General features: G+C 69.5%; 93 protein-coding genes (1 of these 93 running past the window's edge). 48 read left to right on the forward strand and 45 right to left on the reverse strand.

The features are described 5' to 3' along the window. The coding region (locus O1W71_RS11790; RefSeq protein ID WP_269268051.1) for a hypothetical protein at positions 1 to 540 on the forward strand (540 nt) is incomplete at its 5' end. Positions 541 to 570: 30 nt separating this feature from the next. On the opposite strand, the gene O1W71_RS11795 is transcribed toward O1W71_RS11790, so the two are convergent. Beyond that, a complete protein-coding gene (locus O1W71_RS11795) occupies positions 571 to 2100 on the reverse strand; it encodes a SulP family inorganic anion transporter (protein WP_269268052.1) in 1530 nt (509 codons plus the stop codon). A 155-nt stretch (positions 2101 to 2255) separates the two neighbouring features. On the opposite strand from O1W71_RS11795, the gene O1W71_RS11800 reads away from it, so the two are divergent. After that, positions 2256 to 2633 (forward strand): MerR family transcriptional regulator, encoded by a 378-nt coding sequence (locus O1W71_RS11800; RefSeq protein WP_269268053.1) that lies wholly within the window; start codon positions 2256 to 2258, stop codon positions 2631 to 2633. Between the two features lie 31 nt (positions 2634 to 2664). On the opposite strand, the gene O1W71_RS11805 is transcribed toward O1W71_RS11800, so the two are convergent. Beyond that, positions 2665 to 2931 (reverse strand): hypothetical protein, encoded by a 267-nt coding sequence (locus O1W71_RS11805; protein WP_269268054.1) that lies wholly within the window; start codon positions 2929 to 2931, stop codon positions 2665 to 2667. A gap of 78 nt (positions 2932 to 3009) precedes the next feature. On the opposite strand from O1W71_RS11805, the gene O1W71_RS11810 reads away from it, so the two are divergent. Together O1W71_RS11810 and O1W71_RS11815 are read left to right on the forward strand one after the other, a co-directional pair. Beyond that, positions 3010 to 3765 (forward strand): SDR family NAD(P)-dependent oxidoreductase, encoded by a 756-nt coding sequence (locus tag O1W71_RS11810; RefSeq protein WP_269268055.1) that lies wholly within the window; start codon positions 3010 to 3012, stop codon positions 3763 to 3765. Positions 3766 to 3876: 111 nt separating this feature from the next. Then, positions 3877 to 4332: a MarR family winged helix-turn-helix transcriptional regulator gene (locus tag O1W71_RS11815; protein ID WP_162815443.1), complete on the forward strand. Its 456-nt coding sequence runs from the start codon at positions 3877 to 3879 to the stop codon at positions 4330 to 4332. Positions 4333 to 4475: 143 nt separating this feature from the next. Here the strand turns inward: O1W71_RS11815 and O1W71_RS11820 are convergent, their stop codons facing one another. The 9 genes from O1W71_RS11820 to O1W71_RS11860 all read right to left on the reverse strand — a co-directional run bounded on the left by O1W71_RS11820 (position 4476) and on the right by O1W71_RS11860 (position 26424). Then, complete coding sequence (locus tag O1W71_RS11820; protein ID WP_269268056.1) at positions 4476 to 5600, reverse strand: hypothetical protein; 1125 nt, start codon at positions 5598 to 5600, stop codon at positions 4476 to 4478. Next, positions 5597 to 5950 carry a PadR family transcriptional regulator gene (locus O1W71_RS11825; protein WP_269268057.1) on the reverse strand — a complete coding sequence of 118 codons (354 nt, stop codon included), beginning with the start codon at positions 5948 to 5950 and terminating at the stop codon, positions 5597 to 5599. The genes O1W71_RS11820 and O1W71_RS11825 overlap by 4 nt, the downstream gene beginning before the upstream one ends. A gap of 192 nt (positions 5951 to 6142) precedes the next feature. Continuing rightward, the gene (locus O1W71_RS11830) at positions 6143 to 7885 is read right to left on the reverse strand and encodes a LuxR C-terminal-related transcriptional regulator (RefSeq protein WP_269268058.1); all 1743 of its coding nucleotides are present in this window, start codon (positions 7883 to 7885) and stop codon (positions 6143 to 6145) included. Positions 7886 to 7906: 21 nt separating this feature from the next. Then, a complete protein-coding gene (locus O1W71_RS11835; RefSeq protein WP_269268060.1) occupies positions 7907 to 9844 on the reverse strand; it encodes a discoidin domain-containing protein in 1938 nt (645 codons plus the stop codon). After that, on the reverse strand, positions 9841 to 13470 hold the full coding sequence (locus O1W71_RS11840; RefSeq protein ID WP_269268061.1) for an OmpL47-type beta-barrel domain-containing protein: 3630 nt from the start codon (positions 13468 to 13470) through the stop codon (positions 9841 to 9843). Before O1W71_RS11840 ends, O1W71_RS11835 begins: the two co-directional genes overlap by 4 nt. Before the next feature lie 254 nt (positions 13471 to 13724). Then, positions 13725 to 17795: a LamG-like jellyroll fold domain-containing protein gene (locus O1W71_RS11845; RefSeq protein ID WP_269268062.1), complete on the reverse strand. Its 4071-nt coding sequence runs from the start codon at positions 17793 to 17795 to the stop codon at positions 13725 to 13727. 110 nt (positions 17796 to 17905) lie between these two features. Beyond that, positions 17906 to 18919 (reverse strand): LacI family DNA-binding transcriptional regulator, encoded by a 1014-nt coding sequence (locus O1W71_RS11850; RefSeq protein WP_269268064.1) that lies wholly within the window; start codon positions 18917 to 18919, stop codon positions 17906 to 17908. Between the two features lie 114 nt (positions 18920 to 19033). Continuing rightward, complete coding sequence (locus tag O1W71_RS11855) at positions 19034 to 25267, reverse strand: OmpL47-type beta-barrel domain-containing protein (RefSeq protein ID WP_269268066.1); 6234 nt, start codon at positions 25265 to 25267, stop codon at positions 19034 to 19036. 134 nt (positions 25268 to 25401) lie between these two features. After that, positions 25402 to 26424, reverse strand: a complete 1023-nt coding sequence (locus tag O1W71_RS11860; RefSeq protein WP_269268067.1) for a LacI family DNA-binding transcriptional regulator — start codon at positions 26422 to 26424, stop codon at positions 25402 to 25404. Between the two features lie 158 nt (positions 26425 to 26582). Here O1W71_RS11860 and O1W71_RS11865 point away from each other — a divergent pair, with 158 nt between their 5' ends. The 4 genes from O1W71_RS11865 to O1W71_RS11880 are packed head-to-tail and all read left to right on the forward strand — an operon-like array spanning position 26583 to position 31740. Continuing rightward, positions 26583 to 27884, forward strand: a complete 1302-nt coding sequence (locus O1W71_RS11865) for an extracellular solute-binding protein (RefSeq protein WP_269268068.1) — start codon at positions 26583 to 26585, stop codon at positions 27882 to 27884. Between the two features lie 55 nt (positions 27885 to 27939). Next, complete coding sequence (locus O1W71_RS11870; RefSeq protein ID WP_269268069.1) at positions 27940 to 28848, forward strand: carbohydrate ABC transporter permease; 909 nt, start codon at positions 27940 to 27942, stop codon at positions 28846 to 28848. 1 nt (position 28849) lies between these two features. Continuing rightward, entirely contained in the window at positions 28850 to 29773 is a 924-nt protein-coding gene (locus O1W71_RS11875; protein WP_269268071.1) for a carbohydrate ABC transporter permease, read from the forward strand. A gap of 2 nt (positions 29774 to 29775) precedes the next feature. Continuing rightward, positions 29776 to 31740 (forward strand): glycoside hydrolase family 127 protein, encoded by a 1965-nt coding sequence (locus O1W71_RS11880; protein WP_269268265.1) that lies wholly within the window; start codon positions 29776 to 29778, stop codon positions 31738 to 31740. A gap of 332 nt (positions 31741 to 32072) precedes the next feature. On the opposite strand, the gene O1W71_RS11885 is transcribed toward O1W71_RS11880, so the two are convergent. Continuing rightward, positions 32073 to 37694, reverse strand: a complete 5622-nt coding sequence (locus O1W71_RS11885; RefSeq protein ID WP_269268072.1) for a fibronectin type III domain-containing protein — start codon at positions 37692 to 37694, stop codon at positions 32073 to 32075. Positions 37695 to 38040: 346 nt separating this feature from the next. Here O1W71_RS11885 and O1W71_RS11890 point away from each other — a divergent pair, with 346 nt between their 5' ends. The 5 genes from O1W71_RS11890 (at position 38041) to O1W71_RS11910 (ending at position 43878) form a co-directional block, all read left to right on the forward strand. Next, a complete protein-coding gene (locus O1W71_RS11890) occupies positions 38041 to 39597 on the forward strand; it encodes a sugar transferase (RefSeq protein WP_269268073.1) in 1557 nt (518 codons plus the stop codon). Positions 39598 to 39706: 109 nt separating this feature from the next. Then, positions 39707 to 40834: a glycosyltransferase gene (locus tag O1W71_RS11895; RefSeq protein WP_269268077.1), complete on the forward strand. Its 1128-nt coding sequence runs from the start codon at positions 39707 to 39709 to the stop codon at positions 40832 to 40834. Next, the gene (locus O1W71_RS11900) at positions 40831 to 41922 is read left to right on the forward strand and encodes a hypothetical protein (RefSeq protein ID WP_269268079.1); all 1092 of its coding nucleotides are present in this window, start codon (positions 40831 to 40833) and stop codon (positions 41920 to 41922) included. Before O1W71_RS11895 ends, O1W71_RS11900 begins: the two co-directional genes overlap by 4 nt. A gap of 350 nt (positions 41923 to 42272) precedes the next feature. Beyond that, positions 42273 to 42911, forward strand: a complete 639-nt coding sequence (locus O1W71_RS11905) for a hypothetical protein (protein ID WP_269268080.1) — start codon at positions 42273 to 42275, stop codon at positions 42909 to 42911. Position 42912: 1 nt separating this feature from the next. Next, positions 42913 to 43878, forward strand: coding sequence for a hypothetical protein (locus O1W71_RS11910; protein ID WP_269268081.1), 966 nt, complete (start codon positions 42913 to 42915; stop codon positions 43876 to 43878). Here O1W71_RS11910 and O1W71_RS11915 read toward each other — a convergent pair. Together O1W71_RS11915 and O1W71_RS11920 are read right to left on the reverse strand one after the other, a co-directional pair. Continuing rightward, on the reverse strand, positions 43867 to 44847 hold the full coding sequence (locus O1W71_RS11915; RefSeq protein ID WP_269268082.1) for a glycosyltransferase family 4 protein: 981 nt from the start codon (positions 44845 to 44847) through the stop codon (positions 43867 to 43869). The two genes, O1W71_RS11910 and O1W71_RS11915, sit on opposite strands and share 12 nt — an antisense overlap. 45 nt (positions 44848 to 44892) lie before the next feature. Next, positions 44893 to 46194 (reverse strand): lipopolysaccharide biosynthesis protein, encoded by a 1302-nt coding sequence (locus O1W71_RS11920; protein WP_269268083.1) that lies wholly within the window; start codon positions 46192 to 46194, stop codon positions 44893 to 44895. Positions 46195 to 46642: 448 nt separating this feature from the next. Here O1W71_RS11920 and O1W71_RS11925 point away from each other — a divergent pair, with 448 nt between their 5' ends. Then, a complete protein-coding gene (locus O1W71_RS11925; RefSeq protein ID WP_269268085.1) occupies positions 46643 to 47785 on the forward strand; it encodes a hypothetical protein in 1143 nt (380 codons plus the stop codon). Between the two features lie 1888 nt (positions 47786 to 49673). Here the strand turns inward: O1W71_RS11925 and O1W71_RS11930 are convergent. The 4 genes from O1W71_RS11930 to O1W71_RS11945 form a co-directional block, all read right to left on the reverse strand. Next, positions 49674 to 50804: an acyltransferase family protein gene (locus tag O1W71_RS11930; RefSeq protein ID WP_269268086.1), complete on the reverse strand. Its 1131-nt coding sequence runs from the start codon at positions 50802 to 50804 to the stop codon at positions 49674 to 49676. Between the two features lie 179 nt (positions 50805 to 50983). After that, positions 50984 to 51169 carry a hypothetical protein gene (locus O1W71_RS11935; RefSeq protein ID WP_269268087.1) on the reverse strand — a complete coding sequence of 62 codons (186 nt, stop codon included), beginning with the start codon at positions 51167 to 51169 and terminating at the stop codon, positions 50984 to 50986. 1189 nt (positions 51170 to 52358) lie between these two features. Then, positions 52359 to 52541, reverse strand: coding sequence for a hypothetical protein (locus O1W71_RS11940; RefSeq protein ID WP_269268088.1), 183 nt, complete (start codon positions 52539 to 52541; stop codon positions 52359 to 52361). A 372-nt stretch (positions 52542 to 52913) separates the two neighbouring features. Further along, entirely contained in the window at positions 52914 to 53693 is a 780-nt protein-coding gene (locus tag O1W71_RS11945) for a hypothetical protein (protein ID WP_269268089.1), read from the reverse strand. A 457-nt stretch (positions 53694 to 54150) separates the two neighbouring features. Between O1W71_RS11945 and O1W71_RS11950 the strand changes: the two genes are divergently transcribed. From O1W71_RS11950 to O1W71_RS11970, 5 genes are all read left to right on the forward strand, one after another. Then, the gene (locus O1W71_RS11950) at positions 54151 to 55044 is read left to right on the forward strand and encodes a hypothetical protein (RefSeq protein WP_269268091.1); all 894 of its coding nucleotides are present in this window, start codon (positions 54151 to 54153) and stop codon (positions 55042 to 55044) included. A 165-nt stretch (positions 55045 to 55209) separates the two neighbouring features. Further along, positions 55210 to 56268 carry a DUF2510 domain-containing protein gene (locus tag O1W71_RS11955; RefSeq protein WP_269268092.1) on the forward strand — a complete coding sequence of 353 codons (1059 nt, stop codon included), beginning with the start codon at positions 55210 to 55212 and terminating at the stop codon, positions 56266 to 56268. A 206-nt stretch (positions 56269 to 56474) separates the two neighbouring features. Further along, a complete protein-coding gene (locus O1W71_RS11960; RefSeq protein WP_269268093.1) occupies positions 56475 to 57281 on the forward strand; it encodes a hypothetical protein in 807 nt (268 codons plus the stop codon). A gap of 214 nt (positions 57282 to 57495) precedes the next feature. After that, complete coding sequence (locus O1W71_RS11965; protein ID WP_269268094.1) at positions 57496 to 57882, forward strand: hypothetical protein; 387 nt, start codon at positions 57496 to 57498, stop codon at positions 57880 to 57882. Between the two features lie 196 nt (positions 57883 to 58078). Continuing rightward, positions 58079 to 59500, forward strand: a complete 1422-nt coding sequence (locus O1W71_RS11970; protein WP_269268095.1) for an HNH endonuclease signature motif containing protein — start codon at positions 58079 to 58081, stop codon at positions 59498 to 59500. A 159-nt stretch (positions 59501 to 59659) separates the two neighbouring features. Here O1W71_RS11970 and O1W71_RS11975 read toward each other — a convergent pair whose 3' ends face one another. The 3 genes from O1W71_RS11975 to O1W71_RS11985 all read right to left on the reverse strand — a co-directional run bounded on the left by O1W71_RS11975 (position 59660) and on the right by O1W71_RS11985 (position 66252). Then, positions 59660 to 62257, reverse strand: a complete 2598-nt coding sequence (locus O1W71_RS11975; protein WP_269268096.1) for a DUF5979 domain-containing protein — start codon at positions 62255 to 62257, stop codon at positions 59660 to 59662. 199 nt (positions 62258 to 62456) lie between these two features. Continuing rightward, a complete protein-coding gene (locus O1W71_RS11980) occupies positions 62457 to 65069 on the reverse strand; it encodes a LuxR C-terminal-related transcriptional regulator (RefSeq protein ID WP_269268097.1) in 2613 nt (870 codons plus the stop codon). Positions 65070 to 65175: 106 nt separating this feature from the next. Further along, positions 65176 to 66252: an ECF transporter S component gene (locus O1W71_RS11985; RefSeq protein ID WP_269268098.1), complete on the reverse strand. Its 1077-nt coding sequence runs from the start codon at positions 66250 to 66252 to the stop codon at positions 65176 to 65178. A 201-nt stretch (positions 66253 to 66453) separates the two neighbouring features. On the opposite strand from O1W71_RS11985, the gene O1W71_RS11990 reads away from it, so the two are divergent. Next, positions 66454 to 66687: a hypothetical protein gene (locus tag O1W71_RS11990; RefSeq protein WP_269268099.1), complete on the forward strand. Its 234-nt coding sequence runs from the start codon at positions 66454 to 66456 to the stop codon at positions 66685 to 66687. A 183-nt stretch (positions 66688 to 66870) separates the two neighbouring features. Continuing rightward, positions 66871 to 68229, forward strand: coding sequence for an HNH endonuclease signature motif containing protein (locus O1W71_RS11995; protein ID WP_269268100.1), 1359 nt, complete (start codon positions 66871 to 66873; stop codon positions 68227 to 68229). Between the two features lie 24 nt (positions 68230 to 68253). Here the strand turns inward: O1W71_RS11995 and O1W71_RS12000 are convergent, their stop codons facing one another. After that, positions 68254 to 68742 (reverse strand): SRPBCC family protein, encoded by a 489-nt coding sequence (locus tag O1W71_RS12000; RefSeq protein WP_269268101.1) that lies wholly within the window; start codon positions 68740 to 68742, stop codon positions 68254 to 68256. Positions 68743 to 68801: 59 nt separating this feature from the next. On the opposite strand from O1W71_RS12000, the gene O1W71_RS12005 reads away from it, so the two are divergent. Then, entirely contained in the window at positions 68802 to 69737 is a 936-nt protein-coding gene (locus O1W71_RS12005; RefSeq protein WP_269268102.1) for an aldo/keto reductase, read from the forward strand. An 11-nt stretch (positions 69738 to 69748) separates the two neighbouring features. Here O1W71_RS12005 and O1W71_RS12010 read toward each other — a convergent pair whose 3' ends face one another. Both O1W71_RS12010 and O1W71_RS12015 read right to left on the reverse strand, forming a co-directional pair. Further along, on the reverse strand, positions 69749 to 70339 hold the full coding sequence (locus O1W71_RS12010) for an excalibur calcium-binding domain-containing protein (protein ID WP_269268103.1): 591 nt from the start codon (positions 70337 to 70339) through the stop codon (positions 69749 to 69751). Positions 70340 to 70467: 128 nt separating this feature from the next. After that, positions 70468 to 71928, reverse strand: coding sequence for a protein adenylyltransferase SelO (locus O1W71_RS12015; protein ID WP_269268104.1), 1461 nt, complete (start codon positions 71926 to 71928; stop codon positions 70468 to 70470). Positions 71929 to 71986: 58 nt separating this feature from the next. Here O1W71_RS12015 and O1W71_RS12020 point away from each other — a divergent pair, with 58 nt between their 5' ends. The 8 genes from O1W71_RS12020 to O1W71_RS12055 all read left to right on the forward strand — a co-directional run bounded on the left by O1W71_RS12020 (position 71987) and on the right by O1W71_RS12055 (position 83938). Next, on the forward strand, positions 71987 to 72745 hold the full coding sequence (locus O1W71_RS12020; RefSeq protein ID WP_269268105.1) for a hypothetical protein: 759 nt from the start codon (positions 71987 to 71989) through the stop codon (positions 72743 to 72745). Positions 72746 to 72872: 127 nt separating this feature from the next. Continuing rightward, entirely contained in the window at positions 72873 to 73625 is a 753-nt protein-coding gene (locus tag O1W71_RS12025; protein ID WP_269268106.1) for a hypothetical protein, read from the forward strand. Continuing rightward, positions 73622 to 75475, forward strand: a complete 1854-nt coding sequence (locus O1W71_RS12030) for an amidase family protein (protein WP_269268108.1) — start codon at positions 73622 to 73624, stop codon at positions 75473 to 75475. The genes O1W71_RS12025 and O1W71_RS12030 overlap by 4 nt, the downstream gene beginning before the upstream one ends. A gap of 96 nt (positions 75476 to 75571) precedes the next feature. Beyond that, positions 75572 to 76882: a UDP-glucose dehydrogenase family protein gene (locus O1W71_RS12035; RefSeq protein ID WP_269268266.1), complete on the forward strand. Its 1311-nt coding sequence runs from the start codon at positions 75572 to 75574 to the stop codon at positions 76880 to 76882. Positions 76883 to 76964: 82 nt separating this feature from the next. Next, on the forward strand, positions 76965 to 78026 hold the full coding sequence (locus O1W71_RS12040; protein ID WP_269268109.1) for an acyl-CoA dehydrogenase family protein: 1062 nt from the start codon (positions 76965 to 76967) through the stop codon (positions 78024 to 78026). After that, a complete protein-coding gene (locus O1W71_RS12045; RefSeq protein WP_269268110.1) occupies positions 78020 to 79387 on the forward strand; it encodes a bifunctional PIG-L family deacetylase/class I SAM-dependent methyltransferase in 1368 nt (455 codons plus the stop codon). The genes O1W71_RS12040 and O1W71_RS12045 overlap by 7 nt, the downstream gene beginning before the upstream one ends. Continuing rightward, on the forward strand, positions 79384 to 80100 hold the full coding sequence (locus O1W71_RS12050) for a glycosyltransferase (protein WP_269268111.1): 717 nt from the start codon (positions 79384 to 79386) through the stop codon (positions 80098 to 80100). Before O1W71_RS12045 ends, O1W71_RS12050 begins: the two co-directional genes overlap by 4 nt. A 124-nt stretch (positions 80101 to 80224) precedes the next feature. Further along, positions 80225 to 83938, forward strand: coding sequence for a phosphodiester glycosidase family protein (locus O1W71_RS12055; protein ID WP_269268112.1), 3714 nt, complete (start codon positions 80225 to 80227; stop codon positions 83936 to 83938). Here the strand turns inward: O1W71_RS12055 and O1W71_RS12060 are convergent, their stop codons facing one another. Further along, entirely contained in the window at positions 83939 to 84406 is a 468-nt protein-coding gene (locus O1W71_RS12060; RefSeq protein WP_240309703.1) for an acyl-CoA thioesterase, read from the reverse strand. It abuts the gene before it with no gap. 91 nt (positions 84407 to 84497) lie between these two features. On the opposite strand from O1W71_RS12060, the gene O1W71_RS12065 reads away from it, so the two are divergent. Then, positions 84498 to 84731, forward strand: coding sequence for a three-helix bundle dimerization domain-containing protein (locus O1W71_RS12065; protein ID WP_112617818.1), 234 nt, complete (start codon positions 84498 to 84500; stop codon positions 84729 to 84731). An 11-nt stretch (positions 84732 to 84742) separates the two neighbouring features. Here O1W71_RS12065 and O1W71_RS12070 read toward each other — a convergent pair whose 3' ends face one another. Continuing rightward, positions 84743 to 85447 (reverse strand): L-ribulose-5-phosphate 4-epimerase, encoded by a 705-nt coding sequence (locus O1W71_RS12070; RefSeq protein WP_269268113.1) that lies wholly within the window; start codon positions 85445 to 85447, stop codon positions 84743 to 84745. A gap of 200 nt (positions 85448 to 85647) precedes the next feature. Here O1W71_RS12070 and O1W71_RS12075 point away from each other — a divergent pair, with 200 nt between their 5' ends. From O1W71_RS12075 to O1W71_RS12090, 4 genes are read left to right on the forward strand one after another with little or no spacing between them, the layout of a single operon-like run. Then, complete coding sequence (locus O1W71_RS12075) at positions 85648 to 86622, forward strand: VanZ family protein (protein WP_269268114.1); 975 nt, start codon at positions 85648 to 85650, stop codon at positions 86620 to 86622. A 19-nt stretch (positions 86623 to 86641) separates the two neighbouring features. Continuing rightward, positions 86642 to 86818, forward strand: coding sequence for a hypothetical protein (locus tag O1W71_RS12080; protein ID WP_162815494.1), 177 nt, complete (start codon positions 86642 to 86644; stop codon positions 86816 to 86818). A gap of 52 nt (positions 86819 to 86870) precedes the next feature. Then, a complete protein-coding gene (locus O1W71_RS12085) occupies positions 86871 to 87425 on the forward strand; it encodes a VOC family protein (protein WP_269268115.1) in 555 nt (184 codons plus the stop codon). After that, a complete protein-coding gene (locus tag O1W71_RS12090) occupies positions 87422 to 88222 on the forward strand; it encodes a MerR family transcriptional regulator (protein ID WP_269268117.1) in 801 nt (266 codons plus the stop codon). The genes O1W71_RS12085 and O1W71_RS12090 overlap by 4 nt, the downstream gene beginning before the upstream one ends. A 32-nt stretch (positions 88223 to 88254) precedes the next feature. Here O1W71_RS12090 and O1W71_RS12095 read toward each other — a convergent pair whose 3' ends face one another. Then, positions 88255 to 89253, reverse strand: a complete 999-nt coding sequence (locus tag O1W71_RS12095) for an alpha/beta fold hydrolase (protein ID WP_269268119.1) — start codon at positions 89251 to 89253, stop codon at positions 88255 to 88257. Between the two features lie 41 nt (positions 89254 to 89294). Between O1W71_RS12095 and O1W71_RS12100 the strand changes: the two genes are divergently transcribed. The 7 genes from O1W71_RS12100 to O1W71_RS12130 are packed head-to-tail and all read left to right on the forward strand — an operon-like array spanning position 89295 to position 94777. After that, positions 89295 to 90410 (forward strand): Gfo/Idh/MocA family protein, encoded by a 1116-nt coding sequence (locus tag O1W71_RS12100; RefSeq protein ID WP_269268120.1) that lies wholly within the window; start codon positions 89295 to 89297, stop codon positions 90408 to 90410. A gap of 9 nt (positions 90411 to 90419) precedes the next feature. Next, positions 90420 to 91361: a metal ABC transporter substrate-binding protein gene (locus tag O1W71_RS12105; protein WP_269268121.1), complete on the forward strand. Its 942-nt coding sequence runs from the start codon at positions 90420 to 90422 to the stop codon at positions 91359 to 91361. Beyond that, a complete protein-coding gene (locus O1W71_RS12110) occupies positions 91358 to 92107 on the forward strand; it encodes a metal ABC transporter ATP-binding protein (protein ID WP_269268122.1) in 750 nt (249 codons plus the stop codon). Before O1W71_RS12105 ends, O1W71_RS12110 begins: the two co-directional genes overlap by 4 nt. A 41-nt stretch (positions 92108 to 92148) precedes the next feature. Beyond that, positions 92149 to 92979 carry a metal ABC transporter permease gene (locus O1W71_RS12115; protein ID WP_396652031.1) on the forward strand — a complete coding sequence of 277 codons (831 nt, stop codon included), beginning with the start codon at positions 92149 to 92151 and terminating at the stop codon, positions 92977 to 92979. Positions 92980 to 92988: 9 nt separating this feature from the next. Further along, positions 92989 to 93237, forward strand: coding sequence for a hypothetical protein (locus O1W71_RS12120; protein WP_023954097.1), 249 nt, complete (start codon positions 92989 to 92991; stop codon positions 93235 to 93237). An 8-nt stretch (positions 93238 to 93245) separates the two neighbouring features. Then, on the forward strand, positions 93246 to 94316 hold the full coding sequence (locus O1W71_RS12125) for a spore photoproduct lyase family protein (RefSeq protein ID WP_269268126.1): 1071 nt from the start codon (positions 93246 to 93248) through the stop codon (positions 94314 to 94316). 47 nt (positions 94317 to 94363) lie between these two features. Further along, the gene (locus O1W71_RS12130) at positions 94364 to 94777 is read left to right on the forward strand and encodes a PLD nuclease N-terminal domain-containing protein (protein WP_404568923.1); all 414 of its coding nucleotides are present in this window, start codon (positions 94364 to 94366) and stop codon (positions 94775 to 94777) included. Here the strand turns inward: O1W71_RS12130 and O1W71_RS12135 are convergent. Both O1W71_RS12135 and O1W71_RS12140 read right to left on the reverse strand, forming a co-directional pair. Then, on the reverse strand, positions 94756 to 95157 hold the full coding sequence (locus O1W71_RS12135) for a VanZ family protein (RefSeq protein WP_269268128.1): 402 nt from the start codon (positions 95155 to 95157) through the stop codon (positions 94756 to 94758). The two genes, O1W71_RS12130 and O1W71_RS12135, sit on opposite strands and share 22 nt — an antisense overlap. Further along, on the reverse strand, positions 95154 to 95861 hold the full coding sequence (locus tag O1W71_RS12140) for a universal stress protein (RefSeq protein ID WP_112617808.1): 708 nt from the start codon (positions 95859 to 95861) through the stop codon (positions 95154 to 95156). The genes O1W71_RS12135 and O1W71_RS12140 overlap by 4 nt, the downstream gene beginning before the upstream one ends. Before the next feature lie 70 nt (positions 95862 to 95931). Between O1W71_RS12140 and O1W71_RS12145 the strand changes: the two genes are divergently transcribed. Together O1W71_RS12145 and O1W71_RS12150 are read left to right on the forward strand one after the other, a co-directional pair. After that, a complete protein-coding gene (locus O1W71_RS12145) occupies positions 95932 to 97059 on the forward strand; it encodes a glycoside hydrolase family 6 protein (protein WP_269268131.1) in 1128 nt (375 codons plus the stop codon). 80 nt (positions 97060 to 97139) lie between these two features. Further along, positions 97140 to 98183 carry a response regulator transcription factor gene (locus tag O1W71_RS12150; RefSeq protein WP_269268133.1) on the forward strand — a complete coding sequence of 348 codons (1044 nt, stop codon included), beginning with the start codon at positions 97140 to 97142 and terminating at the stop codon, positions 98181 to 98183. Between the two features lie 21 nt (positions 98184 to 98204). Here the strand turns inward: O1W71_RS12150 and O1W71_RS12155 are convergent, their stop codons facing one another. The 3 genes from O1W71_RS12155 to O1W71_RS12165 form a co-directional block, all read right to left on the reverse strand. Further along, the gene (locus O1W71_RS12155; RefSeq protein ID WP_269268134.1) at positions 98205 to 99701 is read right to left on the reverse strand and encodes a glycosyltransferase family 2 protein; all 1497 of its coding nucleotides are present in this window, start codon (positions 99699 to 99701) and stop codon (positions 98205 to 98207) included. 130 nt (positions 99702 to 99831) lie between these two features. Then, positions 99832 to 100593, reverse strand: a complete 762-nt coding sequence (locus tag O1W71_RS12160) for a fructose 1,6-bisphosphatase (RefSeq protein WP_269268135.1) — start codon at positions 100591 to 100593, stop codon at positions 99832 to 99834. Between the two features lie 128 nt (positions 100594 to 100721). Further along, entirely contained in the window at positions 100722 to 101354 is a 633-nt protein-coding gene (locus O1W71_RS12165; RefSeq protein ID WP_269268136.1) for a hypothetical protein, read from the reverse strand. Positions 101355 to 101413: 59 nt separating this feature from the next. Here O1W71_RS12165 and O1W71_RS12170 point away from each other — a divergent pair, with 59 nt between their 5' ends. From O1W71_RS12170 to O1W71_RS12180, 3 genes are all read left to right on the forward strand, one after another. Then, complete coding sequence (locus O1W71_RS12170) at positions 101414 to 103207, forward strand: DUF4012 domain-containing protein (protein ID WP_269268137.1); 1794 nt, start codon at positions 101414 to 101416, stop codon at positions 103205 to 103207. An 11-nt stretch (positions 103208 to 103218) separates the two neighbouring features. Beyond that, a complete protein-coding gene (locus tag O1W71_RS12175; protein ID WP_269268138.1) occupies positions 103219 to 103767 on the forward strand; it encodes a cell wall protein in 549 nt (182 codons plus the stop codon). Between the two features lie 183 nt (positions 103768 to 103950). Further along, the gene (locus O1W71_RS12180; protein ID WP_269268139.1) at positions 103951 to 104514 is read left to right on the forward strand and encodes a hypothetical protein; all 564 of its coding nucleotides are present in this window, start codon (positions 103951 to 103953) and stop codon (positions 104512 to 104514) included. Between the two features lie 58 nt (positions 104515 to 104572). On the opposite strand, the gene O1W71_RS12185 is transcribed toward O1W71_RS12180, so the two are convergent. Genes O1W71_RS12185 through O1W71_RS12195 form a run of 3 tightly spaced genes read right to left on the reverse strand, consistent with a single transcriptional unit; the run spans position 104573 to position 106996 of the window. Beyond that, positions 104573 to 105241, reverse strand: a complete 669-nt coding sequence (locus O1W71_RS12185) for an endonuclease/exonuclease/phosphatase family protein (protein ID WP_269268140.1) — start codon at positions 105239 to 105241, stop codon at positions 104573 to 104575. A 32-nt stretch (positions 105242 to 105273) separates the two neighbouring features. Further along, positions 105274 to 106107: a tRNA pseudouridine(38-40) synthase TruA gene (truA, locus tag O1W71_RS12190; RefSeq protein WP_269268141.1), complete on the reverse strand. Its 834-nt coding sequence runs from the start codon at positions 106105 to 106107 to the stop codon at positions 105274 to 105276. A 4-nt stretch (positions 106108 to 106111) separates the two neighbouring features. Further along, complete coding sequence (locus O1W71_RS12195; protein WP_269268142.1) at positions 106112 to 106996, reverse strand: PfkB family carbohydrate kinase; 885 nt, start codon at positions 106994 to 106996, stop codon at positions 106112 to 106114. A gap of 135 nt (positions 106997 to 107131) precedes the next feature. Between O1W71_RS12195 and O1W71_RS12200 the strand changes: the two genes are divergently transcribed. Then, on the forward strand, positions 107132 to 109006 hold the full coding sequence (locus O1W71_RS12200) for an acyltransferase family protein (RefSeq protein ID WP_269268143.1): 1875 nt from the start codon (positions 107132 to 107134) through the stop codon (positions 109004 to 109006). Here O1W71_RS12200 and O1W71_RS12205 read toward each other — a convergent pair. The 10 genes from O1W71_RS12205 to O1W71_RS12250 form a co-directional block, all read right to left on the reverse strand. Then, on the reverse strand, positions 109000 to 110001 hold the full coding sequence (locus O1W71_RS12205) for a GNAT family N-acetyltransferase (RefSeq protein ID WP_269268144.1): 1002 nt from the start codon (positions 109999 to 110001) through the stop codon (positions 109000 to 109002). The two genes, O1W71_RS12200 and O1W71_RS12205, sit on opposite strands and share 7 nt — an antisense overlap. Before the next feature lie 85 nt (positions 110002 to 110086). Next, positions 110087 to 110659, reverse strand: a complete 573-nt coding sequence (rplQ, locus tag O1W71_RS12210; protein ID WP_269268146.1) for a 50S ribosomal protein L17 — start codon at positions 110657 to 110659, stop codon at positions 110087 to 110089. A gap of 29 nt (positions 110660 to 110688) precedes the next feature. Next, complete coding sequence (locus tag O1W71_RS12215) at positions 110689 to 111678, reverse strand: DNA-directed RNA polymerase subunit alpha (RefSeq protein ID WP_023954080.1); 990 nt, start codon at positions 111676 to 111678, stop codon at positions 110689 to 110691. Between the two features lie 122 nt (positions 111679 to 111800). Continuing rightward, positions 111801 to 112199: a 30S ribosomal protein S11 gene (rpsK, locus tag O1W71_RS12220; protein WP_023954078.1), complete on the reverse strand. Its 399-nt coding sequence runs from the start codon at positions 112197 to 112199 to the stop codon at positions 111801 to 111803. A gap of 34 nt (positions 112200 to 112233) precedes the next feature. Then, the gene (gene rpsM, locus O1W71_RS12225) at positions 112234 to 112608 is read right to left on the reverse strand and encodes a 30S ribosomal protein S13 (protein WP_023954076.1); all 375 of its coding nucleotides are present in this window, start codon (positions 112606 to 112608) and stop codon (positions 112234 to 112236) included. Positions 112609 to 112764: 156 nt separating this feature from the next. Beyond that, positions 112765 to 112881: a 50S ribosomal protein L36 gene (gene rpmJ / locus O1W71_RS12230; protein WP_005050492.1), complete on the reverse strand. Its 117-nt coding sequence runs from the start codon at positions 112879 to 112881 to the stop codon at positions 112765 to 112767. A 76-nt stretch (positions 112882 to 112957) separates the two neighbouring features. Beyond that, on the reverse strand, positions 112958 to 113179 hold the full coding sequence (infA, locus tag O1W71_RS12235) for a translation initiation factor IF-1 (RefSeq protein ID WP_017201569.1): 222 nt from the start codon (positions 113177 to 113179) through the stop codon (positions 112958 to 112960). Between the two features lie 156 nt (positions 113180 to 113335). Then, positions 113336 to 114022 (reverse strand): DsbA family protein, encoded by a 687-nt coding sequence (locus O1W71_RS12240; RefSeq protein ID WP_269268148.1) that lies wholly within the window; start codon positions 114020 to 114022, stop codon positions 113336 to 113338. 11 nt (positions 114023 to 114033) lie between these two features. Next, positions 114034 to 114867 (reverse strand): type I methionyl aminopeptidase, encoded by an 834-nt coding sequence (gene map, locus O1W71_RS12245; RefSeq protein WP_269268149.1) that lies wholly within the window; start codon positions 114865 to 114867, stop codon positions 114034 to 114036. After that, on the reverse strand, positions 114864 to 115343 hold the 3' portion of the coding sequence (locus O1W71_RS12250; RefSeq protein ID WP_114588836.1) for an adenylate kinase. Its footprint extends 108 nt past the window's final position; the window shows 480 of its 588 coding nt (coding positions 109-588); its start codon lies beyond the right edge, outside the window; the stop codon is at positions 114864 to 114866. Before O1W71_RS12250 ends, map begins: the two co-directional genes overlap by 4 nt.

Below are 115343 nucleotides of genomic sequence, written 5' to 3' on the forward strand. Positions count from 1 at the left end.
GCCGGCCCGAGCGTCTACCCGCTCATCTCGGGCGAGGCCGAGCCGGGCGCCCTCGTCGAGGTCGTCGACGAGGGCGGCACCGTCTGGGCACGGACCGCCGCCGACGAACGGGGCTCCTGGACGGTGTCCGACCTGTCCGGCGGGATCGACCAGACGGATGCCGCCGCCTACCTGCCCGCGGGCGACCACTCGCTGTCTGCGCGCCAGCAGGTCGACGGCGCGACATCGCCCCTCAGCCCGCCGTCGGCGGTGACGGTGACGGCGCCGCCGACATTCACCTCGCCCCTCGCGGGGTCGACGGTCGCGGCCTCGGGTTTCGATCTGGCCGCGACGGGACAGCCGAATCTCCAGATGCAACGTGCCCGCGTGGGCGAGGCAGTGCCGTGGCGCGATCAGCCGATGGCGCTCGATGCCGACGGCCGGTACACCTCGCGGTTCTCGGTGCCGACCGCCGGACCGGTGACGTTGGGGCTGCGTTACCTCGACCCCGCCACCGGACGATTCGGTCCGGCATCCTTCGTATCGTTCACCGCGTACTGACCGGACCGCCCGCAACCGCGCGGCCGCGGGTCAGTTCCCGCCGACGACGTTGCCGCTCAGGCGGCCGTGCAGAGCGGATGCCGTCGCGTTGAGCCCCTCGATCGCGACGGTCTTGCCGTGCCGCTCGTACTTGTTCACGACGGCGTCGAGCGCGGCCACCGTCGAGGCGTCCCAGACGTGCGAGCGGGTCATGTCGATGACGACGCGGGCGGGATCGTCGGCGTACGCGAACTGCGTGGTGAGGTCGTTGCTCGAGGCGAAGAAGAGCTCGCCGACGACCTCGTACCGGGCGACCGGCTGGTCACCGACGGCGTCGAGGGTTCGCGTGACGGTGACGAAGTGGGCGACGCGACGGGCGAACATCACCATCGCGGCGATGACTCCGAGGATGACGCCGATCGCGAGGTTGTGGGTCCACACCGTCGCCACGACGGTGATGAGCATGACGGCCGTCTCGCTCTTCGGCATCCGCCGGAGGGTCGCCGGACGGATGCTGTGCCAGTCGAAGGTCGCCACGGTGACCATGATCATGACGGCTACGAGTGCCGCCATCGGAATGATCGCGACGACGTCGCCGAGCGCGAGCACGAGGATCAGCAGGAAGACCCCGGCGAGGAACGTCGAGATGCGCGTGCGCGCCCCCGACGCCTTCACATTGATCATGGTCTGCCCGATCATGGCGCACCCGCCCATGCCGCCGAACGCGCCCGACAGGATGTTGGCGGCGCCCTGGCCGAGGGCCTCGCGCGTCTTGCGCGAGTGGGTGTCGGTGATGTCGTCGACGAGCTTGGCGGTCATGAGCGATTCGAGCAGGCCCACGACTGCCATGGCGAGCGCGTACGGCGCGATGATGCGCAGTGTCTCGAGGGTGAGCGGCACGTCGGGCACGAACAGTTCGGGCAGGCTCGAGGGCAGCTCGCCCTGATCGCCGACCGTCGGCACCTGCCAGCCGAACACCACGACCGCCGCCGTGAGCAGCACGATCGTGACGAGCGGGGCCGGGATCACCTTCGTCAGCCGCGGCAGCGCGACGAGGATGATGAGCCCCGCGGCGACGAGCGGCCAGACGAGCCACGGGATGCCGTCACCGAAGAGCTGCGGCATCTGCGCGAGGAAGATGAGGATCGCGAGCGCGTTGACGAAGCCCACCATCACCGACCGCGGGATGAACCGCATGAGCTTCGCGACGCCGAGCACCGCCAGCACGATCTGGATCACGCCCCCGAGAAGCACGGTGGCGATGAAGTAGTCCATGCCGTACTCGCGCACGACGGGCGCGATGACGAGCGCGATCGCCCCCGTCGCAGCCGTGATCATCGCCGGGCGGCCGCCGAGGAAGGCGATCGCGACCGCCATGATGAACGACGAGAAGAGCCCGACCCGGGGGTCCACTCCGGCGATGATCGAGAACGCGATCGCCTCGGGGATGAGCGCGAGGGCGACGACGAGCCCCGCCAGCAACTCGCGGGTCAGCAGCCGGGGGCTGCGCAGAGCCTGCAGCACGGTCGGTTCGATGCGATAGCGCGCGGCGCTGTCGCGGGCGGAGGTGACGGCGGTCACTCGGTGCCTTCCGGTCGGCGCCCGACGACGCGGGCGGGATGATCGCGCGGGCGGGGTGATCGCGCAGCCCGCGCAGCGCCGGCTGTCCGACGCGGGAAGAATGAGGGGGCGGCGCAGATCTGCGCCGACGAGAATCTAACGTAACGTGAGGTTTGATGTCGAATCGCGATGAGGTGACCATGCGCATCGGAGAGGTGACCGAGCGCACCGAGCTGTCGTTCCGCACGCTTCGTCACTACGACGAGATCGGCCTCGTCACCCCGTCCGCGCGCACCGACGGCGGCTTCCGGCTGTACACGGAGGACGACGTGGCCCGCATCCTGCTCATCCGCCGCATGAAGCCGCTCGGCTACAGCCTCGACGAGATGCGGGAACTGCTCGACGTCGTCGACGCCCTCACCGCTGCCCCCGCCGACGAGGAGCTGCGCGCCCGCCTCGAGACGATCCGGGCGGGCGCGACCGAGCGGCGCGAGAAGCTGACCCGGCAGGTCGCGATGGCCGACGAGTTCCTCGAGCAGCTCAGCGACATCTGATCGACGCGAGGCGGCGGAGCGCCCCCGGATCTCAGGCGTACGCCCGGTGCACGTGCCACCCGCCCTCGCCGCAGTAGACGTCGAACACGAACGTCTCGCCGTCGGCATCCGTCGCCTGGAAGCGCCATCCGTAGAGCCCCCGTCGCCGATCGTCGTCGGCGGCGAGGGACCAGACCGAGTCGCGGAGGCGGGTCGGGATGTCGCTCACGCTCCATCGCCTGCCCGCGTAGAACATCCGCGCCGGGACGTCGTCGACGAGCCAGAGGGTGACGTCGTGAGCGCTCGTCGTGTCGGTCATGACAACCGAGGATAGAACAGATCTTCGATCCTTGCCAGGGCGTTATTCGAACACCGCTTCGCTCCGTACGCTGGACCGATGGATCTGCACAGCCTCTTCGGGCTCTCCGGCCGACGCGCCCTCGTGACCGGCGGGAGCTCCGGCATCGGCCGGGGAATCGCCGAGGCGCTGGCCGCCGCGGGGGCAGAGGTCATCGTCGCGGCCCGCGGTCGTGACCTGATCGACGAGACCGTCGATCAGATCCGCTCCGAGGGCCGGCTCGCGTCGGGGATCGTCGCAGACCTGTCCTCCCGCGCGGGCTGCCACGAGCTCGCCGATCAGGCCGGCGACATCGACATCCTCGTGAACTCGGCGGGCATCAACATCCGCCCTCCCCTCCTCGACCTCGACGAGCCCGCCTGGGATGCCACGATGGCGGTCAACCTCGACGCGCCCTTCATCCTCGGCCAGCGATTCGCCCCCGCGATGATCGAGCGCGGGTACGGCCGCATCATCTCCATCAGCTCGCAGCAGGCGAGCCGCGCCTTCGCCTCGAGCGGCGCCTACGGCGCGTCGAAGGCCGCCCTCGAGGGCCTCGCCCGCTCGCAGGCGGAGGCGTGGTCGGGGGCCGGGGTGACCTCGAACGTGCTGGTCCCGGGCTTCGTCCTCACTCGCCTCAACGAGCGCCTCGCGAGCAACCCCGACGTCGTCGACGCGCTGGCCGCTCGCACCTTCGTCGGGCGCAACGGCGTGCCGGACGACTTCGCCGCCGCGGCGATCTTCCTCGCCGGCCCGGGCTCGGCCTATGTGACCGGCCAGTCGATCGCCGTGGACGGCGGTTTCTCGGTCCACTGAGGCTCACCTTCCTTCGCCCATACCAGGTGAGCGCTCCCACGGGAAGGGCTCCCCTTCGGCCGGATGCTCGGACAGACTGAGCCGCTAGGTCGATCAACACGGGGAGTCGTCATGGCAGTGCAGGGTGAGACATCGTCGGCATCGGCAGTCCTCGACGCGCTGTGGGCGTATGAGGCCGCGGAGGGTGCCATTCGGTTGCGGCTGCGCGACTCGATGCTCGTGTGCGAGAACGACCTGATCGCGCTCGAGAAGCTCATCGAGGCGCAGGACCGCGACATCGCGCTGACCCCGTCGAACATCACCCAGGAGCTCGGGATCTCGTCCGCGAGCACGACCGCGATGCTCGATCGCCTCGAGCGTTCCGGGTATCTGCGGCGGCAGCCGCATCCCTCCGACCGCCGTAAGGTCTTCGTGACGCTCGGTGACCGCCCGGTCGAGAGCCTGCGCCAGTCGGGTACGGACGTGCAGCACCGCGTCGAGGACGTCATCGCCGACATGCCCGCCGGCTCCGCCGCCGTGCTCGTCGACTTCCTCTCCCGCATGCGGATCGCCGCCGAAGCCGCCTGACGCCCCGCGCGCGTCGGCCGCGTGCCGCGACGTGCCGCCGCGTGCCGCGATGCAAGGCATCCGATCCGACACCCCGGTCCGGATGCCGCTGCCCCGGCGCGTCGCACACGATCCCTTGCATCCGCGCACCGGGGCGCCCGGGCTCAGTCCGCGGCGACCGGCACGCCCGTCGTCCGACGCCCGGCCGGGGCCCAGCCGAAGAGGAGAAGCGCCGCGGCGAAACTGAGCGGCCCGATCAGGTGGAAGACCTGCGACAGCGCCGAGACGTCACCGCCCGAGGTGGCGAAGGTGTCGGCGATAGACATCCCGATCGAGAATCCGGCGAACAGTCGCAGAAACAGCGCGGCCCCGATGATCGAGAGGTACAGGATGCCGAGCCGGCGGGGCGTCAGCCACGCGCCTCCCCTCGTCAGCGCGCCGACCGCCACACCGGCCGCCGCCACCAGCCACACCCCGCCCCATACGGCCACCGCCCCCGCAGCGAACGCCGGGTCGAACCCGTCGGCCGCGATCATCGCGGCGTAGATGGCGTCCAACTCGTAGCCGGGCACCTTGGCGAGCGGATTCCACACCAGCAGATCGAGGGCGCCGAGCACGAGCACCGCTGTGACGGACACGAGCCCCGCGATCGCGACCGGCCGTCGTCGAGCCAGCGGTGCGGAGCGGTCCTCCAGGGCGAGCGGCGTCGATCGCCAGGCGCCGGCCAGTCCGATCGCGGCGCCGCCGACGGTGAGGCCGACGCCCGCCGCGCTCACCCCCGCTGCCACGGGGCGCACCGCGGCGAGCGCGAGCACCGGGATGCCGAGCGCGGTGACGGCGAACGCGAGCCTCACGACCGCCGACCGCGACAGCGCGGCCGCGCCGATGAAGAGGGCGATGGCGAGCAGCACTCCCCCGAACAGGAGCACGCTGAGCGCCGAACGGCCGACGGCGAGCGCGATCTCGACCGCAGCCGGTATGGGGACCGCCGGGGAGGTGCGATCCCCGGTCAGCCACAGCGCGGCTGACGTCGCCCCGACCGCGGTGAGCAGCGTGACACCCCGCCGGCTCAGCCGGCGCGAAGCCGTGCCTCGGGGCTCGCCGGTCAGCACCGGGGAATCACGGTCCGCGCTGAGGGCGACCGCGATCGCACCGCGCACGACATCCCCCCGGCGCACCCCGGCTTCGTGAGCCCCGGCGACATCCGCCCGCCACTGCTCGAGATGACGTGCCCGCGAGGCGGCCGGCATCGTCCGGCTCACCGCCCGAAGGACAAGGTCGAGGTTCATGCGATCACTCCCCTCGCCTCGCCCCGGCCGCGTCCGGGCTCGGGCTCTTGCCGACGCGCTCGGCGGCGCTGCATCCGCACCTCATGCGCATCGACGGCGGCGCGGGCTGCGACGAGGCCGTCGGGCGTCAGGCGGTACAGCCGCCGCCGAGGCCCGCTGCGATTCGGGTCGACCTCCCACTCGGAGGTCACCCACTCCATCGACTCGAGGCGCTCGAGGATCGGGTACACGCTGCCCGCGGGCCGGCCGGTGCGGTTGACGATGCGCAGCCCCCACACCGGTTCGGACTCGCTGATCAGAGCCTCGAGCACATCGACGGTCGCCGAGGTGATGCGTGTGAGCGGCTGCATGACCGCATGCTATCTCTATATACCTAGAGATAGCCCCTGTGTCTTGGTCCGCCGCCCGTGCCGCGATGCAAGGCATCCGATCCGACACCCCGACCCGGATGCCGCATCCCCGGGGCGTCGCACACGATCCCTTGCATCCGCGCACCCGCACACCGCGCACCGCGCACCCGCGCACCGTGCACCGCGCAGACCTCAGCGCCGCCCGCCGAGCACACGGGCGATCTCGCGGCGGCTCGACACCCCCAGGCGTCGCATGATGTTGGCGACGTGGTAGTCGACGGTCCGCTTCGAGAGGTGCAGCAGCCCAGCGATCTCCCCACTCGTGTACCCCTGACCGACGGCGTCGGCGACCTTCCGCTGCTGCTCGGTCAGTCGCGCCGTCGGGTCGCCGCCGCGCGAACCGCGCTGCATCTCCGTCGTCGTCGCGGCGACCGCCTCGTCGTACCGCCGCGCCAGCCCGCCCGCGCCGAGCTCCTGCAGCTCGGCACTGGCGTCTTCGTAGACGACGAGCGCGCGCCGCGGATCCGGCCGGCCGTGCGCACCGAAGAGGCTGTAGTGGATGCCGGCGACGACGCGCACCCAGGCCCGCCCGAGCGGGTCGTGGTCGAGGGTCAGCAGCGCGAGGGCGCGGTCGACCGCGTTCGTCGCCTCGGCGTACCGTTCGTCGTGCTCCGCCAGGATCGACACGAAGGCCCAGGCGTACGCACTCTGGTCGGCTCCGGGCTGGGCGGTCCACAGGGCCACGCCGCGTCGCACCTCGTCGACCCGGCCGAGGTGCCATGAGGCGAGCAGGTTCAGCATCCGCCATTCGTCGACGCGGTACGGATGCCGGTACCCGGGCTCGGCGGCATCCTCGAGCGCGCGCCGCAGCGCCGGCCAGTCGCTGAGCGAGATCGCCATCATGATGCGGGCGTGCGTGATCACGATCTGCGCGAGGAACGACGGAGTGTCGCGGCACAGCAGTGCGGCTCGGTCGAGCACGGGCCGGCTCGCGTCCATGTCGCCGCGGAGGGCGAGGAAGAGCCCGTGCACCGCGAGCGCCTGGGGCTCGAGCCAGTCGTGCTCGATCGACCCGGTCGGCGGAGTCGTCGCGCGCACCGCCTCGGCCGCCTCGCGCCACCGCCCCTGGCGTACGCGCACGAACGCGAGCTCGACCTCGGCGTGCAGGCGCACCCCGGGCCGCCAGGCGGGTGCGAGTCGCGCCCCGCGCGCGAGGTTGAGCGCAGCCTCCCCCAGCCGGCCCGACAGGTGCTCGACACTGCCGAGGCTCACGAGGGCGAGCGCATGCGCGGGCGACAGGCTGTTGCGTATCCGCAGCGGAGCGAGCGTCTCGGTGAGGGCGCGTCGCGCGGCATCCCCCGCGCCCGTGTGCTGTTCGACCACCGCGTCGAGGCCCAGCAGATCGAAGGTCACGTGTTCGGGCACCGCGACCCGCCCCTCGGCAGCGGATGCCGCGGTCACGACAGCGCGGGCCGCCTCGAGGCAGCGCCCCGCGGTCACCCACGACGCCGATCCGACGCAGCCGGTCGCGACGTAGGACAGCAGCAGCGGCAGCAGCATCCCCTCGCCCTCGAGCGGATCGACGACGTCGGTCTCGTTCACCTCGGCCAGCGGCAGCCCCGCCAGCGGCACCTCGGCGAGCGGCACCTCGGCGAGCGCGACCATGCGCGTCACCGCGCCGTCGAGGTCGCCGTCGCCGATCTGCAGCATCGCGAGCACGCCCTCGCGCAGCACGCTGTCGGGCAGCGCCGTCACCTCATTCCGGTGGGCGGCGAGCAGGTCGGCACGGTAGCCGCGCAGCCCGATCGAGCAGGCCAGTGCGAGGCCGTCGGGATCCCCGGCGGCGTGTGCGGCGAGTGCCGCGCGGACAGCGGTCTCGGTCTCTCGACGTCGCCACGCGGTGCGGGCCTCGTCGAGAAGCGGGTGTCGTCGCATCCGCCGCCCTTCTGTCGGCGTTCAGTCTGCCAGGTGCGGCGGGCTCGTCGTTCGCACGCGCGGGCGTGACGGTGTGCGACGTCGCGCGAGCATCGCGCCGCCGGCGAGCACCGTGAGCAGCGCCGCGACGGCGATTCCCACCGACGGCGCAGCGCCACCGGTCGCCGCGAGAAGGCGAACCCCGGATGCCGCGCCGCGGTCCGTGCCGGCGCTCGATCCGCCCGGCACCACCGACCCGTCCGGCACGACGACCGGCGGCTCCACCACCACCGGCGGCTCCGGGTCGACGACCACCGGCGGCTCCGGGTCCACCACAACCGGCGGCTCGGGGTCGACCACGGGCGGGGCCGTCCGGCCGAACACGGCGATGTCGGCGACTCCTGTCGATCCGGTGAACTCGGCTTCACCCCAGGCATCGAAGACGAGCCGGATCGCCGAGGTCGTGACCCGCTCGAACGCCACCTCGCCGGACGGCTCGTCGCGCGACGGCGTGAACGTGGCGCCCGCCACCGCGAGCCATCGGCCGGTCGCCGCATCCCACTGCTCGACGCGCCAGCCGCGCGGCGGGATGAGCCCCCGCGCCTCGTCGTCTGCGGCATCCCGCGCGAGGGCGACCGACACCCGCTCCACGGTGACCGGGCCGCCCCACGTGAGCTCGAGCCACTGCTCGCCCACCCGCGGCCACGAGCTCCACACCGTGCCGGGGTCGCCGTCCACGGCGGCAGCCGCGCTCGACCATTCGGGCACGTACGACGCGGTCGCCACGGCCGAACCGGTGATGTCGCGCACCGTCGTCGGGTCGGCGCACGGCACGGTGACGGTCACGGTGGCCCGATGCGCGGTCTCATCGATCTCGTCGACGCGGACGGTCATCCCGGAGTTGAGCTCGACCGTCTCGCCCGCCGTGATGAACTCGTTCGCCTCGGTCGTGTCGCCCGGCCGTTCCAGCAGGTCACCGCCGTACGGCTGCGCGGGGTTCGAGCGGAGGATCTGAACGCCCGACACGGTCCGTTCGGCCTGCCACGGGCTCGGCCAGGCACCGTCGCCGCTCACCGGGTCGGACGCGTCGCTGTACTGCACCCAGTACCGCGCGTCGGGGTTCTCGGGGTCGGTCCAGGTGAGCGTCCGGGATGCGGGGGTCCCGGCTCCCAGGCTGTCGAGCACCGCCGTGCGGGCATCGCCGCACACCGGCTCGCGAACGTTCAGGAGCACGCCCAGGCGCGCCAGGGTCGGGCTCGACAGCGGCAGGAACGACCAGGCGCCGCCCATCATGTCGGTCCGGTTGCCGTACTCGTCGCGCGGGCACTCGACGCCGGCGGGATAGTCCCAGCTCGTGTCGCAGCGGATGCTGGACGCGTGAGCCAGTGAGAGGTTGTGACCGAGCTCGTGCGCGAGCAGATACGGGTCGGGCCCGGGCTGGAACGTCCCGCCGCCGTCGTCGGGATCACCGGGCTGCTCACCGTTGGCCCACGTGGGGCACGGGTCACCGGGCGGGACCATGATGACGAGGTGCCGGGCCGCTCCGCCCTGCCAGCCGATCCGTTCGCGCAGCCACTGATGCAGACCGGCCGTGTCGCTGCATCCGATCGGCTGGTCGACGCTCTGCCAGTCGAGGAGCTGCTCGAGCTCGAAGCGGATCGCGCCGTTCGTCTCACGGTCGTAGAACCCGTCGACGAGCTCGAGCGAGCGCCGCGCCTCGTCCGCCGCGAACGACGGCTCCGAGCCTTGCGGCGCGAGGAGCGCGATCGTCACCCGGTGATCACGGATGTCGGCGCGTGCCGGGACGTCGATATCGACGAACCCCGGCCCGGCCTCGGCCCGCACGGGTGACGCGACCGCGGGCGAGGCGACCGCGGGCGCGGCCCCCGTGAACACCGCGGCGCTGATGGCGAGGACCGCGCTGAGGACAGCGGCCGTGCGACGGCTCGCGGCCGTCGCACGGCGGGCGCCGACCGTCACGATCCCGCGCGTCCGGTGCGCGTCCGCGGCCGCGCTCCGACGCCGTCGGCGGTGCGGAGCATGCGCGGGAGGAGAACACCGCCGCCGGCCAGGAGCAGCAGCAGCGCCCCCGCCGCCAGCCCCGTCGGCACCTCGGCACCGGTGTTCGCGAGGCGACCGCTCGGCTTTGCGTCTGCGCGCACGGTTCCCGGACCGGCGACACCGGTCCCGGCTCCGCCCCCGGCACCGCCGGATCCGTTCGGCACGCCGGGGGTGCTGGGCCCTCCCGGGACTCCGGGCACGCCCGGCTCATCGGTCCCGGTGGAACCGGTCTCGACCCGCAGCGAGCGGTCCGGCGAGACGTTGCCCGCGACATCGGTCGCGCGGAACACCACGTCGACGGCGCCCCCGCCGCGCGGCAACCGCAGCACGCCGTCGAGGGGTGCGCGCACCGTGCCGTCTCTCGCCACGCGCAGCTCGCCGCCGCGCACCGGCACCCAGGCATCGCCCGAGCGCACCTCGACGACGCCGATCCCCGAACCGTCATCGGTGGCCTGCAGGTCGACCAGGAAGCCTTCCTCGTCCTCGCTCACCGAGCCCCGCACCTCCGGGGCGACCGTGTCGATCCGCACCGTCACCGCGACGCGGTCCGAGACGTTGCCCGCCGCGTCGACGGCTTCGGCCTCGACGAGATGGATGCCGTCATCGGCCACCACGACGTCATCCGACAACGGCTGCCAGGCCTGGCCGTCGATGCGAACGCGCACCGCCGGTGCCGCATCCGCGTCGTCTTCGGCGGCGCCGGCGAAACGCACCGGCTGCCGGAACCAGCCCGAGGCTGGCACCACGTCGGCGGTGTCGAAGCTCAGGGTGGGGGCGGTGGTGTCGACGGGCTCCGTGACCTCGGCGGTCCAGGCCTCGAACTCGTGCGCCGCAACGGAGCCTCCTGCCTCGGCCGCGCCCCACGACTGCATCAGCGCGCGCAGCGCCGTGGTCTCGACCGCAGCGAAGCGCACCTCGTTGCGATCGGTCGTCGACCGCCCGTAGACGTCGTCGGTCTCGACGTCGTGCCACGCACCGGCGGCATCGCGATACTGCAGCACCCACGAGCGCGGGGGGATGAGGCCGGCGTTCTGGTCGTCGGCGGCATCCCGCGCGAACACCACGGCCGCACGGTCGAGGGTGACGGGGCGGTCCCAGGCCAGCTGCAGCCACTGCTCGCCGACACGCGGCCACGTGCCCCACGACGCGCCGCCCAGGGCACCGTCCACGACGGCGTCGACGGGCGCCCACGGCGATGCGTACGACGCGGTCACCGCGGCGAACGGCGCGACGTTGCCCGTCAGCGGAGCGTCGGGCGAGCGCGGGAGCGTCACCGGCACCGGCATCGACACGTTGCCGGCGGCGTCGGTCGCGCGGAGGTAGACGACGTGGCGCTCGAGGTCGGGGGCGGCGATCGGGGCGTCGTACGGCTGCCACCCCGTCGGCTCGTCCACCGCGTACTCGAGGCTCGCGAGCCCCGAACCCGCGTCCGTCGCGGCGGCGGCGACCGTCCGCGCCTGCGCGTCGACGACACCCGTCGCCACGGGGGCGGTGCGGTCGACGCGCACCGAGACCGTCTGTTCGGCCGAGACATTGCCCGCGGCATCCGTCGCCCGCGCCGAGACGGTATGGGTGCCGTCGGTCTCGATCGTGGTGTCGACACGTCGGATGTCCGACGTCGTCGTCCAGTCGCCGCCGTCGACCGACACCGCGATGCTCGAGCGCACGTCGCGGTCATCGGTCGCCTCGGCACGGACCGTCACGGCACCGACGAACCAGCCGTCGGCGCCTTCCGCGCCGCGGGCCGTCAGCTGCAGCACCGGCGCGGTCACGTCGGGCTCGCCGGCGTCGCTCGGGTCGATCACGGTCACCGTGACCTCGACGCGCGCAGCCGCATAGCCCGTGGCCACGCCGCTCACCGTGAACGTGCCCGGCTGCCCGTATGCCGCCGGGTCGACGGCATCCCAGCGCACCGGAGCGGGCACGCGCTCGTCGCCGTAGCGCAGCTCGACGGTCTCGGGCAGCTCGGGCGCCTCGCCGACGGCGGTGCGGGTAGACGCCGGGTTGTAGCCGTCGGCGGCCACGGCGTCGACCGACCACTCCTCCACCGCCAGGGCCGAGTAGCGCGGCGTCGCGCCCGTTCCCGGCGCGGCGTCGAGCACAGCCCGCAGGCGCGTCGTCGTCGCGGGGGCGAAGGTCACCTCGATCGGCGTGCGCGTCGTCGTGGGGTATCCGCTCGCGCCCTCGACATCCCGCCACCCGCCGTTCTGCCAGTACTGCAGCTTCCAGGCGCGGGGGGCCGAGACGCCGTCGCCGCTGCCGGGTTCACGGTCGCTCCAGAACTGGATCGTCGACCGGTCGATGCGCACCGGCTCGGTCCAGTCGTACTGGATCCACTCCGCCGCGGCACGGTCGCCGTCGTACGAGCCCCACATGTCCGGCGGCAGCGGGTTCGGGCGGACGATTCCGTCGTTCAGCGCGGCGATCCAGTACTGCGCGGGGATCGGCTCGTTCGATGCCGAGGCCGTCGCCTGCGGCGCGACGTTCGCGCTCGGGGTCTCGACCTGCTCGGCACCGAGGGTCGGGACGACCGGCAGGATGCGGGCGGGGGTGACGGAGTCGTCCCAGCGCAGGGCGTCGACGGCGACCGAGCGGCGGAAGTGGTTGCCGCCCTCGGCGTCGGCCGTGTGGTACGCCATGTACCACTCCCCCTGGAACTCAGTGATCGCCGGGTGACTGGTCGTCGACGAGACCGGCGCGAGGATGCGGCCCTGCGACGTCCACGGCCCCAGCGGTCCGGGCGCCGTCGAGTACGCGATGCACGCGTGGTAGACCGCGGGCGTGCACCAGCTGTCGGGGCCGGCCGTGTTCGCGGCGTAGGCGAGGTAGTAGGTGCCGGCGCGCTCGAAAAGCCACGCCGCCTCGAAGAACCCGTCGACGCCGCTCGTGATGGCGGTGGGCTCACCGATGAGGCTGGTCATGTCGGCGCCGAGCTCGATCGCGAACAGCCGGCTGAAGCTGCCCCAGTACATCCACACGCGCCCGTCGCTCGCGACGTACACGGTCGGGTCGATGTTGTGCGCGTCGTTGCCGAGGATCTCCTGCGACACGATGGGTGCGCCCACCGCATCGGTCCAGGGGCCGAGGGGCGTGTCCGACACGGCGACGCCGATACCGAAGGGGTCGGGCGAGTCGCTGCCGGCTTCGTGCACGGGCACGTACCAGTAGAAGCGGCCGTCGGCGCCCTCGACGACCTGACCGGCGTACGCGCGCCCGGGTGTCGCCCAGTCGAAGACCTGCTCGGGGCGCATGAGCGCGGGGTGCCGCTCCCACTCTCCGCCGGCGACGTCCGCGGTCGAGAAGGCCTGCCACTCGTTCATGATGAAGTCGTTCGTGGTCGGACCCGCCTCGTCGCGCCCCGCGTAGACGTAGAGGGTGTCGTCGACGACGAGCGTGGCGGGATCGGCCGAGTACACCGAGCCGTCGCCGAGGATCGGGTTATCGAGCGCGGTGGCCGCGGGGGCCGGCACGGCGACGGCGAGACCGGCGACGACGGCACCCGCGATGAGGGCGGCCGATGCGCGGCGGGGAAGCGAGCGGGGCATGACGGTCTCCTTCGACCGGTGCGACGGGTGCCGCGATGAGAAATGGGGTGAGGCGGGGACGGGCGGCGCCGGGCGACCCGCCGAAAAGGCGGATCGGCGACGTGCGTGGACGGCACGCTATCGATGCGTCCATCGGTACCGCAATGCTTTTCGGTGATTTCGAAACGGCTCGAAATCGGGGGCGGCGCGCCGGCGCCGAGGCACGCCGTCAGGGGGTGCGGGGCGTGGGTGCGCACCCCCTGACGACGACCGGGTCAGCTCAGGCGACGTCGGCGGGACCGCGCCAGCGCGGCACCCGCGCCGACGAGCGCGGCGCCGCCGAGCACCCAGGCACCGAGGGCGAACGTGCCGCCCGTGGCCGCCAGCGATCCCGGCTCGACGACGGTCACCCAATACCACCCGATGACGCGGCCGTCCGCGCCCGTGATCGCGAGACGGTGCTCGCCGAGCGGCGCGTCACTCGCCACGCGGAGCGAGACGGTTCCGTCCGCGGCGACGGTTCCCGATCCGAGCGCGCTCGGCGTCGAGAGCAGCCAGCCCGACACGTTTCGGCCGGCCGTGGCGGTTCCGACGGTGATTCTCACCGTCTCACCGCGCACGAGCGTCGTCGGACCCGACACCGCGTCGCGCGTCGCTTCCGTCAGCTCCGCTGACGTCGGAGCCTTCGGGGTCGTCGGCTGCGTCGTCGACCCCGGCGTCGGTCCCGCCGTGGGGCCGGGGTTCGGCGGGGTCGAGGGCCCCGGCTCCGGCTCCGGCTCCGGGTCCGGGGTCGAGCCGGCGGGCGCGGTGAGCGCCGACACGACGATCCGGTCGATGATCGGAGACAGCTCCGCCCGCAACGGGATGCCGGGGAAGTTGTCCTCGGCGAAGGTCTCGCCGTCGAAGTTCGGCTGCTCCGACGATGCGAACCGGATCTGGTTCTGCCCCTGGGCGAGGTCGAGCACCAGGGTGCGCTCCCAGAAGTTGTTGCGGTGGAAGGTCGGCACGAACAGCACTCGTTGCGCGGCGCCGTCGTTGACCGAGATGTCGGCGTGACGGGCCATCGGGTTCGGGTTGTAGTGCGTGGCCGGAACCTGCTCGGGGTTCGAGAACCGCACGACGACCGCGTGCGGCCCCGCCTCGGCGGCATCCACCGTGAACGTGAGCGTGTTGTCGTTGCCCCGCTCGCCGCCGATGCCGTCGACCGCCGCGCCGCCGTCGGCGAGGTCGGCTTCGACGACCGTCGCCGTACCGGCGAGTGCTCCGTCCTCGGCCTGGTAGGTGCGGTGCTCGATCTTGTCGCGCGAGCCCGAGACGGTGATCTTGTCGAGGGATGCCGCACCGCGCACGACGATCTTGTTCACGCCGCCCTGCAGCTGGACATCGGCCTCGCGCGCGCGGGAGAGATCGAGGATGTCGTCGCCGTTGAGGCTGACCGTTCCGCCGCCCGCGCCGGCGACCTCGAGGAAGGCCTCACCGTCGGTGTCGCCGTAGACCCAGAAGGTCGCCGAGTCGGCGGCGTCGAGGACGACGGAACCGGGGTTCTGCACCGACACCTCGCCGTTGTGGTCGGAGTGCTCGGCCTCGTACACGGTGCTCGGGGCCGCCTCGGTCGTCTCCAGCGTGATGCGATCGATGATCGCGTCACCCTGGGTCGAACGCGAGCCGTCCACGCTCGAGGTCGAGAGAGCGATCTCGTGACGTCCGGCGCTCAGCTCGACGCGCGTGTCGGCGTGGTCCCACACGACCCAGCGGTAGCTGAGGGGCAGGTGGATCTCCTGTTCGCTGCCGCCGTCGACGGTGAGGAACACGTTCGTCGGGCCGTTGTCGGCGATCTCGGGGTCGGTGTTGAGGCTGCTCGAGAAGACCGACAGGTCGTACGAGCCGTCCTCGGGCACCTCGACGGTGAAGACCGCGGTCGAATCGGCGCCCGTGCGGAACCCGCCGATGTCGTAGGCCCCTGAGGTGAAGTAGTTGCCCACGGCGTTCGGCGATCCCTCGGGACCGTTGCGCGTCACGTCGCCGGTCAGGGCGGCATCCTCCGCCTCATACGAGCCCCGCCAGGTGGCGGCGACGTCGATCGGCTGCGCGTTCTCGCCGGGGGTGACGACGATCTCGTAGGCATCGGAGTCCGTCATCGCCGGCAAGCCGTCACGGCCGAACGGCACGGTGATCGTCCCGTTCTCGACGGCGACCACCCGGTCGCTCAGGAGCCGCGGCTCCGACGAGTCGCCGATCTGGCCGGTCCACCCGATCTCACGCACCTGGACGCGCACCGACGTTCCGAACGTCTCGCTCGAGATGCCGGTGACGTCGACGGGCGCGCTGCCGTTGGCACCGCCGACGAGCGCCCGCGCGACGCGCTTGTCGTCGTCGATGGAGGCCACGCCCTGGAGCGTGTAGTTCACCCCGGGTGAGGGCGGGGTGACGGTGGCGGACTGACCGCTCATCTGCGCGTAGGCGTTGTACAGCCACCACTGCCCGTTGCCGCGGTTCTGCTGCACCGCTGAGTCCGACAGGTTGCCGTTGATGTTCCAGAAGGCGATCATCGCCTCGACCTTGGTGTCTTCGATCGCCGACATCCACTGCACCATCTGGCCCGGGACCGAGGTGTGGTAGTTGAACGCGTACTCGTTGATGTTGATCGGACGGGGCTCGCCCTCCCAAGCGGTGCCGGCGAATGCCGCGGCCTCCCAGCCGCGGTAGCGCGCCACCGACTCGCGGATGGCCTGCGGGTGCGACAGTTCGTGCCAGGTGACGATGTCGGGCACGGTGTCGGCCTGCACCGTGTGGCGGAGGAACCCCTCGACCTGTGCGAAGAGGTGCTCGGTTCCCGGGCCGGCGATGCGCAGCGGGATGCCAGTGCGCTCCGACCAGTCGCGGATGGTGCGGTAGGTGTCGTCCCACATCGCGAAGTAGACGGTGGGGTCATCGAGCCACGACACGTTGCCCGACAGCGACCACGGCACGTTGCGGTTGCTGAACATGTTGCCCTCGGGCTCGTTGAACGGCTCGATGACGAGGTGATCGGCGACGTAGCCGCGCTGGGTGTCGTCGACCGCGGCGAACTGCTCGATCATCTCGAGCTGGTCGTTCAGGCGCTGGGTGTAGTCGGCGCGCCGCTCTTCGGGCGTGCTGCCCGGCACCTGATACGGGAAACCGCGGTAGTAGTCGGTGATGCGGAGGTAGACGTCGCCGCCCGCGCGGGCGAGGTTCGGCAGGATCTCCAGTGCGTCCGACCCGGGGTGCTGGCCGCCGTCCTGCGCTTTGGTCGCGACCGAGCGGACGTTCATCCCCTCGATGAGGTTGTCGGTCGGCATGCCGTCGCCGTAGAGGCCGTAGAGCAGGCCCGACGCGCCGCCCTGGAATTCGCCGGTGCGCGCCGACAGGTCGACCGTGAGCTCGCCCCGGGCGACGGTCACGTCGGTGCGGACGCTCTGGCCTGCCGCGACGCCCGACACGGCGAAGGTGCCGGGTTCGGCGTAGCGCTCGGCGGGGACGTCTTCCCAGTCGATGGCGATGTCTCGGGCGTAGCCGTCCGAGAACGCTCCGCGAACCGCCGGCGCAAGCGCGGGGGCTTCCCCGATCCGCGTGGATGCGGTGAAGACCTGCTGCGTCAGCGACTGCAGCGTGGGCTGCGCGGTTCGGCTGATCTCCGCCACGTCGGACGCGGTGAGCGCCGCCCGGTAGATGCGGAAGTCGTCGACGGCTCCGTCGAAGGCTGGATCAGGGTAGAACGACCGGCCGATCGAGCCGCCGAACTCCGACGTCGCCGTGACGAGTTCGCCGGGGGTGATGTCGGTCGTGGTGGTGGCCAGTTCCGTGCCGTTGATGTACGCGGTCAGCTCGTCGGCGTCGGTGTCGAGGGTGAACGCGAGGTCTACCCAGTCGCCGACGCGGAGGGGGTTCGAACCCAGGATCTGCTTCTCGGCAGCGCCGCCGCTGGCACGGGTGATGGCCGTGCGCAGGTTGCCGTCGCCCGATTGCGGCGTGAAGAAGAGGTACTTCTGGTTGTCGGTGCCGATCCCGAAGAGCCACTGCCAGTTCGCGCCGCCGTCCCAGCGAACCCGCGTCGTGACGCTGAGGTCCGTCGCCCCGGCGATGGGGTCGCGCGGGATGCGGATGGATCCGCCGCTCAGGTCGAGCGCGGCGCCATCAGGTCCCGCGATCGTGGTTGCCGCGCCCGAGAGCGCACCGTTCCAGCCGTTGCCCGACGAGTCGGGAACCACGCCGTCGGCGACGCCGTCCATCGAATAGTGCAGGTCGGGTTCGGGGGCCGCGGCCGCGGCGGGCAGGGCGGCGCCGGTCAGCGCGAGGCCGCCGCCGACCGCGAATGCGGTGGTCACGGCGGTGACGCGTCTGCGCAAGTGGCGCGATCGTGGATGGGTCATGTCGTTGCCTCTCTTCGGAACGGTGGAGTTCGGCTCGTGCGGGGGGTGGGAACAGGAGCGGGTCGTCACGGCTGCGGCGGTTGCGCGACCGAGCCGCGGTCGATGACGACCGGCGGAAGCAGGAGGTGGGCGTCGCGGGGCGCGGCGTCCTCGATGGCGCCGACGAGCTGCGCCACGGCGCGGCGCCCGAGTTCTCCGGCGGCACTGTCGATCGCGGTGAACGGCAGCGAGAACGCGCGGGCGAAGTCGTCCGAGTACCGCCCGATGACCGAGACGTCGTCGGGCGCGCGCAGGCCGCGTTCCCGCAGGACGAACGGCAGCGCCGCCGCGGCGGCCTCGTTGTTCAGCAGGATGCCGGTCGCATCGGGGTGCATGTCGAGGATGTCGTGCAGCTGGCGGCCGACGTCCGGCTGCGATGCGGCAGCGTGGTGACGGTGCAGGGTCACGCCCAGCCGATCCGCCATCTCCTTCGCCCCGGCGGCCAGACGCCAGACGTAGGCCCCGCCCCGGTCGACGACGTGGCGGGGTTGCGACACGAGGACGACCTCGCGGTGATCGAAGGCGTGGAGGTGACGCACCATCAGTCGCCCCGTCGAGCGGAAGTCGAGATCGAAGACCAGGAGACCCGCGGGGTCGCCCGGCGACCCGATGAGGACGCTGGGCTGATCGATCTCCGCCAGGACGCGAAGCCGGTCGTCGTTCTCGCCGACGTTGAGGAGCACGATCCCGTCGACCATGCGAGACGCCGCGAGTCGCCGCAGCGCCGCGACGCCGTCTTCGTCCGACACCAGCAGGGTGTCGTAGCCCAGATCACGAGCGCCGTCGGTCACCGCTCTGATGAATTCGAGCATGGCCGGGGCGAACTCGTCGGAGAGGAATCTCGCCATCAGGGCGAGCACCTTGGTCTGCGATGTGGCCAGCGCGCGTGCGCCGGCATTCGGGGTGTAGCCCAGCGACTCGACGGCCTCGCGGACGCGCTGGCAGACGGGCTCGGAGATCGTTCGCTTGCCCGACAGCACATACGAGACGGTCGCCCGGGATACGCCCGCCGCGAGGGCGACGTCGGTGATGGTGGCCATGATGCCTTTCGGGTGAACCGGTTCAACGGTGAACCGGTTCACCGCGCCGTCGGAGTTCTGGGGGGAAGAGAAGGAGGGGAAGGGGCCGGGGGTGTGACCCCCGGCCCCTCGGCGTCACGCCGCGCGGCGGCGGCGGATGATGCCGATGGCGACCAGCGCGAGTCCGAGCAGGACCACGCTCGCGCCGATTCCGATGGTGTTCGCGACGACGCCGGCCTCCTGGCCCGTGGCGGGAAGACCCGTCACGGTGGGAGACGTCGCGCCGGGCGTGACCACCGTCACCTGCGCCGTCAGCACACCGCTGGGCACGACCAGTGCCACGGTGTGCACGCCGGCCTCGGCGTAGGCGGGAACGGTGAACACACCGGATGCCGTCCCGTCGGCGCCCACGGTCAGGGTGCCCAGGCGGACCGGGGTCGACCGGAACTCCACCGCGAACACCGTGCCCGGCTTGGCGCCCGAGACGCTCACCGGCAGCTGACCGCCGGGGGCGACCTGCGTGACGCCGAGGCGCAGCACCTCGTCGCCCGTCAGCGAACCGCTCGGCTCGCCGCCGGGATCCGTGCCCGGACCCGTTCCGGGGTCGGTGCCCGGACCCGTTCCGGGATCCGTCCCCGGGTCGGTGCCGCCGGTCGTCTTGGCCGGGACGGCTGCCTCGGCCACGGCCGAGACGTTGCCGGCGACGTCCGTCACCCGCACCTGCGCGGTCGTCGCGGCATCGCCGGTCGGGATCGCCCCGCCCGTCGCCGTCGCCCACGCGCCTTCGCCGAACCGGTACTCGACCAGCGCCACTCCCGAGAGGGTGTCCGTCCCCGTGGGGGTGATGGTGCGGGATGCCGCGTTCCAACCGACACTCGCCTCGGGCGCCGCCGCGTCGCGCTTCACCTCGACCGAGCCGGGCTCGGAGGTGTTGCCTGCGGCATCCGTGGCCCGGAACCACACGGTCGTCGTTCCGTCCGCGGCGACCTCGACGGGCGCGGTGTATGCCGCCCAGGCACCGTCGCCGACGCGGACCTCGATCGCCGGCGCGTCGTCGCGATCGTCGATCGCCGTCGCGCTGACACTCACCGTGCCGGTGTGCCATCCGCTGGCCGGCGCTGCCGGCGACACGGCGGCGGTGACCACCGGGGCCTGCGTGTCGGGGACGACCACCTCGGGCTGCTCCCAGACCTGCCATTCCTTGATGCCGACGCTGCCCTTGCCCGACTCGGTCCCCACCGGGGTGAGGTTCAGGCGCAGACGCGTCGTCTCGACGGGTGCGAAGTCGACCGTGTTGTAGGAGTCCTTCGCGACGCCGTAGTCACCGGTCGCCTCGACGGCGACCCAGGCCTCGGCATCCACATCCCAGTACTCCGCCGCCCAGGCCTTCGGCACGTCGATGCCGAGTCCCTGCGCGTCGATGTTCGAGACGAAGTACACCCCGAGCGAGCTGACGCGCACCGGTTCGGTCCACTCGTACTGCACCCACTGCGGCGAGACCTCGGGCCACACACCCCACACGTTGGCGTTGTCGTTGGGGGTGACATCGCCCGACGAGGTCGGCTGGACGTTGTCGTTCAGACCGTCGACGGTGTTCCAGCCTGCCGTCCCCGATGCGGTCGGGGTCGCCAGCAGCGCCACGTTGCGGCGCTGCTCGCCCTCGGCCCGGGGAACGGTGCGCTCCACGATCTGCGAGACGTTGCCCGCGATATCGGTGGCCCGCACCGCGACCCGCGTCTCGTCGAGACCGACGAGCACACTGCCCGTCAGCGGCGTCCAGGCCTGGTCGTCGTTCAGCCGGTACTCGACCGAGTCGACCCCGGATGCCGCATCCGTGGCGGTCGCCTTCACGGTCCGCGAGACGGCGTCGGCGGTGACCTCCACCACCGGGGCGGTGGTGTCGATGCGCACGACCTGCTCAGCCACCGCCGACTGGTTGCCGGCGGCATCCGTCGACCGTGCCTGCACGACGTGGCTGCCGTCACCGTCGACCGGGACGGCCGCGGTGTATGCCGTCCAGGCGCCCTCGTCCACGCGCACCTCGGTGCGGGGAGCGGAGTCCTGGTCGTCGGTCGCGGTGACGGCCACGGTGACCGCCTGCGTGTGCCAGCCCGAGTCGGGCGCGGCGGGCGAGACCTCGAAGGCGACGGTCGGCGCCGTGGTGTCGTCGCCTCCGGCTCCGACGGTCACGGCGGCCGAGGCGGCCTTCGTTCCCGGCAGATCGCTCTGCACCGTTCCGGCGACGGTGAAGTCGCCGGCCTGAGCGTACGAGGCGGGCTCGACGGCGTTCCAGGTCACCGGGAGGTCTTGCCGCGAGCCGTCGTTGAACAGCACGCCGACACTCTTCGGCAGCACCGGCGCCACACCCACGAGGGTGCGGGTGGTGACCGTGTCGACCTGGTTGATCTGGCCGGGGGCGGTGGCACGCACCCAGACCGTCGCCTTCGCCGGCAGCGGCGACCCCGGGACGATGCCCGAGAGCGGGAAGCTGCCCTCGCCCGCGACCTGGTCCTCGGTGACGGGAGCCCACGAGACCGGGAGGTCGGCGTGGCTGCCGTCGGAGTAGGTCGCGTCGACCGTCGTCGGCAGCTGCGGGATGGTGCCCACCGCCGTCCGGACGTCGATCGGCTCGATCGCCGTCGGGGCGTCGGCGTACACCTCCAGCTCGCTGACGGCCACGGCGGCGCGTGCCGCCCCGGTGCCGGCTGCCTCGAGCACGACCCGCAGGCGGGTGGTGGTCACGGCGTCGAAGGTGACGTTGTTCGGAGAGGTGCGGTCGATGCCGTACGCCGAGGCGCCGCTCACGTCGGCCCACGCCGAGCCGGTCCAGTACTGCGCCTTCCAGCTCTTCGGAACGTTCACGCCGCTCGTCGAAGCCGGGTCGGCCTGATCGCTCCAGAAGCTGATCTCGGCACCGGCGATGCGCTGCGGCGACTGCCATTCGTACTGCAGCCAGCGGGTCGCCGGGTGGTTGCCCGACCAGGTGCCCCAGATGTCGCTCTGGCTGCCGCCCGAGAACAGCACCTTGCCGTCGTTGACCGCGCGCACGTTGTTCCACGACGCGGTGTACTCGGCCGTCGGCACCGCGTCGGGTGCGACGTTGGCTCCGGCGGTGGCCGGCTCGCCCTGCACGGTGACATCGGCCTGCGACGTCTTCTCGCCGTCGGTGGCGGTCAGGCGCAGCACGTACTCACCGGCGTCCGAGAACCGGGCCGTCGTCGATGCCGAGGCGGCGTCGTCGAACAGCACCGTGGCGCCGTCGGGCGCGCTCTGCACCGTCCACTGCGAGCTGAGCTCACCGCTCGGCAGCCCGTCGTCCTTCACCGAGCCGACGAGCGCGGCGGCGCCGCCGACGGATGCCTGCGGGTTCTCCCACGCCGTGACGAGCGGCGCCTGGTTCGTCGACTCCGGCGCTGCGAGACCGGTGCGGAACACCTGCAGCTCCTTGACACCGGTCTTGGCGCCGGCCGCGTGGGTGACCGTCAGTCGCACGGCGTCGCCGGTGACCTCGGGGAACTGCACGTGGTTGTAGTTCGCGCGCGGGTAGGCCGGCATGCGTGCCTGCTGCGGGATCGGCGTCCACTGACCGTTCCGGCGCACCTCGAGCGTGTACACCGACGGCTCGGCATAGCCTGCCGCCGTCGCTGACGACGAGCTGTCGTAGAAGTACACCCGCGCGTCGTCGAAGGTCTGCTCTCCGCCGAGCTCGACGGTCAGCGCGTCCTTGTCGTTGGGCGAGCCTGCCGTGCCCCAGAAGGGCTCGTTGATCGTCGCGCCGTTCACGGCGCCCGCGGGCTCGCGCCCGGGAGCCGAGAACGTCGCGGTCGCCGACTCGGCGAGGTTGGCGCTGCCCGTGCTGGCGGTGCGGATGTCGGCACCGGCCTTGGCGAACAGGTCGACGATGCGGGCGTCGTCGGCGAAGCGCACCTCCTGCGGGGCCTGCACGGCGGATGCCGTGGCCGTCACCACCTCGGCGTCGCCGCCCAGCACCTCGACCTCACCGGTGGCGGGGTCGTAGACGACGTGGGCGAGGTCGTCGACCGTGAACGCGAGCTGGCCGTCGAGGAAGACCGAGTAGCCCTCGGGGACGTCGTCGCCGTAGTGGCGCTCGCCGCCCGGCTGATCCCACGTGACGGTGAGGTCGCGGTCGCGGTAGCGGATGTTGTTGGCGGTGAAGTGATCCCAGCCGATCGCGATCGGGTCGAGCTCGATCTTGGCGTCGCTGCGGGTGCGCACGCCCATCGCATCCTCGATCATTGTGAAGTTCGTCGCACCGAGGATCGTGTGGTGGATCCACGAGCGGTAGTCGATCTTCTGCGGGTCGGCCGATCCGTTCGCCCAGAACTCGTTCTGGTCGGGCAGGCGGTTGTCGCCGCCGTTCTGGTAGTGGGCCCAGGCGTTCCAGTAGAGGAGCTTCTTGTACCACTCCGCGTTGATGGCATCGGTCGGGTAGTCGCGCAGCACGGTGGAGAGCATGCGGAACGTCACCGTGGAGTTGATCACCGAGAAGTTGTTGCTGCCCTGGCCGCCGGTCGCGTTGTACGCGGCCTGGTCGGCCTGGTTGGCGGTGAAGAACGGGAAGATCGGGTACTGCTTGTCGTCGGCGAACAGTCGGAGCGCCTCGACGTAGTCGTCGTCGTAGTCGGCGTCACCGGGCTTGGGGACGAGCCCGACGGTGAAGGGGTAGTAGTTGTTGATCTCCTTCCAGGGCACGTGCTCGCCGTTGTTCGCCATCGCGTGCTCGAGGAGCTTGCGATCGGGGTTCCACAGCACGTCCATGACCTGGGTCTTGATGTTCTGCGCGAAGGCTTCCATCTCGTCGGCCTTGGCGCTGTTGCCCGCGACGCGGTAGGCCTCCGCGGCGGCGAGCGCGTTGGAGTACAGGTAGGCGTTCTCGGCGCGGTCCTGGAATCCGCCCTTCCAGTGGAACGACACCGCATCCGCGTCGTTGCCGGTCATCGCGCCCCAGTCGTACTCGATGAGGCCGTTGCCGTTGTGGTCGTACGCGTCGACGAGTCCCTTGACGTCGTACTCGGCGTACTCGGCGAGGTTCTGCGCGATCGGGGTCGGGCCTCCGTGCAGCTCGTAGGCGCGCCAGGCCGCCTCGGAGATGTACTGCGTGTAGCTGTTGGACCAGTTCGCGGGGTCGCCGGGGTTGTCGACGAACTTGTAGCTCTTGCTCGTCTCGCCTGCCGAGACCCACGGGCCGTACGAGTAGATCGGGTCGCGGAAGTACTTCAGGTCGTCGATGAACATGCCCGTCGTGAGCACGATCGCGTTGTTGTAGCCGAGCACGCCCTCCATCGAGGTCGGGAACTGGTAGGTGTTGCCCGGGATGTCGGCGTCGAGGAAGTTGTAACGCATCAGCCACCAGCGGTAGTAGAGCGTCTTGTCGATGTTGTCTTCGGGGGTGTCGAGGTAGGGCACGTTCTCGGCCCACCACCGGTTGTAGAGCGTGACGTGCGCGGTGTACGCCGCCGCCGCGGTGGCCTCGCGGATGGCGTCGTAGTCGGTGCGCGAGTCGGTGATCTCGTCGGTGACGAGGCCGAGCTGCACCTTCGTCGACGCCGTCCCGCCCGCGGGTACGGCGAGGGTGCGCACGAGGGTCGCGCCGGCGGGGGCGAACTGGTCACCCGACAGGCGCGGCGAGAGCTTCGTCAGGTCGTTCAGCGCCTGGACGTGGCCGACGAGCTCCTCGCCCTCGGCCGTGGTGGCGTAGGGGGAGCTCACGATGAGCTCGACGTCGACGGCGCCGCCGGTGGCGCGCACGTCGAGGTTCGTCACGAGCACGTTCGCGTCGGTGATGAACTTCGTCTGCACGACCTCGATGCCGGTGCCCGCGTCGGTGTGCACGCTCTGCCAGTAGCTCGGGGTCTGCTTGCGCTTGGTCGTGTCCTCGGTGAGGGCGATCTCGGCGCCGCCCACGCGAGCGGTGATCGTGTAGGCGCTCCGGCCGTCGATCGCCTCCCAGTACGCCAGCTGCCCGGCGAAGCCGAGGACGGCGGGGTTGTGCTCCTTCATGAAGGCGGCACGACCGCGGGTGAAGAGCCACTGGTTGTTGTCGCCGAAGCTGCCGGCGGTGCCGGTGCGGGCGAGCATCTCGTCCATCCAGAAGTCGTTCTGGGCGTTGCTGCCCGCGCCGGCGGCGACGTCGGCGTCGAAGATCCGCATGAGCTGGTTGCCGGGAGTGTAGGTCACCCCCGTGTCCGGCACGGGGTTGGGGCTGCCCGAGAAGGTCGGATAGCCGATGTCTGTGTTGGCGGCGTAGGCGGGCGCGACCACGAAGGTCGTCGCCAGCACGGCCGTGACCGCTGCGGTAGCGATCGCGGTTCGCCCGAGCCGACCGGAGGTCGTCGGAGTGCAGTCCACGGTGATTGATTCCTCTCGGCGCCGTTCGTCCATGAGCGACGCGTGCGTGCTCGGACGCTACAGAGAGGATGCCGGGTTCCGCAACGCTTTTCGGGAATTTCGAAACGGCCCGAAAAACTACGAACCCGGTCGCGTCAGCGGTGGGCGATCGTCGAGCCGCGGATGACGAGCTTGACAGGAAGCTGGTGGGTGCCCGATCCGATGTCGGCACCGTCGATCGCGTCGAAGATGCGCTGCGCCGCCTGCCGGCCGAGCTGCTGCAGGTTCGCGTCGATGGTCGTCAGCGGGGGCCGCGCATTGCCCGCGAGCAGCTCCCAGTTGTCGTAGCCGATGACCGCGAGGTCTCCCGGCACGTCGCGCCCGAGGTCGCGCGCCGTGTCGAGCACCCCGCGCGCGATCTGGTCCGAGCCGCAGAAGACCGCGTCGACGTCGGGATGCCGCTCGAGCAGCATCGCGGCGGCGTCGCGACCCCAATGCTCGGTCCAGGCGGCGAACATCGGCTCGGCGACGAAGTCGAGGCCGGCGGCGCCGAGCGCGGCGCGCGCACCGGCGAGGCGGTCCTGCGCGGCGGCGTAGGTCGGATCGCCGGTGATGTGGGCGATCCGGGTGCGGCCGCACGAGAGCAGGTGCTCGATCGCCAGGCGACCGCCGGAGTAGTTGTCGGGCGTGAGCGAGAGATCGCGGGAGTCGTCCGAGGGCGAATAGGCGTAGACGACGGGCACCGGGATCTCCTGCCCGAGCGAGGGGCGCGGGTCGGTCTGCCGCCCCACGACGATGATCCCGTCGACGCGGCGGCTGAGGAGCGCCCGCAGATGGTGCTGCTCACGGATGGCGTCACCGCGCGCATCGCACAAGAAGACGTTGACCTGCCCGGCCCCGAAGGCGTCTTCGGCGCCCGAGAGGATCGGAATCATGAAGCGGCCTTCGAGGTCGCTCGTGAGCAGTCCCACGGTTCCGGTGCGCCCCGCCAGGAGGCTGCGCGCCGCCGCGTTCGGCGTGAAGGTCAGCTCGTCGGCGGCGGCGAGCACGCGCTTGCGGGTGGCCGGGGCGACGTCGCCGCGACCGTTCAGAGCCTTGGATGCTGTCGCGATCGAGACACCGGCGCGACGTGCCACATCGCTGAGAGTCGTGGCGCGTTGCCCATCGGTCGGTGCCATGTTGATCCGTTTCCTCATCGTTACATCCGGCCGTCTTGACGCCCGTCCTAACCTAGGTTACCTTCCCGAAAGGGATTTCGGTTTTTTCGGATTCCCGGACTCACGCGGTGCCCGCCCGAACGGCGCAGCCGCTCAATGAAGAGCAAGAGGAGACTGCAATGACCCCATTCCGGCGCCGCCCGGCATTCCGGGCCGCGACCGCCGCGCTCGTCGCCGGCGTCCTCGTCGGCGGCCTCGCCGCGTGTTCGACCAGCGGCGGTGGCGACACCGCTGCCCCGGCCGACATCCCCGCCGCAGGAACCGACGACGGCACGACGCTGACGCTGTGGACGCGCGCACCGCTCGAGCGTCAGGCGAAGCTGCTCGTCGAGGCGTACAACGCCAGCCACGAGAACCAGGTCGAGCTGACCGTCGTCCCCAACGACGACTACGTCGCCAAGGTCGGCGCCGCCGCCGGTTCGGGAGGACTCCCCGACCTGTTCGCCGCCGACATCGTCTACGTGCCGAACTGGGTCGAGCAGGGCCTGTTCCAGGACATCACGGCGCAGGTCGACGGCCTCGACTACAAGGACGACATCAACCAGGGCCACCTGTCGGCCGGCACGGTCGACGGCAAGGAGCACGTACTGCCCTTCGTCCTCGACCTGTCGATGCTGATGTGGAACAAGGAGCTCTTCGCCGAGGCCGGCCTCGATCCCGAGAAGGCTCCCGCGACGCTGTCGGAGTTCGCCGACGCGGCCAAGGCGGTTCAGGACCTCGGCAAGCCGGGCGTCTCGGGCACCTCGACCGGCCTGAACTGCGGTGGCTGCCTCGTCTTCACGTGGTTCCCCTCGGTCTGGGCATCCGGCGAGCAGGTCCTCAGCGACGACGGCACCGAGTCGCTTCTCGCCGGCGACGCCGCGCAGGAGGTCTACAACACCTGGAAGGACCTCGAGGCTGCCGGCGCTGTCGCTCCCGGCTCGGCCGACGAGACCGGTGCAACCTGGGTCGCGGGCTTCCAGGAAGGCAAGGTGGGCGTCATGCCGTTCCCGGCCACCCTGCTGTCCGGCCTCGACTTCGAGGCCGGGGTCGCCGGCATCCCCGGTGTCGACGGCGGCGCCTCGACGTTCGTCGGTGGCGACGGCATCGGCGTCTCGAAGGACTCGAAGCAGTCCGCGCAGGCGTGGAACTTCCTCTCGTGGATGATGTCGGAGGACGCTCAGGTCGAGGTGCTCGCCAAGGACGGCAACGCCGTCTCGCGCGGCGACCTCGCTGAGAACACCTACGCCGCGGCCGACCCGCGTCAGGTGACGATCAACCAGGTCGCCGCCGACGGTCAGACGCCCGTCGCGCTGAACTTCCAGCAGGCGTTCAACGCTCCGGGCAGCCCCTGGCTGACCCTCGTGCGCAACGCGGTGCTCGAAGGCACGTCGACGGTCGACGCCGACAACGACGAGATCACGGCGATCCTCGGTCAGTGATACCCCCGGGGGCGCCGTCGCATCGGCGGCGCCCCCACCCTCCGAAAGGAATGTCGTGGCACTCTCCGTCACTTCCACGCGGCGCCCGCGCTACCGGCGCACGGCGCTGGGCGGGCCGCTGCAGGGCTGGCTGTACGCCGCCCCGACGGCGCTGTTCGTCATCGCGCTCTTCCTCATCCCCCTCGTGCTGGTGCTGCAGATGTCGGGCTCGGACTGGCCGCTGCTGCGCGGCAACATGGGGCCGAACTTCCCGACGAACTTCGCCGAGGCGCTCGACCACCGGCTGTTCTGGGACTCGGTGCGATTCACCCTGGTCTACACCGCGATCACGACCGTGCTGCTGATCGGCCTGGGTCTCGGACTCGCCCTCCTCGTGCAGGAGTCGACCGCCTGGAAGGGCTTCCTCCGCACGGCGTTCCTGCTGCCGAGCGCTCTGGGCCTGGCGTCGGCATCCCTCCTCTTCTATGTGCTCTACTCCCCCATCGCCGGCCCGTTCGCGGGGTTGATGGAATCGTGGGGCATCACCTTCTTGGGCACACCCGAAGGCGCCCTGTGGTCGACGGTGTTCCTCATCGTGTGGCGGTATGCGGGCTTCTACATGCTGCTGCTGCTCGTGGGCCTCCAGGGCATCCCCGAAGACGTCTACGAGGCCGCCCGCATCGACGGCGCCTCGCGCTGGCAGATCTTCCGCGACATCACGGTGCCGCTCCTGCGTCCGACGTTCGCGCTGACGACCGTCATGTGCGTGACCGGGTCGCTGCTGGCGTTCGACCAGTTCTACATCCTGACCAAGGGCGGACCCGACAACAGCACGATGACCGTCGTGCAGCTCATCTACAACATCGCGTTCCAGGGGCAGAACAACCTCGGCGTCGCCGCGGCACTGTCGGTCATCATCCTGCTCGCCCTGGTCGTCATCAACGTCGTGCAGCTGCGCGCGTTCCGTCGCCCCGAGGAGGCCTGACATGGCTCTGACCGACGCCCCGGCGGGCTCCGTCCCGCCCGCCGCCCCCGACACCACGCGCACGATCGTCATCCCGAAGTCCCGGCCGCGCACGCGGCGCCGGCCGACCGGTCGCCTGCTGTGGGGCATCCCCTCGACCGTGTTCACGGGGGCGCTGGCGATCATCTTCCTGTACCCGCTCGTCTGGACCGGTGTCGCCTCGGTGAGCCCGCAGGCCGGCACGAGCCAGTCGGACGGGTGGGGGTTCGGCAACTACGTCACCCTCGCCAACTTCCAGTCGGGCATCTGGGTCTACCTCGGCAACTCGCTCTTCGTGTCGCTGCTGACGGTGGCGCTGACGCTGCTGACCTCGTTCCTCGGCGGGTACGCGTTCGCGCGCTTCCACTTCCCCGGCAAGAACATGCTGTTCCTGCTTGTGCTGGCGATCCTCATGGTCCCGTACGCGACGCTGCTCATTCCGCTGTACGTCATCCTCAATGCCGTCGGCCTGCAGAACTCGCTCGTCGGGGTCGCGCTCGTGCTCACGATGTTCCAGCTGCCGTTCTCGATGTTCATGATGCGCATCTCGTTCGAATCGGTGCCGCGCGAGCTCGACGAGGCGGCGCTGGTCGACGGATGCACGAGCCTCACCGCCCTGTGGCGCGTGCTGCTCCCCGCGGTCAAGCCGGGCCTCATCACGGTGGGTCTGTTCGCGTTCCTCACCGCGTGGAACGACTTCATCGCACCGCTCATCCTCATCAACGACACCTCGCGCATCACGCTGCCCCTCGCGGTGGCGAACCTGCGCGGCCAAACGATGGGCGTCATCGACTACGGGGTCACCGAAGCCGGTGTCGTCGTGCTCGCGCTGCCCTGCATCGTTCTGTTCCTGATCCTTCAACGTCACTACGTGCGCGGCTTCATGTCGGGCGCATTCAAGGGATGACCATGTCGACTACCTTCCCCACCCGCCCCCTCGGCTCTGCGGCATCCGCCGCCGCTGCCGCTCCCGTCGTGCCCGCGCGTTCGCGGCTGCGTCCGCTCGGCCTGCACGAGGTGCGCATCACCGGAGGCTTCTGGGGTGAGCGCCAGCGCATCAACGCGGCGCACACCCTCGGCCATGTGCTCGGCCGCCTCGAGTCCGAGGGCTGGCTGCCCAACTTCGATCGCGCCGCCGCGGGCACGCTTCCCGCCGGCCGCCGCGGGCGTGAGTTCTCCGACTCGGAGGTCTACAAGTACCTCGAAGCCGTGGCCTGGGAGATCGGTCGCAGCGACGACGCCGAGCTCGATGCGACGCTGCGCTCGGTCGTCGCCCGGGTCGCCGCCGCTCAGGAGCCCGACGGCTACCTCAACACCCGGTTCGGCCGCCCGGGCCAGCAGCCGCGCTGGTCCGACCTCGAGTGGGGGCACGAGCTGTACTGCCTCGGTCACCTGTTCCAGGCGGCCGTCGCCCGCGAGCGCACGCGCCCCGGAGCGGATGACGGTCTGCTCGGCATCGCCCGACGTGCCGCCGACCTCGTGTGCGAGGTCTTCGGGCCGACCGGCATCCCGGCCTTCTGCGGGCATCCCGAGGTCGAGACCGCGCTGGCCGAGCTCGCCCGCGTGACCGGTGACGAGCGCTATCGCGCGCAGGCCGAGCTGTTCGTCGAGCGCCGCGGACACGAGACGCTCGACGACATCGAGTTCGGGCGCACGTACTTCCAGGACGACGTGCCCCTGCGCGATGCCGACGCCCTCGCCGGCCACGCCGTGCGCGCGAACTACCTCGCCGCCGGAGCGGTCGACGTCGCCGTCGACGCGGGTGACGACGAGCTGCTCGCCGCCCTGCGCCGCCAGTGGGAGCGCACCCGCGGCCGCCGCACCTACATCACCGGCGGTCAGGGGTCGCACCACCAGGACGAGGCGTTCGGCGACGACTGGGAGTTGCCGCCGGACCGCGCCTACTCCGAGACGTGCGCCGGTATCGCGTCGATCATGTTCTCGTGGCGGCTGCTGCTCGCCGAGGGGGATGCCGCGTATGCCGACCTCATCGAACGCACGCTTTACAACGTTGTAGCCACCTCGCCCGCGGCGGACGGTCGCAGCTTCTTCTACGCCAACACGCTGCACCAGCGCGTGCCCGGCGTCGAGGCGGATCCCGAGGGCACGTCGCCGCGCGCGTCGTCGTCGCTGCGTGCGCCGTGGTTCGAGGTGTCGTGCTGCCCGCCCAACGTGGCGCGTACGCTCGCGAGCCTCGACGCCTACGTGGCGACCGCCGATGACGAGGGCGTGCAGCTGCACCAGTACGCGCCGGCAGAGATCCGCACGGTTCTCCCCGACGGCCGCATGGTGTCGCTCGACGTGCAGACGGCCTACCCCGCCGACGGCGTCGTGCGGGTGGTGGTCGGTGAGGATGCCGGCGGCGCGTGGACCCTGTCGCTGCGCGTGCCCGAGTGGGCCGAGGGCGCGCGCCTGCGCGTTCGGGATGCCGCGGGCGCGGTCGTCGACGACGATGCCACCGGCCCGGGCCGCGTCGAGGTGCGCCGCGACTTCCGCACCGGCGAGGCCGTCGAGCTCGAGCTGCCGATGTCGCCGCGCCTCGTCGCTCCCGATGCGCGTATCGACGCCGTGCGCGGTTGCGTCGCCGTCGAGCGCGGCCCCGAGGTGCTCGCGCTCGAATCGACCGACCTGCCGGGCGGTGCCGACGTCGGTCGGGCGGCGATCGCGGGCGACGCCGAGCCGGTCGAGCGCGACGGTCGCGTGTGGCTGCGGGTCGGGCTGCGCCCCGACGAAAGCGACGGATGGCCATATGGCAATCCGTCGGCGAGCGCCACCGCAGCCGCCGAAGAGGCCGAGCTGGTCCCCCTTGTGGCCTATCACGACTGGGCCAACCGCGGCCCGTCGACGATGCGGGTCTGGCTGCCCGTCGAGTGAGATTCGTCCGGCTCGAATGGGGCTCGCATCACTATGGATGCGGGCCCCATTTTCGTTTGCTCGTCGAGCGGGCCACCCCCCAAGTCGTTGCCGTGACCTAGACCTCGAAGACGTCTAGAAGGTCGTCGACGCATCGGCGGCACCGGCCTGACCCCGCATCTGGGGTATGTCACCGACGGCACATACCTCTTCTTTACCCGCAGACCGTCGAAGCCATCCGCGCCTGGTCGACAGGCCACCCGATCCGTGAGCTCACGGCCGTGACGGTAAACCGGCACTGACGCCGCGAGGCCCGCATCCTCTCGATGCGGGCCTCGCGGTTCGTTCGCCGGTTAGCGGGTTACCCCGCTCGGACGTCGCAGCCGCGACCCGGCGACGAGCGACAGTCCGCCGAGCACCAGGATGCCCGCGATCAGGCCTCCCGCGATCGGCAGCTGCCCACCCGTGGCCGAGAGACGGGCGGCGACCGTGACCGTCGTCCATCCGGCGATCGTGTCGGTGCCGGCGAGGACCGCGACGATCCGGTGCGGGCCAGCCGGCAGGCCGGCGGGAACCGTCACCCGGGCCGATCCGGCCGCGTCTGCGGTGACCGCCCCGGCGTAGGTCGGGCTCGAGAAGAACCAGATGTCGTACGCCTTGCCAGCCTCGAGCCCCGAGACCCGGATGGTGCTGCCGGGGATGACCGTCGGCTCCGACACCGTGAGCGCGCCACGGTTCGCGTCGGTCAGGGCAGCGGCGGAGGGGGCTGCAGGCGCAGCCGCTCCACCCGTCGAGGGCAGCGAACCGGGGTTGCCCGTGCCGGGGTTGCCCGAGCCGGGGTTGCCCGTGCCGGGGTTACCCGTGCCGGGGTTACCCGAACCGGGGTTGCCGCCGCCGGTTCCGGGCTCCGGGTCGACCGGAACCGTGACCGTCAGGGTGCGCACCGACGTCGATGCGACCGGCCCCGCGCCCGCGCTGTTTCGAGCGGTCACCGTGAGCACGTACTCGGTGTCGGGGCTGAGGCCCGCGACGACGGCTTCGGTCCCGACGACCACGACCGGCGCGTTGACCACGGCTCCGGCTGCGGTGACGACGACGTCGTATGCCGACACCGCCGCTCCCCCGTCGCTGTCCGGAGCACTCCAGGTGACGACGACCTCGGTTGCCGACACCGCCGTCGCCTTCAGCGCGGTCGGTGCTCCCGGCTGCGAGACCGGCGGTGCGAGCGTCGTCAGCTCGGCTGCGTTCGAGCTCGCACCGGTGCCGACGCTGTTGATCGCGGCGACGGTGACCGTGTAGGTGGTCGACGGCGCCAGACCGTTGATCGTCGCCGACGTGCCGGTGACGGACACGGATGCCGCTACCTGCACACCGGCCTGGGTCACCGTCACCGCGTAGCCGGTGATGGCGGATCCGCCGTCGGTGACCGGCGCGTCCCACTGCACCTCGGCGGATGCCGCCGTGGTGCTGCGGACCGTGAGGCCGGTCGGCGCAGACGGCGCCGTGATGACCGGAGGCTTGACCGCGGTGCGCGACTCGATCGACGCCGCGGCGCTGTTGCCGACGACGTTCCGTGCCTTCACCGTGATGGAGTAGGCCGTGTCCGACTCGAGGCCGGTCAGGGTGGTCGCGGTCGTCGCAGCATCCGCGATGATCACGACGTCCTCCGCCCCCGCCGTGCTCGCGGTGACGATGTAGCCCGTTACCGGCGTGCCACCGTTTCCGGTCGGCGCTGCCCAGCTCACCGCGAGGCTCGTCGCCGTGACGTCGGTCACGGCGACGGCCGTCGGAGCCGTCGGGGCCGTGAGAGCAACCGTCTCGATCGGCGTACGGGGCGATTCGACGCCCGACCCGACGTTGTTCGTCGCAGCGACGGTGAACTCGTACGAGGTACCCGGCGCGAGACCGCTGATCGTGGTCGTCGTGACGGCACCGATCGAGATGACGCGAGTGGCGACCTCCGCGCCCTTCTCGTAGGCGCGCAGCACGTAGCCGGTGATGGGTGCCCCGCCGTCCTCGGGAGCGTCCCAGGCGAGGGACGCCGAGGCGGTGGTCACCGAATCCACCCGCGGCGCAGCCGGCGTCTCGGGGACGGTGGCCGGACGCGTCACGTTCAGGCGCGCGGTCGAGCTGGTCAGCTCGCGGTCGCCCTGTGTGAAGACCGCCCGCACCTCGGTGCCGTCGGCATCCGCCGTCGTCTCGCTGATGACGTAGGTCGAGCCGTTCGCGCCTGCGATGTCGGCCCACTCCCCGCCGTTCTGGCGAGACTGCCACTGCACGGCCGGAACCGGCAGACCCGAGGCGATCGCGATGAATTCGGCCCGCTCGCCCGATGCCACCGAGACATCCGCCGGGTTCGAGACGATCGCGAACTCCGAGCTGAGCGTCTCCGTCGGCGTGAGCGGAGTCTCGCCCTCAGCCAGGTCGGGCACGGCCACAGCCGAGTCGAGGACGATGTTCTGCCCCGCTGTGATGCGGATGACGTCGGCGTCGGCTCGTGTCTTCTTGCCGTCGTACCAGGTGGTCCCCCGGTCAGCCGTGTACACGTAGAGCGTGTACTCGCCCGGCTCGAGAGCGGGCAGACGGAAGTTGCCGTTCGCGTCGGTCTGCACCGTGATATCGAGCAGCGGGTTGGCGTCGGCAGCGCCGACGAGCGTGTTCCACGCCTCAGCGAAGAACCGGGCGACGCCCGTCTGCGGAGCCGTCGCCACGCCGACCGTCGCCCCGACGATGGGAGCGCCGTCGGCGTCCACCACCCGGCCCGAGGCGGTGCCGCCGAGCGCCATGCGGAGGTCGGTCTCGACGTCGCGGTCGACGATCTCGATGACACGGGCATCGCTGTAGTCGTCAGCGCCGTCGAACCACTGCGTCACGTAGAGGCCCTGGTAGTTCTCGGCCCGCACGACATAGCGACCGGGCGCCAGCGGCGGGCTCTCGTAACGACCGTCGAGGTAGGTGTACGACGACCCGACGGGCGCCGGCCACGCATCGGTCGATTCCGCTCGGTGGAAGCTGACGTCGATGTTCGACAGTGCCGCGCCGTTGTTCGCCGCCGCGACGTCTCCGACGATGCGGTAGCCGCGCTGCAACTGCAACGTGACGCCATCGAGCCCCTCCGCGGGAACGGTGACCGGGGTCGTCGATGCGATGTGGATGCTCCCGCCGCTCGTGGTGAGGACGAACGCCCCAGCGCGGTCGGCGTACGTGGTGAACGTTCCCGTTGCACTGCTCGTCGCACCGTAGTTGACCGAGATACCCGCGACCGGTTCGCCGCTTTGCGCGTCGATGATGCGGCCGCGAACCGCGATGCCCGCGTCCAGCGCCACGTCGGCGACGAACGGGGTGTCGGTGATCAGGATCGGGGTCGCCTCAGCCTCGCTCTCGGCGTTCTGCCACCACTTGGTCGACAGATTGTCACCAGAGTTGCCGCGGGAGAACTCGAGGGTCACCGAGGCGCCGGTCGGGATGCCGCTGATACGGTATCGGCCCGTGGTCGAGTTGGTGTACGACCAGATCTCCCGGTGATCCGTGCCCCATTCGGTTTCCTCGGTCCACCGGGCGATCACCCGCGCGTACGCGGGAGCCCCCGAGGCCGAAGCCGTCACGACGCCGACGATCTGTGCAGGCGGGAGCGCAAGGGCGATCGGACCGGTCACCTCGCCGACCGTCACCTCGATGTCATCCACGGACGAGAGGCTCGTGGAGCCCACCGAGGCGCTGAGGTGATACGTGGCCGCGGCGATACCCGTGATGGTGGCGCCGCCGTCACGACGGATGTCCGAGATCGGGATGCCGTGGTTGGTGATCGTCCCCGCCGGGGTCCAGAGGCTGACCCAGAGGCTCTCCCATCCCGAGAACTCGGCTTCGTCGGCGAAGGTCAGGGCGATTCCGCCGCCGCGAACGACGCGGAAGTCAGCGGCATCGAACGACGCGTCCGCGCCGATTTCGATCGGTGTGGCACTGGCCTGGTCACCGGCACCACCGAACCAGCGGTCGACGTACAGGGTCTCTCCCCCGACGACGCGAACGGCGTAGTTGTTGACGCCGAGCGCTCCGAATGCGTACGAGCCGTCGACGGCGGTCTGGGTGCGCGCGATCGGTGTGCCGCCGAGGCTGTCAGCCCGGTAGAGCTCGACCGCAACGCCCGCTACCGCCGCGTCCGTTTTCGCGTCGGTGACCGTTCCCGAGATCGAGCCGCGGCTCGCGCTCAGCGTGATCGCCTGCGGCGTCTCGGCGGTCAGCTCGAGCACGATGGCCGATGCAGGTGAGTTGCCGCCCGGGTAGTAGACGGGCGACCCGTTGGCGCCCTGGTACTGCACGATGTAGTTCCCGGCGGGCACGCGCATGGTGAGCGCGCCGCCGTTCGAGAGCCAGGCGGTCGCGACGGAACGCCGCGTCTCGGCGTCGAGCAGCGTCACGGTGCCGCTGATCGAAGCGCCTTCGGCGACGGTGATGGTCAGTTCGGCCATCTCCGTTGCGATCCCCGAAAGGTCGAGGACAACGCGACCCGGGCCGGTCACGACGACGGGATCGCCGACCGTGATGCTCGCAGATCCCGAGCGCAGCTCGAGCCGGTAGGTTCCGGCGGCCACATCCAGGAACGAGAAGGTGCCGTCGGCGGCGACCGCCGCCCAGGCGCTGTTGGAGCCGGGACCGCTGCTGATCAGCATGAGCGAGTCGATCCCGGCGCGCAGCTGCGCGGGCAGCTGGCCTGTGATGGTTGCGCCGGGCTGGATGACGACGTTGACGTCGTTGCGGGAGCTGCCCTCGGTGATCACGACGGGCGTCGCCGAGCTGTAGTCGTTCCCACCGAAGAAGGTGCGCAGGCCGTCGCCCGGAGCAGGCGAGAACCCGACGGTGTAGCTCCCGGCCGCGATGCCGGTGAAGACGTAGCGTCCGCGCGAGTCGGTCTCGGCGTACACGCCGCCACCCCCGCCGGCCGCGTTCGCCTGCACCTGGACCTTCGCCAGGGGTGTGCCCGCGGTCGAGGTGACGACGCCGGACAGCCGGCTCGCGCCGATGCGCATCGAGGCGTCGAGTCCCGAGACCGAGCCCCCCGCCGCGACGGTCACCGGCGTGGCGGTCGCGAGCGACGAAGCGTTCTTCCACCACGTCGGGGCCAGCACGCCGGAGGTTGAGAAGCCGACGGTGTAGGTGCCCGGGCGTACGACGGTCTTCCAGGCGGCCGTTGCGCCCGCCGCGACGGTGCTGTCGGTCCAGAACTGGCTCTGTCCGTCGCCGACCGCTGCGATCTCGACGCCGACACGCACCGTGTCGACGCCCGCATCCGGAACGGTGATCGAGCCCGAAAGCACGGCACCGCGTTCGACCCCGACCGCGCCCAGGTCGTAGGCGTAGCCGAAGGCGGCTCCGTCGATCTGACCCGTGGCGCCGAGGTAGAGCGGATCGAACGACGACCCGATCTCGAAGCCGTACCAGCCGCGCCCCTCGCTCACCACGACGGTGAACGTGCCGTCCGCTGCGGTCGTGACGGCGTTGTCGGCGGGGATGCCGTCGCCGCCCGAACTCGCCGCCCAGACCGGCACTCCGCCGACCGGGTTGCCGGTACCCGCGTCGACGACGACACCGGTAAACGTGCTCACTCCTGCCGTCCCCGGCGTGGCCTCGACCTGCGTCTCGACATCACCGAATCGGAAGGAAACGGGCGAGGCGGATGCCGCAACCTCCGCACGCTGCGTCGCCACATCCGCATTCGCGTTGGTGTCGGAAGCGCCGTCGGGACGCGGCTCCGCCGACGGCGCGGGGACGACCGGGGCGGCGCCGTCGTTGTCGGGCGCAGCGGTCTCGTCGACGACCTGCGCCGTGTCGTCGACGATCGTCCCGGCTGGTGTCGGCGTCGGGTCGGGCGTGGCCGCGTAGCTGGCCGAGGCGCTCGACAGCACCAGCGCGAAGCTCGCGACCGATGCCGAAACGAAAGTAAGCAGGCGCGACGAAGCGCCATGGCGGATAGCCATCGATTTCTCCCCCCAGAGGCGGTGGCCTGCGTCGGCCCCCAGCCAGAACTTATCGGTATTCCGTACGACACCGCCACCTGATGCCCGGTTCGGGGAGCCACCGCCCACATCGCCCTCGTACTGAATACGAGTCAGCCCCATCGCCGCAGCCCGGGCCTGCCGGCTCCTGACCGGGCCTTTTCGAGCCTTGTCCACCGAATGGCCGACATCACGCCGAGGCGTGGCACCGCTACCATCGGCGTGGGGGAAGTTTGCCGATTTTGGCGATCCTGGTTCACATGCCCGACACATCTCAGGCATACGATCTCCCCCTCAGCACCACATCACGCAGCGCGAGGAGGATGTCATGCCGTACGACTTCTCCGCTGCCACAGCGCCGGGCGTCAGCCGAACGCGCGAGGCTTCCGCGCCTTCGCCCACGGCGGCCGCGCCCGAGCCACCGTCCGCAACGGCACACCGCGGACCCCGCGACTGGCGCCGCCGCTATGCCTCACTGCTGAGGGTGACCGATCTGCTGGTGCTGGTCTGGGTCGTCTACGGAACCCAGATCGCCTGGTTCGGGATTGGCAACGCCCAGGTTTCGATCCGCGAAGATTCGCGCATCACGGACTTCTCCTACTGGCTCTTCTCCGCGGCCCTCATCGCCCTGTGGATGTGGACACTCAGCCTCGCCGACACCCGCGACCACCGCATCATCGGTGCCGGGTCCGAGGAGTACGCCCGCATCGCGCGGTCGAGCCTGTCGCTCTTCGGCGTCATCGCGATCCTCGCCTTCCTCGCGCGCGTCGACGTCGCTCGCGGATTCCTGCTCATCAGCCTGCCCGTCGGCGTCGGGATGCTGCTGCTGTCGCGCTGGTTGTGTCGCCAATGGCTCGTCGCAAAACGCTCGGTCGGCGAGTACTCCGCGCGCGTTCTGCTGGTCGGGTCGGAGGCATCCGTCACCCACCTCGCGCGCGAGCTGCGACGGATGCCCGGCTCGGGCTACCGCGTCGTCGGCGCATGCGTCCCGTCGGGTCGCGTTGCCGGGACCGTACGGGGAACGAACATCCCGATCATGGGAAGCGTGGATGCCGTGGCCCAAGCCATGGCCGCGACCGACGCCGACACCGTCGCCGTGACGAGCACCGACGAGCTGCCGCCCGATAAGGTGAAGCAGATCTCGTGGGGGCTCGAGGCCGGCCGCCAGCACCTCGTGCTCGCGCCGAGCATCGTCGATATCGCCGGGCCGCGCGTGCAAACCCGGCCTGTCGCAGGCATCCCCCTCACCCATGTCGAGACGCCGAAGTTCAGCCGCGGGCAGCTCTTCCTCAAACGCACCGTCGACATCGTCGCCAGCTCGGTCGGCGTCGTGTTGCTCAGCCCCGTTCTGCTGTTCCTGGCGCTCAGCGTTCGGCTCTCGAGCCAGGGGCCGGTCTTCTTCCGGCAGACGCGCGTGGGCCTGCGTGGGCGCGAGTTCACGATGCTGAAGTTCCGCACCATGGTCGTCAACGCCGAAGACCTCCTCGAGGCGCTTGCCAAACAGCAACGCGACTCGGGCAATGAGGTGCTCTTCAAGATGAAGAACGACCCTCGCGTGACGCCCGTCGGCCGTGTGATGCGCAAGTTCAGCCTCGACGAGCTGCCCCAGCTCTTCAACGTCATCGGCGGATCGATGTCGCTCGTCGGCCCTCGTCCGCCGCTGCCCTCAGAGGTCGCGAAGTACGCCGACCACGTGCACCGCCGCTTCCTCGTCAAGCCCGGCATCACCGGCCTCTGGCAGGTGAGCGGACGCTCCAGCCTGTCGTGGGAGGAATCGGTTCGCTTGGACCTGTCGTACGTTGAGAACTGGTCGCTGGTTGGAGATGCGGTCATCCTGGTGAAGACGGTGCGCGCCACGACGCATCCGGGACATACCGCGTCCTGATGTAGCCGGCGCGCCCCGCAGGAGAACCTCAGTCCGTGAGAACAGACCACCCGAAGAAGCAAGGATTGGAAGGCTTGTGAGACCGAGTCGCTTGAGCGGTGAACGATCAGTGGCCATCATCGGCACGCGAGGGTACCCAAGCTTCTACGGCGGGTTCGAGACGGCCGTGCGCCGTCTGGCGCCCTACCTGGCGGACAGGGGCTGGGCCGTAACGGTATACGGGAGAAGAGGAGCAACCGAACCTGAGGTCGCAGATCGACGAGTCACTCAGATCGAATCGTGGGGGATCGAGCGCCAGTCGCTGAGCACGCTATCTTATGGCCTCTCGTCAGCAATGCACGCTCGCAGCGTTCGTCCTAGCGTGGCTCTCGTAATGAATGTTGCCAATGGGTACTGGCTACCTCTACTCAAACAGGCGCGGGTGCCTACCGTGGTGAACGTGGACGGCATTGAGTGGGAAAGGGACAAATGGGGGCGGCTGGCGAAGACGGTTTTCCTAAACGGCGCGCGCGCAACTGCGCGCCACGGCGACGTGCTCGTGTACGACTCCCAGGTAATCGGGGCGCGGTGGCGTTCTCAATTCGGGCGCGATGGCAACTTCATTCCCTATGGCGGCGACACGATGACGAGCGACCCGGCAGTCCCCCTCGGCCTGGATCGTCGGAAATATGCACTTCTGGTCGCTCGCTTTGTCCCGGAAAACACGGTGCCGGCGTTCATCGAAGCCGCCAAGAGCATCGCTGATTCCCATCCCGTCGTTCTTGTCGGCTCGAGTGGCTACGGCGGCGCTCTGGATGCGGCCGCAGCCACGGCTGCACAGCATCCGAATGTAAAATGGCTCGGCCACCTAAAGGATGATTCACTCCTCCATGCGCTTTGGTACCACGCGGGGGCTTACTTCCACGGACACTCGGTAGGAGGCACTAATCCCGCGCTTGTTCAGGCCATGGCGTGTGGCGCACCGACAGTCGCGAGAGATACCGAATTTAATAGGGAGGTGCTACGCCACGCCGGACATTATGTCAAGCCCCAGCCACGCGACATATCACAAGCTATTACCGATTTGCTCGATCGCCCAGCGGAACAAGACCGTCTTAGTGCGGCGGCGCGACAACGCGCTCTTAGCCATTACTCGTGGGAGGGCGTCTGTGATTCATATGAACGTACGCTTCTTGAGGCCATCGCTCACGGCGCGAACGAGGCGCCAGCACGAGACGCGAGAAGCGGAGCAAAGTGACCAACTTCTATCCCATGCATGGTCGCAGCAAGATGGTCAAAGAGGGGATGCGGACTCGCGATGGGCACGTGATCGAATGGTCCGCACATCTGCTTGAACCGCGCACCCTCAATATCTACTCGCGGCCCGAGCCTCGCATAATCCATCGCGACCCAGCTACGTCGGGCGCAGCTTTACCATCGAACCTTCGATTCCGCGACTCACCCACCTGGCGTCTTCCCGTGAGCTTTGACCGCCAACGGTGGTGGGTGACATCGGCGAACGCCTACGTGCCGCCAAGTGACCCGAAGGCCCCAACATTCGCATGGAATCCGCTACTTCCACTATCGAAGCAATGGTCAGCGATACGCACAACGTCCGCGCTGGTGGTTGACCTACTGGACGACTGGACTATCCACCATGCGTTTCATGGCGTCCGCAGTGAACTTGAAGTGGGATATAGCCGCCTGTTTGAGCGCGCCGACCACGTCTTCGCGAACGCTGAGGGGACGTTGGCACTCGCCCACCGATTTGGCAGGAGCGACGCGCACCTGCTCCTGAACGGCTGCGACCCTGAGCGGTTTTCGGCGAGATCTCGCGCGGCCGGACCACTCACAGTTGGCTACGTGGGGAAAATCGGTCGTCGTGTTGATCTCCCCCTCGTGCTAGAGGCAGTCCGCACACTTCCCCATTTTCGTTTCGTATTCGTCGGACCGCTCCTTGATGGCCCACTCGATTCCGCCCTCATGCAAGCCCCAAACTTCGAGCACCGTGGCGACGCACACTATCGTGACGTGCCGGCCATTCTGGAGGAGTTCGACCTTGGCTGGATACCGCATCAAGTGGGCGAAGGTGAGGTTGGTGGGGATGTCATCAAAGCGTATGAATATCGCGCGGCGGGCCTACCCGTCCTCTCCACCCCGATTGCTGGACAACGGGAACGAGCCCTGCCGGGAGTGACAGTGCTCGACCGAGTAGAGCACGTCGACTACCTTGAGGGATACTCGGGACTCGAACGAATCCCCCGCGAGCCCTTCAGAATCCCCCGAGAATTGACTTGGCGATTCAAAGCCCAAGCAATGCTTCGCTCTGCTGGCTTGGTCGAATAATGATATCGGATCGCAACGAACGCCCGATACGGGTGCTTATGTCATTTAGGCAGCGAAGTGGGCGAGGTACAAATCCGTACCTCGCACTATTGACACGCGCACTGCGACCTCATGTTGAGGTGGACGAGTTTTCTTGGCGCAGACTCCTCCTAGGAAACTACAGAGTTTTTCACGTTCATTGGCCTGAACAGATCGTCTCTAGTCGGTTTGCGCCGGTGCAACACATCAAGAGCATGCTCGCATCAGCTGCGATCAGGTCGTTTCGCTGGCGGCAAATCAAGATTGTGAGAACAGTTCATAACCAACAGCCCCACGAGCAGGCGGCAGTCGCAATTCAAAGACTGATGAGGATGCTCGACGAGAAAACAACTGTCCGGATCTTCTTGAACGACGTCGGGTCTCCTCCCGGCACTTTCGTCGCGCTACATCCGCACTACCAGGACTGGGCACCTTACCGGATCGACGTGTCGCCCGAGAAGCGCAACGACATACTGTTATTCGGCGCTATACGGCCATACAAACGCACCGAGGAATTTATTGAACTCGCAGCTTCAGACCCCAGTCATCTCTATGCACTCGTCGGCGCGCCGAATACCTCGCTGTACGCAGCGCATTTGAAGCGTCTGGCTGCGCCCATCGGCAACTTGCGAACTGAGCTCGGCTACCTTTCGGACGAGGAACTGGCGGCCTGGATCCAGGCGTCCGAGCTGGTGGTCCTTCCCTACCGCAGCTTCTACAACTCCGGGGCCGCTCTACTCGCGCTCTCTCTTGCTAGGCCCGTCCTGGTGCCCCAAAACGAGTTCACCCGAGCGCTTCAGAACGAGATCGGCGAGGGATGGGTGAACATCACCGAGGATTTTACCAAGTCGGCTGTCGATTCCGCGCTCGCCGCACCTCGACCGCGGAAGCCCGACCTGTCGAAGCGATCTGTCGAGGCACACGCAAAAACAAACATCGCGGCATACCTCGCGGCGACTGCAGGAGCATGAAATGAAACGTGGCTACATCACGCTCGCCTTCGGGAGTGAACACTACCTTCGCATAGCGCGCAACCTCGCACGCAGCTTGAGGCGATCAGGGTCAACCTTGCCCCTGGCGATCATCACTGACCTCGACGACCACGACCTTACGGATTTTGACGCGACCATCCCGCTCGACGGCACGCTCGGTAATACCCTTCTACACAAGCTCTCACTGGACACTTATTCTCCATTTGAAGAAACAATTTTTCTAGATTCGGATTGTCTCGTCGCACGCAACCCCGACTATCTGTTCGATTCGTTTCCTGGCCGGCATTTCACCGTGGTCGGAGACATGGTTGATGCCGGTGAATGGTTCGGCACCGAGATCGAAGAACTCCGACACAAGTTAGGTATCGCAGACAAAATCCCCAAGTTTAATAGCGGCTTCATCTATTGGATTTCTTGCGCGGAGACCGCTCGGCTTTTCGCGGGCGCTAGAGAGCTATGGGACGACTACGATGATTTGGGATTCGGCCAATTTCGCACCAACCTCGTGCGCGCGGATGAGCCCTTGTTCGCTATCGCCATGGCGCGCAACGGCGTCGCCGCTTCCCCCGACGACGGCACCGTGATGAATACGCCCATCGGCCTATCCGGTCGCGTGCGACTGAATCTCTCGAAGCAGCTTTCCCAGTTCGTCAAACATGGCCGATCGGTGCACCCCGCCGTGGTCCACTTCTGCGGGTTCTATCGGTTTGGGGGCTCATACAGACGCGAGGCGTTCTATCTATCTGCCCGCGCAAATCGGACTGAACTCGTTGCGCGTCGACTAGCGAACTTCATCTACGCTATCCCAGTCGCGCTGGATCACGGCGCGGTATGGGCCGGGGCAAGAGCCCTGTTTCGTACTGTTCGCGCGATTCTTCTTGGTGGCCGTCGCGGAACGGAACCCTCTGTCGCAACGCCCTCGCGAACCCCGCGCTCACCTGGATAGCGCAGAGCGGAGAGTGAGAGCGAGGCGAGACGTCATGGCGATTGCGGAGTGGTCTCTGCTCACACGGGTAGAGCCGTGTTTTCCGAGCGAAGCCCCGCCGGCCGAGTCAGACAAGACGCTGAGGATCGCCTCGGCCATCTGCTGGGGGTTGTGGGGCGGTACGAGCACACCGGACTCTTCGTGCTTCACGTAGGTCTCCATGCCCGGAGTATGCGAGATCACAATCGGACGCCCAACCGATTGCACCTCAAGTGCAACGGTCGAGCCGGAGGTGTAGTGGTTAGCGCGTGAGGCGATGGCCGTGACTGCCGCCCGAGCGTACATACTGCGTAGCTCTGCATGGTCTTTGAAGCGGTGAACCTTGGTCACCCAGCTGGGTGCAGGAGTCTTGTCACTGGTCTGCACCAGGAAGGATGTCTGCGGCCGACGGGCCCGCACGATCGCGAACGCCTCGTAAAGGCCTGACGTGTCCCGCGCCCTGTCGTTGCCAACACTCAGCACGAGGTCCGGATCCGCCGCACCATAGTCGACCGACGGAAAGAATGTCGTGTCAATGCCAAGAGGCACAAAGCCGACGCTCTCGGCAGGGATTCTCAACAATCTCGGAAGTAGGTCCGCGACGGGTTCGCTGTAGGTAGTCAGGCGGTCCATGCGCCGAAGCGCCTGAGCGATGGCCCCCCGCCGGAGACGGTCGCGGAGTCCGCCGCCCGATGCGAGGTGGTCATCGACGGCCCATATGACGCCGGTGACGCTCGGCACGCCGAACGACCGCATACGGCGCGCTGCTCGCTCGTCGAACCCAAGATTCACATCGACGCGGACACCCTCGCCCGCGGAGACTAGAATCGGGTTCAGTCCCGCTTCCGCGAGCAGGTCGGCACTATAAGGCCAACGGCCCGGAACCTCGCCTCGTGCATGTCGCCGTTCCCAATCACCCGGATCGAGCGATTCCGAGTACACGAGGCCCACTCGCGGCTCGTCACCAGTATGAAGATTTACCACAATCCGAATCCCTCACTCGTTCGGGCCGATCGGCCTTGCTCGTCGCTCACGGGCGACGTATACCGAGAACGGCAGAACCTGAAATGCCAAGACGGCGGCGGCCGACACGAGCGGTGCGGCCACAATTCCCCAGGTCGGCGCGAGCAAGACGATACCGATTACGGTCGAGACGGCGACTAGGACCGCCGGCAGCAGCTGGAACCGAATACCCGCAGGACTCATGATCGACATACCCAAGGGATAGACCAATGCTTGGACGAGAACCTGCGCGCCAAAACATGCGATCAACGAGGCCGGCACGCGGATTTTCTCGTCGGACATGATTGCGAACATCGGATCTGCGACCAAAAGCCAGACGCCAACCGCGATGGTGGAGGCGAAGCCAAACACGCCGACCAGAATCAGCGGGTTCAATGACCGATGACCACGTTCCCTAGCCCGAGAGTAGTACGGCCACAGCGTCATGCCGGCCGCGGAGACAAGCCCTATAAGTGGCGTCACAACCTGATTCAGCAAACCGTATTGGGCGAGGGCGTAGGCCGTCGTCGTTTGCGCCAGGATAAAGCGGCCCAATTGCGTCGTTATGGGCGGAGTGAGCGCCTGAACCAGCATTGGCCATCCGACGTTCATCACGCGCACCCCGGGGTGGCTAACTGGGTGGGCCACCTCCAGGGCGGCCCCTCTCAACAACCCCGAAACAGAACGATCCGCGACGAGAGACCCAATGAGGGCGACGGCGGTAAGCGCGACGTATGGAGCAACGATAAGCAGTAAACTATTATTCTGATTTTCAACTCGGCAGATACACCAAATGATCAGCAGGGCGATCACCGGCTGGGCACCCTGTATCAGGATCACAATGTGATTCCTTCGCATACCGAGCAGCAGTCGACTCCAGATCCCGAGCGGTATCGACAGCGCGAAGATTGATATGCAAGCGAATACGGCAACGTCCGCTCCATCTACATGCGCCGCACCCAGCACCACTCTCCACCCGCCGGTCACGAGAAGGATCAGATTGAGGAGCATGAGGCCGCCCGCGAATATCGTCATGATCCGCAAGACGGTACGTAGCTCCGCGCGGACAGTTCTATTCTCGACCGGGTCGCTCTCGCGAGCGAGCGAGTTGACGAGCACTGCCCCGGTTCCCATATCAGCGAACGGCACCAAGGCGGGCAATGCGGCTACCAGAGAGTAAAGGGCAAAGCTATCGACGCCGGCCTCCCCGATGACCAGCCGCGAAATCACAACACCGCTGCCGAACGACGTCACCATCGTAACGAGGCGCGCCACCACCGCCCAGATCGCATTCATGCTTCACCCTTGGGCGGCCGCTGCCGCTCGATTACTGACGCCGGATCCACCTGTCGTAGCCACTCTAACCGCTAGGCCGCGATCCCCAAACGGTGCGACCCGGCCCCGGGTACGCTCGCTCTCGTCAGGAGCGCCCGTTCTGTGCCTACTTAGCGGACGCTGGCTCCTACAGCCGGTTGCAGTGCTTCATCCAAGATTCCCGTGCCTATGTGAGACTTGACGCGTGTTCCGTCTGGGCCAGCAGTCCTGGGCGAGCTGAGGACCGAGGTACGGAGGCGATCTCATGGCTAGCGACAGTCGCGTTCTGGGCGCGCGCGAGGACCACAATCGCCACGCGCGGCGAGGATTCGGCCCATGCAGACCCTTAGGAGCTGACTCGAGCTCCACCCGCGTCACAGCCCTCGCGGCTGCCGCAGGGATCTTGCTCGCGGGCACACAGGTGGCTGCAGTGGCGAACCTGTGGATAAGTACCATCTTCGTCATCGCGCTCGCCCCGGTGCTGCTTTCGGTAGTGTGGACGCGCCGCCTCGCACGATTCACGCTCGTAGGGTACGCTGCCCTCACACTTTCGGGCCTGTTACTGATGCTCGCGCGTCCGGCGGGGAACGAGTATGTAGCGTCAAGCGCGTCTGGTTATGCGGTCGCTGTCGCGAACGCAGTCGGGGTGTTACTGCTCAGCTTGTGGGCACTACGGCATTTTTCTGTACGAGTTACGGTAATTCTGTATGCATTCGGCCTTCTTGCGGGGGCAGCATTGACTCCGGATGCATGGCTGGCTAATGCGTGGAAGTTTGGCTTCGGCATTCCCATAACGCTTTTGACACTTGCGCTCCTGTGGCCCGCAGGCGTCGCGTTGCAAAGTGCTGCGCTAGCGGCACTGACCGTAGCGAATCTCGCGTTCGACTCTCGCTCCTACGCGGGCGTAACACTCGCCGCGCTGACCCTCCTTTTGCTGACCAGGGCGTTCTCGCGATCAGGCCTCCGCGGTAAACCGTCAGCACGGGTGATCATCCTACTCATGGTTGGAGCGTTGGCTCTCGTCGCCGGCCAGATCATGATAGACGTAGTCACGTCGGGCGTTTTCGGGGAGAGACTAGCTTACAGAACGAACCTGCAGCTGACATCTCAGGGTGGGCTGTTTCTCGATGGTCGCCCGGAATTTCTCGCAACACTCGGCTTGATGACCGTAGCCCCTCTAGGCTACGGGCTTGGCGCAGTGCCAAGTGCCGCTGACTTCAATGCAGCGAGCCAGGCGCTATCCACCATCGGAATTGACACACGGACCGCGCGCTACTTCCAGGAGTTCACGTTCAATGGGGAGTTCCGATTGCACTCCATCGCCGGCGACTTCTGGGCCCAGTATGGATGGCCGGGATTGATCGCTGCAATAGTATTGCTTGTTTATCTCGCCATGAACGCGTACAGCTCCTTAGCACAGGACGCAAGCGGCCTCCTGCTGTACGCCAGCCTGATGTCCGGGTGGTTTATACTGTTCGGGACAACATATTCCAATCTGGCGCTGGTTCTATTTTCGGCGTCTCTTGCCTCGCAAGTTCGCCTGCATACAGCCGGGAGTGTCCAGCGTGGATAGCACAGTTGTGATCGTGAACTTCGCGTCGAGTTCCCTCATCGCAGAGCGAGCCGCAGACCTCAACGCGCTCGGCCGGCCTGTGGTGGTCATCGACAATTTCTCGTCCCGTGCTGAACGCGGTCGACTGAGTCGTCTTTGTGCTCATAATGACTGGGCATTTCTCGGCTTGGCCGAGAATCTAGGATTTGGAGCGGCATGCAATCTCGGCGCTGAACATGCAGTCCGTGGAGGTGCCGAGTTCGTACTCTTCCTCAACCCAGACGCTTCGATTTCTCTTGCATCCTTCCAGCATCTAGAAGAGGAGGCGCTACGCTCCCCGCGCCAGGCCATCTCGCCACTCATCACAACGCCCGACGACGAAGCCTGGTTCGGCGGGGGCGCGCTGAGCTTCCGGACCGGCAGGCCCTCTCACACTGCAGGCGCTCTGCAATGGTTGACCGCTGCATGTCTATTCGTCGATGCTCGATGGTTCCTGAAGATCGGAGGGTTCGACGCCGGCTACTTTTTATACTGGGAAGATATTGACCTCACCTTCGGTTGGGCAAAGCAAGGCGGCAAGCTCAGCGTGTGTTCGCGAGCGACTGCGTATCATGCGGTCGGGGCGACGCAGGGGTCCGCGGGAAAATCATCGCTCTACTTGTCGTATAACCTGCGAAATCGTATGCGGTTCGCTCAATTGCATCTGACGCGTAAGTCGCGCCTAGCTTGGGCGGTTTCGACACCGCTGTACATCCTAGACCTCGCTCGTATATCCGGGATACGGCACGGGAGAACACCGGTGCGGGTATTTTTGCAGGGCGTCATGAGAGGTTTGTGGTGGAGCCTCAAGCCCACAAAGACGCCCCAGCCGAGGGCACGCTAATTCGACCGCCGGGTAAAGGGCAAGCGCACCACGTTCGCCTCACTCGACACGCAGCTCGAACACGGCCACATCACACGTCGATCGTTCCGAGCTCCTCCTGGTCACCGACTGGCTTGCTGTGTTCGGCCCCGTAGAAGGGCACAGCGTTTGGCGACGCTTCGCAAAGCGGCGTGGGCGGTCTCGAACTCTACGCAGCCGAGGTCAGCGCAGGACATCGTGGCGCTGCTCGCAGAGGGAGCGCCACCCTTCGCCTGCTCTTGCTAGCAATCACCGCGCAGTGACCCTCTGGCCTCGAATCGAAGACGCGGACGTTGCGGACCACCCCATCGCATGGCTAGACCAGCAGATAGTCGAGCCCGCAGATTCCTACGGCGCATGACTTCCACCGTCGGTCATCTGTGGCGCCCGCGGGCAAGGTCGCGTTCCTCCGAGTCGTCCGACGCGGAAACGGAGCCTAGCCCGCACCGATCACGTCCGCCGACCTCAGTGCAGGTCGCGCACCCGGAGGAGCGAGAGCTTTCGATGTGTGAACCCTCAGCGGACTCGCACCATGCTGCAGCCGCCCTGCACGAGTTCTGCTAGCCATCGTCTACTATCCACCACCATCCGTCGTGCGACATCGTGAGCCACCCGCCGATCGAAGAGGGAAAGAGGTCGCCTTGCCCCGCGCCCCTGGCGCTGAACAAGAACGACACCACCGACTTATGCACCGCGTAGTCCCTGAGTGCATCGAATCGTCGGAGGAGGTCGTCGTTCGCGAGCTGCTGCGCGCGCGTTGCTTGCCACCGCTCGAACGCAGCTACGATCGCTCTGTCGGTACCCAAGCGCAGGGCCGACTTGGTTACAGGCTCGAGTGTCCACCGTGCGGTGGTCGTCGCAGACACGATCTCGACAAAGCATCGCGGGATTTGCAGGTCGTCCGAGCGGCGAGCATCTCGCCTAACGCGCCGCCTGCGTCACCGAGTCGATCATGCACACCCTGCAGACTCTGCGGCATGGACCGGTTGCTTCCCGACCTGGAGGTACTCAAACCGTCCGCTTCTCAGCGCTCCTCGGAGAAGGAGCAGGAACTCTCCGCTGGATGGCCTTCCCCACGGCGGAAGACACCCGGTGGGCGGGTTTCTCCACGAATCGGAAGAACAACACGGCCAAAGCGAACGACGCGGGCACCGAGATCAGCACAGCCCATCCTTCGTTTCCGCTTCCCAAGAGGAATACCGCGCTAATCACCACTGGTTCGTGAACGAGGTAGAGGGCGAATGAGATCGTTCCTACCCAGGCCAGGAACCCAGTACCGAAGGCTCGCTGCGCGGCAGGAGAAACGATGGCGATCACGATGAGCACCGCCGCGCCGAGAACGCAAAATGCCTCCATCGCGCCGGCGAGCTCCGACGAATAGCTCGCGACGTACCACGGAGATGGGAGCAGCAGCAGACTTCCCGCGCATGCGATGCCGATCGTGCGGGGAGACGATCTGTGGCCGAGGGCCTGCAGCTGCGGAATGTAGAGAGCGATGACGACACCCACCATGAACATCGGCAGGAACCTGAGCGGCGCGAACTCGAACCAGCCTCCGATGCCGATTGCGACGACAGAAGCGAGCAGCGCCGGTATCCGCAGTCGCGGCCACTTCACAAGCGGGATGACGTAGGCCGGGAGGAGCAGTGAAAAGTAGATCTCCCAGCGCAGCGACCAAAGGGGGCTCACGATGTTGCCGTGACCGGTGAGGAGGAACAAGTCGCGAAAGACGGCCCTGAACGTGACGTCCATGCCGCGCGCATCGAGCCAGAGGCTGTCCATGCCTTCCCCACGCGGGATGACGATGATCCACAGGATCCCGAGGGCGACCGCGGCCCACACCGGCAGGTAGAGTCTCAACAGTCGGGACGGGTAATAGGCGACCCAGGAAAACCGCTCCCGGGTGACCATAAGGGTGAGGACGACTCCGCTGAGGACGAAGAAGACGAACACGGCAGAGGCTCCGTCCCAGAACAGGTGCAGCGGCGTGTAGGTCACCCACGCGGCCGGCCCGCTGAGCACGTCGTCCGTGCGATACGGAACGGCAAAGACGGCGAATGTGAGCATCACGTGATGCACCAACACCACCAGCGCCGCCGCGCCCCGAACACCATCAAGTCCGTGAAGTCTCCCCCGCATACGCTCAGACTAGGGCTCCGTGCGCCGCCTCGTGAGACGAGCGACGCGCTGAGCCCTCAGTCGTTACATCACGCGGTTCGGATGAGCTCGACCTGCAATAGGACCTACCCGTTCGCGAGAGTGTCCGTTGGGTTAGTCTTCAGTCGGCCGATTCGAAGGACTCGCTCTTCGCCCGCCGCCTATGCCGTCGACGCCAGAAGCGTGCGCTGGTAGTAGTTCTGCGCACCTGTTGTGAACGTGACCGCGGGCTCGGTTCCGATGTCCTGCGTGCTGACGAGGTTGTTCGGGACAATGCGGCCGCGCGTGAGCGCGAACACGACAACACCGGACCCGGCCCCGCCGTTGCACCCGCCCCATGTAGACATCGCACGCACCCCAGCCATCCGGTATGCGAACCCAGGCGACCGCACCACCCTCGCCGGCAGACCGCACGAGGGGTCAGTGACGAGCCCTCCGGTGATGGTAATGATGGAGAACGGTCCGCTCGCCGGGGTGAACTGCCGCACGACACTGGTCTCTCCGAGCATAGCTGTCGGGCGAGGCTGGATATCAGCGACCTTGAACCGGGTGACGGCGATCATCTCGTCCTGCCAAAAAAAACGGCACGCCTACGCGCACATCGGATCGATGATGCGAGCGATGGTTTTCGTCTCCGGGCGGTTCGCGTTCCTATCTTTCGCCTATACGTCTCTGCGAGAATGGCAGCCTGCCGACGCCGCGTACGTGGGTTAGCCCTCACTGCATCCGCGATCGGAATCGCTGTCGCAGTGATCGTCGCCGGAATCCTTGGCAACCGACGTAGAGTCAGGCCGATCCCTCTCGGTGGCGGTTCAAACGCGTGGCGAGCGAGCGAAGTCACCACCGGGCGCGGCACGCCCGCGCCACCGACCACGACACGCAGTTCGGACGAAGTCGCATCGTAGGTCGATCAACGCGAACTCTTCCTGGTCACTCGCTCGTTCGCCGAGCTCGGCTATACGGAAGGGGCACAGCTGTCTGCGGCCCTTCGCAAAGCGGCCGCTGAAGGTCTCGAACCCTGCCCCCGAAAGGGAGCATCGGAAGTCGAGGCGCTCATCCACCAGGAGGGGGCGCACTCCACCAGCTCTTGTTGAGGAAGCAATCACTGCGCGGTGTCCTCCTGGTCTCGAAGCTCGAAGGCTCGGAGGTTGCGGGCCTCCCCACTATCTGGCTATGCCAGCGGCTCCTGAACAACACCGATCCCCGCGGCGCATACCGTTGCGAGGACGGTCATCTGTGGGCGCCCGATGACCGAACCGCGTTCCTCAGAACGGTCTGATTAGCTTCATCGATGCGCACGCCAGCCGCGCGCACAAGATGGTTGGTGCCGGGCTAGGTCTCGCGACCCGCGAACCCAGACGTCGAGCTTCTCGAGCTCCTCGCGGCGGGCGAAGGGCGCGTCGTTCCATGGGCGCCGAGTTGCACGAGTGCGCGCAGCTTCCCGTATATGTCGGCAAGGCGTTACTCCGCGCCGTCCCGCCCCGGTCTCGCTTGAGGCACCCGAGCCTAGCTCGCACCGATTTCGGCGTGCCAACCTCAATGCAGGTCGCGTACCCGGAGGAGCGAGAGCTTGCGATGCGTAAGTCCTGAGCGGACTCGCACCATGCTGCATCCGCCCCGTACGAGTTCATCGCGGATATCAGCGGTCAGGATGAAGGGCTGCACCTGGCGCCAGCCATCGGCCGCGTCGTAGATGTGAGTCACTCGATACTTGCGCATGGTTGCTCCCCTTCCGCAGACCGCCCCTGATCGATGCACGTCGGCGCCCCGCTCCGACGAACGCGACGATACGCCGCTTACGTCGCGGGCACAGGAGGCCTGAGCAAACCCAGGGCTACCACCCGTATCGACTACCGGTCGGGTTGCGCCGGCACTGAGGTTCCGCCACAACCGGGCCGCCCGCGGCATCCGTCTTCCGCGTAGCGTGGCGTGCACCCGACGACCGTGAGGAGCCTCCGTGGACACCACCGTCTTCTTCATCGCCGCATTGCTCGCCGTCGCCGCGATCGCGACGGCCGCCGCGTACGGCCGACGCCGCAGCCGCCGCAAGCGCTGACCGAACGCGCACGTGGCTTTCACCCGGTGACGGCTCTATCCGCCCGGGCAGTCGCAGTCGCTTCCGCTGTAACAGGCGCACCAGCCGGGCGGGAGGTCCGACTCCGCGTCATCCTCATCCTTCCCGCTGATCTCACCCGTCCAGTCGACGGAGTGGTAGCCCTGGCTTGTGCGGAGCACGACGACGAAAGGTATTCCCGCGCCGGTCACCGCTTCGAGCTCGAACGCGTCGTATTCGATCACGAGTGTGGATGAGAGCGCGGGGGCAGGGGCCCGCACCGCAGCGGGCGTCCGAAAGGCGATGCCCACCGACTGGTTGTCGCACATCGCAGACGCCGAGGGAAGGTCGTCCACGGTGTAGGGGTCACCGTTCTCATACATCCCCGCAACTCCCCAGTCAGCCCAGTAGCGTTCGACCATCCCGTATGACGATTCGTCGACCGTGCATCCGGCGGCGGTCAGATGAGCCCGATATCCGGCGATCACCTCCCCCGGGTCGCCGCTCGCAGCCGCAACGAGCCATCGAGAGGAACGCGAGCAGGTCCACGCGCTGAAATCCTGGACCCACCAGTTCCTCTTCCCCGGCGAGCAGACATCCGTGGTCTCCGTGGTCAGCACGACCCCGCCGGCCGCTCGCGAAAGCGCTGCTTCGGCCGCCGCCGCAGCATCCGCACGCTGCGCCACCGTGTACGGGTCGTACTCCTGCGGGTCGACTCGTCCCTGCGAACACGCGGCCATCGCGAGCACGAGGACGACGCACCCGACGGTCGCGACCAACAGGCGGCGCGGCCTTCGCGCCGCGCTCCGTCGCATCACGTTCAATCGGTCACCGCCCGGCTCGAGCGGGCAGTGCCGCGTCTGCCGAAGCAACCCGCGGTCCCCGCGGCGCCACTCTAACGACCGCGGTCAGCGCAGGGCAGGTCATGCATCCAAATGAGTGAAATCGGCGGAGCTCGACCGACGGCCGTCTTCATGACACAACCTCATGGCCAGCATGGCGCGCCGCCCGCGCAGCCGCGTCGTTACCCCGCCCGAGAGACATGTGAGGCATATCGCAAACCACGTGGACCGGCCCCGGCACCCGACCAGCCCTCCTGGTGGTCACCACGAGACCGGGAAACGTCATGCGACGATATGCGGCGCCCTGCCGTCGCGGTTCTCCGAGATCCGGCAGTGCGATGGATGCATATCGATGCGCTCATCTTGCGTGGGTCGTTCGCATGACGCGCACCCAAGCCGACGCAACAGGCAGCGCTTACCGGAAGGGTTCGAAGTGGACAGTACGTCCTGGTTAGGCCAGATCAGCGTCGGCGTCGTGTCAGGCGTCGTAGTGCTGCTCATCCAGCTCGTGATCGAGAGGGTGAAGCGGCCCGCTAACGCGCTGAACCGCACCACAGCTATCACCACGACCGTCACTGTCACGCAGGTCCAGGTGAACGCTTCGGAAGCGATGAGCGGTCGCACACAGCAAAGCCGATCCACCTCGAGCTCATCCTCCGATACATCAGGGCTGATCGTCGGAGCTGCGATAGCCGCGATCATGTCGGCGGTGCTCTTCCTACACCTTCACCCCTATCTGCTCGCCATCACAGTCGGGGCCTCATTGGCCCTGGTGCTCGGAACGGTATACGCGTTGCGGATGACAGTGCGCAACTTCCAGCGGATCCCACGTCAAGCGGTGTTCGCTCTGATCAACACCCTCATCGCTCTTGCGACCGCAGCGGTGGCGTGGATAGGTGTTTACAACACGCGGAAAGGCGCCCTGTCGCTCGCCGAGATCGATGCCGCGACGAAGCAGGCCATCCCGGACGGCGCGGGACCCGAATGGCTGCGTTCGCTCGGGACCGTCGGCGCTCAGGTCGGAGAACTTCTAGAGATCTTCGGCCCGGTCGGGGGCCACTTCCTCGTCTTCCTCCTCTTCGGCGCCGCGTCCGCCGCAGTGCTTGTGTTCTTGGCCGCGACGACCGTCTTCGACTGGCTCGCGTTCCTCCGATTCACACGCGTGAGCGTGCCCAGCCCGTTCCTCGCCAAGCGGGCCCTCTTATTCTCGAATACCTCCTGGGGCAGCCTCGTCGCCGTCGTGATGATGACCGCGATTTCCATTGCTATGTCACAAGGCTGGGCGTTCGACCTGGTGGAGATGTCCACCGGCAGGTCGCCGCAGTGAGCGTCCGGCTCTAGCGGCCGCGGTGCACCAACATGTCCCGCACGCCCCCGCCTGGCCCGCGCCACTTCGGTCACCTCATGAGCGATGAGCGCCGAACTTAGCCCCGGGCGTTATTTGCCTTGGCCGCGCCGCACCTGAGTCGATTCCGAGCACTACATTGATCGAGTGAGCTCCCCTACCCAGGTTCCCCCAGGGTGGTTTCCTGATCCGGGCGACCCGAGTCTGGTGCGTTGGTGGGACGGCACCCGCTGGACCGAGCACGTCACTCAGCGTTACCAGCCAGCGGCCACCGGCGCGCCGGCGGCGCACCAACCCGAGACTCAGACGCAGCCGCAGACGGCGGGCGGCCAAGCGGTGGCGACAGCCCCCAGCGGACGTGAGGTGCGAGCTGCCGCGAAGGCGGACGTGAAGCGTCGCCGCGAGGACGCCGCACGCGAGAAAGAGGCGGAGTACGAGGCAGGTCTTCGCAAACGTCTTGACGACGTCTTGTCCGCCCTGGCAGAGCGCGACATCGTCTCTGCGAGCGGCTTCACGCACCACCTCGAGGCATACGCGGTGGGTCGTCGCGGTCGGAAAGGACTGGAAGCCGCCCGGCAACGGCTTGCATCGGAACGCGCGAAGCTCGATGTCAATTTTGGACGTGCCATCGGCGAAATCTCGAGTGAGGGCTTCTGGGAGCGACTTGGGCGAACCGAGAAGTTCTTCGCCGCGCCCGGGACGGCGGTCGGCGGAACCATCCGCGTCTTCGAGGACCGAATCGAACAAGACGGTAGCGCCCACTGGATCGATGAACACACGCAAGCGCAGGTCTACGTCGACGGCCAGAAGCAGATCACGACTCGTCCCACACTGACCGCGCTCGCACTATTCAGCCCCTTGCCGGGCAGCTCTATCGGGCCGGCGTTGGCGCGACCGAAACAGAAGACGCACGACTTGCGCGTCGCCGAGTTCCAAGTGGTCGGCCCGGATTGGTCTTTCTCGGTCGCGATCTCGCCCGATCGCTCCGGCGTAGCGCGGGCTCTGGCGTCCCGTATCAACGCGATCGCCGACCGCCTAGCCACCCAGAAGATGCAGGAGAGCGCGCTCGAAGTCCCGCCCGCGACCACGTCTGCTCCGAACGATATCGTGGGGCAGATCGAGCGGATCTCCGAGTTGCAACGCAGCGGCACCATCACCGCTGAACAAGCTGACATCCTGAAGAAGCGTTTGATCGAAGGCGTCTGACCCGGAATACTCCGCGATGTCGGGAAAGGCACGCGTGTCGCCCCGTGGGCACGCCGGTGGATGTCGGCAGCCGACGGCGCCACGAGCCAGCCGCCTAGCTGCTGGCGGCTTAGCTATCCCGCGCAAGGTCGTCCGGAATCGTTCGGGAATCGGCGACCCCACCCCTGCCGCGATCGTCGGGGCACCCTTCGCCATACACTCGCATCATGAACGTCTGGGATTTGTTATCGAGTCGTGAATTCGGGCTCTACAGCGGCATCCTCTTCACGGTTCTCGGCGCATTCGCCGGTGTAGTCGCCGCGTGGCTCGCCAAGCAGCACGACTACGCGCACATCGGATCGATGATGCGAGCGATGGTTTTCGTCTCCGCGTGGTTCGCGTTCCTATCGTTCGGCTATACGGCTCTGCGCGAATGGCAGTCAACCGACGCCGCGTACGTGGGACTAGCCCTTACTGCATCGGCGGTCGGAATCACGGTCGCAGTGATTGTCGCCGGTATCCGTGGCAACCGAACAAGAGTCAGACCGATCTCCCTTGGTGTTGATTCAAACGCGTGGCGGGCGCGCGAAGTTGCCACCGGGCGCGGCACGCCCGCGCCACCGACCACGACACACAGTTCGGACGAAGTCGCATCGCAGGTCGATCAACGCGAACTCTTCCTGATCACTCGCTCGTTCGCTGAGCTCGGCTATACGGAAGGGGACCAGCTGTCTGCGGCCCTTCGCAAAGCGGCCGCGGAAGGTCTCGAACCCTGCCCCCCGAAGGGGGTATCGGAAGTCGAGGCGCTCATCCGCGAGGGGGGCGCACTCCACCGGCTCTTGTCGCGGAAGCAGTCACCGCGCGGTGTTCTCCTGGTCTCGAAGCTCGAAGGCTCGGAGTTTGCGGGCCTCCCCGCTACCTGGCTATGCCAGCGGCTCGTGGATGGCACCGATCCCCGCGGCGCATACCGTTGCGAGGACGGTCATCTGTGGGCGCCCGACGATCGAATCGCGTTCCTCAAGAGGTCCGACTAGCCTCGTCGACGCGCACGGTAGCCGCGCACAAGATGGTTGATGCCGAGGCTAGGTCGCGCGGGCCGAGACCCCTCACGCCGAGCTTCTGCAGCTCGTCGGCGTCTCGGGGACGATCGTCATCGCATGTATCGAATCGGCCGACGGGACGAACCCCATCGGTGCCGCGGCCGACGCTCTTCTTCGATTCGCCGGCATCACCTGGAGCAACGCCGGCATGGCGTTCTATCTCACCGGCCGGCGACGACGGCCGCGCTCCGACGATGGTCCCGCCGAGAGCCGGCTTCTCCGAGCGATCGCGATCAAGCTCGCAGAAAGCAAGGCGAACAGGCTCGACGACGGTGTCCTGCGGGACGAGAGCAGGCGCCCTGCGACGCTGCCGTTGAACCGGCTCGCTGTCATCAGTCCGTTCGTCAGCGTCGTGTTCCCCCTCGGGCTGATACTCGCCGCCGCAGCGCGCGAACAGATTGCTACGGTCTCACCGCCGGAAGAGCGCGGCGAAGGGTGGGCGCGAGCCGCGGAGGTGATCTCGTGGGCCGTTGCAAGCCTTCTGCTGATCGTCCCCGCCGTGGCACTCGCGATTTCCACCGCAACGACCACGTGAGTCGGCACTGCCAACCGACCCGTCTCTCGGCTTATCCCTCGATTCGTCATGGAGAAACGACAAATCCAGGAGCTCGCCGTAGAGAAACGGGCTCCGCCCGGGCCGCCCATTCCTCCCCAACCGAGCCGCAAAATTGTTCTCCACAGATGTACGGATATTCGATGACAATGTCTGACCCCCTGGGCAGAATGGGAACATGACATCGAACGGCGAAAGCGCACACGAACCGGATGCCGGCTCGTCGAGCTCGCCGTACGCGGACATCGTCGATCGGGTGTGTCAGGCGGACGGCCTGCTTCACGCGGCGAACATCGCGATGACTCGTGCGCTCGCTGAGGCGGGGCGCAGCGCTCTGCGGCAGGCTGCGCGATCGGGCGAGCGGCCACGCGGCATGGGGTCTGACATGGAGATGCGCTCGATCGCTGCCGAGATCGCCGGAGTGAGGCGGTCGCACGATCGCCGCGCGCAGAGCGAGATCGACCACGCGCTGACCATCGTCGACGACTACCCCGCTGTGTTCGAGGCATGGGAGCAGCAACGCATCACGCGCGACCACGTCGACGTCGTCGTCCGCATGGGATGCGGCCTCGCCGACGACATCCGCGACGACTACGCGCAGCAGGCGATCTCCATCTGCGAGCGCGACATAGCATCGCGAGTACGCGAACCGCTCCGCAACCTCGCCGCCCGGATGGGGTCGGAGTCCTTCGCCGAGCGACACCGCACCGCCGCGGCAAAGCGAGGCGTCTGGGTGACGCACGGCACTGACGGGATGTCCGAACTCGGCGCCACCCTCCCGACGGTCATCGCCGCAGGCATCCACGACCGCCTCACCGCCATGGCGCAGTCCGTTAAAGACGCCCGCGCTACCGCTGCGGCGGCGCCTGCGGATGGTCCGGCAGGGGATGCCGCCGGGGATGAGGGTTCTGCGGTTGAGGGTTCTGCGGCGGCGGATGCTGCTGCGCCCGACGTCCGCACGATGGATCAGCTCCGCGCCGACATCCTCGGCGACCTGCTGCTCGGCGGCGCCCCCGTCGTCGACCCGACCTACGGCAGCGACGCCGCCGGGCCGCTGGGTGCGATCCGGGCGCAGGTCCAGGTGACGCTGACATCCGAGGCAGTGACCGGCGTCGACGATGCCCCCGCCGAACTGGTGGGCGCCTCGCTCATCGACGCCGACACCGCCCGCAAGCTCGCTGGCCGCGCGAGAATCTGGAACCGACTCTTCGTCGACCCGATCACCCGCACGCCGGTGGAGGTCGACACGTACCGGCCGCCCGCGGCGATGAGCAGACTGCTCAAAGCACGAGATCAGCACTGCCGATTCCCCGGATGCCGCAGAGCCGCGATCCGCTGCGAACTCGACCACACCATCGATTACGCCCTGGGTGGCCACACTCACATCTTCAACCTCGCCCACCTCTGCCAACGACACCATTCGATGAAGCAATTCACGAAGTGGGAGGTGAGGCAGGTCGGCGGCGGGGTCCTCGAATGGACCTCACCCCTGGGTCGGGTGTACCGAGAAGACGTACCGATACCGTCAGTGTGTTTCGTTCCCGACACCGGCGGGGCGCCACCACCCATGGCGAGCAGGCACGAGCCACCGCCCTTCTGACACGGGTGGGTCGCTACCTGCGCCTCGGTCAGCTCGAGGAGCATGCGTGACGGGCGGGAAAGCACCTCGCCATCACTTCCCCCTAGCGCTGACCGAACGAATGGGCGGCCGGAGCGATCGATCCGCCCCGTCCACCCGCTGTCACCTGATGACGGCCCCTTACTCGGCCGTCACTCCTGAGTGGGCTTGCCGCCTGCGGGATGCCGTCAGCACCACGGCTCCGATCGCGAGCATGAGGACCGCTGAGCCGGTCACCCACCAGGCGACCGCCGCCACGCCGCCCGTGGCCGCGAGGTCGCTCGAGCTCGGCGTCGACGAGCCACCCGAGACAACCGTTGCCCCGGGATCGCCCGGGTCGGTCACGACGACCTCGGGCGCGGTGAGCGTATTGGTGAGCGTCACCTCGACGACCGTGCCGTCGCCGATCGTCACGGTCGCGGGGCTGAACGCGGGAGCCTCCCACGTCGCACCCTCGATCTCGACGGGTGCGATCTCCGTGAGCGTGACCTGCGCGCCGTAGGGCAGCTGCGGGCTCGTCACGGTCTCACCGGCTCCGACGGTCAGCTCACCCTCCGCAGCTCCGAAGCCGACTCCCTCGGGGTACGCGTAGTGCACGGTGAACTCGGCGCCGTCGGGAACCCGGTCGGCGGCGTTGCCCTCGATCACCTTGTGGATCGAGAACGCGCCCGTGTTCAGGTCGATCAGGTTCGTCAGGGTGATTCGCGCGGTCTCGTCCTGCACGACGGTGAACGTGTTGCCCGGCTCGAAGGTCGGCGCTGCCCACGTTCCTCCCGTGACCTCGACCGGCGCTTCGCTGAGCGTGACCTCGGCACCGGCGGGCGCCGTGACGGTCACGGCATCCTCATCCGCGGCGACCGAAACGGTTCCCGACCCCGCCTCGATGCCCAGCTCGCTGTTCGCGGGCCACGCGTAGTCGACCTCGAACGTGCGGTCGACGACCAGGTCGGCGGCGTCACCGGTGAGCTTCTTCTCGATCGCGAAGACGCCGACGTCGCGGGCGATCACGTTCGTCGCGGTCACCGTCGTGCCGACCGAGTCAGGCCCGATGGTCAACGTCTGGGGCGCGACGGTCGATCCGGTCCACGTGCCGCCGGGAACATCGGTCGGAGCGGTCTCGGCGAAGCTGACCTCCGCCCCCACGGGCAGCGCCGGGAACTCCACGATCGACCCGTCGGCGGGCAGGTCCACGGACGCCGAGCCGGCCGCGATCGCGAGCTGGGGGTTCGCGGGCCACGACGCCGTCAGCTCGAACGCGGTGCCCTCCGGCATCCGCATCCCATCCGGGTTGTCGAGCTGCTTCCGCGCCTGCACGGCCTGCGTCTGCAGCGCCGCAGCGTTCGTGAGCGTGACGTCGAGCGGCGTCGACGAGTGCGTCGCGGTGAAGCTGAACGAGCTGTCGCGGGCGGCTGCCACGGCCTCACCGCCGAGCGTCAGCACGGCCGAGCCGTCGACGTTCGTCGGCCACGGGTCGACCTCGGTCAGCGTCACCGTCGAACCGGCGTCGATCTCGGGACTCGTGTACGACCAGTCGTTCGCGGCGTTCAGCGTGATGGTGCCCGAGGTGGGTGCGGGGATGCCGCCCGGGTACTCGATCGTGTAATCGACCTGGATGCCGTCGGGTGCGATGACCCCCGCGGCGATGTCCCACGCCTTCTGCAGCTGGAAGCGCGCATAGCTCCGGCCGGTCGCCGAGCCGCTGCTGCTGTAACGGGTCGCGGTCGCGGCAGCCTCCTTGACGGCCCCGTCGATCTCGATCGTCGCGTTGTTGTCGTACGAGCCCGGCCCGGACACGCCCTTGCCGCCGTCTTCTGCGATGGTGTCCCAGTTCACCTGGTACACCGATCCGGTCAGCGAGACCGCGTTCTCACCGGCATCCTGGCCGACGCATCCCTCGCCTGCGGTCGTCACGAACTCCACCTGGCGACCGTCGTCGCTGACGGTGTACTGCGAACGGTCGAGGTCGACCCACACGAGCGACGGATCATTCCACTCGCTCACCGCGACGCAGGTCGCGCGCTGCACCCGGGGCGACCCCTCGACGAGGGTGAACGGGTTGCTCTCGTCGAACCGGTCGGTGACGGTGATCGTCTGCCCGGGCGCGAGCGACAGCCCGCCGTCCGCCGACTGGATGCCCTCGCCGCGCGTCGGCACGCCGACCCACCAGTGGACGGTGTCGTTCGCGTTGTCGTACCAGCCGCTCTTCCACGGCCCCCAGACACCGCCGTACTCGCAGTTCTCGGCGCAGAAACGCGAGTCGACGTGCACGGGCGGGGTCGAAACGCCGCCCACCGTGAACGTCGCGCCCGGGAGCGCCTCGGTGTTCCTGACGTCGACCTGCGCCCGGATCTCGAACTCGCCCCGGATGTCGAGCGGGTTCTCGAGCACGTAGTCGTCGTCGATGACGCACTCGACGCGGTTCGCCGTGACGGTGCACGTGCCGTTGCCGATGCTGAACGACGTGCCCTCGCCGATGAGATCGGACGGCAGGTCGAACGCGACACGAAGCGGCGGCGTTGCCGGCGACTCGCTGGCATGCCACGTCACCTTGAGCGTCTGAACCGACTGATCCTGAAAAGTGTCGTTCGCGAACTCGACACTGTCGAGCACCGCCGACGACCCGGCGGCGACAGCCGGTGCGGCGCCGCCCCAGAACCCGATGGCCATCACGACGATCGCGAGCACCGCGCTCGCCATACTCCTGCGGCGCGGACGCGCATCTGCTTCCGTTCGTTGCATGGTTCCTCCCCCGGCCGCGCAGGGGTGTCACCCCGAGCGCATCGTGTCTCACGCCGCCCCAGATCGGCGACGGTTGTTCGGTCGCGCTCGTGGCGACCGAACAACCGTCTCAGCACAGAGACGCGCCAGGGCGTTCAGGAGGAAGGACTTAGTCCTTTCGGTCGCGTTTTCCCTCCCGGACTAATCCCGGTCGTGCCGCTCACGGCAGGCGCGTCGGAGAGCTCGAGTCGAGGATGCCGAGCTCGCGGGCCACATCGCAGGCGGCTCGGCGCGACGTCACCCCGAGCTTGCGGTAGATCGACTGCAGCTGCGCCTTCACCGTCGACGGCGAGACGAAGAGCGCCGCGGCGACATCGCGGGTGTTCCCGTGCTTGTCGACCGCCGCGAGCACGACCTTCTCGCGCTCGGTGAGCTGGACAGCCGGCGGCCGCGCGGCACCGCGAACCCGACCCGGAGTCTTGAGGTAACGCTGCAGCATGAGCGAGTTCCGCTGCGCCGCGAAGTCTCCCAGCGCGACGCGATCGCGGGGCGGCAGCAACGCCACGTGCATCCGTGCGCCGTAACTGTCGGCGGCCAGGGCCGCGGCCCCGAGCCAGGTCCAGGCGCGTTCGTCGTCGCCCATTCGCAGCGCCGCGATCGCCCCCGACGTCTGCACCTCGGCGCGCGAGCGGATGGTGTGCCCGGGCAGCTCGAGCTCGGCCTCGGCCCGCTCGAGGGCGGCGGCGTCGCGGTGCTCGGCCAGCAGCCACATCACGCGCGCGTGAGACAGGTACGGACTGTCGAACGGTTGCGGCTCCAGCACCTCGGCGGCACGGCGGTGATCACCGGCGGCCAGCCACGCCAGCGCGAGGGCGCCGTGCAGCTGCTGGCTGGCGACGTTCGCACCCACCCCGGGCAGGTCTCCGCGGCCGAGCTCCGCCGCCACGCGCTCAGCCTCTGCCGCCGCGAGCCCCTTGCCATGCCAGACGGCGAGGCTCGTCGCGGTGAGCAACGGCCAGCGTTCGGAGTGCGGCGCGTTCGGCGCGAGTTTCAGCTGTTTCGCGGCGCCACGGAAGTCGAGCGCGTCCAAGCTGATCCATGCCTGGGCGAGGACCGCCAGACCTTTGGACGACACCAGTCCGCTCTCGAGCGACCAGGCGGTGCGATCGATGCTCGCCAGCAAGGCACGAGCCCGCTCCGTGTCACCCGCCGAAGCGATCATCGCCGCGGCGACCACTGTCGACGAGTTGCGTGACGCCGGGGTCGAGCACACCGCCGCCGACCGCGTCGCCGCCGTCATCGCTTCGTGCAGACGACCTCCCTGCCAGAGCGACAGACTCAGCTGCCGCAGCATGGCGCCCAGGTGCTCTCTGAAGCGCGAGCGGACATCGGGATCGATCTGGTCGATCAGCTCGACGGCACGCCTGCTCCACGTGATGGGAGTGCACCAGTCGCCGCGCAGGCGCGCGGCGGTCGCGCCCACGCTCAGCCGGGTCGCCTCGTCGAGCGCGGGGGCGAAGTACGTGGGGTACGACGGCGCATCGATCACCATGTCGAAGAGGCGAGCAGCCTCGGGCCACCGCAGCGGATTGGCCGAGAGAGCCAACCCCAGGCCGAACGTGAGCATCGGATGCCACGGCAGAACGTTCTCGGGCACGCGCTCGAGCACCGGCAACAGGCTGTCATCCGGGTAGCTGTCGATGCTCGCTGCGAAGAGGTGAGCCAGCGCGCGGTCAGCGAGCGCCCAATCGGCGCCTTCGACGGCCAGCTCGAGGGCGCAGACGAGGCCCGTGCCACCCTCGAGGATCGACTGCGCCGCCGTCACGCACAACCGCCGGTACCGGTCGTCGTCACGACGAGCGCGCGCACGGAACGCGTCCCTCACGGTCTCGGCATATTGGAACACGCGCCCGCCCGACGCGTAGGGGATCCACCGCCCGAACCCGTCTCTCTCCAGCGCCGTGAGCAGCGCCTCGGCATCCGGATTGCCACTCAGCCGCCGGGCGAGGTCGGCGTCGACGGACCGAACGACGGCGGTGTCGGTCATGAACTCGACGGTGACGGGATCGTGCAGCGACGACTCGATCCGATCGGCCACGACGCCGTTCCACTCGCTCGAATCCAGTCGAGGGATGTGGCCGACCTGCGCGATCGCACTCACCACGGCGCGCACCGTGAGCGCGAATCCGCCGGTGGCTACGACCACCTGATGCGCCACCCGCTCGTCAGTCATCCCCGCCTGCTCACGCATGAGCGTGGTGACCTCGGCAGGCGTGAAGGCCAGCTCGCTGCGCGAGAGCACGCGGGTGATCCCGTCATCGAGAGCGGTGACCGAGAGAGCCGTCTCGCCCCGGGTCGCCACGATGACGCGCAGCATCGGATACATCACGAGGAGGCGCGCGATATCGTCGTCGATCCGCTCGGTCAGGTCGCCGAGCCTCTCGTAGGCGTCGAGCACCAGCACGCCCGGGCGATCCAGCGCGACGAGGCGGCGGGCCACGTCGACCGGGTCAGCGCCCGCCTCGACCAGCTCGCCGGCGCGTGCGACCAGGTCGGCCGACACATGCCCGGTCTTCGCGGCGGCGGTGATGACCCGGTGCCACAGCATCCGTCTGCCGTCGACTTTCTCCGGCACCGACACCCACACGACGGAGTCAGGATGCTCCGTCCGCAAGGTCCAGGTGCGCAGGAGCGTCGTCTTGCCCGCCCCACTCGGTCCTTGGATGACGCACAACCGGACCACGGGCGACTCGAGCACACGTGTCAGCCGAGGCCGATCGGGCACACCGGTGGCCGATTCGATCCCTGCTCCCCCAGCCGAGACCCGATTCATCCCTGCACCTCGATTCGTCACGCCGAAACGACGAGCCTAGGAAATTCACCTTGGAGTATCCGGGCGGCGCAGGTGCCCACGTGAGTGCGACCGGGGTCGAGCGACGTCAGCGCGCGATCGCTCCGGGCGACCAGCCGATCCGGTTGCCCGAGACCTGTCCGCTCTGCACGATCAGTCGCTCGACGAGGGGGATCTGCGCGGTGGGAATGCTCACCCGGCTGCGCAGCATTGCGATGCCGACGAGGGCGATGAACCCCGAGAGCATCTTGTCGATGACCGACGTGAGGATGTTGGCCGAGAACGCTGCGGCGACGACCGGCAGGCCGAGTCCGGCGATCGACGAGGTGACGTTGTCGGAACCGTGACCGGAGTACCCGCCGAACATGAGGACGCCCAGCGGAGCACCCACCAGCGAGCACGCCACCGCCACGAGCAAGGTCAGGTTGACGTAGCGGAAGAGGTCGGCTCCCATGCCGAACCGACGGATGCCGTACCCCCACACGAGCGCTCCGGCGACGTTCACGAGCGCGAAGGGAGCCGCCCCCGGGGCGCCCACGACGAACCCGAACACGTTCGTGCTGAGCCCGACGACGACTCCCGCACCGGGACCGAAGACCATCGCCGCGACCGCGGTGCCGGCCATGTCGAGGTAGATCGGCAAGTGGAGCAGCTGCACCGTCGACATGCCGATGAAGTTGACGATGAGGCAGCCGAACATGATCAGCGCCTGCACCCGCCGAGAGACGAGCGGCTGCGGCGCGGTCAACGAGGGCGGCGGGACGGGTGATTCGCCCGCGGGGCGGGGACGCCGCGGCGGCGAGACCCGGGGCGCCACATCGTCAGGCCGGCGCGCCTGCTGATAGCGGCGGATCCAGCGGTCGGCCTCGTCGGAATCCGCGCCGAGCGCCAGCACGATGTCGCGCAGGAGCCCGATGTCGACCCGGGCCCGGCCCGGCCGGAACGCGTCGTACACCGTGGTGCGCGGGGGCGTGGCGGCCGCCGGGTTGACGCCCCGCTCGACGCGCAGTTGTGCGATGCGACGGACGACTTCGGCGTACGACACCGGCCCGGCGGCATCCTTCAGCGCGAGCAGATCCCGCGCGATCGCGTCGAGAGAATCGGGCTCGCCGAATCGCGTGTCGTCGTCCTGCACGTGCACTCCCCCGCCCTCGAGCGGATGCATGTCGCAAACCGCATACGCGCAGCGGATCCCCTCGCCCCGCGGCGATCACTCTATCGACACCGGCCGCCGGGGTGTTCGGAATTGTTCGCACACGCGCGTTGCAGGCCCGAACGGCACGCGTCGTCGGGCAACCAATGCCAGCGTGAGAGCGACGGCTCGCCGACTGGGGCGCGGGTCGCGATTCGCTCTCGATGAGGATCCATGAAGAAGAGACATCCCTCCCTCGCCGTGGCCTCGGACGTGGCGCAGCCGGTTGGGGAACCGGATGTCGCCGAGCCGGTGGCCGAAGCCGTCGAGGCGGCCGTGTCGGCCGAGGTGGCCTCGCGGGCAGGGCTGTTCACGGCGGCCTCGACCGCGGGTGCCGTCGCGACGCGGGGCGGCGCGCTCCTCGCGGCTGGGGCGCTGGTGATCGCGAGACGACGGACCGTCGGCTGACGCTCCGTACCGAGAGCACGTGCGGGGCACCGACCATGGGGGGCGGTGCCCCGCACGTCTTTTCTGCCCGCGAGGCCGCCTTTCTGCGGCCGTCCATTCCTCTCCAACCGAGCCGCAGAATAGTTCTCCACTGATGTACGGATATTCGATGACAATGTCTGACCCCCTGGGCAGAATGGGAACATGACATCGAATGGCGAAAGCGCACACGAACCGGATGCCGGCTCGTCGAGCTCGCCGTACGCGGGCATCGTCGATCGGGTGTGTCAGGCGGACGATCTGCTGCACGCGGCGAACATCGCGATGACTCGTGCGCTCGCTGAGGCGGGGCGCAGCGCTCTGCGGCAGGCTGCGCGATCGGGCGAGCGGCCACGCGGCATGGGGTCTGACATGGAGATGCGCTCGATCGCTGCCGAGATCGCCGGAGTGAGGCGGTCGCACGATCGCCGCGCGCAGAGCGAGATCGACCACGCGCTGACCATCGTCGACGACTACCCCGCTGTCTTCGAGGCATGGGAGCAGCAACGCATCACGCGCGACCACGTCGACGTCGTCGTCCGCATGGGATGCGGCCTCGCCGACGACATCCGCGACGACTACGCGCGGCAGGCGATCTCCATCTGCGAGCGCGACATCGCATCGCGAGTACGCGAACCGCTCCGCAACCTCGCCGCCCGGATGGGGTCGGAGTCCTTCACCGAACGACACCGCACCGCCGCGGCGAAGCGAGGCGTCTGGGTGACGCACGGCACCGACGGCATGTCCGAGCTCGGCGCCAGCCTGCCGACCGTGATCGCCGCGGGCATCCACGACCGCCTCACCGCCATGGCGCAGTCCGTTAAAGACGCCCGCGCTACCGCCGCGGAGGCGCCTGTGGAGGATTCAGCACCTGACGTCCGCACGATGGATCAGCTCCGTGCCGACATCCTCGGCGACCTGCTGCTCGGCGGCGCCCCCGTCGTCGACCCGACCTACGGCAGCGACGCCGCCGGGCCGCTGGGTGCGATCCGGGCGCAGGTCCAGGTGACGCTGACATCCGAGACAGTGACCGGCATCGACGATGCCCCCGCCGAACTGGTGGGCGCCTCGCTCATCGACGCCGACACCGCCCGCAAGCTCGCTGGCCGCGCGAGAATCTGGAACCGACTCTTCGTCGACCCGATCACCCGCACGCCGGTGGAGGTCGACACGTACCGGCCGCCCGCGGCGATGAGCAGACTGCTCAAAGCACGAGATCAGCACTGCCGATTCCCCGGATGCCGCAGAGCCGCGATCCGCTGCGAACTCGACCACACCATCGACTACGCCCTCGGTGGCCACACCCACATCTACAACCTCGCCCACCTCTGCCAACGACACCACTCCATGAAGCAATTCACGAAGTGGGAGGTGAGGCAGATCGGCGGCGGGGTCCTCGAATGGACCTCACCCCTGGGTCGGGTGTACCGAGAAGACGTACCGATACCGTCAGTGTGTTTCGTTCCCGACACCGGCGGGGCGCTACCACCCGGGGCGGGCAGCGACGAGCCACCGCCCTTCTGAGCCGGCCGGCGCTGGCCGGCGCCGTCACACGCCCCGGATGCGCTCCGCTTCGGCGAGCACGACCGGATCCTCGCATCCGCGCGCGAACCCCGCGATCCGCCGGTCGATGTCGCGCTGCAGGATGACCGCGCCGATGCGCTCCGCCAGCGGCGCGAGCCATGCCGGACGGCAGGCGAAGTTGTAGCGCCACACCGCGACCGAGCGCGAGGGGTCGCCCTCGACCGGACTGAACCGCCACCCGCCGCCCATCCGAGCGAAGAACCACGAGCCTTTCGTCATCTTCATCCCGACGTTCGACGGCGGGTTGTACGAGACGTACTCGCTCTCCATCGCCAGCCCGAACCGCTGCACCGTGTACGTGCGGACGCCCTTCGCCGGCCGATCCGAGCCGATCAGGTGCTGTCGCCGGATGAAAGGGTCCCAGCGCTTCCGCACCTCTCCCTGCGTCTGCGACACAGCGAACGCCACGTCGACGGGCACGGGAACGACGCAACGCGACTCGACGACCGGCATCCGCCCATCGTGGCACGCCCCCGCCGCACAACACGCTCCCGCGACGCATACTAAGAATCATGCGCAACGTCCCCCTCGGTCAGAGCAACATCCAGGTCCCCAACGTCGTCGCGGGCATGATGCGGATCGAGGAGCTCTCCGACGACGACATCCGCGCCCTCTACGACCGGTGCCGCGAGGTCGGCGTCGACTTCTTCGACCACGCCGACCTCTACGGCTCGTCGCGCCACGCGTGCGAGCGACGCTTCACCGAAGCGCTCAAGCTCACGCCATCCGAGCGCGACGAGATCACGCTGCAGACCAAGACCGGCATCGTCGCCGACGACTGGCACTTCGACCACTCGTACGAGCACATCGTGGCCTCCGCCGAGGAGTCGCTCGAAGCGCTCGGCACCGACCGCATCGACGTGCTGCTGCTCCACCGTCCCGATGCTCTCGTCGAGCCCGACGAGGTCGCCCGCGCGTTCGACCACCTCGAATCCTCGGGCAAGGTCCGCGCCTTCGGCGTCTCGAACCACACGCCCCGCCAGATCGATCTGCTGAAGACGGCGGTGACCCAGCCGCTCGTGGCCAACCAGGTGCAGCTGTCGATCACGCACTCGACGATCATCGCCCAGGGGCTTGCGTCGAACATGGCCGGCGAAGACGACTCGATCACCCGTGACGGCGGCGGACTGGTCGATTACTCGCGCATCAACGGCATCACGCTCCAGGCGTGGTCGCCGTTCCAGAAGGGCTTCTTCGACGGCGTCATCTTCGGCGCCGAGGAGTACCCCGAGCTCAACGCCAAGCTCGACGAGCTGGCCGCGAAGTACGGCGTCACCCCGACCGCCATCGCGACCGCGTGGATCACCCGCCACCCCGCCGGGATGCAGGTCGTGCTCGGCACCACGAACCCCCAGCGCGTCGCGGATGCCGCCGAAGGCAGCGACATCCCCCTGACGCGAGGCGAGTGGTACGGGCTGATCCAAGCCGCCGGGCACAAGGTGCCCTGAGCCCGGGAGACCTACTCGCAGCCGATGCCGTCGCCGTCCCGGTCGAGGTGACGCCCGTAACCGGGATCCCCCGTCCGGACGGGGGCGGCGCCGGCGTTCCGGGCCGCCGTGCAGTTGTCGTAGTACGTGAATGCCGGTGCCGCGGGTGCCTGCGCAGCCGGGGCCTGCGCAGCCGGGGCTTGCACCGTCCGGGCGGACAGCTGGCCCTCGAGGTCCGAGATCCGGGCCGCGCGAGCATCGAGCTCGGTCTGCGACGCCGTCGCCGCGGTCTGCATCTCGGTCACCTGAGCGGTGGTGGTCTCGAGCGCCGCGGTCGCCGTTGCGAGGTCGTCGAGCGCCTCATCCAGATCCGCGCGGGCGTCGGTCAGCGCCGTGTCGTTCTCGACAGCCACCGTCTCGGCGTCGGCGACATCCGTCTCGAGCGAGGCCACCTGGTCCTTCAGCGACGTCACTTCGGACTGCGCACCCGCGCCTCCGGCGCCACCGCCGAGCAGCAACCCGGCCACGAGCGCCGACCCGGACGTGATCAGCGCCGCCTTGCGCGACATCGGACGCGCCAGGAACGACGGCTTACCATCGGCGCGCAGGCTCGATCCGGCCATGTTCTCTTCTCCCCCATCGCCGCGCCCCCGCGCGGCCCCGCCGTCATCATCGCGGGACGCGCGTCGCCGCGCCACGCACGCGCGTACGAGCGTCGCAATACGGACCGCCCGCGCGCGTTCCGATCCGGTCAGGTGCCGCAGAACGTCTGGTAGCCGGCCGCGAAGTCCGGACCAGCCGGCTCGGCATACCGCTCCGCGCCCGAGCGCGCCGTGAACGGCGTCGACAGGACGGTGGTGAGCCAGCCGAGCGGCTCGAGGTTTCCGGCGGTCGCTGCGGCGAGCGCTTCCTCGACGAGGTGGTTGCGCGGCACGTAGATCGGGTTCGCGGCATCCATCACCTCGGCGTCGGGCGCGTGCGCACGCCACCGATCCAGCCAGCCGGTCAGCGCCGGATCCCCGCCGAGCGCCGCCTCGAGACCGGCGGCGTCGCCCCGCGCGGCAGCAGACAGCGACCGGAACGTCGAGGTGTAGTCCGCGCGCTTGCGCTCGAGCATCTCGTGGAAGTCGCCGGCGAGCGCCTCGACCTGCTCGTCGGAGACTCGCGCATCGGCGAGCCCGAGCTTGCGCCGCATGCCCGCCGCCCGGGCCTCGGCGAACCGGGGGCGGAACTCCGCCAGCACGCCCTGCGCCAGCTCGACCGCGCGTTCGAGCTCGTCGTCGAACAGCGGCAGCATCGCCTCGGCGAGCCGCGCGAGGTTCCACTCGGCGATGTACGGCTGATTGCCGTAGGCGTAACGCCCGCCGGTGTCGATCGAGCTGTACACGGTCGCCGGGTCGTACGCATCCAGGAAGGCACACGGGCCGTAGTCGATCGTCTCGCCCGACAGCGTCATGTTGTCGGTGTTCATCACGCCGTGGATGAAGCCGACCAGCATCCAGCGGGCGACGAGGTCGGCCTGCGCCGCCACGACCGCGCGGAACAGTCCGAGCGCAGGCACGTCCTCGTCCGCCGCCTCGGGGTGGTGCCGCGCGATGGCGTAGTCGACGACCGCGCGCAGCACGGTGATGTCGCCCGTCCCCCGAGCGAACTCGACGCTGCCCACCCGCAGATGGCTCGACGCCGTCCGCACGAGCAGCGCTCCCGGCAGCGCCGCCTCACGCAGCACCTCGCGCCCCGTCGAGACGACCGCGAGCGACCGGGTCGTCGGGATGCCGAGGGCGTGCATCGCCTCGCTCATGACGTACTCGCGCAGCATGGGCCTGACGGCCGCGAGCCCGTCGCCGGCCCGCGCGAACGGCGTCGGCCCGGAGCCTTTCAGGTGGATGTCGCGCAGCGATCCGTCCGGCGCGGTCAGCTCGCCCAGCAGCAGCGCCCGACCATCACCGAGCCGCGGCGAGAAACCGCCGAACTGGTGACCGGCGTAACCCTGGGCGACCGGCTGCGCGCCCTCCGGCAGCGCGGCACCCACGAGAAGGTCGACCCCCGCGGGGCTGCGCAGGAACCCGGCGTCCAGCCCGAGCTCGTCGGCGAGCGCCTCGTTGAGCACGAGCAGCCGCGGCGCGGGCGCCGGATCCGCCGACCACGGCCGCGCGAGCGCGGGCAGCGCGTCAGCGAAGTCGTGCGACAGCGAGAGCGTGACGGGAGGCATGAATCGAGGCTACGCGCGGTGCGCCGCACCGGGGCCGCAGGTTTGACAGAGTGGAGTGATGGCGATCGAAACGACCGACCACTCCGCCCCGATCCACGACCTGTTCCGCACGGTGGCCGAAGACCGCCGCCGCCTGGCCCAACGTTTCCGCAGAGCTTCGCCGGCCGCCTCGCTCGCGCAATCGGTCTGCTTCGCCCTGATCATCGCCGTACCCGCCCTCGGCGTCGGCATCCCGACGATCGTCGCCTTCGTCGTGGTCGTCGGCGCGCTCGTCGGTGTCGAGATGTTCTTCCGCCGCCGCCTCGGCATGGCGATCGACCTGCCGGCGGGATGGCGCAGCTGGGCCGTGGGCTTCGCTCTCGCGGTCGTCGTCCTCGGGCTCGCCGTCACCTCGATGGCCCTCGCGGTGATCGGGCAGGGCGGCTGGATCGCGCTGACGGCCGGCGCCGGTCTCGTCGTCTCGTTCCTGGGTGTGACCGCCTACGACCGCACCTTCGCCGCCGACGTCGTCCGCCCGTTCGCCCGCGCTCCGCGCTCTGCGGCCCCATTCGCCGACGCCCAGCGCTTCCGGCTGAGCGCCGCCCTCCGCCCGGTCACGTCGGCGCGCGTCGACGTCCTGGCAGAGAGCCTCGGGCACGGGAACGGCGAGCAGCCAAGCGTGCAGGGGCACCTGAGCGCGCTGGAACGCGAGGGGCTCGTCAGCATCACGCATGCGGATGCCGCACCCTCCGCCTCGCTGACGAAGGCGGGCCGACGCGAGTTCGACTGCCGGCTCGCGGCCGGCTTCCGCGGCGAGGCTGGCGAAACCGGCGCGTAACGCACCGACACCGGCAGGAAACGCTGTCCTGCCAAGCTCGGCACATCCCCCGAGGACCGTGGGCTCGGAGCCCCACGAGAGCCTGTCGTCCTGAGTGCACCCGACCCAGGAAAGGGGCTGCTTCCGCATGCCTGCTCGCCCATCGATCACCCTCGCGCCCGCCCTCGCCGGCGTCGTCGCGCTGACCGCGGCACTCGCCGCGGCACCGGCCGCCGTGGCCGCACCACCCAGCGCAACCTTCGCGATCGGCGTTGCCGCCACCGCCACGGAAGGCGACCGGATCGACGTCGTCCTCACCGCGACCGACGTCGTCGACCTCTACGCCTACGACCTCGACGTCTCCGTGCCGGGCGCTCTGCTCGATTACGTCGACGACTCGGTCACCGGTCCCGACGGCGGCTTCACCGCTGCACGCGAGACCGCGAGCGGCACGATCACCGTCACCCACTCCCGCCTCGGCACCTCGCCCGGCCTCGCGTCCGACCCTGGCGCTCCCCTCACTCTCGCGACGCTCTCGTTCACCGCCGAGGGCGCTGGGGCCGCCGAGATCGCGCTCCCGAGCGTCCGCCTCGTCGGCGGCGCCGGCGAGACGGCGACGGCGACGGATGCCGCGACCACCGACATCACGATCGCCGCCCTTCCCGTCGCCGAGCCCGAACCCGAACCCGAACCCGAACCCGAACCGTCGGCGAGCGCGCCCGTCACGGGAGCCCCGGCTGCCGGATCCGGAGGTTCCGCCTCCGGCGGCGGAGCCGCGAGCGGATCGCTCTCGGCCACCGGCGGCGACGCGACCCCCATCGTGCTGAGCGCGGCGCTCGGCGCCGTCCTCCTCGCCGCGGGCACCGCGATCGTCCTGCGCCGTCGGGCGGTGAACGCATGAACCGCCGTCTGATCGCCCCCGCCGTCGCCGTCGGCGCGCTGCTGACCTGCGGGGTCGCCGCCCCCGCCGGTGCGGCATCCGCCGTGGCCGCCGCGGCCGCGCCCACCGCCGGGGCCGCGTTCCTCGCGCCCTATTACACCGAGCTCGACCTCACCGGCGACGACAGGGTCACCACCGATGACCTCGCCGTCGTCGCGGCGTTCATCGGCAGCACCGACACCGACGCCGACTGGGCGGAGGCGGCCGCGTACGACCTCGACGGCGACGGGGCGATCACGGCATCCGACATCGCCCTCGTCTCCGAGCGGGCCATCTACGACGACGGTCCCTTCGAGATCGTCGAGGCCGACGTCGTATCGATGCAGGCGGCGATGAACGCCGGGGTCGTCACCTCGGTCGAGCTCACCCAGCAGTATCTCGACCGCATCGCCGCCTACGACCGCACGGTGATCGAGCCCGGCGGACGGCCGCTCAACTCGATCATCACGACCGGCGACGCCGCCGCCCTCGCCGCTGCGGCATCGGCCGACACTGTTCGGGCCGAGCAGGGCATGACGAGCATGCTGCTCGGTGTGCCGATCGCGGTGAAGGACAACTACAACACCGTCGACATGCCCACCACGGCCGGGTGCGGCTGCTGGAACGACAACCGCACCGCCTCGGACGCGCACATGGTCGAGGGCCTTCGCGCCGACGGCGCGGTCATCCTCGCCAAGGCGAGCATGGACGAGTTCGCCATCAACCTGTCGTCGCAGTGGTCGGCTTACCAGCCGGCGGGCACCGCCCTCACCGTCTCGAGCCCGTACGCAACGAACCGCAGCTCCGGCGGATCGTCGGGAGGGACGGGCGCCGCGATCGCGAGCAACCTCGCCGCGATCGGTTTCGGCACCGACACGGGCGGCTCGATCCGCATCCCGTCGACCTACAACCAGCTCGTGGGCGTGCGTCCGACGGTCGGACTCGCGAGCCGCGACGGCATCGTGCCGCTCGCGCTCTCGCAGGACACCGGCGGCCCGATGGCGCGCTCGGTCACCGACGCGGCGGTCGCTCTCGACGCCGTCGTGGGCGCCGATTCGGCGGATCCGGTGACAGCTCGCCAGGAGGGGCTCGTCCCCGCCAGCTACACCGCTTCACTCGACGCCGACGCCCTCCGCGGCGCGCGCATCGCCGTGATCACGGGTCTGCCGGCCTCGCAGAACATGGTCGGCAGCAACGCCACGACGCAGCGCCTGTTCAGCGCTGCGCGTGAGACGCTCGAAGCGCAGGGCGCGGAGGTCGTCGAGCTCGCGGCGCCCGAGGGATTCAGCGGCATCCTGAGCGAGGGAAGCGGCAGCGCCGTCGAGTTCGGGTACGACCTGCAGGCCTACATCGACGACTACCTGAACCCGGCGGTCGGCGCCCGGAGCCTCGCGGCCATCGCGCAGTCGCCGAACATCGCGCCGAACCGCGGCGCATCGACGTACGGGCCGCGCTCGACCGTCACCCCGCAGCAGTACGAGGACTGGGCGGGACCGGCAGGATCGCACACGCTGCAACTCGCCCGCGGAAAGCAGATCGTCACGGAGTTCCTCGACGCGAACGACATCGACGCCATCATCTATCCCAGCGGCACCCCCTACGGCACGGTCGGCAGCAACATGCGGTTGAGCCCGAACACGGGCCTTCCGGCCGTGACGGTGCCGATGGGCCAGGCGAGCGCGACCGAGCAGATCCCCGGCGCCGGCGTGAACCTCGAGTTCCTGGGACGCGATTTCGCCGAGGGCACCCTGCTGGGCCTGGCGTTCTCGTTCGAGCAGGCGACCGGCGCACGGACGGCGCCGGCGCTGTACGGCCCGCTTCCGGCAGGCTGATCGTTCCCGTGACGCGGGTGGGTCGTTTACACCCGCGTCACGGGAAGTTGGTATGAAAGAGTGTCGGTGCCGTCGGGGCCGCGGAGAGAGAGCATGATGCGTCTGTCGGTCATCGGTTGCGGTTACCTCGGGGCGGTCCACGCGGCCGCCATGGCATCCATCGGGCACGAGGTCGTCGGAATCGACGTCGACGAGCGCAAGATCGCCTCGCTCTCGAACGGCGAAGCCCCCTTCTTCGAGCCCGGTCTGCAGGAGATCCTGAGCGAGGGTCTCGCGTCGGGCCGACTCCGCTTCTCGACCGACATGGCGGATGCCGCGGGCGCCACCGTCCACTTCATCGGCGTCGGCACCCCGCAGCAGAAGGACGGCTACGCCGCCGACCTGACCTACGTCAACGCCGCCGTCGACGCGCTCATCCCGCACCTGGCCGAGGGCGACATCGTCGCGGGCAAGTCGACGGTCCCCGTCGGCACCGCGGCCACGCTCGCCGAGCGCGTGACCCCCACCGGCGCCACGCTCGTCTGGAACCCCGAGTTCCTGCGCGAGGGCTGGGCGGTGCAAGACACCGTCGACCCCGACCGCCTCGTCGCGGGCGTCCCCGCCGGTGCCGAAGGCGAGCGCGCCGCCGACATCCTGCGGGAGGTCTACCACCCCTCGGTCGCCAAGAACACGCCGTTCATCATCACCGACCTCGCCACAGCCGAGCTCGTCAAGGTCGCCGCGAACGCCTTCCTCGCGACCAAGATCAGCTTCATCAACGCGATGGCGGAGATCGCCGAGGTCACCGGCGCCGACGTCACGACCCTGGCCGACGCGATCGGCCACGACGCCCGCATCGGCCGCCGCTTCCTCGGGGCCGGCATCGGCTTCGGCGGCGGCTGCCTGCCGAAGGACATCCGCGCGTTCTCGGCTCGCGCCGAAGAGCTCGGCCGCGGCGAGTCGGTCGCGTTCCTGCGCGAGGTCGACGCCATCAACATGCGCCGCCGCGACCGCGCCGTCGACCTCGTCGTCAGCGCCTTCGGCGGATCGGTGTTCAAGAAGAACATCACGGTGCTCGGCGCCGCGTTCAAGCCGCACAGCGACGACACCCGCGATTCCCCCGCACTCGACGTCGCCGTACGCCTGCACGGTCTCGGTGCCTGGGTCACCGTGACCGACCCCGAGGCGATCGAGAACGCCCGCCGCATCCACCCTCAGCTGAACTACGTCGAGGACCGCGACGAGGCCCTCCGCGCCGCCGACGCCGTCATCGTCGTCACCGAGTGGGACGAGTACCGCCGCGAGCTCGACCCCGCGCACGCCGCGACGCTCACCGCCGGCCGGCTCATCGTCGACGGCCGCAACTGCCTCGACGCCGACGCCTGGCGCGCGGCCGGCTGGGACTACCGCGGCATGGGCCGCCCCTGACCCACCCACCGCCGACATACACCACCGCGCCGGATCGAGCATCTGCAACCTGCACGCTCGTCCCGCAGGCGATGATGAAGCGATGCCCGCACACCGCGACCCGAGAAACACTCCCCTCCTGGCGGAGCTGCCCCTGACAGACAGCGTCGCCGGAGCACTCGGCGCGGCTGACGGCATCGACGGCTTCGGCACGGACGTCGCCGCCACCCTCGGCTGGGCGGTCGCGGTCGGAGCCGCACGGGCGGCAGACCGCCCGGTGGTCGAGGACTGGTCGCTGCTGGCCTCGGTGGCGAGTCTCGATGTCGCCGCTGCCCGCATCCTCGAACCCCACCTCGACGCGCTCGACATCCTCGACCAGGCCCGGCGCCTCGACGTCGACGTCGACCTTGAGTCCATCGGGGTGCATCCGGGCTCGTCGTGGGGCGTGTTCGCCGCCGAGGGGCCGGGCACACGCCTCGAAGCCCACCGCGCCGCCACCGGGTGGCGACTCTCGGGAACCAAGCCGTGGTGCTCGCTCGCGCACGAGCTCACCCACGCGCTCGTCACCGCGTGGGTCGGCGATGAGCGCCGACTGTTCGCCGTGGCGCTGCGCACTCCCCAGGTCGACCCGCACGCGGGGCCCTGGCACGCTCGCGGGCTCACTCAGGTGATGAGCGCTCCGGTCGAGTTCACCGACGCGACCGCGGTGCCGGTCGGAGAGGCGGGCTGGTATCTGCGCCGTCCCGGCTTCGCGCACGGCGGGATCGGCGTGGCCGCCTGCTGGTGGGGTGGAGCCCTCCCCCTCCGAGACGCTCTGCTCGAGGCGGCTCGGCGTACCGGCGCCGACCAGCTGTCACGAGTCCACCTCGCCCGCGTCGACACCGCTCTGTGGAACGCGCGGCTGACGCTGAAGGCCGCAGCGGCGACGATCGACGCCGACCCGGACCCGGCACTGCTCGCCGGCCGGGTGCGCGCGATCGTGTCGGATGCCGTCGAGACGGCGCTGACTGAGGTGGCGCACGCGCTCGGCCCCCTGCCTCTCGTCGCCGATGAGAGGCACGCCCGGCGCGTCGCCGACCTGCAGATCTACATCCGTCAGCACCACGGCGAGCGCGATCTCGCTCGCCTCGGCGGCAGCGTGAGCGAAGGGCGCGGCGAGTGGTGAGCTTCAGCCACCGAGATCCCGGCACCCCTGAAGCGACGTGGGCCGCGGCCTTCGCCGAACGGTCGCTGCCGGTGCTGCCCGAGGATTTCGACCACCTCCTCGTCGTCGCCGCCCATCCCGACGACGAGACTCTCGGCGCCGCCGGCCTGATGACGCGCACCGCCCGGCGCGGAGCAACGGTCTCCGTCATCATCGCGACCGACGGTGAAGGATCGCATCCCGATTCGCCGACGCACTCGCCCATCCAGCTTGCTGCGCTCCGACGGGACGAGGCAGAGCGGGCGCTCACGCGTCTCTCGCCGACCATCCGGCGGCGTTTTCTCGGTCTTCCCGACGGCCGGACCGACGACCACCGCGACGAGATCGCCGGCGCGATCGCAGACGCGCTCGGCGACGAACCGGTCCCCGAACGCACGCTCGTGGTCTCGACATGGACAGGTGACGGCCATCGCGATCACCGCGTCGTCGGCGAGGTCGCCGCGGCGGTGTGCGGCGAGCGCGACGTCCCGTGGCGGTCCTACCCGATCTGGCTCTGGCACTGGGGTTCCCCCGACGACGCGCCCTGGGACGACGTCGACCTCGTCGACCTCGACGGGGATGCGCTCGAGCGCAAGCGGGCCGCCATGCGCCTCCACCGCACACAGGTCGAGCCGCTCTCGGCGGCCGCGGGGGACGAGGAGATGCTCCACGGGGGAATGCAGCAGCACTTCGAGCGCGAGTTCGAGGTGTTCGTGCGTCCCCCGCGCCGCACCGGCAGCCTCCCCCGCGACTTCTTCGACGCCTTCTACCGCCGAAACGGTGACGACCCCTGGGGGTTCGACTCGCGGTGGTACGAGCAGCGCAAGCGCACGATCACGATGGCGAGCCTCCCCCGAGCGCACTACCGTTCGGCTCTCGAGCTCGGCTGCTCCACGGGCGCGCTCACCGCTTTGCTCGCCGACCGATGCGACAGCGTGCTCGCCCTCGACATCGCCGACGCTCCGCTCGCCGTCGCCAGACGTCGCCTCGGCGAGCGCGCGGGGGTTCGTCTCGCTCGCGCCGAGCTGCCCGCCGAGTGGCCCGCCGGTGAATTCGATCTCATCGTCGCGTCCGAGGTGGGCTACTACTGGGACCCCGATGACCTCGCCCGGGCGATCACGCGGATTGCCGCATCCCTCGCCGCCGACGGCCACCTCGTCGCCTGCCATTGGCGGCACCCGGTGACGGAGTACCCGCTCTCGGGAGATGAGGTCCACGCGGCTCTCGAGCGCGAGAACGCGCTGACCCGGCTCGTTCGGCACGAAGAGGAGGACTTCATCCTCGAGGTGTTCGGACGAACGCATGCACGATCGGTCGCGGTCGAGACGGGCCTCATTCCGTGAGCCCGATCGCCGTGGCCGTCGTCGTCCCCGTGCACGACGAAGCGGCGCTGCTCGACGCCTGCCTCGCAGCGCTCACCGCGGCCATCGCGCACGCGCGTCGAACCCATCCCGGCATCCGGGTCGCACCCGTCGTCGTCCTCGACGCCTGCACCGACGCCTCGGAGCAGATCGCGAGGTCATGGCCCGTCAGCATCCGGCGCATCGACGCACGCCGCGTCGGGACCGCTCGCCGGAAAGGAGTCGAGGCGGCCCTCGCCGAACTCGGCAGCCCCGCGCCGGACGACACCTGGATCGCGACGACCGACGGCGATTCCACCGTCCCGGTCACGTGGCTGACCCACCAGCTCGATCTCCGCGCCGCCGGCGCCGAGGTCGTCCTCGGAACCGTGCGCCCCGATTTCGCCGACCTCACGTCGGCCCACACCGCGCACTGGATCGCGACGCACCCTCGCGGAGCGCCCGCCGGTAACGTGCACGGCGCGAACCTGGGGATGAGCGCCGCCGCCTACCGCGCAGCGGGCGGATTCCCCGATCTCGACCAGCACGAGGATGTCGAGACGGTCCGAGCCGCGCGCGCCGCCGGTGCGCGGGTCGTGGCCACCGACGTCAACGAGGTCACGACCTCGGGCCGGTTCGAGGGCCGGACGCCCGGGGGTTACGCGGCGTTCGTCCAGGCGACGCACCAGCGCATCTCAGGTCAGGTGTCACCTTGAGGCACTGAGGTCCTCAGGCCGCGCGCATCGTCACCGGGCGCGGCACCGACGGTTCACCTGAGGGTCATCCCCCCGCCACCGGACCATCATCCTCTCGGACGCCCCCGTCCGTAGGGTGCTCCGCGTGCCCGCCCTCACCTCACGTCTCTCCCGCCCGGCCCCGAGAACGCGCCGCGGCGCAGTCGCACTGCTCGCCGTCGTCACCGCGACCGCTGCGAGCATCGGCGCCCTGAGCCCGGCATCCGCCGTCGCCGCGCCCGACACGGGCGGACTCGACCTCGGCGGCGGGAACTCGTCGATGCTCAGCGCCGACGCTCAGACGCTCGCGCCCGGACTGGAGCTCACCGACTTCCGCCGGCTGCAACCCGCCGGCTGGGTGACCGGCCACGTGATGCGCGCCGACCTCACGACACCGACCCTGTCGCTCGACGTGCTCGACGCCGGCACGGTGTCGGGTGGTGCCATGCTCAGCGACCAGATCGCCGGCACCGGTGCGGTCGCGGCGATCAACGGCGACTACTTCGACATGAACTACTCGACCGCACCGGTCGGCACGAACGTGTCACCGACCGAAGGTCTGCGTACCGCGGCCCCCGGCATGCGCCAGGCGTTCACGATCTCCGACGGACTCGCCGCCGTGCAGGCCCTGACCTCGGGCGCCACGGTCGCCGTCGACGGCACCGTGCACCGACTGGCCGGCGTCAACAGCCCCGACATCGGCGTCGACGGCATCGGGTGGTACACCCCCGCGTGGGGCTCCCACCCGTTGAGCCGCCCGCTCGGCGGACCCGCCGAGATCGCCGGCTCGATCGCCCGCGTCACGGTGCAGGACGGCGTCGTGACCGAGGTCACCACCGACGCGGCATCCGTCACGGGCACGACGGCCATCGCCGACGGCTCCGGCGTGCTCATCGGCCGTGACGGCGGCGCCACCACGCTGGCCGCCTTCGAGGTCGGCGACACGGTCGAGGTCACGGTCGAGGCGTCCGCCGACGTCGACCTCGCCGTCAGCGGGTCGCAGCGCATGATCGTCGACGGCGTGCAGACCGACGAAGACCAGGTCGAGGCGGCCCGCACCGCCATCGGCGTCAACCGCGACGGCACGGAGGTCACCGTCGTCACCATCGACGGACGCGCCGGCGACAGCCGCGGCATGACCATCCGAGAGCTCGGCGACCTCATGCTCGACCTCGACGTCTACAACGCCGTCAACCTCGACGGCGGCGGCTCGACGATGCTCGCCGTGCGCGAACCCGGTGACGCCGAGGCGTCCATCCACAACCGCCCCTCCGACGGGGGCGAGCGCGTCGTCGCCAACAGCCTCGCCTTCTTCTCGTCGGCCCCGGCCGGCGTCGTCGACGACGTGAAGGTCGCACCGGCCCTCGACGCGGCCGGCTCCGACGCCGTCTTCCCCGGGCTCCACCGCACGCTGGCCGGCACCGGCCTCGACGCCAACCTCACGGGGGTCGACGTCATCGGCGATTTCTCCGCGACGGATGCCGCTGTCACGGTGTCTGCGTCGGGCGACGCGACGGCGCTCGTCGCGGGCGTGACCCCGGGCACCGCCACCGTCTCGTTCGAGGCCGAGGGCAAGACCGCGACCACCGAGGTGCGGGTGCTCGGCGACCTCGAGCGGGTGCGCCCGTCGTCGACGGTCGTCGCCCTGCCCGAGCCCGGCCAGACCGCGACCGTCCGCCTCACGGGTCTGGACGCCGACGGCTTCACCGCGCCGCTCGAGACCGCCGACGTCAGCGTCGAGCACGGGGCCGACGTGACCGTCGAGCGGAACGGCCTGGACGCGTTCCTCATCACCCCGACCACCGACAGCGGCTCGGCGACGGTGACCTTCACCGCCGGTGGACGCAGCGTCGACGTCGCGGTGACCATCGGCTACCGCACCATCTCGGTGGCCGATTTCACCGACGCGGCGTCGTGGACCGCCGGAGTCGCGCGTGCGACCGGTGAGCTCACCCCGACCACCGGCCCCGACGGTCGAGCCGCGCTGCGCATGACCTACGACTTCACCACCACCACCAGCACGCGCGGCTACTACGCGATCGCTCCGGAGCAGGTCGATGCCGCGTCGGGCCGCGTGCTCGAGGGCCAGCCGCAGGCGATCACGCTGTGGATCGACGGCGACGGCTCGGGCGCCTGGCCCCGCCTGCAGATGCGAACCGGCACCGACACGACGATCAACCTCGACGGCCCCATGATCGACTGGACCGGCTGGCGCCAGGCACGCTTCACCGTGCCGGCGGGCACGGCGTATCCGCTGACATTCCAGCGTGTGCGCATTATGGAAACCCGGTCGTCGGCCACCTACCACGGCGACATCGCCATCTCCGGCCTCGAGTCGATCGTCGCACCCGACGTCGACCAGCCGGTGGCCCCGAAGGTGTTCGACCCGGTGATCGTCACCGACGGCAGCGTCGACGGCCGCTCCCAGCGGATCGCGGTCATGAGCGACGCGCAGTTCGTCGCCCGCAACCCCGATTCCGAGGTCGTCGTCGCCGCACGCGAGACACTGCGCGAGATCGTCGCGGCCGAGCCCGACTACCTCGTCATCAACGGAGACTTCGTCGACGAGGCATCCGTCGCCGACTTCGAGCTCGCTGCCCGCATCCTCGACGAGGAGGTCGGCGACCGTGTGCCCTACATCTACGTGCCCGGCAACCACGAGATCATGGGCGGCGCGATCTCGAACTTCACCTCGGCGTTCGGCGCGGCGTTCCGATCCGTCGACCTCGGCTCGACGCGCATGATCACCCTGAACTCGTCGGCCGGCTCGTTCCGGGCGTCGGGCATGGAGCAGCTGGAGTTCCTGGACTCCGAGTTGGCCGCCGCGGCGGAGGACTCGTCGGTGACGGGCGTGCTCGTCTTCTCGCACCACCCGGCCGACGACCCGCTGCCGTCGAAGGCGAGCCAGCTCTCCGACCGCTACGAGGCGGCGCAGTTCGTGTCGACGCTCGCGGCCTTCCGCGCCGACACCGGCAAGTCGGTCGCCATGGTGAACGGCCACGTCGGCGTCTTCGACGCGACGAGCTACGACGGCGTCTCGCGGGTGCTGAACGGCAACTCGGGCAAGGGGCCCTCGGGAACCCCGGATGCCGGCGGCTTCGCCGGCTGGACCATGCTCGGCGTGAACCCCGGCGCCGGCGTCGTGGGCACGGGGCCCGCCGTGGTGGAGGACCGCATCCGATGGATGCAGGCCGAGACGAAGCCGCGCGTGCAATCGCTCGATCTCGCGGCACCGACGGTGCTCGAGGTCGGCGAGACGGTGCCCGTGTCGGCGACGCTGACACAGGACGGCGGGCGCACGGTTCCCGTCGCCTGGCCGGTGAGCGCGGACTGGGCCGGCGCCGGGCTCGACGTCGTCGGGTCGGATGCACGGGCGGACGCCGAGGCGCGATCGGGGCGCGCCGAGCGCGCGCAGACCGAAGCAGCCGCCTCGGGCGCGCTGCGCCTGAACCCCTCCTCCGGTGAGCTGACCGCCGTGTCGGCCGGCGATGCCTCGATCTCGGTGACCGTGAACGGGGTGACCGACACGGTGGAGGTCACGGTCGTCGCGGCGCCGGGTGACGGCGAGCCGGGCACACCGGGTGACGGCGGGCCGGGCGCACCGGGTGACAGCGGGCCGGGCGCACCGGGCGACAGCGGGCCGGGCATGCCCGGTTCCGGCGGCGGGTCGGGGCCGGATGCCGGGTCGAGCGATGCTCTGGCCGCTACCGGCGCCGACGCAGGGACGATCGGCGGGGTCGCCGGACTGGCGGCTCTCGTCGCAGCCCTCGGCCTGGTGCTGCTCGTGTGGCGACGTCGCGCGAGAGCCGCGTCCCGGTGATCAGGGCAGGCGCACCGAGTCGGTCTTGGGGTGCTCGCGCGGCATCCGATCACGGTCGTACGTGATGGCGGAGTAGCCGTGCGGGATCGGCTGCCCGTCCTCGTCGACGCTCACGAACACGAGACGCTCGATCGAGAGGATGCGCTTGCGCGTGATCATATTGCGCACGACGGCCCGCATCGTCAGCGAGGTGCGACCGAAGTGCGTCGCGGTCAGGCCCATCTCGATGAGGTCGCCCTGCAGCGCCGACGACTCGAAGTTGATCTCCGAGATGAGCTTGGTCACCACGCGGTAGTTGCCGAGCTGGATGATCGCGTAGATCGCGGCTTCCTCATCGATCCAGCGGAGCAGACTGCCGCCGAAGAGCGTGCCGTTGGCGTTCAGGTCTTCCGGCCGCACCCACTTGCGGGTGTGGAAGTTGATGCCGCCCTCCGACCAGGGCCATTCGGAACTCGTCTGATCGCTCACGTTGATCCAGCCTAACCCCGCACATGATCGCACGCGCGGGGCGTCGCGTCGACGGGTTTCGCCGGCCGGTCCGACGTCGGATGATGTGGTCATGGACAAGCCTGCGAAAGAGTTCGACGCCCACGAGGTGACGGAGGAGGTCGCCGACCGGGTCAAGAAGCGGATGCCGGACCTCGACGACGAGCTCATCCACCGCGAGGCGGCGGCCTCGGTTGAGAGCCACGCCGACGCCCGCGTCACGGACTTCATCGGCATCATCGCCGAACGCGAGACCCGCGAGCGCCTCGCCGGTATCGCCGACGAGGCGCCGACCGAGTCCGACTAACCGGTGCGGGGCTACCGGCGGTCGTCGGTGGTCTGTCCGTAAACGTTCTGATACCGGTCGTACAGCGCATCGATCGCGTCCTGCGGAATCGGGAGCAACTCCCCCGCCTGCCGGGCGATGTGGACCGTGCGAGCCACGTCCTCCACCATCACCGCAGCCTTGACCGCATCCTTCGCGCTCGACCCGATCGTGAACGGCCCATGGTTCTGCATCAACACCGCCCGGGAACGATGCCCCCGAAGCGTGTCCACGATCCCCCGGCCGATCGAGTCATCACCGATGATCGCGAACGGACCCACCGGGATCGGACCCCCGAACTCATCAGCCATCGCCGTGATCACACACGGGATCTCCTCACCCCGCGCCGCCCACGCCACCGCGTACGTCGAATGCGTGTGCACCACACCACCCACCTCGGGCATGTTCCGATACACATACGCATGCGCCGCCGTATCACTGGAGGGCGACCGGTCACTGCCCGGCGTCCCCGGCACCACATTGCCGTCCAGATCGCACACGATCATGTTCTCCGGAGCCAACTCGTCATACGACACCCCCGACGGCTTGATCACCATGAGGTCGTCAGCGGGAGCCCCGCCCAGGCGCACCCGCCCCGACACGTTGCCACCGGTCCACACGACCAGCCCGTAACGCACCAGCTCCGCGTGCAACGACGCCACCTCGGCCCGAACCCGCGCCACCGCTTCGTGTTCCATCGGACTCCTCCGCCTCTCGGAATCAGCCGGCTCCGCCTCCGGGACCGGCGGTCGTCATGTTACCGGTAACACTCACAGTGTCCAGAAGAACCCGCCTGGTCTGGAAAAGTTGTCGGAATGGGTGACAACGTCTTCCTCGGCGCCGTCGCGATCGGCATCGGCGCGCTCGTCGCGCGGGGCACCTCACCGCGGGCCAGTTGGTGCTGTGGGGCGCGGCCCTCGTCTACTTCTTCGCGATCTGGACCTACACGCTCCTGCCGCTCCCCGACCCGTCGAGCATGCGGTGCGCCGGGTCCAACCTGAACCTCTTCGAGCTCGTCGACGACATCCGCGGCGCCGCGCAGCGTGCGGGAGGCAGCCCGCGGGCGTTCCTCTCCGACTCGGCCTTCCTGCAGCTCGCCCTCAACGTCCTGCTCTTCCTCCCGCTCGGCTTCTTCGTACGGGTTCTCGCCCGCCGCGGCATCCTCGTCGCGTTCGGGGCCAGCCTCGGCATCTCGCTCATCGTCGAGTTCACGCAGCTGACCGGAGTCTGGGGCGTCTACCCGTGCGCCTACCGCGTCTTCGACGTCGACGACCTGCTCACCAACACCGTCGGAGCGGTCATCGGCTCGATCCTCGCGCTCCTCGTGCCGCGCCGCCCGGTCTGCGAAGAGCCGGACGCCCCGCGACCGGTGACGCGCGGCCGCCGCATCCTCGCGATGGTGTGCGACCTGCTCGCCTATTCGCTCGTCGGCATCTTCGTGAGCGTCGGCATCCAGGCGGCCCTCGTCTTCACGGGCAACCGCGACGTCGCCGTCGAGACCGACCTCGCGGGTCAGGCCGGCTCGATCGCCGCGCTCGCGGTCGTCGGCGGATGCGTCCTGGTGTCGGGCCGGACGATCGGCGACCTGACCGTGCGCCTCCGCTACGCCGGTGGCCCGACCCCCGCCGTGGTGACCCGACTCACGCGGTTCCTCGGCGGCATCGGCGGCTACGCGCTGCTGGATCAGCTCCCCGGCCCCTGGGGCTTCTTCGCCTTCGTCTTCCTCGTGGCCTCCGCGATCCTGACGTTCACGACGCAGGGCGGCCGCGGCCTGCCCGGTCTGCTCGGCGCCCAGGTACTGCGCGACAGCCGGGAGCATGGTCCCGCAGGACGAGTCGAAATCACCCGTATGGGGGACGCGCCCCGGCGCTGAGATCCGTAGCGTCGAGAGCATGGACGTCGAAGCACTCGCCCACACCGCCACCGGCGCTCTCGTCGGTATCGCCCTCGGATTCCTGGTGGGACTCCTCACCCTCAACCCGATGCTCGGCGTCATCGTCGGCGGCGTCGCGATGGTCGTGCTCGCCATCGCTGCGGCCATGCTGCTCCCGCGCGGCGTCTACCGCTGACCGGGGCGCCCCCGCTTGACCCTCACGCGACGTGAGGGCCGAGAGTGGTCGCATGACCGACCCCGAGACCCCCTATTACGACGCTTTCGAGATCAGCCCCGTTCCCCCGCCCGGACCGGATGCCGTCGCCCCCGAGCCCTATCGCGGCATCTACGGGATGCCGGCGTTCGTCACGATCCCCACGCACGATCTGAGGAGCTCGTCGCGGTTCTGGACCGCGGGCCTGGGGTTCTTCGAGCTCTTCTCGATCCCCGGCACGCTCATCCACCTGCGCCGCTGGGCGTTCCAGGATGTCCTGCTCGTCGCCGCCGACCCGGCCTCGGCGCCGACGTCCGAACCACCCGCACTGACCTACAGCTACGCCTGCGTCCTCGCCGAGCTCGACGGCATCGTCGAGGCCTGCCGCGCGCTGGACCCGGGGGCGGTCGGCGAGCCCCGCGACACCCCGTGGAACAGTCGCGAGGTCGAGATCCTCACCCCGGAGAACGCGCGTATCGTCGTCACGGCGGCGAAGCCCTACGAGCCCGACAGCGCCGCAGCACGCTCCCTCGCCGCCATCGGCATCACACCCTCGAAGAACCCGGCGAAGGAGGAGCAGCAGCGATGAGCGGTACCAGCCCGGACGGGGTGACGGTCGGGCGCGCGGCATCCGATCTCGGGGTCACGGTGCGCACCCTGCACCACTGGGACGAGATCGGCCTCGCCTCGCCGTCGCTGCGCACCGACGCCGGGTACCGGCTGTACACGGCCGCCGACATCGCTCGCCTGCAGCGCATCGTCGTGTACCGCGAGGTCGGGCTGGGGCTCGACCAGATCCGCACCATCCTCGACGAGCCGGGTCGCGACACCTCCGCGGCTCTCCGGGAGCAACGCGACGAGGTGTCGCGATCGCTCGCCCGGCTCGAGGGCCTCCGCGCCGGTCTCGACCGCATGATCGAGGCGCACGAGCGCGGCGTGCTGCTCACCGCCGAGGAGCAGCTGTCGATCTTCGGCCCCGACTGGAACCCCGACTGGCCCGCCCTCGCCCGGCGCCGCTACGGCGACTCCCCGCAGTGGCAGCAGTACGCCGAACGCGCCGCCACCCGTACCCCCGACCAGTGGCGGGAGATCACCGCGACGATGACCGCGCTCGAGGCCGACCTCGCCGCGGCCGCCGACGCGGGCATCGAGCCCGGCGCGCCGGAGGCCGAGGCGCTCGTCGAGCGCCATCGTGCCGCGATCAGCGAGTACTTCCCGGTGAGCCGGTCGATGCAGGTCTGCCTCGGCCGGATGTACGAAGCGGATGCCGCGTTCACCGCGCACTACGATCGTCTCCGACCGGGCCTCGCCTCGTGGCTGCGCCGCAGCATCGACGCGAGCGCCCGCGCGCACGGCCTCGACCCCGACACCGCGGTGTGGGAGTGACGACGAGGAAGTGACGTCGCGAGCCCGCCGGCTCAGCTGCGTCCGCCGGTGAACGCGCGCCACATGACGGCGGCGTGCGACTCCTTCGCATGCTCGACGCCGACCTCGTCGCCGTCCCGCGCGCTGAACCACTCCTGCACGCGGTAGCGCGCCGCGCGCCACATGAGGGCGATCCCGCCGTACGCAGGCCGGGGCACGCGTGCCTCCTCCTGCGACATCTGACCGCGGCGCGGCAGGTCGCCCGCGACGAAGGCGTCCATGAGCTTGGCTACGCCGATCGCGTTGCCGTTGATGACCGAGTGCGCGGCGCCATGGATCTCCCACCGCCACGCGTCGCGCGCGACGGCCAGGAGCTCCGAGTGGAAGTACCGCGGCGACGAGAAGTCGCACGCGCCGCGGATCAGCAGCACCTGCGCAGAGACGTCCGCCAGGCGCTCGCGCAGCGGATACCGCATCATGTGCGGCAGCACCCGCATGAAGTAGGCGAAGCCGCAGAGCAGGTAGGCGCTGACCGCCAGCATCACGAGGCGGAACGGCTCGAACAGCGATGACTGCCCGAACCGGATCGCCTGCAGCACCACCGAGCGCTCGCGATCGTTCACGACCGGACCGATGAGGACGGCCTGGCGGATGCCGGGGCGCCGCGTGAGCACCTCCGTGACGATCTGCGTGCCGAAGGAGTGCCCGAGCAGCACGGGATCATCGAGCTCGAACCGATCGAGCACCGCCTCCACCTGGTCGGCGAAGAACGCCACCGACGGCTCGTCGCGCGGCGCACGCTGACCGGCGAAGCCCGGAAGGTCGAGAGCGTAGACCCGCGCGTTCTGCGCGAGCGTGGGGGCGAGCAGGTCGAAGTACGTCGCGGCCACCCCGATGCCAGCGATCAGCACGAAGGCCCGCCCCGCATCCGCCGACGACGCGGTCTGCACCCGCGTGACCCGAGTGCGCACCCCGTCGAACGCGACCGTCTCGACGTCGATGTCGGCCGGCTCCATATCATCTTCACCGCCGCGAGCGCGCCCCTCCACCATGCCCCTACCGTCTCACACGCCGCCCCGTGCAGACTGTGCCGATGACCCTCACCTTCGCCATCGTCGGCAGCGGCTGGCGCAGTGACTTCTTCCTGCGCATCGCCGCCGCCCTTCCCGAGCGGTTCCGCATCTCCGGCCTCGTCACCCGCAGCGCGGCGACCGCGGCCGAGATCGAGAACCGGTGGGGCGTCCGCGGCTACAGCGACCTCGACGCGCTGCTCGCCGACGGCACCCCCGACTTCGTCGTCGTCTCGGTGCCGCGCGACGTGGCTCCCGGGATCATCGTCGACCTCGCCGGCCGCGGCATCCCGGTCCTGACCGAGACACCGCCCGCCGCCGGGATCGACGACCTCGTCGACCTGTGGGAGCACCTCGCCCGCCCGGGGATGCCGACGGTGCAGGTCGCGGAGCAGTACCACCTGTCGCCGCTGCTGTCGGCGCAGCTCGCGGTGGCCCGTTCCGGACGGCTGGGCACCCCGTCACAGGCGCTCGTCGCGCAGTGCCACGACTATCACGGCGTCAGCGTCATGCGGCGAGCGCTCGGCATCGGCGCCGACGAGACCGAGATCACGGCATCCGTCTTCCGGTCTCCGCTCGTGGCGGGACCGGGCCGCGACGGCGACCCCACCGAGGAGCGGATCGTCACCGCGACGCAGACCACGGCTCGGTTCGCGTTCGGCGACCGCCTGGGCGTGTACGACTTCGCCGGCGAGCAGTACTTCTCGTGGATCCGCGGCAACCGCCTGCTGATCCGCGGCGAGCGCGGCGAGATCGAGAACGGCGAGGTGCGCCACCTCCGCCGGTTCGACGAGCCCGTCTTCGACTCGCTGCGACGGGTCATGACGGGCGAGGGCGGCAACCTGGAGGGGATGTTCCTGCGCGGCATCCTCCTCGGCGACGAGTGGGTCTTCCGCAACCCCTTCCTCCCGGCCCGCCTCAACGACGACGAGATCGCGATCGCGCGGATGCTCGACGGGATGCCGGACGCCATCGACGGGCACGCGCCGGTCTATTCGCTGGCCGAGGCCAGCCAGGACCACTACCTCGCGCTGCTGATGCAGCAGGCGGCCGAGTCCGGTAACACCGTGCGTTCGACGCGTCAACCCTGGGCCGATGTCGTCGACGAGGAATTGCACGCCCGGGAGGCCAGCGGGTAATTTTTCGGTATGCCGAAAAATCGACATCGCCGCCTTTCCGCGCTGGTCGCCCTGGGGGCGACGGCCGCGCTCCTCGCGGGCTGCGCGACGGGCTCGAACGCCGACGTCGCCGGCGAGCCGTCGGGTGACCGGCCCGTCGTCCTGACGACGTTCACGGTGCTCGCCGACATCGCCCGCAACGTCGCGGGAGACCGGCTCGATGTGCGATCGATCACGAAGGCCGGGGCCGAGATCCACGGCTACGAGCCCACCCCGCGCGATATCGCGGCGGCGTCCGACGCCGACCTGATCCTCGACAACGGGCTGGGACTCGAGTCATGGTTCGCGCGGTTCGTCGAGACCGCGGACGCACCGCACGCCGTCGTGTCTCAGGGCGTCGAGACGATCGACATCACCGGAGACGCCTACGCCGGCAAGCCCAACCCCCACGCCTGGATGAGCCCCCTGAACGTGCAGCTGTACGTCGAGAACATCGTCGCGGCGTTCAGCGAGCTCGATCCCGCGGGCGCCGACGCCTACGCCGCGAACGGCGCCGCCTACAACGACGAGCTGCAGCGCATCCACGACGATCTCGTCGCCGACCTCGAGACGGTGCCCGTCGAGCAGCGCGCGCTCGTGACGTGCGAAGGCGCCTTCTCGTACCTCGCTCGAGATGCCGGGCTCACCGAGGCCTACATCTGGCCCGTCAACGCCGAGCAGCAGGCGACACCCCAGCAGATCCGGCAGACGATCGAGTTCGTCGACGACAACGACGTGCCCGCCGTCTTCTGCGAGTCGACGGTGTCGGACCGCCCGATGCAGCAGGTCGTCGAGGCGACGGATGCCGTCTTCGGCGGCACCCTCTACGTCGACTCGCTCTCCGAGCAGGACGGCCCCGTGCCGACCTACCTCGACCTGCTCCGCCACGACGCCGAGACGATCACGGCGGCGCTGACCGGGACCGCCTCGTGAGCGGCGTGGCCGGCGCGTCCCCGGGCATCGAGGTCACCGGAGTGTCGGTGCGCTACCGCGACATCGTGGCGCTCGACGACGTCGACCTCACCGTCACGCCCGGCCGCGTGACCGCGCTGATCGGCATGAACGGATCGGGCAAGTCGACGCTGTTCAAGTCGATCACCGGTCTCGTCCGTCCCGCGAGCGGCCGGGTGAGCATCGCCGGTCAGACCCCCGCGGTCGCCCGCCGCCGCGGCGTCATCGGGTACGTGCCCCAGAGCGAGGACGTCGACTGGACCTTCCCGGTCTCGGTGCGAGACGTCGTGATGATGGGCCGGTACGGTCGCCTCGGCCCCACCCGCCGCCCGCGCCCCGAGGACCATCGCGCCGTCGACGCCGCCCTCGAGCGCGTCGAACTGGGCGACCTCGCCGACCGCCAGATCGGCCGGCTGTCGGGAGGGCAGCGCAAACGCGCGTTCGTCGCACGCGGCATCGCCCAGGATGCCGGCGTCCTGCTCCTCGACGAGCCCTTCGCAGGAGTCGACAAGAAGTCCGAGGCGACGATCGTGCGCCTGCTCCGCGAGATCGCGGCCGACGGCCGCACGGTGCTGGTCTCCACCCATGACCTGCACGCCCTCCCCTCGCTCGCCGACGAAGCCGTGCTGCTGCTGCGCCGCGTCGTCTTCCAGGGAGCCGTCGACGAGGCGCTCCGCCCCGAGCTGCTCGCGCGCGCCTTCGGCCTGACCATCGAGGAGCGCCCGTGAACCTCATCGACATCCTGCTCGAGCCCCTCCAGTACGAGTTCATGCTGCGGGCCCTGTCGGCCACGGCGATCGCCGCGATCGTCTGCGCCGTCCTGTCGTGCTGGCTCGTCCTCATCGGCTGGTCGCTCATGGGCGACGCCGTCAGTCACGCGGTGCTGCCCGGCGTCGTGCTCGCGTACGTCCTCGGTGCCCCCTTCGCGATCGGTGCCCTCGTGTTCGGGTTCCTCGCGGTCGCCCTCATCGGCATCATCCGGGGCACGAGCCGCGTCAAGGAGGATGCCGCCATCGGCATCGTGTTCACGACGCTGTTCGCGCTCGGTCTCGTGCTCATCTCGGTCACGCCGAGCCAGACCGACCTCAACCACATCCTGTTCGGCAACGTCCTCGGGGTCTCCACCGGCGACCTCGTGCAGATCGCGGTCCTGGCCGCAGTGGCCTTCGCGGTGCTGTTCGTCAAGCGCCGCGACCTCACGCTGTTCGCCTTCGATCCGATCCACACCTTCGCGATCGGGCTCTCGCCCCGGCTCCTCTCGGGGCTGCTCCTGGGCGTGCTCGCGCTGACCGCGGTCGTCGCGCTCCAGGTCGTGGGCGTCGTGCTCGTCGTCGCGATGCTCATCATCCCGGGAGCCACGGCGCACCTGCTCACCGACCGCTTCGGCCGCATGCTCGTCATCGCGCCGGTGCTCTCGGCGGCATCCTCGATCGTCGGCATCTACCTGAGCTACTGGGTGGACGCCTCGTCGGGCGGACTCGTCGTGCTCGTGCAGGGCGTCGTGTTCGCCGCGGTCTACCTCTTCAGCCCGAGACACGGGATCATCGGGCGTCGGATGGCCTCGCGCAAGTCCGTCGCCGAATCCGTTCCCGCTGGCTAGCGTGCCGCTATGAAGATCAGCGAGATCCACTGGAACGACGAAGCCCGCCAGAAGGTGCTCGACGACGCCGACCGTGTCCTGCAGGATGCCGTCGCCGCCGTCGCCGCGACCGATGACGCGAACGACGCCGACAAGGCCTACGCCGCGCTCGTCAGCCACATGAAGGACAAGTTCATCGACTGGGAGCCCGGCCCCGACGTCCGCACGTACGCCGACGCCCTCGCCGCCGGCGAGATCGAGCTCGAGCAGGCCGGCTGACCAGCCGGATGTCCCGGGATCGGGCCCCGCTGCTGCAGATCAGCCGCATCTACGCCGAGGAGGCCGCGCTTGCGCTGCCCCGCGGGCAGGAGATCGTGGCGCGGTGGCCCGATGCCGAGATCGTGCCGATCGACTCGCACTGGCTCGTTCCCGAGATCCACGGCGACGAGACGAACGTGCGCCGCTGGGTGCGGATCAAGACCGAGGCGCTCGTGCTCGGTGTGAAGAAGTCGGTCGCGACCCGCCTCAACGGCCGCTCGGCCGACTTCATCGCGCCGTCGACGGCGAACGGCTGCGCCATGGCCTGCTCCTACTGCTACGTGCCGCGACGCAAGGGCTACAGCAACCCCGTGACCGTGTTCGCGAACATCGACGAGATCTCGCGCCATCTCGCACGGCACATCTCCCGGCAGGGCCCCAAGACCGAGCCGAACCAGTGCGACCCCGAGGCGTGGGTCTACGACATCGGCGAGAACAGCGACTGCTCGGTCGACGCGATGATCAGCGAGAACGTCCGCGATCTGTGCGAGCTGTTCCGGATGTCGCCGACGGCCAAGGCCTCGTTCGCGACGAAGTACGTCAATCGCGACCTGCTCGACTGGGACCCGCTCGGGCGAACCCGCATCCGCTTCTCGCTCATGCCGCACGACACGGCGAAAGTGACCGACATCCGGACGTCGCCGGTCGCCGAGCGGATCGCCGCGATCAACGACTTCGTCGACGCCGGCTACGAAGTGCACCTGAACTTCTCGCCCGTCATCCTCACCCCGACCTGGGTGGCCGACTGGACCGCGCTGCTGCGCGAGCTGAACGACGTGCTCTCCGACCGCGCCAAGGCGCAGCTGGCGTGCGAGATCATCCTGCTCACCCACAACGAGGGGCTGCACGAGGTCAACCTCGGGTGGCATCCGCGCGGCGAAGACCTGCTGTGGACCCCGCGGATGCAGGAGACCAAACGCTCGCAGAACGGCGCCATCAACGTCCGGTACCGCTCACCGCTCAAGGGCGAGGCCGTCGCGACGCTCTGCGCTCTCATCGAGCGCGAGCTGCCGTCGTGCCGCATCCGCTACGCGTTCTGATCCCCCCTCCCTTGCGCGACCGCGCGGATCTGCGCCACCCTGGCGGGGTGTATCTGCTGCTTCCCCTGCTCGTCTTCGTCCTGATGGTCGCCGCCCTCGTCGACGCGATCACCCGCCGCGAAGACCAGGTCAAGCACCTGCCCAAGTTCGCCTGGGTGCTGTTCATCATCTTCTTGCCGTTCGTGGGCTCCGTGCTCTGGTTCACCCTCGGGCGCGAGTGGGACACGGCCCCGCGGGAGTCGATGAGCTTCGGCGACCCGCGCCGGTGGTCGCGGGACGAGCCGGCACCGCCCGCGCCCGCGAGCCGTCCGCAGCCCCGCGACTACCGCACGACCGCGCAGCAGCTCGCCGACCTCGAACGCGAGATCGAGATCGCCGAGCTCGAGGCCGAGGTCCGGCGGCGCCGTGCGCGCGGCGGCTCCTCGTCGTCGGAGGGGTCTCAGTCGCCCGAGGCCGGCTGACGCCGCCCGACGACCCGCCCGCGGGCGATCAGCCAGCCGGCGGTCGCGCCGAGGGTGTTGGCCACGACGTCCCACACGCTCGCGGTCCGCTGTGCGAGCAGAATGCCCTGCGCCGTCTCGATCACGGCGGAGATGATGAGCCCGGCGGGAATGACGTACGCCTGCCAGCGGGGCCAGCCCCGGGCCGCGCACCACCCGAACGGGACGAACAGGGCGATGTTGGCGGCGAACTCGATGCGGGCATAGGTCAGCCACGGCACGGCCGAGGTGATCGCCCGGAGGATCGGGCCGGCGTCGCGGTCGACGGGCGTCGGCCAGAACGCGATGAGCGCGAGGACGACGACGTAGCCGGCGAGCAGGACTCGCGCGGCGCGCGTCACCGCACGATGACGGTCGGAGAGCCGACGTGCGAGGCCACGCGCTCGCTGACTGACCCGAGCAGCAGACGTGACAGCCCGGTACGACCGTGCGAGCCGACGACCGTCAGCGTGGCGCCGCGGGAGGCGTCCTCGATGAGCGTCGAGGCGTCGCCGACGTCGATGCGCGTGCGCACCTCGAGCTGCGGGTGTTCCGCGCGCACCGGCTCGAGCATGCGGTCGAGCATCCCGGCGGTCGCTTCCGTCAGGTCGACCGGCATCGGCCCCGTCCAGAGGTCGAGGCCCGGCTCCGTGCCGACCGAGACCGGCTCCCATGCCGCGAGCGCCACGAGCGGCTGCCCCGTTCGCTGAGCCTCGCGAGCGGCGAAGTCGAGAGCGCGGGCCGAGACGTCCGACGCGTCGACGCCGACGAGCACGCCCTCCCTCGCCACGGCGGGAGCCCCGTCATCGCTGCTGCGCTGGTCGGGCACGATCGCGATCGGGCAGTGCGCGTGCGCGATGAGCGTGCGATACGGATGACCGTGCTCTTCGGGGAGCACGAGGATCTCGGCATCCGCCGTGGCCGCGGCGACCCGATCGACATCGTCGCGCGTCGGGGCGATCAGCAGCTCACGCAGCGCGAGGCCGAGCGCCTCGGCCCGGCGCACCGCCCACTCGCGCGCCCCTGCGCCGGTCGCGTCGGTCACTCCCAGGATCACGTCGCCCATGGCCCCAGGGTACCGGCCACGGCGGACCGGCACGATGGGCCTCGCGGTCGCCAGCGGTTAGAGTCAGTCCGTGGCACAGCGACCCGGCTCCGATGCATCGCATCCCGATGCCGGTCGCGATGCCGGCCCCTATGTCGTGAGCGGCCACTACGAAGCGCCGCCGCGTCCCGAACGGCCCGCACCGCCTCGGCCCCCTCGCCGGCGACGTCGGCTGCCTCGCTGGGCATGGATCGCGATCATCGTCGCCGCCGTCGCCCTCATCGTCGCCGGGATCGCCCTGGCGGTCTCCCTCGTGATGGGCGGGGTGCAGGCGCTCACGGCGAGACCCCCGGGCGTGGGCACCGCTTTCGTCGCGCCCGCGGAGTCGAAGGCCGCGCGCGCCGTCGCCGAGGGCGGCTCGGCCGACGAGGTCGCCGCCGCCGAGTACCTCGCCGCCCAGCCGACGGCGTACTGGCTCACCCCCGAACAGGACCCCATCGGCGAGGTCGGCGAGCGCGTGCTCAACATCGCACAGGAGGCCCGCGAGACGGATACGGCGATGGCCGTCGTCGTCTACGGCCTCCCCGGACGCGACTGCGGCAATCACTCCGCGGGCGGCCTCGACGAGGCGGACTACGAGACGTGGACGACGCAGATCGGCACGGCCCTGCGGTCGGTTCCGGACGTGAAGAAGGTCGTCATCGTCGAGCCCGACAGCCTCGCGCTCGCGCCCCAGTGCGGCAACGTCGACGAACGCGTCGACCAGCTGCGCGGCGCCCTGGGCCGCCTCGCGGGCACGGACACCTGGGTGTACGTCGACGGCGGGCATTCGAACTGGCTCGGCGCCGACGCGATGGCCGAGCTCGTCGAGCGGGTCGCGGTCTCGGGCGTCCGCGGCTTCGTGACGAACGTGTCGAACTTCAACGACACCTACGACGAGTTCGCCTACGCCCACGCCCTGTCCGATCGGCTCGGCGGCATGCACGCCCTCGTCGACACCTCGCGCAACGGCGCAGGCGCTCCCGGTGACGACGAGTGGTGCAATCCGCCGGGACGCACCGTGGGCGACCCGAGCGGCACCTACGGCGACGACGTCGTCGACACGAACCTGTGGATCAAGCCGCCGGGAGAGAGCGACGGGCCGTGCAACGGCGGCCCGGACGCCGGCGTGTGGTGGCCCGCCGGGGCCGTCGAGCTCACCCGCGGCGTCGCGCCCTGACCCGCCGACCGCGCCCGGGAACTACCTCGTCCTTTGCGTGTGGCAAAATAACCCGAACCTGAGGGAGACGAGTGTCGAGCATGATGTCCGAGCAGCTGAAGACGGCGGTCATCGTCGAGGACGATCCCGACATCCGCCATCTCCTCGTCGAGGTGCTCGAGGCGGCCGGCTTCTCCACCGTCTCGGTGGGCAACGGCATCGACGGCATCCAGGCCGTGCTGTCGTACCGCCCGCTGCTGACGACCCTCGACGTCAACATGCCCGGCATCGACGGCTTCGAGGCCGCCCGACGCATCCGCGCCCAGAGCGACACGTACATCATCATGCTCACCGGCCTGTCCGAAGAGGCGGATGTCGTCCTCGGTCTGGGCTCCGGCGCCGACGAGTACATCGTCAAGCCGTTCCGTCCGCGCGAGTTCCGTGCGCGCGTGGACGCGCTGCTGCGACGCCCGCGCGCCGCCGCGCCCCAGCAGACTCCGCAGCAGGATTCGGTCGGCCCCTCTTTCCCGGGTGCCCGCCCCGCGGCCTTCACCCCGGCGCCACCGCCGGCACCGGCACCCGCCGAGGCTGCGCCGATGTCGTACGAGGAGTACCTCGCCCGTTTCCCCGGCGCGGCCCCGCAACAGCCGATGCCGCAGCAGCCCGCGCCGCCCCAGCAGGTGCCACCGCAGCAGGTCATCGTCCACCACCCGAGCGACCCCCCGATGCCCGCCCCGGTCCCGACGACGGGCGCTGACCTCGTCGTTCACCAGCCCGCCGGCGACCTCGTGCCGACCGCGGGAGAGCACTGGCTCTCGCACCGCGACCTGCAGGTCGACACCGACACGCGGCTGGCCTACGTGTCCGGACGCGAGCTGGACCTCACGCGCACCGAGTTCGACCTGCTCTCGACCCTGATGGCCTCGAAGCGCCGCGTGCGGTCGAAGGCCGACCTGACCCTCGTCCTGCGCGGTGAGTCCTACGTCACGAGCTACTTCGTCGGCGAGGCGGACAAGCGCGCGATCGAGGCGCACATGACGAACCTGCGCCGGAAACTCGGCGACAACCCGACGACCCCGCGCTACATCGAGACGGTCCGGGGTGTCGGGTATCGCATGACGTCGGAGAACGCCGCCGCGGTCTGATCGCTCAGACCGGCATCCGGTTCAGACCTTGTAGCCGTTCTGACGACGGACGAGCTTCGAGAACATCAGCAGCGTCTGCAGCACGGTCACGACGCCGACGATCGGCCATCCGATCCACAGGATCGACGACTGCGCGACGGGTCCGACGAGGTTCCAGACCACGGCCATTGCCAGCAGCACGGCGGCGAGGATGACCATCGGCATCCAGTGACCGATGCTGCCGCCACCGCTCTCGGCCTTGGCCTGCATCGCCCAGTTGTCGACCTTCTTCTTCGACAGGAACCGCGACCACGAGCGCATGAAGTGGCCGAGCCTGATCCACATGAACGCCTCCGCGGGGAAGACGAGGATCGCGAAGAGGATGTCGCGCCGGTTGTGGTCCTTGATGCTGCGGGCCATGCGGAGGTTCAGCAGCACGGCGACGAGCGGCGGGATCAGCCACAGCGGCGAGAAGACGAACGCGCTGATCGACAGCGAGCCGGCGAGCAGGATGAGGAACGCGACGCGCACGAACAGGTTCGTCAGCATCCCGAAGTTCTCGAACCAGCGCAGTCGCAGGTTCGGGTGGAAGGGCTGTCCCTTCGTGTCGCCGCGCTGGCCCGGCCACATCAGCTCGATGGCGCCGTAGGTCCACTTCACCTGCTGCGCGTCGTACCCCTTGAGGGTCGTCATGCCGCCGACGTTGGCGCGGGCATACGGGCTGATCTTCGTCAGGTAGCCCGCGCTCTTGATCTGCAGCGACAGCAGCGAGTCCTCGACCTCGGAGTCCTTCACCCAGGGCGTCGACTGGTGGTTCTGCCTCATCGCGTCGCGCAGCGCGTTCGTCGAGAAGATCGAGAACTGCCCGCCGAGGACGGCCATGTTGCGTCCGCGCAGCAGGTTCTGCATGTTGAAGGCCGCGAACTGCGTGCGCTGACCGGCGATGAGGAACTTGGCGATCGTTCCCTTGATGGGCTTGTCGTCGATCGAGTAGATGGCCGAGATGCCGCCGATGCGCGAATCGCCGACCGCCTCCGACTCCAGGTACTCGACCGCGCGCCGGTCGGCGATCGTGTCGCCGTCCACGCCGAGCAGGTAGTCGTACCCCTCCACGAGCGAGTAGCCGTAGTTGAGCGCCCCGACCTTCTTGTCGGGGTTCTTGCCGATGTCGTGGACGAAGACCTCGGTGAACTGCGTGCCGAGCTCGGTCGTGACCTCGTGCGGCCCGGCGTACCCGGCCGCGATCTTCACCGTGTTGTCGGAGGTGTTGTTCGCGATGACGTGGATGACGTCCGGCACGCGCGTCTGGGCGAGCAGGCCCTCGATCACGTCGGCGATCGACTCCTCCTCGTTGTACGCCGGGATGACGCAGCCGATGGTGGAACGGTGGACCGTCGTGTTCTCGAGGACCGACTCGAAGTCGTCGGGGAACGCCGTCTCGAAGTGGTCGGCCAGCTGCACCGGCGCCTGCGGGGCGGGGTGCTGCTGCTGGCCGAACGCCGGGTTGGGCGTGTACGGCGTGTACGGCGTCTGAGTCATGCGGTCACATCCTGTGCGAGGTGATGGGCGGCTGTTGCCTGCCGGGATCCATTCTGGAACGCGCCGTGTTCAGAGAGGACGAAGTCAACCGCAATTTCTGCGCATGGAATTCGGGGCGTGCCGGACCGGCTCAGGGGGTGGCGCTGGGTGCCGGCGCGGGAGCGGCATCCGCCGCCTGCTCCTCGCTGGAGATCGCGACCGGCAGGTACTGGTACACCGTCTGCTGGGTGAAGCTGGCGTCGTCGTTGGCGTTGCCCTCGACCCAGACGGTCATCGCGAACTCGAGCGTCATGCCGTAGGTGTCGGCCGGCAGCCCGTGGATGACCGTCTCGGGCACGTAGAGCCCGCCCTGGAAGCTGTTGAGCAGCAGCCCACGGTCGGAACGGATCGTGTCGCTGGGAACGAGCGTGCGCGGGTCGGCGCTGAACTGGAACGGGCTCTGCACCTGGCCCGAGGTCTGCGCGGTCTGCGAGGTGATCGAGATCGACGAGATGAACACGCGTCGCTTCTGCGAGAGCACCGACTTCTCGTCGACGCGGTTGTCGTGGACGTTGACGGCGAAGCCGAACGTCTTCTCGGCGCCGGGAGTCCACTCCTGCGTCCGCTTGGGGTCCTGAGCCCACACGTCGAGTCGCAGCTCGAGGTCCTGCGCCACGTCGGAGGAGAGCGAGACCGACCCGTCGTAGGTGAACTGCGAGTTGAAGGCCATGGCGGGCGACTGCGATGGCGCGGGCGCGGGAACCGCCGACACCGGCTCGCCCTGGACCGAGTTGATCATCCCGGTCAGCTGCGAGCAGCCCGACAGGGCGACGAGCGAGAGAGCGATGGCGCCCGCCGACACGGCGGTGCGGAGGGCACGAGTTCGGGATGCGGGTGTGCGGCGCGGAGACATGGCAGACCGGGTTTCTCAAGGCGGGACCAGCGTCGGATGCCGCGGGCCTCGCCATACAAGCACCCCGGCGGGCGCGATCCCGGCCGCTTTCCGATCTCTTCAGGTTGCCTTGCGGCGACCTTGAGGTTTCACCCGCCGTCGGCCTCGGATGCCGCCGCGATCGCGACGGTGATGCTGTCGGTCGCGGTCTGCTTGGCGAACTCGTCGGAGGTGGGCGTCGTCTGCACGAGGAAGTCGTAGGTGAACCGGATGGTCACGAACGTCGCCTCCGGCGGCACCTCTCCGACGTAGAAGGTCTGCGAGTAGCTGTAGGGCGAGAGCACGAGGTAGCCCGGGTTCGTGGCCGACTGGTCCGACGTCGGCGCGAGCGGGCTGAGGTCGCCCTGGGCGTTGCCGGGGACGGCGATCATCGTCGCCTTCTGCAGGTAGACCTTCTGTCCGTCGTCGGGACTGACGGTGGTCACGAGCGACAGGCTGACCGGCTTGAGGGCCGTCGCCGACCAGCGATCCATGGACAGGTCCGACCAGTAGTTGAGCGACCCGGTCACCGCACCGGCCGTCACCTGTCGCTCGGTCGAGCCGCTCGAGAGGTCGTTCGGCACCGGTGGTGGTACTGCGGTGCGCGAGACGCTCGGCGAGGGGGCCGGGCTGCTCGCGTCGCCGCCGTCACCGGACGGGAGGTTCCACGGCGCGGGCCCGCATCCCACGAGAGCCGCAGCCATCACCGCTGTCGCGGCGGCCGTCCCCCAGCGTCGCTTCATCGAGTCCTCCGCTTCCTCTCGCAAAGTGTACGCACGCCCCCGCCCCTTAGAGTGATCGGGTGCGCACCGCTGACCAGCCCCGCCCTCTGCGCCGGACGCAGCTCGTCTTGGCAGCCTTCGCCGGGGCGCTCCTGATCGCCCTCGTCGCGATCGCCGCGTGGGTCGGGGTGCGCGGCGCCCTCGCCTACGGCGAGCTCCGCGAGGTCGAGGCATCCGCCCGCACCGCCGTCGATCTGATCGCCGACCCCGCGGCGGCCGCACCGCACATCAACGACGTCGCCGACCACGCCGAGCGGGCGCGCGAGCTCACGTCCGACCCGGTCTGGTCGCTCGTCGAGGGCACCCCCTGGGTCGGGCCTCAGCTCCACGCCGTCGGCACGATCGCCGCGGCGGCCGATGACATCGCGCGTGATGGCCTCCTCCCGCTCGCCGATGTCGCGTCGGCCTTCTCGCCCGATTCCTTCCGACCGGTCGACGGCCGCATCGACACCGCCGTGTTCCGCGAGATCGCCGAGCCCGCCGGCGCCGGCGCCGACACCGTGGCCGCCGCGGCGGCATCCGTGCGGGCTCTCGACGACACCCCCCTCATCGGCCCGGTGCGCGCCGCCGTCGACGACGTCACCGACCTCCTCGACACGGGCGCCACGGCCACGGACGCTCTCGCCCGCGCCGCCACGCTCCTGCCCGCGATGCTCGGCGCCTCCGGCGAACGCAATTATCTCTTGGCGTTCCAGAACAACGCCGAGTGGCGCTCGACGGGCGGCATCGTCGGCGCGATGGCGATCGTGCGCACCGTCGACGGCCGGATCGAGCTGGCGGGCCAGGCCTCGTCCTCGGATTTCTCGAACTTCGGCGAGCCGGTGCTCCCCCTCGACGCCGAGGTCGAGCGCATCTACGAGACCCGTCCGGGCCGCTACATCCAGAACGTCACGCAGATCCCCGACTTCTCCGTCGGCGGCCCGCTCGCGCGCGAGATGCTGCTGCGCCAGACCGGGCAGAGCGTCGACGGCGTGATCGCGACCGACCCCGTCGCCCTGTCGTACATCCTCGACGCCACGGGCCCCATCGAGCTTCCGACGGGCGATGTGATCTCCGCCGACAACGCCGTCTCACTGCTCCTGAACGACGTGTACGCGCGCTACGAGAGCCCGCGCGAGCAGGACGCGTTCTTCGCCTCGGCGTCGGCAGCCGTCTTCGAGCGGCTCGCGGCCGGCGGAGCCGACCCGGCCAAGCTGATCGCCGCGCTCGGTCGTGCCGGCGACGAGCGACGGCTGCTGCTGTGGAGCGCGATCCCGGAGGACCAGGCGGTCCTGGCCGACACGACGCTGGCGGGTCCGCTGCCGACCACCGATGCCGACACCGCCGGGTTCGGAGTGTTCCTCAACGACGGCACCGGCTCGAAGATGGACTACTACGTCACCGCCGACACCCGCCTCGCCTGGGACACGTGCGCGGTGGGTGGCGACGGGCGCACCTCGTCGCCCGTGACGCTCGAGGTCACGATCGCGAACAACGCCCCGGCGGATGCCGCGACCTCGCTCCCGTCGTACGTCACCGGCGGCGGCAGCTTCGGCGTTCCCGCCGGCGTCGCCCGCACCGTCGCCTACCTGTACCTGCCCGAGGGCTACGCCCTGTCGTCTGCGGCCCGATCCGACGGCGCGGGCTTCGGCGGCGGCTCGCACGCCGGGCGCCAGGTGATGGTGTTCTCCTCCGATCTCGCGCCCGGCGAGTCGGTCACGGCCACCGTGAGCGTGGTCGCGCAGGGCGGTCCGACGACGGCGAAAGCCGCCGTCACCCCGACAGTCGACGCGGACCGGCCTACCGTTGTTGTCGCTCGTTGCGGCGACGCATAGACTCACCGATCATGCGCCGCACCGTCTCCCTCGTCGCCGTCGCGACTCTCGCCGCCGCGATCATCGCGCTGCCGGCCGCGGCGTCCGCCGCCACCGGCGCGACCATCTACCCGCCGACGAACTCCTGCACGACCACGCCGAGCGCGTTCGTCGCCGGCGGCACGGTCGAGTTCGCCTGCGCCGAGGGCACGTTCGGTCCGGAAGAGGCCGTGACCATCACGGTCCGCGGCGAGAACGGCGCCGGCGTCACGTTCGCACGCGTCGCCTTCGCCGTTTCCACCGGCAGCACGGTGCGCGAATCGTCCGCGGAGGGCGCGCTCGCCCCCGTGGCCCTGACCTTCCCCTCCGACGCGGTCGGCGTCTACAACATCGAGGCGATCTCGGCATCGTCGGCCGGCGGCACCGCGAGCGCCTCGGTCGTCGACGCGGCCGGTCTTCCTGCCACCGGCGGCGACGCGCGCACCTCGCTCGGACTGTGGGTCGGGGGCGGCGCGCTCGTGGCCGCGGGCGCGACCATCGCGCTCGCCTCGGCTGTGCGCCGCGCACGCGACGCGCGCTGAATCCCCCGTCCGCGGCGCGCCGCCGGGCATCCGGATCGCGAAATGTTAACGCGATGGAAATGTTCCAGCTTGCATCAGGGACCTCCGACCCTGAATACTTGCTATGACCACTCCTGACGTAATCCTTAGTATTACTTCTCCGTTGGGTGTGAGCCTCCGGATGACCCAAGGAAAGCAGGACACATGAAGAACCGTCTCATCAAGGCGGCGGCGGCCTCGGCCATCGCAGCAGCGGCTGTCTTTGCAGCCCCCGCCATCGCCAACGCTTACACCCCGGCACCGGTGGGCGGCTCGTCCGTCACCGTCACCGCGGGTGGCACCGTCACGGTGGCATTCAACAACTTCGAGCCGAACGAGACCGTCACCGGCACCCTGACGGGCGAGAACGCTGCCGCCGGCAGCGTCGCGTTCGTCAAGTTCGCCGTGACCTCGACCAGCACGACCAAGGCCGCCAACGCTGCCGGTGAGGTCGCCTTCCAGGTGACCCTCCCCGCCAACGCGACCGGCGAGTACACCCTGACCGCCGCGGGCGCCGTCTCGGGCGCCAGCAGCGTCACCATCGCCGTTCCGGCCGCCGCCGGCGGCACGGGCGGCACCGGCGGATCGGGCACCCTGCCCGCCACCGGTGGCGACAACGCTGCTCTCCTCGGCCTGTGGATCGGCGGTGGCGCTCTCGCCCTCGCCGGCGGCAGCATCGCCGTGGCCAGCACGGTCCGCCGCCACCGCAACGCGGAGGCAGCTGCCTGATCAGGCGCAACGCATGATCGGATGCCCCGGAGCTTCGGCTCCGGGGCATCCGTCGTTCTCAGACCGGTTGCGCGCTGACCAGGATCGGCAGGTGGTCGCTCGCCCCCTGCGGCAGCGTCTGCACCCGTGAGATGTCGAACCCGACGCTCGTCGCGAAGTCGTAGTGCCCGCGGAAGAACTTGTACCGCGTGTACGTGCGGGCATCGCTGAGCGTCAGCTCGTACCCCTGCTTGCGCACCACCTGCCCGAGGTTCTCCTTGAAGACGGGGTAGTTGTAGTCGCCGACCATGAGGATCGGCAGGCCCGCGCCGAGCTCGGACAGCGCACCGAGCGCCGCCTGGATCTGGTTGCGGCGCAGCGAGTTGAGCGCGGTCAGCGGCGCCGCGTGGAAGCTCGCGACGATCAGGTCGCGCCCGTCGTCGATATCGCGCAGCCGAACACCGAGCATGCGCTCCTCCGCGGGCTTCAACACGCGGTCGTGCAGCGACTTCTTCAGCGCGAGCGAACGCACCTCGACGGCGCGGTAGGTGTTCTCGCGGTAGTAGACGGCGAGTCCGAGCCGGTTGCGGGCTGTGGCATCGGCCAGCCGCAGGCCGCCGATCAGGTCCGGGATGCCGCTGGTGTCGGCCTCCTGCAGGCACAGGACGTCGGCACCGTGCTGCTCGACGAGCTCGGAGAGCTCGGATGCGGCGCGGTGCTTGCGCAGGTTGTACGAGATGACCTTCATGGTGCCGCCAGGCTACGCCCGCTTCCTTTCGGTCAGGTGGCTGTTGCGCGGCGGGCGCGGGTCTGCTCCGCCCGCGCCGCGAGGAGGTCGTCGGCGGGGTACCCGACCTCGGTGAGGGTGAGCCCGCGAGCGGCGAGCACCGCGAAGGCGCTGGTGCGCTGACGCTCGTCGCGCAGCGCCGCCACGTCCTCGACGCCCAGCCGCCCCTCGCCGACCGCGACGCACGCTCCGACGAGCGCGCGGACCATGCTGTGGCAGAACGCGTCGGCCTTGACGTTCGCGACCAGCACGCCGCGCTCGTCGCGCCGCCAGTCGAACTCGAGCAGCGTGCGGATCGTCGTCGCCTCGGGGCGTGGCTTGCAGTAGGACGCGAAGTCGTGCAGCCCGGTGAGGCTGCGGGCTGCGGCATCCATCGACGCGTCGTCGAGAGCGACGGGCACGAACGTCGTGCGGAAGCGCTCGAGCGGGTCGTATCCGGTCGTCCGGTCGGCGACCCGATAGGCGTACCGTCGCCAGACCGCCGAGAACCGCGCATCGAAACCGGCGGGTGCTTCCGACGTCGCCCGCACGTGCACGTCTGCGTAGCGTCCGAGCACGCCGTTCAGCCGCGCGGCGAGGGCGGCCGGTTCGGGGTCGCGTCCGCGCCGCAGTCTCGCGGCCTGCGCCTCGCTCAGGTCGAGGTGCGCCACCTGGCCCGACGCGTGGACACCGGCATCGGTGCGCCCGGCCACGACGAGCTGAGCATCGCCGCCGAGGACCCGGCTGACGGCGGCCTCGATCGACCCCTGCACAGTGCGCAGACCGGGCTGGCGCGCCCACCCCGAGAAACCCGATCCGTCGTAGGCGATGTCCAGTCTCAGGCGCACCCGATCAGTCTTCCAGCTCTGCGCGCGAGGGCGGGTTCGCCCCCGGCCGCGACACCGTGATCGCCGCGGCGCGCGCAGCGGTCCGCATCGCCCGCGCGAGCGCATCGCCGTGGGCCGGCACGCCGCTTTCGACGAGGGTGACGATGAGGCTCGCCATGAACGAGTCGCCCGCGCCGATCGTGTCGGCCACGGTCACGGCGACCCCGGCGACCTCGACGATCGCACCGTCGGGCGCCCGCCCGATCGCTCCCTCTCCCCCGCGGGTCATGACGACCGCCGAGGCGCCGAGGTCGGCGATGGTCTCGAGCACCGTCCGCGAGTCGGCGCCGGGCCAGAGCCACGCGGCATCCTCGTCGCTGAGCTTCACGAGGTCGGCCGCGGCGGCCGCACGCGCGAAGCGCGCGTGCGCGCTCTCGCGCGAGCCGACGAGCGCCGGACGGATGTTCGGGTCGACCGTGACGACGGCGTGACCACGGGCCGACTCGAGGGCCGCGAGACAGGTCTCTCCGCCCGGGTCGAGGAACAGGGCGATCGATCCGGTGTGCACGAGGACGGCATCGCCACGGGGAGCGGGCTCGACGACGCCGGCGACCTCGAACGTGTACTCCGCCGAGCCATCGGGGCGGATGCGGGCGCGCGCCGTGTCGGTGGCGGCGTCGGTCCACGACGCCTCGGCGATAACGGCGCCGGCCTCGCTCACGTGGCGGGCGACCCGCTCACCGCGCTCGTCGCGTCCGAGCCGCGTCGCCAACCGGGCGGGGACGCCGAGCCGGGCGACGCCCACCGCCACGTTCGCCGGGCTGCCGCCGACGTGCTCGGTCACACCATCGTCGGTCTCGACGATGTCGACCAACGCCTCACCCAGCACCAGCACCTCGGGAGCGCCCATGTTCCACCTGTTCTCACGACACGGTCCGCGCGGGATCCGCGCTTCTCCTCCGGTCTACCACATCACCCCCAGGCACCCGCTCTACACTGGGAGGCTGCCGCCGCCCGTCCCCCCGACGACCCCGGACACAGCCGTATGACTCCTCCGCCTCTTCCGCGCGCCCGCATCGCGGGACTCGACGGCCTGCGCGCCGTCGCCGTGGTGCTCGTCGTCGTGTACCACCTCTTCCCCGACGCCTTCCTGCGGAGCGGCTACGTCGGCGTCGACGTGTTCTTCGTGATCTCCGGCTTCCTCATCACGACGCTCCTCCTGCGCGAACGTGCACGCGAGGGGCGGATCCGGCTGCGACGCTTCTGGGCGAGGCGCGCGCGGCGCCTGCTGCCCGCCCTCGCGGCCGTCGTCACCGTGAGCGCCTCGCTGGCCTGGCTGGTCGGCGGCGACGTCCTCGTCGACATGGGCCTCCAGGTGCTGGGGGCGGCCACGTTCTCGTACAACTGGGTGTCGATGGCCGACGGCGGCACCTACTTCTCCGCGGCCGACCCCGAGATCTTCCGCAACCTGTGGTCGCTCGCGGTCGAGGAGCAGTTCTACCTGCTTTGGCCGCTCCTGCTGCCGCTCTTCCTCCTGCTTCCCGGCCGCCGCTCGCGCGCCGCGGCAGCGCTCGGGCTCGCGGCGCTGTCGGCCGCGTGGGCGTTCACGAGCGTCACCGCGGGCGCCGACCTCACTCGCGTCTATTTCGGCACCGACACGCACGCCTTCGGGCTTCTGATCGGCGTCGCCGTCGCGTTCGCCCTCCACGGCCTCGTCGTCAGGAGGTCGTCGGTCGCCGGCGTCGGACCCGTGTGGGGCGTGATCGTCGGAGCGCTCGCGACTGCGGGCATCGTGGCCGCCGCAGCCGTGGGCGGCGGCGAGGCCATCACGTTCCCGGCCTCGAGCCTCGCCGCGTCGCTCCTCACCGCCGTCGTGCTGCTGATCGCGGCGTGGCCGGGCTCGTGGTTCGGTCGCGCGCTCGACATCGCCCCGCTGCGGTGGCTCGGCGAACGGTCGTACGCGGTATACCTGTGGCACTGGCCTCTCCTCGTGCTGCTGTCGTTCCAGCTCACCGGCGCAGGCCCCGAGACGGGCGTCCCGGTCCTGGCGGGCGCGGGCGTGGCGCTGGCTTCGGTCGTTCTGGCGGCCGGGTCGTACCGTTGGCTCGAGCAGCCCGTCCGCCGCCACGGATTCCGAGGTGCGCTCGCCCTGGCCCGCCACGGGCTGCGCGCGCGCCCGTCGCGGCGCGCCGCGACGCTGGCGGTCGCCCTCGTCGCCGCGCTCGCCCTCGGCGGCACGACGGCGGCGGTGGCGGCGGCGCCGCGCACCACGACGAGCCAGAGCGCGGTGGACGCCGGTCGCGATGCCCTGGAGCAGGCGCGGCGGCTGCCGACACCGGCCCCCGCGCCGGGGGCGCAGACGGTCGACGGCACCCGCGTGAGTGCCGTCGGCGACTCGGTCATGCTCGCCTCCGCCCCGGGGCTCCTCCAGGCGATGCCGGGTATCGAGGTCGACGCCGAGGTGTCGCGATCGCTGTGGGCCGGGGCGCGGATCATCGACGATCTGGCCGCCTCTGGGGAACTGCGCGAGTATGTCGTGGTCGGCCTCGGCACGAACGGCCCGGTCTCGACCGAGGCGCTGCAGAGCATCGTCGACGCCGCCGGCCCCGATCGCTACGTCATCCTGGTGAACGCGTACGGACCGCGGGACTGGATCCCCGGCGTCAACAGCGACCTCACGGCGTTCGCGGCGTCGCACCCTCGCGTCGCCGTCGCCGACTGGTCGCAGGCGATCGCCGGGCACGACGATCTGCTCGCCGGCGATCAGATCCACCCCGAGTTAGCCGGCGGCGACATCTACGCGCGCACCGTGAAGCGCGCGGTCGACGGTGCCGCGACCCAGCTCGCGGCGGCACAGTGGGCCGCCGAGCAGACCCGCACGACCCTGCTCGAACTGTTCGGCCGCGCGGAGGATCAGTAGCGGCGGACGAGCACCCGGTCGCGCTCGTACGGCGTGAACCCGAGACCGCCGTAGAGCGCGTTGGCGCCCGTCGGGCTCTCGGTGTCGACGTCGAGTACCGCCATGCCGAGGCCCGCTTGCCGCATTGCAGCGAGCGACCGCGAGATCACCGCCGGCGCCAGCCCGCGCCTGCGGTGCGACCGGACCACGCCGACGAGGTCGATGTACGCGTTGGGGCCGAGGACGGCGAAGTCGCCCTCGTTCACGGAAGCCAGGCAGAACGCGACGATCTCGCCGCCGTCGAGGGCCAGGGTGCACAGATCGGGCCGCAGGAACGGACCGCCGATGAACTGCTGCCAACGCTCCGGCGGGCTCGGCAGGCTGCCCCAGTGGTCGCGGAACGCGTCGTTGCGTGCCAGGCGCGCGTCCTCGGCACGATCGGACGAGAACGGCACCAGCTCGATGCCGTCCGGCGTCGTCACCGCGGCGATCGGTTCGGACAGGTCGCGGTGCATCGTCGAGAACCAGCGCTCGGTGCGGTAGCCGAGCGATTCGGCGATGCGCTCGAGAGCCGTGTCCTTCTCCGACGCGTACACCTGGATCTCGGCGGGCAGGCTCGCCGCCGCGGCATCCGCTGCCGCCGCCTCGCGCAGCTGCTCCTCGGCGCGTTCGTGCTGCCATCCGAAGAGCGCGGTGCCGATCCCGCGGCCGCGCCGGTCGGGCCGCACCGCGCCGGTGAGGTAGATGTGCAGGTGCTCCTCGCGCGAGGGATGCAGGGTGACGGTACCGACCGCGAGCGCCTCGCCGGTCTCATCGAACGCGATCAACGTGTCGCGTTCATGGTCGACGTGCGACAGCTCGAACGTCTCGGCGACGTCCTCGCGCGGAGTCGTCCATGTCGGGTGGTCCACCCGGTCGGCGGCCACCAGCACGCCGTGGATGACGTCGATGTCGTCGCGGGCCGCCGTGCGCCAGTGCGCGACGGCGGGGCAGGTCGGTGCGTTCGGCGTGCTCACCCTTCCACCCTTGCACATGCCCCGGCACACAGCGGGCCCGCACCCTCCGAAGAGAGTGCGGGCCCGATGTCAGCGCGAAACGCTGTTACTTCTTGTCGTCCTCGGCGGGAGCCTCAGCGGCGTCCTCGGCCGCAGCCTCAGCGGCTGCGCCCTCCTCCGGCGACTCGGCGCCGGCGTCGGCCGCAGCGTCGTCGGCCGGAGCCTCGGTGGTCTCCTCGACGGGAGCCTCCTCGACCGGAGCCTCCTCGGCGGCGGGAGCGGCGGCAGCCGACTTCTTGGCCGACTTCGGCTTCGGGTTCACCGGCTCGAGCACGAGCTCGATGACAGCCATGGGAGCGTTGTCGCCCTTGCGGTTGCCGATCTTGGTGATGCGCGTGTAGCCACCCTCGCGCTCGGCGACGAGCGGAGCGATCTCGGCGAAGAGCTCGTGAACGACGCTCTTGTCGCCGATGACCGACGCGACGCGACGGCGGGCGTGCAGGTCGCCGCGCTTCGCGAAGGTCACCAGACGCTCGGCGTACGGACGCAGGCGCTTGGCCTTGGTCTCGGTCGTGGTGATCGACTTGTGGGTGAACAGGGCCGCGGCGAGGTTCGCGAGAAGCAGGCGCTCGTGTGCGGGGCCGCCTCCGAGGCGGGGACCCTTGGTGGGCTTAGGCATTTTTGATTACTCCAGGAAGAAAGGGGGGCTCAGAGGTTCTCGTCGTCGTATCCGCCGTAGAAGTGCGCACCGTCGAACCCGGGAACCGAGTCCTTCAGCGACAGGCCGAGCGAGACGAGCTTGTCGCGCACCTCATCGACCGACTTCTGACCGAAGTTGCGGATGTTCATGAGCTGGGTCTCCGAGAGGGCGACCAGCTCGGACACCGTGTTAATGCCCTCGCGCTTGAGGCAGTTGTACGAGCGGACCGACAGGTCGAGGTCCTCGATCGGCATCGACAGCTCGTTGGTGAGGACCTCGGCGACCGGCGCGGGGCCGATCTCGATGCCCTCGGCCTCGACGTTCAGCTCGCGGGCGAGACCGAACAGCTCGACGAGCGTACGACCGGCCGAGGCGACGGCGTCGCGCGGCGAGATGGACGCCTTCGACTCGACGTCGAGGACGAGCTTGTCGAAGTCGGTGCGCTCACCGGCACGGGTGGCCTCGACGCGGTAGCTGACCTTGAGCACGGGCGAGTAGATCGAGTCGATCGGGATCTGACCGGCCTCGGCGTACTCGTTGCGGTTCTGGGTCGCGGAGACGTAGCCGCGACCGCGCTCGATGACGAGCTCGAGCTCGAACTTCGCGCTGTCGTTGAGCGTCGCGATGACGAGGTCGGGGTTGTGCACCTCGACACCGGCGGGAGCCGAGATGTCGGCGGCCGTGACCTCACCGGCACCGGTCTTGCGCAGGTACGCCGTGATGGGCTCGTCGCGCTCGGACGAGACGACCAGCTGCTTGATGTTGAGGATGATCTCGGTGACATCCTCCTTCACGCCCGGAATCGTGCTGAACTCGTGCAGCACACCGTCGAAGCGGATGCTGGTGACGGCGGCACCCGGGATGGACGACAGCAGGCTGCGGCGCAGCGCGTTGCCGATGGTGTAGCCGAAGCCGGGCTCGAGCGGCTCGACGACGAACCGGCTGCGGAACTCGCCGATCTTCTCCTCGGTCAGAGTGGGACGCTGTGCGATGAGCACTATGTGTTCCTTTCGATCACGTGACCGCTATATGACACGTGCAATTCAGTGAGGTGTTGAGTTTTCAAGGAAACGACGGAAGTCCGGATGCCGCGCGATGCGGCATCCGGATCCGTGTCAGCTCAGACGCGGCGGCGCTTGGGGGGACGGCAGCCGTTGTGGGCCTGCGGCGTGACGTCCTGGATGGACCCCACCTCGAGGCCGGCGGCCGTCAGCGAGCGGATCGCGGTCTCGCGGCCCGAACCGGGGCCCTTGACGAAGACGTCGACCTTCTTGACGCCGTGCTCCTGCGCCTGGCGCGCAGCGGACTCGGCGGCCATGCCGGCGGCGTAGGGGGTCGACTTGCGCGAGCCCTTGAAGCCGACGCCACCCGAGGAGGCCCAGCTGATGACGGCGCCCGACGGGTCGGTGATCGAGACGATCGTGTTGTTGAACGTCGACTTGATGTGGGCGTGGCCCAGCGCGATGTTCTTCTTCTCCTTGCGGCGCGGCTTGCGCGCTGCGGACTTGGCCTGTGCCATGTGCGTGTTCTCCTAAACCTGTGGGGGCCGCGCCTTAGCGCGCCTTCTTCTTGCCGGCGACGGTGCGCTTGGGACCCTTGCGCGTACGCGCGTTGGTCTTGGTGCGCTGACCGCGCACGGGCAGGCCACGGCGGTGGCGCAGACCCTCGTAGGAACCGATCTCGACCTTGCGGCGGATGTCGGCGGCGACCTCGCGGCGCAGGTCACCCTCCACCTTGTAGTTGCCCTCGATGTAGTCGCGGAGCGCGACGAGCTGGTCGTCGGTGAGGTCCTTGACGCGGATGTTCTCGTCGATCTCCGTCGCTGCGAGGATCTCGTTCGAGCGGGTACGGCCCACGCCGTAGATGTACGTGAGGGCGATCACCACGCGCTTGTCGCGCGGGATGTCAACGCCGGCAAGACGTGCCATGCGGTTCTCCTAGGAGTAATCGAAGGTGTGGAGCAGGATCGGTGCTCGGGCCTTCGTCCCGAGGTGTCCCCCGCCGGCTGCGCCGCGCGGGTTCTGATCTGCCTGAGGTGTATTGAGTTGTCGTCGTACCGGGTGCCGCGCGGACGCGGCATCCGATCAGCCCTGGCGCTGCTTGTGACGCGGGTTCGACTTGCAGATGACCATGACGCGACCGTGGCGACGGATGACCTTGCAGTGGTCGCAGATGGGCTTGACGGAGGGGTTGACCTTCATGATGTTCCTGATTCGCTGTCTTCGCCGACGGAGCAGGGGCTCCGGGGCGTTACTTCTCGACCGGCGTGCGCTGGGCTCAGCGGTAGCGGTAGACGATGCGACCGCGGGTCAGGTCGTAGGGGCTGAGCTCCACGACCACGCGGTCTTCGGGGATGATGCGGATGTAGTTCTGCCGCATCTTGCCCGAGATCGTTGCGAGGACCTTGTGTCCGTTGCTGAGCTCGACGCGGAACATCGCGTTGGGCAGAGCCTCGGAGATCACGCCCTCGATCTCGATGACACCGTCTTTCTTCGCCATACGCTCGCTTACAGTTGTGCAGGCCGGTCGGTCTGCGTTGGATGGGATTTTCGGTGACACGCCAAGAGAGGCGCAACGCACCAAAGAGCAAGCATACGCGCTACCGCACGCTCGAGCAACTCGCCGTATCTCGCACGGCGCGTCGCCCCGCTCCGCTCAGTTGAAGAGCGTCGCGAACGAACCGCGGGCCGGGATCGTGCTGTTCGAGATCGCCTCGCCGTTGACGGCGATCGTCGGCGTTCCGACGCGGTCCGATCCGGGCTGGAGCGGCGTCTCCTTGGTCTTCGCGGCGACGTAGGACTCGTAGGTGCGGTCGGTGACGCACGAGTCGATGCCCGTCACCCCCGCATCGGATGCGATCTGCAGGAGCTGCTCGTCGGTGAGACCCGTCGACTGCTCGGCGGGCTGCTGCTCGAAGAGGGCCTGCATGAACGGGACGGCGGCGTCGGGATCGGCCTCGGCTACGCAGTACATCGCATTGGCCGAACGCGTCGAGTACTCGGTGCCCTGCGACGCACGGTCGAGGATCGAGATCGGGTGGATCTTGAGGGTGATCGTTCCGTCGTTCACGAGATCGAGGATCTCGGGTCCGTAGGTCGTCTCGAACTGACCGCAGATCGGGCACATGAAGTCGACATACGTGTCGAGCGTCTGCGAGCCGTCTCCGACGACGACGGCGCCGGTCTCCTGCTCGATGCCCGACCCCGTGGGCGGGGTGCCGGGGTCGGTCGCGCTGTTGTTCATCCACACGACCAGCGCGACGATGAGGGCCACCACGACCACCACGGCCGTCGACACCCAGATCGCGAACCAGTTGGTCTTGCCCGTCGCCGCAGTAGCCATCACTTCTCTCCTCAGCCGATTTCCGTCGGCACGATTCCATACGGGGCGAGCCCCGCGGCGCCACCGTCGGGCGCCGTGAGAACCCAGATGCCCCCATCATGCACCGCGACGCTATGTTCCCAATGGGAGCCGTCCGAGCCGTCGATCGTCGAGACCGTCCAGTCGTCGTCCTCGGTGAACGTCTCCTCCGAGCCGGCCACGACCATCGGCTCGATCGCCAGCACGAGACCGGGCTTCACCTCGGGGCCCAGGTCGGCCACGCGGTAGTTGAAGACCGAGGGCGCTTCGTGCATCTTGCGGCCGATGCCGTGCCCGACGTAGTCGCGCAGGATGCCGTACTGCTCGCCGGACGCCTCGATCGAGGTCTGGATCGCGTCACCGATCTCGCCGATGCGCTTGGCATGGGCCATGGCGGCGATGCCGGCCCACAGCGATTCCTCGGTGACCTGCGACAGCCGCTCGCGCGACGCGGCGAGCTCCGATCGCTCGGGATCGGGGATGACGATCGTAAACGCCGAGTCGCCGTTCCAGCCGCGGAACTGCGCGCCGGCGTCGATCGAGAGGATGTCGCCCGGCTCCAGCGGACGCGAGTTCGGGATGCCGTGCACGACCTGCTCGTTGACCGACGCGCACACGGTGTGGCGGTAGCCCCGGACGAGCTGGAAGTTCGACTCGGCACCGCGTGAGCGGATCACGTCCGCGGCGATGGCATCGAGCTCGAGTGTCGTCACGCCGGGCGCGACGTGGTCGCGCACCGCCTGCAGGGCCGCGGCCGTGATCAGGCCGGGCTCGACCATCGCCTGCAGCTGGGCGGGCGACTTGTAGATGGAGCGGCGACCGATCACGCCGTGATGCCGCGGGCCGTCAGAGCCGCGGTGATCCGCTCGGTGATCTCGTCGAGCGAGCCGACACCGTCGATCTGATCGACGATCCCGCGCTCGCGGAAGACGTCCAGGATCGGGGCGGTCTCGTTCTCGTAGATCGAGAGGCGCTTGGCGATCGACTCCTCGTTGTCGTCGTCGCGACCCTGCTCGGCCGCACGCTTGGAGAGTCGCGCGATGGACTCCTCGCGGGGGACGACGAGCTCGATCACGGCCGTCAGCTCTTCGCCGCGGCCCTGGAGGAAACCGTCGAGATCGCGGACCTGAGCCAGGTTGCGCGGGTACCCGTCGAGCAGGAAGCCGCCGGCAGCGTCGGCCTGCTCCAGCCGGTCGCGCACGATCGCGCTCGTCAGCTCGTCGGGAACCAGGTCGCCGGCGTCGATGATCGCCTTGACCTGCTGACCGAGCTCGGTGCCCTCCTTGACGTTCGCCCGGAAGAC

The organism is Microbacterium sp. H37-C3 (assembly GCF_027157935.1).
Taxonomy (GTDB): Bacteria; Actinomycetota; Actinomycetes; order Actinomycetales; family Microbacteriaceae; genus Microbacterium; species Microbacterium plantarum.

Excerpts from the sequence above, each read along its gene's own strand:
- O1W71_RS11800 (WP_269268053.1), top strand. The coding sequence starts at position 2,256 with ATGTCGAATCGCGATGAGGTGACCATGCGCATCGGAGAGGTGACCGAG.
- O1W71_RS11805 (WP_269268054.1), bottom strand. The coding sequence starts at position 2,931 with ATGACCGACACGACGAGCGCTCACGACGTCACCCTCTGGCTCGTCGAC.
- O1W71_RS11810 (WP_269268055.1), top strand. The coding sequence starts at position 3,010 with ATGGATCTGCACAGCCTCTTCGGGCTCTCCGGCCGACGCGCCCTCGTG.
- O1W71_RS11815 (WP_162815443.1), top strand. The coding sequence starts at position 3,877 with ATGGCAGTGCAGGGTGAGACATCGTCGGCATCGGCAGTCCTCGACGCG.
- O1W71_RS11820 (WP_269268056.1), bottom strand. The coding sequence starts at position 5,600 with ATGAACCTCGACCTTGTCCTTCGGGCGGTGAGCCGGACGATGCCGGCC.
- O1W71_RS11825 (WP_269268057.1), bottom strand. The coding sequence starts at position 5,950 with ATGCAGCCGCTCACACGCATCACCTCGGCGACCGTCGATGTGCTCGAG.
- O1W71_RS11830 (WP_269268058.1), bottom strand. The coding sequence starts at position 7,885 with ATGCGACGACACCCGCTTCTCGACGAGGCCCGCACCGCGTGGCGACGT.
- O1W71_RS11840 (WP_269268061.1), bottom strand. The coding sequence starts at position 13,470 with ATGCCCCGCTCGCTTCCCCGCCGCGCATCGGCCGCCCTCATCGCGGGT.
- O1W71_RS11850 (WP_269268064.1), bottom strand. The coding sequence starts at position 18,919 with ATGGCCACCATCACCGACGTCGCCCTCGCGGCGGGCGTATCCCGGGCG.
- O1W71_RS11860 (WP_269268067.1), bottom strand. The coding sequence starts at position 26,424 with ATGGCACCGACCGATGGGCAACGCGCCACGACTCTCAGCGATGTGGCA.
- O1W71_RS11865 (WP_269268068.1), top strand. The coding sequence starts at position 26,583 with ATGACCCCATTCCGGCGCCGCCCGGCATTCCGGGCCGCGACCGCCGCG.
- O1W71_RS11875 (WP_269268071.1), top strand. The coding sequence starts at position 28,850 with ATGGCTCTGACCGACGCCCCGGCGGGCTCCGTCCCGCCCGCCGCCCCC.
- O1W71_RS11880 (WP_269268265.1), top strand. The coding sequence starts at position 29,776 with ATGTCGACTACCTTCCCCACCCGCCCCCTCGGCTCTGCGGCATCCGCC.
- O1W71_RS11885 (WP_269268072.1), bottom strand. The coding sequence starts at position 37,694 with ATGGCTATCCGCCATGGCGCTTCGTCGCGCCTGCTTACTTTCGTTTCG.
- O1W71_RS11890 (WP_269268073.1), top strand. The coding sequence starts at position 38,041 with ATGCCGTACGACTTCTCCGCTGCCACAGCGCCGGGCGTCAGCCGAACG.
- O1W71_RS11905 (WP_269268080.1), top strand. The coding sequence starts at position 42,273 with ATGCTCGACGAGAAAACAACTGTCCGGATCTTCTTGAACGACGTCGGG.
- O1W71_RS11910 (WP_269268081.1), top strand. The coding sequence starts at position 42,913 with ATGAAACGTGGCTACATCACGCTCGCCTTCGGGAGTGAACACTACCTT.
- O1W71_RS11920 (WP_269268083.1), bottom strand. The coding sequence starts at position 46,194 with ATGAATGCGATCTGGGCGGTGGTGGCGCGCCTCGTTACGATGGTGACG.
- O1W71_RS11930 (WP_269268086.1), bottom strand. The coding sequence starts at position 50,804 with ATGCGGGGGAGACTTCACGGACTTGATGGTGTTCGGGGCGCGGCGGCG.
- O1W71_RS11935 (WP_269268087.1), bottom strand. The coding sequence starts at position 51,169 with ATGTCTACATGGGGCGGGTGCAACGGCGGGGCCGGGTCCGGTGTTGTC.
- O1W71_RS11940 (WP_269268088.1), bottom strand. The coding sequence starts at position 52,541 with ATGCGCAAGTATCGAGTGACTCACATCTACGACGCGGCCGATGGCTGG.
- O1W71_RS11960 (WP_269268093.1), top strand. The coding sequence starts at position 56,475 with ATGAACGTCTGGGATTTGTTATCGAGTCGTGAATTCGGGCTCTACAGC.
- O1W71_RS11965 (WP_269268094.1), top strand. The coding sequence starts at position 57,496 with ATGGCGTTCTATCTCACCGGCCGGCGACGACGGCCGCGCTCCGACGAT.
- O1W71_RS11970 (WP_269268095.1), top strand. The coding sequence starts at position 58,079 with ATGACATCGAACGGCGAAAGCGCACACGAACCGGATGCCGGCTCGTCG.
- O1W71_RS11975 (WP_269268096.1), bottom strand. The coding sequence starts at position 62,257 with ATGCAACGAACGGAAGCAGATGCGCGTCCGCGCCGCAGGAGTATGGCG.
- O1W71_RS11980 (WP_269268097.1), bottom strand. The coding sequence starts at position 65,069 with ATGAATCGGGTCTCGGCTGGGGGAGCAGGGATCGAATCGGCCACCGGT.
- O1W71_RS11985 (WP_269268098.1), bottom strand. The coding sequence starts at position 66,252 with ATGCATCCGCTCGAGGGCGGGGGAGTGCACGTGCAGGACGACGACACG.
- O1W71_RS11990 (WP_269268099.1), top strand. The coding sequence starts at position 66,454 with ATGAAGAAGAGACATCCCTCCCTCGCCGTGGCCTCGGACGTGGCGCAG.
- O1W71_RS11995 (WP_269268100.1), top strand. The coding sequence starts at position 66,871 with ATGACATCGAATGGCGAAAGCGCACACGAACCGGATGCCGGCTCGTCG.
- O1W71_RS12000 (WP_269268101.1), bottom strand. The coding sequence starts at position 68,742 with ATGCCGGTCGTCGAGTCGCGTTGCGTCGTTCCCGTGCCCGTCGACGTG.
- O1W71_RS12005 (WP_269268102.1), top strand. The coding sequence starts at position 68,802 with ATGCGCAACGTCCCCCTCGGTCAGAGCAACATCCAGGTCCCCAACGTC.
- O1W71_RS12010 (WP_269268103.1), bottom strand. The coding sequence starts at position 70,339 with ATGGCCGGATCGAGCCTGCGCGCCGATGGTAAGCCGTCGTTCCTGGCG.
- O1W71_RS12015 (WP_269268104.1), bottom strand. The coding sequence starts at position 71,928 with ATGCCTCCCGTCACGCTCTCGCTGTCGCACGACTTCGCTGACGCGCTG.
- O1W71_RS12020 (WP_269268105.1), top strand. The coding sequence starts at position 71,987 with ATGGCGATCGAAACGACCGACCACTCCGCCCCGATCCACGACCTGTTC.
- O1W71_RS12025 (WP_269268106.1), top strand. The coding sequence starts at position 72,873 with ATGCCTGCTCGCCCATCGATCACCCTCGCGCCCGCCCTCGCCGGCGTC.
- O1W71_RS12030 (WP_269268108.1), top strand. The coding sequence starts at position 73,622 with ATGAACCGCCGTCTGATCGCCCCCGCCGTCGCCGTCGGCGCGCTGCTG.
- O1W71_RS12035 (WP_269268266.1), top strand. The coding sequence starts at position 75,572 with ATGCGTCTGTCGGTCATCGGTTGCGGTTACCTCGGGGCGGTCCACGCG.
- O1W71_RS12040 (WP_269268109.1), top strand. The coding sequence starts at position 76,965 with ATGCCCGCACACCGCGACCCGAGAAACACTCCCCTCCTGGCGGAGCTG.
- O1W71_RS12065 (WP_112617818.1), top strand. The coding sequence starts at position 84,498 with ATGGACAAGCCTGCGAAAGAGTTCGACGCCCACGAGGTGACGGAGGAG.
- O1W71_RS12070 (WP_269268113.1), bottom strand. The coding sequence starts at position 85,447 with ATGGAACACGAAGCGGTGGCGCGGGTTCGGGCCGAGGTGGCGTCGTTG.
- O1W71_RS12080 (WP_162815494.1), top strand. The coding sequence starts at position 86,642 with ATGGACGTCGAAGCACTCGCCCACACCGCCACCGGCGCTCTCGTCGGT.
- O1W71_RS12085 (WP_269268115.1), top strand. The coding sequence starts at position 86,871 with ATGACCGACCCCGAGACCCCCTATTACGACGCTTTCGAGATCAGCCCC.
- O1W71_RS12090 (WP_269268117.1), top strand. The coding sequence starts at position 87,422 with ATGAGCGGTACCAGCCCGGACGGGGTGACGGTCGGGCGCGCGGCATCC.
- O1W71_RS12095 (WP_269268119.1), bottom strand. The coding sequence starts at position 89,253 with ATGGTGGAGGGGCGCGCTCGCGGCGGTGAAGATGATATGGAGCCGGCC.
- O1W71_RS12100 (WP_269268120.1), top strand. The coding sequence starts at position 89,295 with ATGACCCTCACCTTCGCCATCGTCGGCAGCGGCTGGCGCAGTGACTTC.
- O1W71_RS12105 (WP_269268121.1), top strand. The coding sequence starts at position 90,420 with ATGCCGAAAAATCGACATCGCCGCCTTTCCGCGCTGGTCGCCCTGGGG.
- O1W71_RS12115 (WP_396652031.1), top strand. The coding sequence starts at position 92,149 with ATGCTGCGGGCCCTGTCGGCCACGGCGATCGCCGCGATCGTCTGCGCC.
- O1W71_RS12120 (WP_023954097.1), top strand. The coding sequence starts at position 92,989 with ATGAAGATCAGCGAGATCCACTGGAACGACGAAGCCCGCCAGAAGGTG.
- O1W71_RS12125 (WP_269268126.1), top strand. The coding sequence starts at position 93,246 with ATGTCCCGGGATCGGGCCCCGCTGCTGCAGATCAGCCGCATCTACGCC.
- O1W71_RS12140 (WP_112617808.1), bottom strand. The coding sequence starts at position 95,861 with ATGGGCGACGTGATCCTGGGAGTGACCGACGCGACCGGCGCAGGGGCG.
- O1W71_RS12150 (WP_269268133.1), top strand. The coding sequence starts at position 97,140 with ATGATGTCCGAGCAGCTGAAGACGGCGGTCATCGTCGAGGACGATCCC.
- O1W71_RS12155 (WP_269268134.1), bottom strand. The coding sequence starts at position 99,701 with ATGACTCAGACGCCGTACACGCCGTACACGCCCAACCCGGCGTTCGGC.
- O1W71_RS12160 (WP_269268135.1), bottom strand. The coding sequence starts at position 100,593 with ATGTCTCCGCGCCGCACACCCGCATCCCGAACTCGTGCCCTCCGCACC.
- O1W71_RS12165 (WP_269268136.1), bottom strand. The coding sequence starts at position 101,354 with ATGAAGCGACGCTGGGGGACGGCCGCCGCGACAGCGGTGATGGCTGCG.
- O1W71_RS12175 (WP_269268138.1), top strand. The coding sequence starts at position 103,219 with ATGCGCCGCACCGTCTCCCTCGTCGCCGTCGCGACTCTCGCCGCCGCG.
- O1W71_RS12180 (WP_269268139.1), top strand. The coding sequence starts at position 103,951 with ATGAAGAACCGTCTCATCAAGGCGGCGGCGGCCTCGGCCATCGCAGCA.
- O1W71_RS12185 (WP_269268140.1), bottom strand. The coding sequence starts at position 105,241 with ATGAAGGTCATCTCGTACAACCTGCGCAAGCACCGCGCCGCATCCGAG.
- O1W71_RS12195 (WP_269268142.1), bottom strand. The coding sequence starts at position 106,996 with ATGGGCGCTCCCGAGGTGCTGGTGCTGGGTGAGGCGTTGGTCGACATC.
- O1W71_RS12200 (WP_269268143.1), top strand. The coding sequence starts at position 107,132 with ATGACTCCTCCGCCTCTTCCGCGCGCCCGCATCGCGGGACTCGACGGC.
- rplQ (WP_269268146.1), bottom strand. The coding sequence starts at position 110,659 with ATGCCTAAGCCCACCAAGGGTCCCCGCCTCGGAGGCGGCCCCGCACAC.
- rpsK (WP_023954078.1), bottom strand. The coding sequence starts at position 112,199 with ATGGCACAGGCCAAGTCCGCAGCGCGCAAGCCGCGCCGCAAGGAGAAG.
- rpsM (WP_023954076.1), bottom strand. The coding sequence starts at position 112,608 with ATGGCACGTCTTGCCGGCGTTGACATCCCGCGCGACAAGCGCGTGGTG.
- rpmJ (WP_005050492.1), bottom strand. The coding sequence starts at position 112,881 with ATGAAGGTCAACCCCTCCGTCAAGCCCATCTGCGACCACTGCAAGGTC.
- infA (WP_017201569.1), bottom strand. The coding sequence starts at position 113,179 with ATGGCGAAGAAAGACGGTGTCATCGAGATCGAGGGCGTGATCTCCGAG.
- O1W71_RS12240 (WP_269268148.1), bottom strand. The coding sequence starts at position 114,022 with ATGGCTACTGCGGCGACGGGCAAGACCAACTGGTTCGCGATCTGGGTG.